Source organism: Rhodococcus sp. 05-2254-2 (assembly GCF_002259095.1).
Lineage (GTDB): Bacteria > Actinomycetota > Actinomycetes > Mycobacteriales > Mycobacteriaceae > Rhodococcoides.
Map to the genome: position 1 here is coordinate 227319 of NZ_NOZJ01000001.1, position 112376 is coordinate 339694.

The following is a 112376-nucleotide window of genomic DNA, read 5'->3' on the forward strand; positions in this document are numbered from 1 at the left end:
CGAGATCGAGCAGGTACGGCAGACCCTGTGTCGAGAGTCCCAGGTGATCGATGCTCACCGCCGGCAGTTTCGCGAGGACGGGTTCGAGCGAGAGCAGTAGGGACGCATCGACGTACAGCTCCGCGTGCCACCCCACCAGATCGTGGACACGACGCGCCTGAACGGTGAGCATCTGCAGATCCGTCTCGCCGCGTTTGAGATTGAACCGCATTCCCCGCACGCCCGCGTCGTTCAGTGCGACGATGTCCTCGTCGGAACATTCCGGATCGATCTGCGTGACGCCGACCCAGCCGCGTCCCAGAGTCTCCAACGCAGCGAGAAGGAAGCTCTGATCGGTGCCCTGGAACGACCCCGTGACCACTGCGCCGCCGGTGATACCGAGCCCGTCGACGTCGTAGAGGTAGTTCGAGACGGTGTACGGATCGGGCAGGAAACCGTGGTTCTCGATGAGCGGAAACTTCGGGTCGATGATGTGTAGGTGGGCGTCGAACACGGCCCCCAGCATGCCAGCTCACCCATTCGGCGTCGCGGCCACCGTTCGCGGTGTTTGAATTCGAAACATGAAACCGGAGACCACTGTCGTTCTCGACGGATACACCTATTTCGAATGTCCACGCTGGCACGAGGGGAGGATCTGGGTATCGGACTTCTACTCCTATCGCGTCGTGTCCGCCCTCGAGGACGGCTCCGACGTACGAGTCGAAGCCGAAGTACCCAATCAGCCGTCGGGCCTGGGATGGTTGCCCGACGGGCGGCTGCTCATCGTGTCGATGCGCGACTACAAGCTGCTGCTGCGTGAGCACGACGGCTCACTGACCGTGCACGCCGATCTGTCGACGTACGTGACGGCGAACCTCAACGACATGCTCGTCGACGCGCAGGGCCGTGCGTACATCGGTAACTTCGGGTTCGATCTGATGAACTTCGCGCCCGTAGAGACGGCCGATCTGATTCGCGTCGACCCGGACGGTTCCGCGCACGTGGTGGCGTCGGATCTGTACTTCCCCAACGGGATGGCGTTCACGGCGTCGGGCGAACTGCTCGTCGACGAGACGGTCGGCAACAGGGTCAGTGCCTTCGACATCGCCGAGGACGGGTCGCTGGGGGAGCGTCGCGATTGGGCGAAATTCGGTGAGCTGCCGTCGTCGACGGACATGGCCACCGCCATGGGCGAGGTGAAGGTGGCGGCCGACGGTTGCTGCATCGACACCGACGGCACCATGTGGATCGCCGACGCGCTGGGGCAGCGAGTGCTGCACGTGGCACCGGGCGGAGAGATTCTTCAGCAGCTCGATTTCGATCTCGGGGTCTTCGCCTGCGGACTCGGCGGATCCGACGGTCGCACGCTGTTCGTCTGCGCTGCACCGGATTTCAACGAGCATCAGCGCAAGATCGAGACCGAGGGAAAGCTGCTGGCAGTGCGGGTATAGAGCGCTCCGCGCATGTGAGTGGAACTTCGTAGCAGGGGTCGAAGTTCCGCTCACATGCGGCGCAGCCGCTCTAGGCCTTGTCGGGCTCGGATGCCTTCAGCATGTCCTCACGCTCGACGACCTTGACGCGCTCGCGGCCTTCTTCTTCGCCGAGTGAGCGTTCGTGGGCGTCGAGGCGGTACCAGCCGTCCCAGGTGGTGAAGGGGACCTGCTTGCCTTCGAGGAACGAGGTGACCGCGTCCAGATCGGGCTCGGTCGCACCGACGAAGTTCGGCGCATCCTCGAGCAGGTTCGCGACGGTTTCGTTGGCGTCGCCCTTGGTGTGACCGATGAGGCCGACGGGTCCGCGCTTGATCCAGCCGGTGACGTACGTGGCGGGAACCGGTGTGGTGGACGACGGGGACTCGACGACGCGTCCGGCCTCGTTGGGGATGGTGCCTGCCTGCTCGTCGAAGGGGAGCTGGCTGATGTTCTGGCTGAGGTAGCCGACGGCGCGGTAGACGGCCTGAACGTCCCAGTCGTTGTACTTGCCGGTGCCCTTGACGTTGCCGGTGCCGTCGAGTTCGGTGCGCTCGGTGCGTAGGCCGACGACCTTGCCGTTGTCTCCGAGAACCTCGTGGGGGGACTCGAAGAAGTGCAGGAACAGCTTGTGCGGGCGCTTGCCGACGTCGCGGATCGCCCAGTCCTGCAGGGTGTTGGCGACCATGTCGATCTGCTTGGAGCTGCGGCGGGCCTGCTCGGAGCCCTCGTCGTAGTCGATGTCCTCGGGGGAGACGATGACCTCGATGTTGGGGGAGTGGTCGAGCTCGCGGAGTTCGAGCGGGGTGAACTTGGCCTGAGCCGGTCCACGACGGCCGAAGACGTGTACTTCGATGGCCTTGTTGGCCTTGAGGCCCTCGTAGACGTTGGCGGGGATCTCGGTGGGGAGCAGTTCGTCACCGGTCTTGGCGAGGACGCGTGCGACGTCGAGAGCGACGTTTCCGACGCCCAGGACGGCGACCTTCTCGGCGTCGAGGGGCCAGGTGCGCGGCACGTCCGGGTGGCCGTCGTACCAGGAGACGAAGTCGGCGGCGCCGTAGCTGCCGTCGAGGTCGATGCCGGGGATGTTGAGTGCGCGGTCGGCGTTGGCTCCGGTGGAGAAGATGACGGCGTCGTAGAAGCGACGCAGGTCGTCCAACGTGATGTCGGTGCCGTAGTCGATGTTGCCGAGCAGGCGTACCTGAGGCTTGTCGAGCACCTTGTGCAGGGCGGTGATGATGCCCTTGATGCGTGGGTGGTCGGGGGCGACGCCGTAGCGGATGAGCCCGAACGGCGCGGGCATGCGCTCGAAGAGGTCGATGCTGACGCCCGGTCCGCTGACATTGTGGTCGGACTTCATGAGCGCGTCGGCGGCGTAGATGCCTGCCGGTCCGGCACCGACGATGGCGACGCGGAGTGGACGAGTCTGATCAGTCATGTGCAGCGAGCTACCTTCTTCGAGGGAAGTGCGGACACCCCAGCATAAATTAAGGACAACCTGAGCTGGGGCAGTGGGCAACTTGCCGGATTTCCCGGTTTCCGGTAGGAATTGCTCTGTGGAGACGACATACCTGGTCCGACGGTTCACCGTCGACTTCTGTCGTACCTGCACCAACATGTGTTGTCGGTGACAAGACCCGACGCCCTTCCCCCTCCCTGAACAGGACGGGACCCCTCTCTCGACGGCAGCGCTGCCTGAATCAGCCCATCTGCCGTGCACAGATTCGAGGACACATGACCACTCTGGAACAGCCCGTCACGCTCACTTTCGACAAGCTCGGCCCGTCGTTCGGTGCCGAGGTCATCGGCCTCGACGTCGCCGCGGCGTCCGATGCGCAGATTCACGCCGTGCGCCGAGCCCTCGTCGAGCACAAGGTTCTGGTGCTGCGCGGGCAGACGCTCGACGACGCGGCACACGTCGAATTCGGTCGCAGGCTCGGCGACCTGACGGCAGGCCACCCGGTGCACGACAGCGGCCACGTCGCCCCCGAGGTCTACGCGCTCGACAGTCAGGACAACGGATTCGCCGACGTCTGGCACACCGACGTCACGTTCATGGAACGTCCGCCGTTGGGTTCGATCCTGCGGCCCGTCGTCCTGCCACCGCACGGCGGCGACACCAACTGGGCCGACAGCCAGCTCGCGTACGAATCGCTGTCCGCGCCCGTGCGTCGAATGATCGACGGGCTCACGGCAATTCACGACGGCAACCGTGAATTCGGCTACTACCTCGCGCAGAAGCGCGGCGGAAAAGGCAACGTGTGGGACGGCAAGGAAGTCACCGCGCTGGTCCCCGTCGAACATCCCGTCGTGCGGGTCCATCCGGAAACCGGCCGCAAGGGGTTGTTCGTCAATCCGGGTTTCACCTCTCACATCGTGGGTGTGTCGGAGGCCGAGAGTCGCGGGATCCTGGATCTGCTCTACGCGCACCTGACCAAACCCGAGCACATCGTGCGGCACCGCTGGCGGTTGGGCGACCTGGTGCTGTGGGACAACCGCAGCACCTCGCACTACGCCAACCGCGACTACGGCACCGAGCACCGCAAGATGCACCGCATCACGTTGCGTGGAGACATCCCCGTCGGCCCCTCTCGCTGAGAGGCCCCAGCTGAACGCGGACCCGTCGGATCGAGGAAGATTGGCTTCATGGCGTCGTGGAGTGAACGTAGGCAGCAGTGGGTCGACAGTCGTGAGGAAGCGCGCAACAACGCATCCAAGGCGGCTGCCGAGTCCGGTGAGCAGCGTCCGCCCAACGCGTGGCCGTTCATCATCGCCGTGGGCATCGTCGTCGTCTTGCTCGTCGGCATCTTCGCGGCCTCGAAGTTCGCTCCCGCGGAGGACAACGTGACGCAGGCCCAGTTGCTCACCGACAGCCTCGACGGGTTCCTCGAAGCGCAGAACACCGGTAACGCGGAGCTGCTGCGTCAGAACACCTGCTTCGATCAGGTCGAGCGCCTGATTCCGGGTGACGACGCGCAGTACCGAACCGATCGGGCCGGCGAGGTCGAGCGCAACGGCGAGACGTCCATCGACGGTGTGCCGACCGAGTACCAGGTCAACGGCGACCGCGGAATGGTCACGGTCCCGCTGAAGGAAGAGAAATCCGGAGTGCAGACCGACGACGTGTGGAATTTCGTTCGTGTGGACGACAAGTGGCTGGTGTGCAATGTCTGACCGGTACGTGTGTGATGTCGAAAAAGCGAGTGACGGAAGGCTGATCAAGTGACCTACGCAGGTGACATAACCCCGGAAGCTGCCTGGGAGTTGTTGCAGAGCAACCCCGAGGCCGTGCTCGTGGATGTTCGGACGCGCGCCGAGTGGCAGTACGTCGGTGTCCCGGACACCTCCGGCATCGACCGCCCGACGCACCTGATCGAGTGGGTCAGCTTTCCCGACGGCGCCCGCAACGCCAACTTCGTCGACGACCTGAAAGCCGCAGGCGTGGACGGCGATCGGCCGGTGGTGTTCCTGTGCCGCTCCGGTCAGCGATCCATCGGTGCCGCCGAAGCCGCGACCGCTGCGGGAATCGGCCCGTCCTACAACGTGCTCGACGGTTTCGAAGGTGCCACCGACGCCGACGGCCACCGCGGAGCCACGGGGTGGCGTGCGGTCGGGTTGCCTTGGAGGCAGTCGTGAGCGGGAATCCGAAAGGCGGGGGTTTCGACAAGCCGTTACCCGAGGGTGTGGGTCTGGGAACGCTGGGCGTTCGCGGTGGTCTGATGCGATCGGGCTTCGACGAGAACGCCGAGGCTCTCTATCTCTCTTCGGGTTTCGTGTACGAGAGTGCCGGAGCCGCCGAACAGGCGTTCACCGGAGACATCGATCATTTCGTGTACTCGCGCTACGGCAACCCGACGGTCAAGATGTTCGAGGAGCGACTGCGCCTGATCGAGGGTGCCGAGGCGTGCTTCGGTACCTCGAGTGGAATGTCGGCGGTGTTCACCGCGCTGGGTGCGCTGTTGAAGGCCGGTGACCGATTGGTTGCTGCGCGTAGCCTTTTCGGCTCGTGCTTCGTGGTCTGCAACGAAATCCTGCCGCGCTGGGGCGTCGAGACCGTCTTCGTCGACGGCGAGGACCTCGAGCAGTGGGAGCAGGCCCTGTCGGTGCCGACGACGGCGGTGTTCTTCGAGACCCCGTCCAACCCGATGCAGTCGTTGGTCGATGTTCGACGCGTCTCCGAGATGGCTCATGCCGCCGGTGCAACTGTGGTGCTGGACAACGTGTTCGCGACGCCGCTGTTGCAGCGCAGCCTCGAACTCGGTGCCGACGTGGTGGTGTATTCCGGCACCAAGCACATCGACGGTCAGGGTCGGGTGCTCGGCGGTGCGATCCTCGGATCGAAGGAGTACATCGACGGTCCGGTGCAGACCCTGATGCGGCACACCGGTCCGGCGCTGAGCCCGTTCAACGCGTGGACGCTGCTCAAGGGACTGGAGACGATGCCGGTAAGAGTGCGGCATTCGGTGAACTCCGCGCTGCAGATCGCCGAGTTCCTCGAATCTCACCCTGCGGTGCGTTGGGTGAAATATCCGTTCCTGCAGTCACATCCGCAATACGAGCTGGCGAAGTCGCAGATGTCGGGCGGCGGTACCGTCGTCACGTTCGAGCTCGATGCTCCCGAGGGCGAGGCCAAGAAGCGTGCCTTCGAGGTGCTCGACGCGTTGCGCATCGTCGACATCTCGAACAACCTGGGTGACTCGAAGTCGCTCATCACCCACCCGGCCACCACCACGCACCGCGCGATGGGTCCGGAAGGTCGTGCGGCAGTGGGGATCACCGACGGTGTCGTACGCATTTCCATCGGCCTCGAGGACACCGAGGATCTGATCGGAGATCTGGACCAGGCCCTGAAGTAGTCGGCGCAGCGGACGAATCTACGCCCCGCGTGCAGATCCACACCCCGTTCGGCGGGCGTGGATTTCTGCGCGAGGCGTAGATGTTGTGCGGACCGGATCGAATCAGCGGTCGAAGACGCTCAGCACGGTTCTGAATTTCGCTGTGGTTTCGTCGAGTTCGGCGTCGGGATCCGAATCCGCGACGATGCCGCCACCGGCGGTGGCCGTTCCGGTCAGCCCGTCGGCCGAAAGTTCGATGCAGCGAATGGTGACCATCCATTCGCCGTCGCCGCTGCCATCGGTCCATCCGACGGCCCCGGCGTAGAAGCCGCGGGATCCCTCGACGCTCTCGATGGTGTCCATCGCCGCAGTTCGGGGCACCCCGGCGACGGCGGCGGTGGGGTGCAGCGCAAGCGCCAGGTCGAGTGCCGAGGTCGCGGGATCGGCCAGCGTTCCGACGATGGGCGTCGACAGGTGCCACAGCTGCGGAGTGCTGCTGAGCTGCGGCGACTCGGGCACATCGAGCGTCTCGCAGAACGGCGTCAACGCAGCCCTGATCTCGTCGACGACGAAGCGATGTTCTGCCTGATCCTTCGCACTCGCCGCCAACGCCGTGGAGATGCGCGCTTCCTCGTCGGGGTCGGTCGACCGTGCTGCCGTTCCCGCGAACGGATGGCAGGTGACGATATTGCCGCGCTTGCGAACCAGCAACTCGGGACTCGAGCCGACGATGTGCCCACCCGAGTCGCCAGTGGGAGACAGGTCCGCCAGAAATCCGTTGCCCATCGGGTCCCGGGAGACCAACGCGCTCAGCACCGAGACAGGGTCGATCGGCGAATCCGCGGTCACCTCGATGGCCCGCGCCAGCACGATCTTCTCGGCCACACCGGCTTTCAATTGCTCGACGACATCCCGGACTCGCTGCACGTGAACGCTCGGATCGGGAATCTGCCGCGCAACGGTCACGGTCGGCAATGGCGGGAGAGCATCGACCGTTGCCCACGGCCCGTCGAGACGGTAGAACTCCTCTGGCTCGATCAGCGCGGTGGCGTCGGACATGTCGAAAGGGATTGCGCCGACGACGTTTCGGCCGTCTCGCACCGCGGCCACTGCGTCGGCGATATCGGGGAAGCTCTGCTGCACGCCGAGGCCGACCACGTGGTGATCCTGACGGGAGAGAACGAATTCGAGAGTCATCAGAAGGGGTTCTGCGTGCGGCCCACCAGGTCTGCGACGGAATCGAGGACTTTGGTCGGTCGGTACGGGTACTGCTCGACGGACTGGACCGTCGAGATGCCGGTGAGAACCAGGATGGTCTGCAGTCCGGCTTCGAGGCCCGAGAGCACGTCGGTGTCCATCCGGTCGCCGATCATCAGCGTGTTCTCGGAATGGCCACCGATCGCACGCAGCGCCGAACGCATCATCAACGCGTTGGGCTTGCCCACGTAGTACGGCTCTTTACCGGTGGCCTTGGTGATCAGCGCGGCAACCGAACCGGTCGCAGGCAGCGAGCCCTCACGGGACGGTCCGGTGGCGTCGGGGTTGGTGGCGATGAAGCGCGAACCCTTCTCGACGAGGCGGATGGCGGTGGTGATGGCCTCGAACGAGTAGGTCCGAGTCTCGCCGAGTACCACGTAGTCGGGGCTCGAATCGGTAAGGGTGTAGCCGATGTCGTGCAGGGCCGTCGTCAGACCCGACTCGCCGACGACGTATGCGCTGCCTCCGGGTCGCTGATTGCCAAGGAACGTCGCGGTGGCGAGAGCGGAGGTCCAGATCGACTTCTCCGGAATGTCCAGACCGGTGAATGCGAGACGTGCGCGCAGGTCACGAGGGGTGCGAATCGAATTGTTCGTCAACACGATGAACGGAATCTCGTTGGCCTGCAACTCGGCGAGGAACGTGTCGGCACCGGGAATCAGATGATCCTCGTGGACGAGCACGCCGTCCATGTCCATCAGATACGTCCACTGCTGAGGCTTCTCGATTTCACTCACCTCCGTATTTTACCTACTCGCCCATTCCGCAGGCTCCACTCGCGCGTTCGGCTCGGCGGTAGGTCGGGAAAATTGTGACGTTGTCGATTTCCGGTAACGCCGAGTCGCGCGTGCGCTGGTCACGGCGTTCAATAACGGGCAAGGCAGACGTAACGACCACAGCAGCGTTGCTTGTTCGGCGACAGACGCCACTGCATTGCAGCACCTCCCGAGCTCGATTCCGAGCCGGTGTCCGTTGGCTGAGTGTTGACCCAGTGGGGATGATCGACATGAACGACGCTTTTCGCTTCGCCGCTTCGTGCAGTTCACCGAGGGAACTGATCGCCCGACTTCAGTTCGGGATGACGGAATTGTGGCCCCAAGGCGCGGCAATTCCCGTCCGCTGGCACTACATGGCAGACATGATCGATTCGGAGCGAGGCTTGCTCGTCGAATTGGACGGTGCGGTGTCGAGTCCGGTTGCGGATGTGCTCGCTGCGACGGCAGAATTGTGTAGGCAGTCGGCGACCGAGGCTGTGCCCCAGTTGGATTGGGCACTTCTTCGTCGTGCTGCGGCATGGCTCGATCGGAGTTGTTTCGAGACCGATCGTGCGCTGCTCTCGGTGGCAGAAGAAGTGGCACTGACAGGGCTCGACGGAGTGGAGCCGGACTTCTCGGTCGTGTCATGGCTGTGTCTGGAGATGCTCGCGCAGTTCGAGGCAGGCCGGGAAACAATCGACTATTGGGTCGAGCGCGCGAACCTGACGGAGCCGAGTGCCGTTCTTCACCGCGCAGGTTCGGTCCTGGAGCGGGACGAACGAAACCAGCTGTCCGTGGCCGTCTGAGTCGTCGGACAATGAGGGTCTGACCGGAACATTCTCGACCGTGTCGGTCGTTGTGCTTTGCATGACAAAAGCAGCAGTTGCAGCGTCCTACGGTGGTCCGGAAGTCGTCGAGATCGTCGAACGAGAATTACCCGAACCCTCCGAGGGCGAGGTTCTGGTCGAGCTGAAGGCGATCGGAGTCAATCCCTTCGACTTCAAGAGCTACAGCGGTGCGTTCGGCACCGACGAATCGAAGCTCCCGATCGCCCTGGGCAGTGAGGCGTCCGGAATCGTGGTGGCAGTCGGCGGCACTGTCGAGGGCCCGGGCGGTTCGATAGCCGTCGGCGACGAGGTGATCGTCTCCGGCGTGAACGGCACGTACACCGAGAAGATTCTCGCGCCCGCGCGCTTCGTGTTCCCGAAGCCGGCGAATCTGGATTGGGAGGTCGCCGCCGGGGTGCTGGCCGTTGCCGGAACAGCCTACGACGCACTGGAATCCGTCGGCGTGAAGAGCGGCGACACGGTGCTCGTGCACGGGGCTGCGGGCGGTGTCGGATCTGTGGTGGCTCAGCTCGCGACGGCGCGTGGTGCCACCGTCATCGGGACTGCTCGCGCTCGGAATCACGAAGCGCTGCGTGCCTTCGAGGTCGAGCCGATCGAGTACGGCGACGGATTGCTGGACCGCGTGCGGGCGGCCGCACCGAACGGCATCGACGCAGCCATCGACACGGTGGGCACCGACGAGGCCATCGACGTGTCTCTCGAATTGCTTACGGATCGAGCAAGATTGGTGACGACGGCAGCCTTCGGGCGGGCCTCGGCAGACGGGTTTTCGACCGTCGGTGGGCCGGCGAGCATGGAGCGTCGACGCCTCGCCTCCCCGGTGCTGCTGGAGCAGGCGGGTGCGGGGGTGTTCGAGGTGACGGTTGCCAAGACCTTCCCACTCGATGACGTCGCCAGGGCGCACGCCGAACTACAGACGGCACACCCTCGCGGAAAGTTCGTCCTGATTCCCTAGCTGTTCGGGTAACTTCACACCCTTTTTCCCGACCGATCACTCGAACTCGGGTCAGATCAAGGGTGATCGGTCGGCATAAGGGGTGTGAGGTCTCGGCCGCTCGAGTCGTCAGGCATCGCGGGGTTGTCGGCCCGGCCGGTATCGACGGCGCTCAGGCGGTCCTGCGGCAGTTCGCTCGGAAGTCTCGTCCGTCTTCGAGGTCGAGGATTCTCGTTCGGCGGCCGATGCGCTCAACACGGTGCAGCTCGATTGGGATCGGCTCCGTGCTCACGCTTGTCGGTGCAGCACTTGCGTTCCTACAACGCGATCTGGCATGGATGTGGATCGGACTGTCGGTCGGTTCTACTGGCACGAGCGCTGTGGCCGTATCGCAGTGCTTCCGAGGGACGCGAATCCGGCCAGAGCCCGCTGGTCGAAATCTCGGCCCGCCGGACCTAGTTTTCGTCTTCGCGGACCTTTTCAGTTAACGATCGGGTCTCGACACGACTGGGGCACTGCTGTGCAGGCTCTACGATTGTCGGCATGACTGCCGATCCGACCACGCCCGCACCGTCGACCAGCTCGGCGAACTGGAAGAGGCGGGGCATTCTCGTCGGAGCCGGCATCGTCCTGCTGTTGATCGCCTACTTCATCCTGGCAGCGTTCCTTCCGCGCTGGTGGAGTCTGCGGGTGGAGACCCTGGCCGACCGCACGTTCACCAAGGGCATTCTGTGGGGCCTGCTGTTCGGCATCGTCTGCACGTTCGCGCCGCTGGTGTTCTTCTGGAGCGCCTGGTCGGTTCGGAAGGGCAGGGCGGGCAAGCAATTGGCGATCGGCTCGGTCATCCTGGCCGTCGTCACGGCCATCCCGAACCTGTTGACGCTCACGATCGTTCTCGGAACCAGCAACGCCGCTCATGCCGGCGAACGCACCCTCGACACCAGCGCGCCTGGCTTCCGCGGCGCTACGGCCCTCGGGGCCCTCATTGCCGTGGTTCTGTTTGCCTTGCTGGTGTTCGTGGTGGTCCGGCGGAAGCGTCGCCGCAGAGCTGCTGCTCTGTCGCAATAACTCTCAGGCGCTGCGCAATACCGTCGGTTGCGTGATGACGCGGATTCCCGGTTCCGGGTCGAAGCGATAGCCGGTTCCCCGGACCGTGGTGATCAGTCGACCGAACTGACCGAGTTTGGTGCGCACTCGGGAGAGGTGGACGTCGACACTGCGTCCGCCGTCGGAGGTGCCGAGTTCGGATCGTCCGACCACGACCCGAGGGTGCCGCGCCAGGTAGGCGAATATCTCGAACTCGGTGTGGGAGAGACGAACGCTCCTGCCGCCGAGGATCACATCGCGGGCAGGCAGATCGATCACCAGTGGAGCGTTGAGCTCGCTGACGCGTACATCGAAGCGCGTCAGGATCTTCGCGTGCGGGGCGTAGCTCTTGGCGGCACTGCGTAGGGCATCGGCGAGTGCATGCAGCTGTGGTCGAGTCAGTCCCTGCAGGGACGCCGTGCCGGAATCGGAGATACGGACGACGACGGTCGCTTCGGTGCTCATGATGGATGGCTCCTGTGACAAGGGTGCTGCGGATGCTGGACGGATGGTCAGCGGGAGCAGCGACAGTTCTCGCTCACAGACACAGGCTCGTCGGCTATCGGCAGTTCCGCCAGGGATCCACTCACCGTGATCGCAACGGTTGACCCCGTGGCCGTCGACTCAGGATTTCGGCAACGTCATGATCTCTGCACCGTCGTCGGTGATGATCACGGTGTGCTCGCTGTGCGCGGTGAGGCACCCCGTCGTGCTCCGCAGGGTCCAGCCGTCGGGGTCGGTGACGAGTTCGGCGGTGTCCTCCATGACCCACGGCTCGAGAGCCAACATCAAGCCCGGGCGGAGGCGGTAGCCGCGGCCGGGCCGTCCGGAGTTGGAGACGTGGGGATCCTGGTGCATCGTCGAGCCGATGCCGTGGCCGCCGAACTGCATGTTGATCGGGTAACCGGCAGCGCTCAGCACCGTGCCGATGGCGTGCGAGATATCGCCGATCTTGTTGCCCGGTCCAGCTGCTTCGATTCCCGCAGCCAACGCACGTTCGGTGGCGTCGATCATCGAGAGAGCCCTGGCGGGCTTGTTCTCACCCACGACGAAACTGATGGCCGAATCCGCCGCGACGCCGCCGAGGATCACGGCCAGGTCCAGCGTCAGCAGATCGCCGTCGGCCAGCGCGTAGTCGTGTGGAAGGCCGTGCAGCACAGCATCGTTGACGGAAGTGCAGATGTAGTGGCCGAACGGGCCGCGGCCGAAGGACGGCGCGTAGTCGACGTAGCAGGACGTCGCCCCGGCTCCTTCGATGATGTCCTTGGTCCACTGATCGATCTCGAGCAGGTTGGTGCCGACTGTGGCGCGTTCGCGGACGGTCCGGAGAATGCCGGCCACCAGAGCGCCGGATTCGCGCGCGAGGGGGATCTTGGTGGGAGGAAGAATTTCGATCATGTGGAGCCTTTCGCCGTGTGCCGAACAACGATACCGGTATAAGTATTGGTGACGAGCCCGACGGCACGCATAGCCGTGAGCCGGATCGTGCGACGCTGTCTGTCGTGTCTGCTCATCCTCTCGACGACCCCGTTCGTAATTCCCTCGAGGGCTCACTGTCGCGGTTCGCGGTCCGGCGCGGACGGATCATGCGCGCCGATCCTGCGGTGTCTCCGTTTCTGGTGCACCCCGACGTCCTCGAGGCCAAGGACTGGGACGACATCGCTGCGCTGTTCGGCCCACGAACCGTCGTCGGGCTGAACGGCCCGGAACGCGCACTGCCCGAGGGGTGGTCGCACCTGGAGACCTTCGGTCTGGTGCAGCTCGTCGGCACGCACCTCGAAACGCGGCCCTTCGCCGAGGCGGTGGAGCTGACAGCAGCGGACGTCCCGGAGATGCTCGATCTGGTGGGCCGCACCGAGCCCGGGCCGTTCCTGCCCCGCACCATCGAACTCGGCACGTACCTCGGTGTTCGACGCGATGGCGCGCTGATCGCGATGGCAGGCGAGCGCATGCATCCACCGGGGTGGACGGAGATCAGTGCCGTCTGCACCGACCCGGCGTTCCGCGGGCAGGGGCTGGCCACCGACCTGGTTCGCGCGGTCGGTCGCGGTATTCGCGCCCGCGGTGAGGAGCCGTTCCTGCATGCGTCGGACGCGAACGTGCGCGCCATCGAGCTCTATCTCTCCATCGGATTCGAGTTGCGCCGCACCTCGCACCTGACGTTGGTGAGAACTCCGGAACGTGCGCTCGACGCCTGACGTCGGAACAGCGGTATCTCTTCGTCGCCTTGCCGTCATTGTGTGTCCACGAACAAGGTGAGGCCGGGGTTCGGTCGCGCGGGTGTTCGGGGGCGGCAGACCGGTCGACCGCAAGAGCCCGCTCAGGGAGCGGGGGCGAGCAGGCGCTGCTCGGTGCGGTCGATGATCCGCAGGAAGGTCGCGTGGTCGCCGTAGGCACGGGCCAGGATCAGTCCGCCCTGAATCGTCGCGACCGCGTCCAAGGCACGGGCCGCCGCCTCCTGGGTCGAGAGCCCGCCGCGTTGCAGTGCCTCGGCGAGAGCGTCGACCCAGTCCGTGAAGTAGTTCCGGACCGCTTCGGCGAATGTTGCCTTCTCCTGACCCAGCGTGATCGCCGCGAACAGGCACACGCTTTCGCGGGTCATGAAGTAGTCGGTGACCTCCCGTGACATCGCCTCGATCGCGCTCGTGGTGTTCTCGGTGGTGCGCAAGGGAACGAAGATCTGTTCCTCGAACCACTTGCCTACCTGCTCGAGGACCGCACGGGCCATGTCCGTCTTTCCTGCGGGAAAGAAGTGGTAGAGGCTGCCCCTGCCGAGCCCGGTCTCCTGCTGGATGACGGAAAGAGAGCCGCTCTCGAAACCGCGCTTGCGGAACACGTCGGCGAGGGCTCGGACCGCATCCGAGCGTTCGAGGACAGTTCGGGCCATTACAGTCCGAGGTCACTCAGGCCGGCGTGGTCGGCGGGACGGGGGCCGGATGCATCCCAGAAGAACTTACGGTCGGACTCCGTGATCGCGACGTCGTTGATGCTCGCGTGGCGGTGCGTCATCAGTCCGTCCTTATCGAAGTGCCAGTTCTCGTTGCCGTAGGCGCGGAACCATTGTCCGGTGACGTCACGATACTCGTAGGCGAAGCGAACGGCGATCACGTCGCCCGTGTACGCCCACAACTCTTTGATGAGCCGGTAATCGAGCTCGCGGTCCCATTTGTCGGTGAGGAACTCCACGATCTCGGTGCGGCCTCGAACGAAGGTCGTGCGGTTACGCCACCAGCTGTCCTCGCTGTACGCGAGAGAGATGCGCTCGGGGTCGCAGGTGTTCCACGCGTCTTCTGCGGCGCGGACTTTCTGGATGGCCGTGGCCTCGGTGAACGGCGGAAGCGGAGGACGAGACATGTGGGCTCCTATCGAAGCAGTCGGGTGCCAGGCGGTACAGTGTGTACTGATCGATACACACTGTACCAAAAGGTACAGGCGAAGCCAATGGCTTCTCCTGACTGCTCATGCCCTCGCGCAGCGTGCAATCCGACCGACAGGGTCTGCTCGAACTCGAGTTCCGGGAGCGGACGTGGTGACTGTGGGGTGCGTCGACAATCGATCAGTGGCTCCCGCTGGACGTGATGCGTCCCAAGAAGGACACTGCAGTGGTGCTCACTCTCCGCCGCATCTCGCCGGTCTTCACCCCCGACGACCCGGACCAGGTTGCCCATCTGACTCGCGAGCGCATGACCCCACGGGCGTGACGCGCCCCGACGAGCGGTTCACACTCGCCAGCGAACGCACCTTTCTCGCCTGGCTGCGAACCTCTCTCGGCCTGCTCGCCGGCGGAATCGCGATCGTCCACCTGGTTCCCGATTTCAGCACCGGGTGGGTTCGGACGGCGCTGGGCCTGATTCTGATCGGTCTTGCTGCGGCGGCACCGATCATCGGTCTGCGACGGTGGATGCGCGTTCGCGATGCCCTCGAAAGTGGTGCACCGATGCCCGAGTCACGAGATCTGTGGATCTTCGCGGTAGGTATCGGCTTCGTAGCGGTACTGGCGGCAGTGGTCACGGTTCTGGGGATCCAGTAGAGCGTGGTGAACCACCACAGGTGCACAATCGAAGAACTAGGACGACCAACGACAGGAGTTCGGCGTGGCGCAGGGTCTCAAGCTGGGGTACAAGGCATCGGCGGAGCAGTTCGGACCGCGTGAGTTGGTCGAGCTCGGTGTGCTCGCCGAGCAGCACGGTATGGATTCGGCGACGGTCAGCGATCACTTCCAGCCGTGGCGGCACGAAGGCGGTCACGCACCGTTCTCGCTTGCCTGGATGACGGCCGTCGGGGAGCGGACGAACACGATTCAGCTCGGCACCTCGGTACTGACGCCGACGTTCCGTTACAACCCGTCGGTCATCGCGCAGGCGTTCGCGACGATGGGTTGCCTGTACCCCGGACGCATCATGCTGGGTGTGGGCACCGGAGAGGCGCTCAACGAGATCGCGACCGGATTCACCGGCGAATGGCCGGAGTTCAAGGAACGATTCGCGCGCCTGCGTGAGTCGGTGCGGTTGATGCGTGAGCTGTGGCTCGGCGACCGCGTCGACTTCGAGGGCGAGTACTACACCACCAAGGGCGCGTCGATCTACGACGTCCCCGAGGGCGGTATTCCGGTCTACATCGCGGCCGGCGGACCCGTGGTGGCGCGGTACGCAGGACGTGCGGGCGACGGATTCATCTGCACGTCGGGCAAGGGCATGGAGCTCTACACCGACAAGCTGCTTCCGGCCGTCGAAGAGGGCGCGGGCAAGGCCGAGCGCGACGCCGGCGAGATCGACAAGATGATCGAGATCAAGATCAGTTACGACACCGATCCCGAACTGGCGCTGGAGAACTGCCGTTTCTGGGCCCCGCTGTCACTGACGCCCGAGCAGAAGCACTCGATCGACGATCCGATCGAGATGGAGAAGGCCGCCGACGAGTTGCCCATCGAGCAGGTGGCCAAGCGCTGGATCGTCGCATCGGACCCGGACGAGGCAGTGGAGAAGGTCAAGCAGTACACCGATGCCGGCCTGAATCACTTGGTGTTCCACGCGCCCGGACACGATCAGAAGCGGTTCCTGGAGCTGTTCGAGAAGGACCTGGCCCCGCGCCTGCGCAAGCTCGGCTGAATCCCGAAGAGACTAGAGATCGGCCGCGAGTGCGAACAATCGCATGTCGCGGTCGGTCCGGGTCTCGTATTCGCCGTAGACCTCGACCATCGCGTCGAACTGCCGGTAGATACGAGCCTTCTCGTCGCCGGTGATCCGGGTGGCCGTCACCGGAATCTTCTTGCCGCCGATGGCCACCACGGCCTTCGGGTCTGCGAGGAGGTTCGACGTCCACGCCGGGTGGTGCTGCTGACCGAAATTGGATCCGACGACGTAGATCTTGTCGCCCTCCCGGTAGTACAGCAGCGGACTCGTCCTGGGCTTGCCGGATTTTCGGCCGGTGGTGGTCAGCAACACCACCGGAGCCGCGATCGGCCCGAGGACGGTGAAGCGGCCGTCGGATTTGGTCAAGAGCCACCGGTCGACGCCTGCGAGGTTCCGGATTACCCACGAACCGGGCTTCGTCGACGCGAACTTCACGGCGGGCTTGCGGATGAACGATGTCTCGCTGCCCCAGCGCACATCCGGGAACGGTGATTCGGCCATGGTTCATGGGACAACCCGACCGCGCCCGGTGTCAACACCCCACCTGCTGGGCAGGAGTGGAGCCTGCGGAACGAGCCCTACCAGCCAGGAGTGGAGCCCGCGGAACGACCCCTACTAGGCTGGCGGTCATGGCTGAGCCCAGCGGCACCGACGCGTCGGACATGTATCCCTCGAGCATCTACATCGCGTCACCGGAAGGGGACACCGGGAAGTCGACCATCGCGCTCGGTGTGCTGCAGATGCTCGCCGCTTCCGCGGCCCGGGTGGGGGTGTTCCGTCCCATTGCTCGATCGACCGACGAACCCGATTACATCCTCGAGTTGCTCGTCGAGCACACCACCGCAGATCTGACGTACGAGCAGTCGCTCGGTGTCACGTACGAGCAGGTGCACGCCGATCAGGATGCAGCGCTCAGTGAGATCGTCAATCGCTATCACGAGGTGGCGTCCCAGTGCGACGCCGTGGTGATCGTGGGCAGTGATTACACCGACGTCGGCAGCCCCAGTGAACTCGGCTTCAATGCGCGCATCGCGGTCAATCTCGGTGCCCCCGTGTTGCTTGCGCTGCGCGGGTCCGGTCGCATGCCCGACGAAATCGCGCAGTTGGCCACTCTGTGCCAGGGCGAACTGCGTCAGCATCATGCCCACCTGGCTGCGATCGTGGCGAACCGTTGCGCCCCCGAGGATCTCGATGCGGTCACCGACGCGTTGGCGTCGGTCGGCGTGCCCGCGTGGTCTCTGCCGGAGATTCCGCTCCTCGTCGCGCCGACGATGGCGGAACTGCTCGAGGCGGTGGACGGCAAACTGTACTCCGGTGATTCGTCGTTGCTGCAGCGAGAAGCGTTGCGGGTCATGGTCGGTGGCATGACGGCCGAGCACATCCTCGAACGCCTCACCGAGGGCGTCGTCGTCATCGCGCCTGCAGATCGATCCGACGTATTGCTCGCCCTCGTCAATGCCCATGAGGCGGAGGGCTTTCCGTCTCTCGCCGGAATCATCATGAACGGCGGCATCGAGCCCCATCCGGCGATCGCTCGTCTGGTGGCAGGGCTCGGCCCCCGGTTGCCGATCCTGACCACCGAGCTCGGCACCTTCGACACCGCTTCTGCTGCAGCGCAGACGCGCGGCCGCGTGGCGGTGGGTTCGCAGCGCAAGGTGGACACCGCGCTCGGTCTGATGGAACAGCGGGTCGACGCGAAAACTCTTCTGGAGCGGCTCGACATCGCCATTCCCACCATCACGACCCCGCAGATGTTCGAGTACCAGCTGATCCACCGGGCGCGCGCCGATCGCAAGCACATCGTGCTCCCCGAGGGCGGCGACGATCGCATCCTCCGGGCTGCCGGACGTCTGCTGCAGCGTCAGGTTGCGGACCTGACGATCCTCGGCGAGGAAGGCCCCATTCGACGACGCGCATCGGAACTGGGCGTGGATCTCGACAGTGCGACGGTTCTCGACCCCAAGAACTGCGACTACGCCGAGGACTTCGCGGCCGAGTACACCGAGCTGCGCAAGCACAAGGGTATGACGATCGACCGTGCCCGCGAGATCATGGCCGACATCTCGTACTTCGGAACGATGATGGTGCACAAGGGAATTGCCGATGGCATGGTTTCCGGTGCGGCGCACACCACCGCACATACCATCAAGCCGTCGTTCGAGATCATCAAGACGACCGAGGGCGTGTCGACGGTGTCGTCGATCTTCCTGATGTGCCTGTCCGATCGTGTTCTCGCCTACGGTGACTGCGCAGTCGTACCCGATCCGACGGCTGAGCAGCTCGCCGACATCGCCGTGTCCTCGGCGCAGACCTCGGCCCAGTTCGGGATCGAACCACGGGTGGCCATGCTGTCGTACTCCACCGGCGAATCCGGTTCCGGAGCGGACGTCGACAAGGTGCGGCAGGCCACAGCGCTTGTGCGCGAACGCAATCCGGAATTGCTCGTGGAGGGTCCGATCCAGTACGACGCGGCGATCGAACCGTCCGTCGCCGCGTCGAAGTTGCCCGATTCCGACGTGGCAGGCCGAGCGACGGTGTTCATCTTCCCGGACCTCAACACCGGCAACAACACCTACAAGGCCGTCCAGCGCAGCGCCGGTGCGGTTGCCGTCGGCCCCGTTCTGCAGGGTCTGCGCAAGCCGGTCAACGACCTCTCGCGCGGTGCGCTGGTCGAGGACATCGTCAACACCGTCGCCATCACTGCGATTCAGGCGCAGGGGATTGCCGCCGCAGCCGATCAGGAGGGCAAGTGAGCATCCTCGTCGTCAACTCCGGTTCGTCCTCGGTCAAGTTCCAACTCGTCGACCCTGGCTCCGGAGAGTCCGTGGCCACTGGGCTCGTCGAGCGCATCGGTGAATCCGACGGCCGAGTCGAACTCGACTATCGGGGTGAGAGTGTCGAGCGAATCCAGCACATCGACGACCACGGTGCCGGTCTGGCGCTGGCGTTCGAGATGCTCGCCGACGCAGGCGTCGAACTGGAGGCGGTCACTGCGGTCGGGCATCGTGTCGTCCACGGCGGGACCGTGTTCTACCGGCCGACGATCATCGACGACGCCGTCGTGCAGCAGATCTCGGACCTCAGTAGTCTTGCACCACTCCACAACCCGCCGAACGTGCTGGGTATCGAGGTCGCCAGGAAGCAGCTGCCGAACGTGCCGCACGTGGCAGTGTTCGACACCGCCTTCTTTCATTCCCTGCCCGACGCGGCCGCGACCTACGCCATCGACGCGAACGTCGCCGCCGAGCACGACATCAGGCGCTACGGCTTCCACGGCACCTCGCACCACTACGTCTCGGACCAGGTGGCGCAGTTCCTGGAACGCGATCTCGCGGAGCTGAATCAGATCGTGCTGCACCTGGGCAACGGGGCCTCGGCCTCGGCCGTCGCCGGCGGCAAGGCGGTCGACACCTCGATGGGACTGACTCCCCTCGAAGGTCTGGTGATGGGTACCCGCAGTGGGGATATCGACCCCGGGGTGATTCTGCATCTGCGTCGCAGTGCAGGCATGAGCGTCGACGACATCGATACCCTGCTCAACCGTCGCTCCGGGTTGATCGGACTGTCCGGGGTCAACGACTTCCGGCAATTGCAGCAACGGATCGACGACGGCGACGCCTCCGCACGCTTGGCATACGACGTCTACATCCACCGTCTGCGCAAGTACATCGGTGCGTACATGATCGGGCTGGGCCGGCTCGACGCCATCACGTTCACCGCCGGTGTCGGCGAGAACGCCGCAGCAGTGCGCGCCGATGCCCTCGCGAATCTCCAGGGCTTCGGCATCGAGATCGACCCAGAGCGTAATGCGCTGCGCAGCAAGCAGGCTCGGGTGATCTCCACCGACTCGTCGACCGTCACTGTGCTGGTGGTGCCCACCAACGAGGAGCTGGCGATCGCTCGGGCAGCGGACAGCCTGGTACGCAGCTAGAACAGCGAACGCGGCCGAATGGCGTTCGCCAGGTCCACCAAAGAGAAACGGTGGGCGCGATCGGTGGCGTTGCGGGCCAGTGCCCTCAGACCTTTCTCGGTGCCGCGCCGCAAGCCGTCCTCGGTGAACGGGACACTGAGAATGGGTTCTCGCTCGGCGGTGGCGGCGTGGCCGGAGACGATCCAGTCCAATGCCATCGCCAGTACGAGTGTCCGCATCTGCAGCGCCCGGCTCTCGGCTTTGGGCAGCAACGCCACTCGCCGTGCAGCAGAACGGAAATCGGCTTCGGACAGCTCCGCTCGCGAGCGGTCCATCAGCAGTGTCAGCACGCTGGTCATGCGCGCCATCGAGTAGTGCCGTGAGCTGATCGGCACCTGATCGAGGGCAGCGATTGCCCCGGTCTGATCTCCGCGCCGCTGCAACTGCCGGGCCAAGCCGAACGCCGAGCTCACGATGCCGCGATTGGTCCGCCACACCGCTCGATACAGTCCTTCGGCGCGGGCCCGCCACTTCTCGGCTTCCTCGCCGTTGCCCGCAGCCGCATGGCCGAGCAATTCCGAGGTGGCTCCGAGAGCGAGCTTGGGTGCGAGTTCGCCGGGCATCGCGCCGAGTACGTTGTCGAAACTCGTGAACGCAGAATCGTATTCGTGATGCAATAGCGCGATCAGGCCTGCGTACCACTGCACTCGCCATGGATCCGCGGTGTGGTCGGTCGACTGCACCTTGGCCAGAATGTCGGTTGCTTCGACGACGTTCCCCAGATCCAGATGGGCCTTGACCTCGGCGAGGGTGATCTCGAGGCTCAGTTCCACGGGACTGGAGGACCCTGCGGAACGGCTCGATTCGGCTCCGGGGCTGACGCGTTCGATACCGTTGCGTTTGGCGTGCTGCAGCGAGTCCAGGGTCTGTCGAGGTTCGACGTGTACAGCCGCCGCCAGTAGCGGCGCGCTCGGGTCGTTGGGGTCCACCAGCGGAACCGGAAGCGCAGCAACCACTTCCGCGGCCGTCATTCGTTCGTGCCGTACCGTGCCGTCGACGTAGGTGTCTGTTCGTCCCACCGACTGCTCGGTGCCGAAGGTCGTACGCGGCGGGCTGAACACCGTCGACAGCCCCGGCCGCTCGACACCCGTCCTGATGGCCAGAATCTCACGCAGCACACCGGTGGCCTGCCCGGCGAACTCGTCCGCGGATCGGAACCGTCGAGTGGGATCCTCGTGTGTCGCGCGCAGCAACAGTCGATGCAGGGACGGAAATTGCTGTAGCACTTCGGATTCCTCGACCGAGGGGAGGCCGTCGAGGTACTTGCCGTTCTTCGACGGCATGTCCAGGGTCAACACCGCCAGCGTGCGGCCGACCGTGAAGATGTCCGACGCCACCGTCGGTCCCGTCTTGACGATCTCCGGTGCCTGGTAGCCCACTGTGCCGTACAGGTAGCCGTAGTCCTCGATACCCGCGACCGCACCGAGGTCGATGAGTTTGATCTGGTCGTCGGAGACCATGATGTTCTCGGGCTTGAGGTCGTTGTAGACCAGTCCGATCGAATGCAGATAGCCCAGTGCCGGAAGCACTTCGAGAACATAGGCCAGTGCCTGCTCGACGGGTAGGCGTGCTCCGTCGCCGCACGAGGTGAGGATGTCGCGCAGTGACCGGCCGCCGACGTACTCCATGACGATGAAGCCGACGGTCGACCCGTCGCTGCGGGGTTGCTCGACGAAGTTGTAGATCTTCACCACGCCGGGATGGGCGACCTCGGCGAGGAATTGCCGCTCTGCAACCGCGACGGCATGGGCCTCTTCGTCACCGAAATGCAGCAGTCCCTTGAGCACCACCCAGCGGTCGCTGACGTTGCGGTCGATGGCGAGGTAGATCCAGCCGAGTCCGCCGTGCGCGATGCAGCCCTGTACGTCGTACTGGCCGACCACGCGGTCGCCCGGTTCCAACAAGGGAGTGAAGTCGAACGTTGCGCCGCAGTGCGGACAGATGCCCATCGCCACGTCGGGCTCGTTCGGTTCACTGCGGCCCACCTTGGCGTTGCACTTCCAACAGAACCGCTTGTGCTGCGGCACCGTCGGATCCGACATCACGGCCGTGGCAGGATCGATCGGTTCGACGCGAGGCACTTCCACCAGACCGCCGCCGAGTCGCCGCCGAATCCCGGTGCTGCGCGATCGACCGGACCTCGACCGACCCGTCTTGGAACGGGTGGAAGCGGAGTACGACGCATTCGATGGCGGGGTTCGATCGTCGACCGGTGACCGCGAGACGGCCTGAGTGCGCTCGACGCCGTCCGTTCCCGAGACTGCTTGCGTTCTCGACACTGCCCGGGTGCGCTCGCTGTCGTCGGTGCGCGAGACCGCCTGTGTTCGCTCCGCCGGGGCCGTTGCCTGCTGTTCGTCGTCGTCCATGTTCCTACGCCCCTAATCGCTGTACGACGCGCTGGGCGGACCGGGGGAGGGGCCGAGCACGGTCAGCCACCGGTTGTAGATGCGATTCCACGTGCCGTCGGAGCGGATGCGTGCCAACGTGCCGTTGACGAACCGCACCAGATCCTCGCTGTTCTTGTTGATTCCCACCCCGTACGGCTCCGGGCTCAGGCTGTCGCCGACGATCTCGAGGTACGGATCCTGTGCTGCCAGACCAGCGAGGATCGCGTCGTCGGTGCTGACGGCGTCGACCTGCCGTTGCTGCAGCACCACAAGGCAATCCGACCACATCGGTACCGTCACCACGGTCGCGGCGGGCTGGACGCGCTGGAGGCGTCGCAGCGAGGTGGTGCCCTCCACGGCGCACACCCGCTTGTTCGCCAGGTCCTCGACTCCGCGGATGCCCGACCCCTGCACCACCAGAACACGGTGCTGCGCTTGGAAGTACACGGTGGAGAACTGGACGTCCTTGCGGCGAGCGCACGTGATGGTCATGGTCTTGACCACCATGTCCACCGAAGAATTCTGCAGAGCTTCGAGCCGCTCCGCGGAGGTGAGGATACGGAAGTCCAACCGGTTGGGATCGCCGAACAGGTCTCGTGAGACTTCCCGTGCGATGTCGACATCGAAGCCGACCAGTTGCCCGGTCATCGGGTCGCGGAAGCTGAAAAGGTTGCTGCCCGTGTCCAGTCCGACGACCAAGCGGCCCTTGGCGCGCAGTGCGTCGACGGTCGGTTGCGGCGGCGGCGGAACATCGGTGCCGGTAGCCAGTGGTCGCAGGCTGGCGGTGGGGCGGGCGCACTCGTCGTCGGCTGGGCTCTCGGTGGGCCGCGCGGCGACGGACGCGCCTTCCGGCAGCGGCGGTTCGGTGAACGTCGTCTCGACCTGCGGCGCAGAGTTCTCGGGCGGTGCACAGCCGACCAACAGGGCGGTGACCAGGATGCCGACGGCGAGTAGACGTTTCACAGGTACTCCCGCAGTCTCGGGAACAGGCCGACGCCGAAGGCAACCGACGCGACGACGGTGAGCACGTACGCGCCGTTCGACAGCCCGGACAGCACCCATACCGATCGGTCGATGTTGGACCGCAGTTCGCTTCGCGCATTCTCGATTCCGTCGACCAGAACGCTGTCCAGTGCGGTGAACGCGGCCGCGGAATCGGACTCGCCGGTGCCGGTGGCAATGGAGACCGCACCGTTGAAATCGCCGACCTCCAGGGCGGAATCGATTCTGGAATGCGAGACCGACCACGTGTTCAGTGCATCGATCACCGCGGTGTCGCCCTGGAACATCTCCGTGAGCCGAGAGACGTTCGCGTCGAACGACTGTCCGTAATCCTGACCGCCGCCGCGACGGGCGAGATCGAGAGTTTCGTCCGCTCTGGCCTGTTGCGCCAGAATGAAACCCGTCGTATACGACTTCAGCGGAGACACGCCGCGGTCGATCGCGCGATCGGTGGCGATCGAGGAAATCAGTCCCACCACCAGCATCCAGCCGAGCAGGCCGGCGACAGCGACTGTGGCAGCGAGGAATCCGACGTTCAACGTGCGGCGAGTGGTCCGCGACAGGTACCACTGGGCCACGCCGGTCATCAGCAACAGGAACACCAGCGAGCCGATCGCGAACAGCGGCGGACTGGTGAATCGTTCCTGATCGGCCGACACCCGCGACGCCTGCTCGGTGTACAACTTCTCGGCCAGCGGCAGCAAAGTCGTCTGCATCATCGTCGACGCCTCGCCGAGATAGGCCGCGCCCACCGGATTTCCGCTGCGGTTGTTGGCTCGCGCCGTCTCGACCAGACCGCTGTACACCGGTAACCCGGCGGCGATCTGCGTCAGCACCGCGCTGGTGGCCGCGTCGTTCTCGGCGACCCCGGCCGAGGCCGCGATCAGCTCGGACGACGCCTCGCCGAGTGCCTGCGAGTAGCGCTCGCGCACCTCGGGCGGCTCGAGACCGCCGGCGATGAAGGCGGTGGCCGCAGCTGCATCCGCCACCGACAGTGCCCCGTACAGATTCTGTGCCGAGTTCGCGAAGGGCTCGGTCCGCACCAACAGGGTGCCCAGGGTGTCGACCCGATCGGTCACGGCCGTGGACGCGAGATTTCCGACCGTCAACGCCAAGAACACCAGCGCGGTTCCCATCGCGACCAACCGCGCAGGCGTCGAACGCATCGTGTATCGAACCGGCGGCTTGCCTGCAGCGGCACCGACGTGTGTAGCCGTTGTCGGTGGGACGGCAGCGGAGGGGGTAATGCCGGCCGCGATCACGCACCCGAGCATATAAGCAGGCGGACCGTACTGCAGCCACTACAGCGCAGTCACTACAGAAGGATGATTCCCCTACGCTGGAGAGCATGCGTGGTGACGGGGACGGTTGGGTGATCGGTACGGACGGTTCTCGGCACTGGGGAAAGCACGGTGCCGCCGGACTGTTGCTGCGTGCACCGTCGAACGAGCCGTCGAACACCGGTGAGCCGATGGTGCTGCTGCAGCACCGAGCGTTGTGGAGCCACCAGGGCGGAACTTGGGCACTACCCGGCGGAGCTCGCGATTCCCACGAGAGCACCGCGCACGCGGCGGTGCGCGAAGCCCACGAAGAAGCCGGTATCTCCGACGAACAGGTCAGGGTGCGCAGTGAGCGCGTCACCGCCAGTGTCGAGAGCGGCTGGTCGTACACCACCGTCGTCGCCGATACCGACCACCCTCTGACCACCGTGCCCAACGGCGAGAGCACCGAACTGCGCTGGGTGCCGGAGTCGATCGTCGACGAACTCCCGTTGCACCCGGGTTTCGCGTCCAGTTGGCCGTCGCTGCGCACCGTGCCGCTGCGGGTGCTGCTCGACACCGCCAACGTGCTCGGCTCGCGACCGAACGGGTGGTGGAAGGACCGCGCCGGATCGACCGGTGCACTGCTGACTTCGCTCGCCGAGACGCTGCCGCGCACCGTCGAACTACCCAGCGGTCAGTACGGCTGGCTCACCCGCATCGAAGCCGTGCTCGAGGGCCAGGCCAGGGACGCGGTCGTCGACGACCCCCGAACCCGGACGATTCTCGCCGACGGCAGCGGCGACGACACCCTCGCTGATCAAGCACACCGGGGCGGAGACCTGACGGCGATGGTCACCGCCGACCGTGGACTACGCGACCGGCTGCCGGAGTCGGTCCAGGTCCTGACGCCGTCGTCGGTTCTTGCGTGGCTGTAGCGCTCTAAGCCTGCAGCGCCTGAACCAACGAACGAGCGGCCGCCTGCGGGTCCCTGGCCTCGGTGATGGCGCGAACCACCACGATGCGGTCGGCACCGGCTGCCTTGACCTGATCCACGTTGGTCGCGTCGACGCCGCCGATGGCGAACCACGGCCGCTCCGGTAGCGCGTCCGCAGTCGCCCGCAGAGCCTCGAGCCCGGCGGCCGAGCGGTTGGGCTTGGTGGGCGTCGGCCACACCGGACCGACGGCGAAGTAGTCGACGCCGTCCTCGATCGCGGCGAGCGAGGACTGGGCGCGGTTCTGCGTCGAGCGCCCGATCACCACGTCCGGGCCGAGGATCTGCCGTGCGTAGTGCACCGGTAGATCGCCCTGGCCCAGATGCAGCACGTCTGCACCCGAGGCCAACGCCAGATCCGCGCGATCGTTGACCGCCAACAGTGCCCCGTGCCGTTTGGTCGCGGCGAGCAGAATCGCCAGCGCAGCGAGCTCGTCCTTGGCCTCGAGGGGGCCGAACTCGCGCTCGCCCGCAGAGTTCTTGTCGCGCAGCTGGATGATGTCGACGCCACCGGACAGCGCGGCCTCGGCGAACTGCGCGAGATCGCCCTTGTCGCGCCTGGCATCGGTACACAGGTACAGGCGAGCGGACGCAAGACGCTCACGGGGAGTCTGATTGCGGGCGGTCTGAGATGGATGCACAAAGCGAACTGTATTCTCATGGTGGCCGCCACCGACGACGGAGTGGCCGAGAAATCGCGGGAGTCCCGGGGATCGTGGGGCTGAGAGTGGGTTCGCCGCCCTTACCGTCAATACCTGAACCCGATCATGCGGGCGCAGGGAGTGAGGACGTGAGTCGCGTGTATATCGTCGTTATCGGCGGAGGCGTCATCGGGTTGTCGACGGCGCTGCGCCTGGCCGAGGACGGTCATCGGGTCGTCGTGCACGATCCCGCGCTGGGAAAAGGCGCGTCGTGGGTCGCGGGCGGAATGCTGGCACCGTTGTCCGAGGGTTGGCCCGGCGAACACGAACTGCTGCATCTCGGTGCCGCGTCGTTGGCGCGCTGGCCGGAATTCGCCCGACGCCTTCCCGGCCCCTCGGTGTTCTCCGCAGCAGGATCGGTGACGGTTGCCCTCGACTCCGCCGATGCGGCCGATCTGCGCACCATCGCCGAATGGGTGGGCGAGCAGGGACACGAACTCGCGATTCTGGGACGGGCGCAGCTGCGTGAGCTCGAACCTGCTCTGGCGCAGAACATTCGACTGGGCCTGCTGGCTCCGACCGAACTGTCGGTGGACAACCGGGCGCTGATCGCCGCGCTCGAGCAGGGATGTCTGGACGCGGGCGTCGAGTTCGTGGCTAGCTCGGTCGACGCACTTCCCGACGCCGATCAGGTGGTCCTGGCCGCCGGTTCTCGCTGTTCCGCACTGTGGCCGACACTGCCGGTGAGGCCGGTGAAAGGCGAGATCCTGCGGCTGCGTCGTAGGCCCAGCTCCGCACCGCCGCCGCACCGCATCGTCCGCGGAACCGTGCACGGACGCCCGATCTACCTGGTGCCACGCGGTGACGGATTGGTCGTCGGCGCAACACAATACGAATCCGGTGAGGACACCCAGGTCACCGTCGCCGGGGTACGAGACCTCATCGCCGACGCCGAACGACTCATGCCGAGCATCGGCGAATACGAACTGTACGAAACCGCTGCCGGCCTACGGCCGATGAGCCCCGACGGACTGCCGATCATCGGCAGGCTCGACGAGAACGTCGTCGTTGCCACCGGACACGGCCGCAACGGCATCCTGCTCGCGCCCATCACCGCCGACGCTGTCGCCGCGCTGATCTCCGGTGACGCCCTGCCCGAGGCGAAAGCAGCCACACCCGAACGCTTTGCACACATCGAGAGGACACCATGACACAGGTCGCGATCGGCATCACCGTCAACGGCGAGGATCACCTGCTCACCGAGGACATGACCATGCGTCGGCTGCTCGAATTCCTGGGCCTGCCCGAGAAGGGCATCGCCGTCGCCGTCGACGGAGCGGTGCTGCCCAAGAGCCGCTGGGACACCACCAGCGTCGAAAAGGGTTGGACCGTCGACGTTCTCACCGCAGTGCAGGGTGGTTGAGGGCATGGCGGGTTTGACGATCGCGGGCCGTACCTTCACCTCCAGGCTCATCACCGGCACCGGGGGAGCAGCGAATCTCGCAGTGCTCGAGGAAGCCCTCGTCGCGTCGGGAACCGAACTGACCACCGTCGCGATGCGCCGCGTCGACGCTGCGGGTGGGACGGGTGTGCTGGATCTGCTGCGCCGGTTGAACATCGCGCCGCTGCCGAACACCGCTGGCTGCCGCGGCGCGGCCGAAGCGGTGCTCACCGCGCAACTCGGCCGTGAGGCGCTCGAAACCGACTGGGTGAAACTCGAAGTGATCGCCGACGAGCGAACCCTGCTGCCCGACGCCATCGAATTGGTGAAGGCCGCAGAACAACTCGTGGACGACGGCTTCCAGGTGCTGCCGTACACCACCGACGACCCGGTCCTGGCGAAGCGACTGGAGGACATCGGCTGCGTCGCCGTCATGCCGCTCGGCTCACCCATCGGCACCGGCCTCGGTATCGCCAACCCGCACAACATCGAGATGATCGTCGACGCTGCAACTGTGCCCGTGATCCTCGACGCGGGCATCGGCACCGCCAGCGACGCCACCCTCGCAATGGAACTCGGCTGCGATGCGGTGCTGCTCGCGACCGCGGTGACCAGGGCGAAGGACCCGGCACTGATGGCGTCGGCGATGCGGAACGCGGTGGCCGCGGGCTACCAGGCCAGGCATGCGGGCCGAATTCCGAAACGATTCTGGGCTCAGGCCAGCTCGCCCATGTGATCACCTGCGTTGCCTGGGGTGCTGCGTTGCTTGGGGCCCTGCGTTGCCTGGGGTGCTGCGAATCCGGCAAACGCGCGCGCGTTCGTGAAACGCGTGCGGAATAGCGGCGGGTACGGGGGCGATTCCGCGCGCATCTGGCAAACGCGCGCGCTTTTGCGGCCTGGCCCAGGTGGCCGCGTGCCGCGATGCCGCCGACGCTCATATGGCTGCGTGCCGCCGACGCCGCCGACGCTCATATGACCGCGTGCCGCCGAAGTGACCGCGTGCCGCCGAAGTGACCGACTGTCTCAGGGTTGGGTCATCCGAAAGGATGATGCAACTGACGACTGTGGGTCGATGTGCGGACGCTGTCGATGGGGGAAGGTTGACCCATGATCGAAGTGACAGGACTGACCAAGCAGTACGGCGCGGTGACGGCGGTCGACAACCTCACCTTCACCATCAAGCCCGGCATCGTGACCGGATTCCTCGGCCCCAACGGCGCAGGCAAATCGACCACGATGCGGATGATTCTCGGTCTCGACCGCCCCACCTCGGGAACGGCGACCATCGAGGGCAAGAGCTACAGCCACCTGAAGCAGCCACTGCGTACCGTCGGCGCTCTGCTCGACGCCAAGTGGGTGCACCCCAATCGCTCGGCGCGTGCGCATCTCGAGTGGATGGCGGCCTCCAACGGCATTCCGAAGTCCCGCGTCGACGAGGTACTGCGCCTGGTGGGCCTGTCCGAGGTCGCGAAGAAGAATGCGGGCGGCTTCTCGCTCGGTATGTCGCAGCGGCTCGGACTCGCGGGCGCATTGCTCGGTGACCCCAAGGTGCTGCTGTTCGACGAGCCGGTCAACGGACTCGATCCCGAGGGCATCGTCTGGATCCGAAAGTTCATGCAGCGCTTGGCAGCCGAGGGCCGCACCGTTCTGGTCTCGAGCCACCTGCTCTCGGAGATGGCGCAGACCGCAGAGCACCTCATCGTCATCGGACGCGGCAAGTTGATCTCCGATTCCACGGTGCAGGAATTCATCGACCATGCTTCCGAAGCATCGGTACGCGTGCGCAGCCCGCAGCTCGACGGACTCCGCCAGGCCCTGACCACCGCCGGTCTCACCGTGCGTGAGCCGGACAAGACAGACGAACTTCAGCCCTCGTTGGTGGTGCTGAACTCCACGACAGACGCGATCGGCGACATCGCCGGTCGAGCTGGAATCACATTGCACGAGTTGGCCTCTCAGCGCGGCTCGCTCGAGGAAGCATTCATGAAACTCACCGGAGACACAGTGCAATATCACGGCGCGGGAGCCGAAAACCCCAACAATCAGCAAGCAATGGGCGGTGCACTCTGATGGGCGTCTTGGCAGCAGAAAGAATCAAGTTCACCTCGACCAAGTCGCCGTGGTGGTGCAGCGCGATCATCGTGGTGCTCGGTCTCGGGTTCGCGGCAATACTGGGGTGGGCTGCACAGTTGGCCACCGACACCGATGCGCCCGACGGCATTCCGCCCACGACGGCAGCCGACGTCGTAGGACTCGGCGTCGGAACGTTCGGTTCGATGGTGCTGATGATCCTGGCCGCGTTGACCGTGACCAGCGAGTACCGTTTCGGACTCATCCGCACCACGTTCCAGGCCGTGACCAACCGAGGATCGGTGCTGGCGGCCAAGGCCCTGCTGGTCGGTGTCTACGGTGCGATCCTGTCGTTCGTGCTCGCCGTCATCGGGCTCTACCTCGCCAAGGCGCTCGCCGGTGAGCAGGCAGGTGCGCTGCTGGGCTTCGACATCGATGGAACCTGGCGCATCCTGTACGGCACCGCCATCCTGGCGTTCGTCCAGGTGGTTCTGGCCATCGGCGTCGGCGCTCTCATGCGGCAGTCCGCCGGAGCAATTGCCATCCTGCTGCTGTGGCCACTGCTCATCGAGAACCTCGTCGGGGTGATTCCGACGGTCGGCGAGAAGATCCAGCCGTTCCTGCCCTTCCTCAACGCCAATCACTTCCTCGGATCCGGCGGCGGCGTCGACTTCCACTGGGGTCCGATCGGCGGCCTGATCTACTTCGTCGCCTTCACCGCGGTGATCTTCGGAGCTGCGGTGTTCGTCGTCAATCGTCGGGACGCCTGACGCCGCTCGCCGGTAGGGTGTCCGCTATGCGGATTTCCTTGCTTGCAAGTAGCGCTGCCACTGTCTTGATTCTGGCCGGTTGCTCGTCCACCTCGGACGAGGAACCGGCCAGAGTTTTCGCTACACCCGACGGGCCTGGCCTGGCGGAAGCGGTCACCGAGGAGGCGTTGGTGGGGCACCTCGAACAACTGGAAGCCATCGCCGCCGAGAACGACGGAAACCGCGCGGCCGGCACCGCCGGGTACGACGCGAGTGTCGATTATGTTGTCTCGCAACTCGAATCGGCCGGGTTCGAGGTCACCACCCCGGAATTCGACTTCGACACCTTCGAGGCGCAGACCCAGACCCTGTCGGTGGCGGGTACCGAGATCCCGGTGTTCGCGCTCAGTTACTCGCCGACCACCACCGCCGAGGGGATCACCGCACGCGTCGTCGGCGCTCCCGCCGGTGCAGACGGCTGCGAGGCGACCGACTACACCGGCCTCGACCTGGCCGGAGCCGTTGCGGTCGTGCCGCGCGGAGTGTGCCCGTTCGGTGTGAAGCAAACTGTTGCAGCGGAACTGGGAGCGGCCGCCGCGATCATCGTCAACAACGAACCGGGACCGCTCGATTCGGGCACACTCGGCGACACCGACACCGCTCGGATTCCGACCGGCGGCGTCAGCCAGGAGGACGGGGCGGCCGTTCTGGCCGCACCCGAGGTGACGCTGACCCTCGTCACCGAGACCGAAACGACCACCAGCCGCAACATCATTGCGCAGACCACCACCGGTTCGACCGAGAACGTGGTGGTCACCGGTGCACATCTGGACAGCGTCCCCGAGGGTCCAGGCATCAACGACAACGGAACCGGTACCGCGGCAGTACTCGAGACCGCACTGCAGATGGGTAGCGCCCCCGAGGTGACCAACGCGGTGCGCTTCGCGTTCTGGGGTGCCGAGGAGAACGGACTCGTCGGTTCCACCGAGTACGTCGAGGGCCTGTCCGACGAGGACAAGCGAAACATCGCGCTGTACTTGAACTTCGACATGATCGGCTCGAACAATGCCGGTTACCTCGCCTACGACGGAGACGACTCCGACCAGGTGGGTGAGCCCGCCGGACCGGCCGGATCCGACGCCATCGAGCGCACCTTCGTCGAGCGACTGGCGACCGAGGGCGTAGCCGTCGACGGCACCGATTTCGACGGTCGCTCGGACTACGGCCCGTTCATCGAGGTCGGCATCCCGGCCGGTGGTGTGTTCAGCGGAGCGGACGAGAACAAGACCGCCGAGCAGGCCGAGAAGTGGGGCGGCACCGCGGATCAGACCTTCGACGAGAACTACCACACCGATCAGGACACCCTGGCGAACGTCGACCGAGCAGCATTGGCGAAGAACGGCGCGGCGGTGGCCTATGGAATCGGCGTCTACGCGCAGTCGGTGGAGGGGCCCAACGGGGTTCCGGTGGGTGCCGCGCGCGAGGCCGCTCGCGCCGAAGGATGAGGGTAAGTATGTGTAACCGTGGGTTACGCTCGATGCTGTGAACGCAGTCGTCTCCTCGGTCGTGGAGTGGGTCCGCACCACCAATCGAGCGCCCGCGGTGGTCGGGGCGGTTCGGCGTGTGCGCCGCGCACTACCCGGTGACCCCACGTTCGGCGATCCACTGTCGATCGACGGTCCGGGCAGAGCCATGGCCGTCGCTCGCGTCGCCGACAGGTTTCTGGCTGCGAACGGCCTCGACGACGAACCCGGTGCGTCCCGCGAAGTGGGCCTCGGAGCATTGCAGGTGTGGCAGGCGGTCCTCGAACGAGCCGGCCGAGGCCGCGGCGAGCACGACGTCACCATCGTGTTCACCGACCTCGTCGGGTTCTCGTCGTGGTCGCTGCGGGCCGGCGACACCGCCACCCTGACACTGCTGCGCAAGGTCTCCAAAGCCGTCGAACCCGAGGTCGCATTCCGCGGTGGCCACGTCGTCAAGAGACTGGGCGACGGCATCATGGCGGTGTTCGCAGATGCGGGCAAAGCAGTCGACGCGGTCTTCGCGGCCCGCGAGGCCCTGAAGGGCGTCGACGTCGACGGCTACACCCCGACGATGCGCGTCGGCATCCACACCGGCAGCCCGCGGCAGGTGGGATCGGACTGGCTGGGCGTCGACGTCACCGTCGCCGCCCGGGTCATGCAGACCGGCGGCAACGGCAACATCATGATCTCCGCGGCGGCCCTGGAGGGGGTACCGCCGGAGGTGCTCGACGCCTTGCGCGTGGTCTCCAAGCCCTATCGACGCAGCTTCTTCGCTCCGAAGATCAAGGGCGCACCCGACGACCTACGCATCCTCCGACTTGTGCAGTCGCCACAGCGGTGACACCGGTCCGTGGCCCGCGCCCAGATCGTAGGACGCGGCCAAACAGCGGGTGACCCACTCCTTGCCGAACGCCACCGCGTCGGGCATGGAGTATCCGTGCGCCAGCGCCGATGCGATCGATGCGGCGAGGGTGTCGCCGCCGCCGTGATCGTTGCCGGTGTCGATGCGTTCGCTGGTGAATTCGAGGAAGGTGTCGCCGTCGAACAGCAGGTCGGTGCTGTGGGTCGACGTCCGCAGGTGACCGCCCTTGACCAGGGCCCACTGCGCGCCCAACCCGTGCAGGGCCTCGGCGGCGCGGTGCGCGCTGGAGTCGTCGACCACGTCGATGCCGGTGATGAGCCGCACCTCGTCGAGGTTGGGGGTCACCAGCGAGGCGATGGGAAACAGGGTGTGGCGGATGGCGTCGAGGGCCTCGGCGTGCAGCAGAGGATCGCCGTGCATCGACGCGCACACCGGATCGACGACCAACGGAACCGGCTGATCGCGGCCGATACCGACTTCGGTGCAGACTGCCGTGACCGCGTCGATGATCGCGGTGGAGGCCAGCATTCCGGTCTTCGCTGCGCCGACGCCGATGTCGGAGACGACGGAGCGAACCTGCGCGGCGACGACGTCCGGCGGAATCTCGTGGAAGCCCGTCACGCCGACGGTGTTCTGGACCGTGACCGCAGCGACCGCGACACAGGCGTGCACGCCGAGCAGTGCCATCGTTCGGCTGTCCGCCTGGATTCCGGCACCGCCACCGGAGTCGGTTCCGGCGATGGTCAGCGCGCGGACTGGAGTCTCGCCGTTGGGCGTGAGCGGTAGGAACTTCACGAGAGAAGACAGTACCGGCGCGAGGGGAGACGGGGGTCGCGCCCGCGTAATCGGATTGCCGAGTCCGTGGCGAAAACTTGGGCAGGTCTTGAATGTTGTTGTATCACAACGTCGAACAGGGCCACTTATGATCCGTACCAGCATTCGTGTCGGGTTCGACGGACAAACCTACGCATCCGAAGGTTTGTTGGTAGAAAAGGTGACAGAGCCACCGTGCGCATGTTTAATAGTGGTGCACGTCACATCGGTTTCACTCGTTCATCACTCCACACACAGCGAAGGAGGCGTCCCATGCTGGCAAGTTCTCCTAGCGCTGATGTCTCGATCAACAAAGACCAGAACCGATTCGAGCTTCGATTGAACGGTGATCTGGTCGGGATCGTCGGCTTCTACGAGGTCGAGGGAAACGGCACGCGTGCGACGCGTACTCACGTCGTGTCCTTCATGCACACCGTCGTCACCGAGGATTTCGGTCACCAGGGTCTGGCCGGCATTCTGGTGCGCCGCGCACTCGACAGTGCGCGGTCCTACGGCTGGAAGGTCAAGCCGGTCTGCACCTACGTTCAGCGCTTCGCTGCGGCCAATCCTGAATACAACGACATGCTCGTCGCTCTCTGACCTCGGGTTCCTGCACGCATCGCCCGGTCACATCAAGGCTGGTCACAGTAAGGGCACGACTCGGCGACGATCGGTGCACTCGCCTCGCGTCACATGGACAACACTGGTCTCATAAGTGACATGAGTCACATACTTCCACGGCGGGTCACCGGGCCTGCTCCGGTCGACCGGCCCGTCGTTCGCATCGAGGACGACGTCGATCACAATAGGTTCGACCTCTTCGTCGACGACGAACTCGTCGGCATTCTCGGTTATCGCTTCGGTGAGGGCGACGATGGCGGCGTCGGCCCGGTCGTCGCGCTCATGCACACCGTCGTCAAGGAAGAGTACGGCGACCGCGGATGGGCGGGCGTGCTGGTACGAGCGTCCCTGAACACCGCGCGTGATCGGCAGTGGCGCATCGTTCCGATCTGCACCTACGTGCGGCGATATCTGGCGCAGCACGAAGAATTTCTGGATCTGATCGCCGAATAGAGAGCACTGCTCTTGCCTGGCGTGCCCCTTGGGTGAATACTGCTTCCTATAGGGAGCGCCGCTCTCGAAAGGTTGGCATTCCCCGATGCGTGTATCCCTGTATCTGTTCGTCGGCATCATGTTCGCCGCGTATCCCACACTGCGTCCCTACTCGGACGAGGTGGGCACGGCGGGAGCCGACGCCTTCGCATCCTCGAGCTGGGTGCTCTCGCACACCTTCGCCATGCTCGGCTTCATCGCGCTCGGGCTGACCGTGCTCTACACCGGTGGGCGGTCGGAGCTCGCGGTCGTGACCACGTGGATCGGTGTCGGGTTGGTGCTGCCGTACTACGGCGCGGAAACCTTCGCGCTGCATGTGCTGGGTGTCGATGCCGTACAGAACGCGAACCCCGGCCTGATCGATCTGGCCGACCCGATCAGGTACTCGCTCGTACAGTCCGTCATGTTCGGGCTCGGACTGGTGCTGATCGCCGTCGGGCTGGTGGCATTCGCTCTACGCAACCGCTACGCCGCAGTGCTCGCTGCCGGGTTCGTGCTCTTCCTTCCGCAGTTCTACACCCCGCCTGCCGTGCGAATTGCGCACGGAGTGCTGATCGCCGTCGGGGCGATTCTCGCCGCCAGGGCCGTGGCGGACAGGTCGGCGGACTCTGCTCAGCCGATCTCCACGATCACCGGAGCGTGATCGCTGGCTCCCTTGCCCTTGCGTTCCTCGCGGTCGATAGACGCGCCGGTTACTCGTGCCGCCAGGGCAGGGGAGGTCAACGCCATGTCGATGCGTAGGCCCTGCTTCTTGGGGAACCGCAACTGCGTGTAGTCCCAGTAGGTGTACGTCCTGGGCTCGGGGGTGAACTGCCGCGTCACCTCGGTGAAGCCGGCGTCGCCGAACGCGCTGAAGGCATCACGCTCGGCTCGGGAGGTGTGGGTCTTGCCCTCGAAGAGCGCGGGATCCCAGACGTCGTCGTCGGTGGGCGCGATGTTCCAGTCGCCTACGAGCGCGATCTGCGCCTGCGGATCCGCCGCCACCCAGGCCTGCGCGTCGGCCTTCAGTGCAGCAAGCCACTCGAGCTTGTAGGTGTAGTGCGGATCGGCGAGTTCCCGGCCGTTGGGCACATACAGGCTCCAGACGCGCACCCCGGCGCACGTGGCACCGATAGCACGGGCCTCCTGAGCGGGATCGATCTCGGGATCCTTGCTGAAGCCGGGCTGATCCTCGAACCCGACCTGCACATCGTCCAGGCCGATGCGCGATGCGATCGCGACGCCGTTCCACTGGCTCAGCCCGACGTGGGCGACCTCGTACCCGATGTCGGTGAAGCGCTGATACGGAAACTGTGCGTCCTTGCACTTGGTTTCCTGCATCGCCAGCACATCGACATCGGATCGCTGCAGCCAATCGACGATTCGATCCTGACGAGAGCGGACGGAGTTCACATTCCAAGTAGCCAAGCGCACGGGAACGAACCTTATCGAACGCCTCCGACAGGCCGGGCATAGCGATACCGATGGTGGTCCTCGAAGCCGAGGTCTCGGTACAGGGCAACGGCTTCGGTGTTGTCGACGGCCACCTGCAGGTACGCGTGTGTCGCTCCGTGGCTGCGTCCCCAGCGCACCAGTTCTCCGCACATCAGTGTGCCGAGGCCGTTGCGGCGATGCTCGGGGGAGACCCAGAGAGAGGTGAGTCCCACCCAGCATCGACCGTCCGGGGCGGTGGTGACGGCCGCGCGACCGACGGCGGCCGCCGACGACGAGTGGGCGCCGATCATGCCGAAACCGAGGGTGCCGCCCCGGACTGCGGTGACCACCTCCGCTGCGCCCGCGGGAGCCTCGCTGCCCTGGTAGCGCAGAGAATTCAGCCACTCGGCTGTCGGCTGCGCGGTGACGCCGATGGCCAAATCGCCTTCGCGCAGAACGAGTTTCGAGATCTCCGCAGCCATGACGGCGCTCTCGTTGTAGGTCCGCCACCCGGCCGGCGCGCTGCCGAGACGGTCGGGGAGCGAGAGCGTCGGCTGCAGTCCGCGAGCGGCGTATCGATCGACGATCTGCGCGAGAGTCTCGGCCGTCGTCGAGGCTCCGGGCTCGAGCGGTGCCGCCGAGTTGGCGCGGCCGGTGAACCCGTGACCGAACCGCAGTTGCCAACCGTCGATCCATTCCCGCTCGACGCCCGGCCAACCGTCGGCGGCAGCGGCCTCGAGCGAGCGGATCTCCGACGTTCGAATCGGCTTGGGCCCCAGAGGTTTCAACGCTACGACTCGTTCGGCGGCGACCTGCACCAGCGCGCCGTCCCGGCCGCGCACCGAGACCGAGCCTGCGTCCATGGCCACCAGTTCGCCGATCACGTCCGTCATCGGGTGGGTGTGGCCGGGTGGCAACCGATAGCGAAGCATCACCCGGGTACCCACCGGGACGGTCAGTCGTCGTCCTCGTCGTCGTGCCCGAACGGGTCGTCCACCGTGCCGGGCGTCCAGCTCAGACCGGGCACGCCCCACCCGGCGCGTTTGATCGCCTTCTTCGCGGCCCGCGCATGTCGACCGATGAGCACGTCCGTGTACAGAAAGCCGTCGAGATGACCCACCTCGTGCTGGAGCATCCGAGCGAAGAAGCCGTGACCCTCGATGTCGACGGGATCACCCTTGGCATCGGTACCGGTCACCCGGGCCCATTCGGCGCGCCCGGTGGGGTGCTGCTCGCCGGGGACGGACAGGCAGCCCTCGTCGTCGTCGTCCGGATCGGGCATCGTCTCCGGAATCTCGGAGGTCTCGAGTACCGGATTGACGACCTCGCCGCGGCGGCGGAAGACCTTGCCGTCCTCGCCTTGATCGGGGCAGTCGTAGATGAACAGACGCTTGCCGACGCCGACCTGATTCGCGGCGAGTCCGACGCCGTTCGCGGCGGCCAACGTCTCGTACATGTCGGCGATCAGCTCGGCGAGCTCGGCGGGTGACTCGGTGACGGGAGCGGTTGCGGTGTGCAGCACCGGATCGCCGACGATCCGGATGGGAAGAATTGCCATGGTCGACAAGGATACCGGGAGTGGAGCCTGCGGAATGACCCAGTGGTGAGGAGTGGAGCCTGCGGAATGACCCAGTGGTGAGGAGTGGAGCCTGCGGAATGACCCAGTGGTGTGCGTCGCGCATGTGGTCGAGTAGGTGGAACACGCCACGCGCGGGCAGCCCGCAGGAGCCGTGTCCCCGGCGTCGGACATGGTTGAATGATCCCCGAAGTACAACTGTGTAATTCGGTCGGCGCTCCTACGGGTGTCGGCAGTACTGGGGGAAGCAGATTTCTCCGGGTGGGTGATCCTGCCGACCCTGGGAAGTCGAGAAGTCGAGGAGTGGGATGGACGGCGCAGCAGCGCGTGACTCGAACCAGTCTCAGCAACCGGGAAGTTCGGACGGCTCTCAGGATCCGAACGAGGTCGGTGCGGACGGACTGAGTCGACGAGAGCACGACATCCTGTCCTTCGAGCGGCAGTGGTGGAAGTACGCCGGGGCCAAGGAAGAGGCCATCAAGGAACTCTTCTCCATGTCGGCGACCCGCTACTACCAGATCCTGAATGCGTTGGTCGATCGTCCCGAGGCGCTCGCCGCGGATCCGATGTTGGTCAAGCGCCTGCGCCGATTGCGTGCGAGCAGGCAGAAGGCTCGTGCGGCACGTCGGCTGGGTTTCGACGTCTGAGCAGGTCTTGCGTTCCGTGTGCCGAGTCGCCGTCGACGGTCGGCTAGGGTCGATCAGGTGAGCAGCCCGAACCCGGAACAGACCGGGCCACCACTCCGCGCCCTGGCCATGGTGTTGATTTCGCTCGCGATCCTGTTCGCAGCGATCGGGGCGTTGTCTCTGACGGGTTCCGATTCCGACGATGCGGCCGCCGAACCCGCCGCCGAGACGACGAGCGCACCGGCCGCGGTCGCACCGACCGCCCAGGCTCCTGCAGCACAGGCCCCGGCCGCCGACGCGTCGACGGGCACCGCAGCTCCCACCACGACGGGGACCGCAGCCGACGTCGAAGTGCGGGTACTCAACAACTCCAATGTCTCCGGCCTGGCCGCCGGTACCGCCAGCACGTTGACCGCCGAGGGTTGGAACGTCGCCGAGACGGGCAACTTCAGTGAAGACCAGTTCGCGCAGACCGCGGTGTACTACGGCACGACGGCAGGTGAGGAACAGGCCGCGCAGACCATCGCCACGCAGCTCGGCGTCCCGGCCGAACCCAAGCCGACCTCGCTCGAATCCACTGCAGGCGTCGTCGTCATCGTGACCCAGTAGTCCTGCAGCGGCCAGTTCCACAGCGTCGACTTCCGTGCCCGATTCGGCCGAATCGGTCGGCACGTTATCATTTCCGAGCCCGGCGAAACTGCCTGAAAGAGGAGCGATTTCCGATGGACATGTTCAAGCGACGCACTGCCGCGACCCGATCGTTGCGTTACGTGGCCCCGGTCCTCGCGATCGCAGCTCTCGGGCTCTCCGCCTGTAGCAACGGCGAGGTCCCGTCCGACGTCCCCGGCACCGTCCCGCCGGTGTGGACCGGAGAGGCCGATCCGTCGGCAGAAGCCGTCGCCGGCGACAGCCCGGCCGAGTCGAGCTCCGGCGACATCATCGAGGCCGCACTGCGCGACGCCTCCGGTGCCGAGGTCGGCACGGTGTCGTTCATGTCCGAGGGCGACAAGCTCACCGTCACCGCCGAGGTCGAGGGCATGACCCCGGGCTTCCACGGCTTCCACGTTCACACCGTCGCCGCTTGCGAGCCGAACTCCGTGGCACCGACAGGCGGGGAGCCCGGCGCATTCCTGTCCGCGGGCGGTCACCTGCAGGTCGACGGCCGCACCGAGCACCCGGCCAGCGGTGACCTGACGTCCATCCAGGTCGGCGAGGACGGCACCGGAATGCTCGTCACCACCACCGACGCGATCACACTCGACGATCTGCGTGCCGACGGTGCCGGAACCTCGGTGATCGTGCACGACGGTGCCGACAACTTCGCCAACATCCCGCCGCGGTACACCCTGCCCGACGGTGCCGCCGTGCCGGACATGACGACTCTGATGACCGGCGATGCCGGCTCGCGGGCGGCGTGCGCGGTACTGCAGTAGTTTGAGCGCTCCCCGGATCGACTTCGCGAGTTCACCGCGCCCGACGCTCGGCGTCGAGTGGGAGATCGCGCTGGTCGACAAGAACACGCGAGACCTGGTCAACTCCGCCGAGGCGGTCATGGACGGTGTCCGCGACCTGGCCGGGGACACCCCGCGGGTGACGAAGGAACTGCTCCGCAACACCGTCGAACTCGTCACCGGAGTGTGCGAGAACGTCGGGGAGGCGATGGCAGACCTCGGTGAGTCTCTATCGCTCGTCGAGCGCGCGGCGGATCCGCTGGGGATCGATCTGTTCTCGGCGGGGACCCATCCGTTCGCGGAGTGGTCCACCCAGCAGCTCACCAGTTCCCCGAGTTACGACGAGTTGATCGCTCGGACGCAGTGGTGGGGTCGGCAGATGCTGATCTGGGGTGTGCACGTGCACGTGGGAGTGTCGTCTCCCGACAAGGTCTTTCCCATTCTCAACTCACTGCTGCTGCAGTACCCGCACCTGCTGGCACTGTCGGCGTCCTCACCGATCTGGGCGGGCAACGACACCGGCTACGCCAGCAATCGTGCGTTGATGTTCCAGCAGCTGCCGACGGCCGGGCTGCCGTTCCAGTTCGAGAACTGGCCGCAGTTCGAGGGATTCGTTCGTGATCAGCTCAAGACCGGCGTCATCGAGCAACTCGGCGGCATGCACTGGGACATCCGGCCCGCCCCCAAGTGGGGAACCATCGAGGTTCGGGTGTGCGACGGGGCGTCGACCAAGCGGGAGCTCGCGGCTCTCGTCGCGTTGACGCACTGCCTCATCGTCCATCTCGACGAACGTCTCGAAGCGGGGGAGACCCTGCCGTCGATACCGCCGTGGCACGTGCAGGAGAACAAGTGGCGGGCTGCCCGGTACGGCCTCGATGCCGAGATCATCCTCGACTCCGACAGCAACGAACGTCTGGTCACCGACGACCTGAACGACCTGCTCGAGAAGCTGACGCCGACGGCCGTCCGGTTGAACTGCGTCGACGAGTTGGCCGCGGTGGCCGACATTCCGCGGCTCGGGGCGTCCTACCAGCGTCAGCGGGCGGTGGCCGCGAAATCCAACGGTGACCTGCGAGCCGTCGTGGAATCGTTGGTCACCGACCTCCGCGCCTGATCCGGCGCGGCTCGCGCTACTCGTCGGGGTCGTTCGGTTCCATCTCGTTGACGATCAGCAGTCCGTCGCGGCCCCGCTGTTCTCGATAGGCGACGCGGCCCACGGTATGCGCGATCACCGGAGCGGTGACCAGCGTGAAGATGCCCACCAGCACGAGCATCCAGATGTCGACGTTGCCGCGAAGGCTGATGATGGCCCCGATCAGCACCATGATCAGACCGACCACCTGCGGCTTGGTGGCCGCGTGCATCCGCGAGAGGGTATCGGGGAAGCGCACGATGCCGACGGCCGCGGTGAAGGCGAGCAGTGCTCCGAACAGGATGAAGGCGGAGGCAATGACCTGGGCTACGGTGCTCATTCGTCCCTCACTGTGTCACTCATTCGTCCCTCACTCTGAATCGCGCGATGCTGACCGACCCGACGAAGCTGACCAAGGACAGCGCGACGATGGCCGGTACGAGGGTGGTGTCGCGGCTGTAGACGGCCCACACACCGAGACCGCACATCGAGACGGCCAGGATCGTGTCCATCGCGACGAGACGGTCGAGCGTGCTCGGTCCGTCGAGCAGTCGGTAGGCGGTGAGAATCGCGGCACCGATCAGAAGGGCTCCGGCTATCGCCAGGACGACGGTCACGACCAGTCCCCCTTCCTCTTGTCGTCGGTCTTCTTGTCGTCCCTCGGGGCGTCGCGGTCCGTCGATGCCGGATCGTCGCCGAGCACTCCGTGGTACTGCTCGTACTCCTGGAAATGCAGCGGGCTCGGCTTCCAGTCGGAGTCTCGCTCGAACGCCGCGATGAAGAGTTTCTCCAGGTTTCGTACGTAGGCGTAGAAGCCGTCGACGGCCTTCTGCGTGCCCATGTCCAGCACGTGCACGTAGAGCAGGCGTCGGGTTCGGTCGATCTCGAGCACCATGGTGCCGGGCACGAGGTTCATCGCGTCGACGAACAGGGTGAGCACCAGATCGGATTTGATCGCGATGCGGCAGCGCAGCACTCCGGTGACCGGCGGTGCTTTCGGGCGGATCGCCAACCAGGCCACATTGACGCTGGATTCCCCTGCGTAGTAGAGAAATACGACGGCCAGCTTGACGAGTGAGAACACGTGGATGCGGCCCTCGACCGGAACGCGAGGCAACGGCAGCAGCACCATGATGAGCAGTCCCACCGCGATGCCGCCCAGGACGTTCGCCGCAGAGACGTTGCCCCACAACAGAACCCAGATTGCCGTCAGCCACGCGAGCGTCCACAGGCGCAGCAGAACGGAGCGGTTCATCTTCATCGGGTGCCCTCCTCGTTCGTGCGCGACTGCTCGTAGGCCTGATCGCCGACCCATTCCGCACCGCGCACCGCATCGATGTACACCGACCGATCGCGAAGATCTGCCGCGGCGCGATCGCTGATGTCGATGATGGGGCCGGCGAACACCGTCATGGCCAGGCCGACGGCGACGAGCCCGATGGTCGGAAGCAACATGAAGGCGGGCATCCGGCCCACGTCCTCGCGGTCACCGAACTGGATGTCGGACGAGTCGTCGAGAAGAGCGGACGGGCTGTTGTCCGCCAGGTCGCCCTCGGGAGCGTCGGCGCGAGCTCGCCAGAACGCCTTGGTCCAGACTCGGGCGACGACGTACAGCGTCAACAGGCTGGTGACGGTTCCACCCGCGACGAGCAACCAGGCCAACACGCTGCCCTGCTCGCTACCGGCCTGCAGCAGTGCGACCTTTCCGATGAAACCCGAGAACGGCGGAATGCCACCGAGATTGAGGGCCGGCACCAGGAACACGATCGCCAGCACCGGGCTGGCCGCAGCCAGACCGCCGAGGCGTCGAAGCGACGACGAACCGGCCTGACGCTCGATGAGACCAACGACGAGGAACAGCGTCGTCTGCACCAGAATGTGGTGGGCGACGTAATAGATCGAGCCGGACAATCCCGATTGTGTCGACAGAGCGACGCCGAAGATCATGTAGCCGATATGGCTGACGAGGGTGAACGACAACAGTCGCTTGATGTCGCTCTGTGCGATGGAGCCGAGGATGCCGACGAGCATCGTCAGCAGGCCGCAGACCATCAGTACGTTGTCGAGTGAGCCGTCGGGGAACAGCAGGGTGTGCGCGCGGATGATCGCGTACACACCGACTTTCGTCAGCAGGCCGGCGAACACGGCGGTGACCGGTGCCGGGGCGGTGGGATACGAGTCGGGCAGCCACGTCGAGAGCGGGAACACCGCGGCCTTGATGCCGAACGCGACCAGTAGAACCGCGAAGATCGCGGTTCTGGTTCCTGGGGTGATGTCGTCCATGCGTACCGCGATGTGGGCCAGGTTCAGCGTCCCGGTGGCTGCGTAGACCAGCGCGATGCCGATCAGGAAGATCAGCGAGGACACCATCGACACCATCACGTAAGACACGCCCGCACGCACGCGGTCGGCACTCGCGCCGAGTGTCAGCAACACGAACGAGGCCGCGAGCAGCACCTCGAAGCCGACGAACAGGTTGAACAGGTCGCCTGCAAGGAACGCGTTGCAGACACCTGCGGTCAACGCGAGGTAGGTCGGCAGGAAGATCGAGACGGGCTGATTCTCGCTACCGTCGCGGATGCCCTGGCCGATCGAGTAGACCATGACGGCCAGCAGCACGATGGACGAGACGACGAGCATCATCGCCGACAGACGGTCCACCACGAGGGAGATGCCGAGCGGGGAATCCCAACCGCCGACCTGCAGTGCGCTGGTGCCGTCGCGATCGGCGAGATAGAGCATCACCGACGAGATCGCGACCACCGCGGTGAGCGCGACGATGGTGATGAATCGCTGAGCGCGAGGCCGTCGCCCCAGCACCAGGGTCGACGCGGCGGCGAGCATCGGAATCAGTACCGGCAGCGGAGTCAGAACGTCGATCACTGCGGGGGAGATCGTCATGCGTGGTCTCCCTTCTCATCTGGGCGGCTGTTGTCCTTCTCGGCGGTGTCGAGTCCGTCCAGCCCGCGCAGCTGCGGATTGTCGTCGTCGTTGTCGAAATCACCGTCGTGCAGATCCTCGTAGCACTCGAGATCCTCGAGGTTTCTGATCTCCTCGAGCGGAATGGGGTTGCCCTTCGAGTCGAATGCGTCGCCGCCGAAGCTCGGCTCGCCCGTCACCGGGTCGTCCGAGCGGTCGCGGTCGGGGGCCTCGGCCATCGAGCGGCGCCGGGACACCTTGGTGTCCTCGGGGTCGTTCTCGACGTCGTCCTTGGTATTGAGGGTGAACGACCGGTAGGCCAGAGCCAGCACGAACGCCGCGATTCCCATCGTGATGACGATTGCCGTCAGGATCACCGCCTGGGCCAGCGGGTCCGCCATCTCCTGGTTCACCGCGTTGTCCCGACCCACGATTGGCGGGGCTCCCGCAGGGCCGGCGATCGTGAGCATGAGCAGGTTGACGCCGTTGCCGACGAGTAGCAGGCCCAGCAGCATCTTGGTGATACTGCGCTCGAGCAGCAGATACACACCCGCCGCGATGAGGACACCGACAATGACGAGCATTCCGAGATCAGCGGTCATGGGGCGCTCACTCGGCCTTGGCTCTGCATTTCCACCTGTGCGTCGAGACGCGCGCCGAGACTACGGAGCACGTCGAGTACCAACCCGACCACGATGAGATACACACCGAGGTCGAAGAACAATGCGGTGACCAACTTGATGTCGCCGAGGATCGGCAACGTCACCTCCAACGTCGCCGAGGACAACGCCGGGGCTCCGAGGAACATCGACGCCACCGCGGTTCCGGCCGCGAAGATCAAGCCGAGTCCGAGGATCTTTCCGGCGTCGATCGGAACTGTCTCACCGAGCTCGTAGCGGCCACCGGCCAAGTACCTCAGCACCAGCGCCAGGCCGGCGGTGAGGCCACCGGCGAAACCGCCTCCGGGAGCGTTGTGACCGGAGAAGAAGAAGTAGATAGAGAGCACCATGATCGTCGGGAAGATCAATCGCGTCGTGACCTCGAGAATCAACGAGCGATGTCGCGGATCGATCAGATCGCCGCCGAGCAGCCACGTCGTCTCCGCCGCGTAGTTCGCATCGGAGGACGACGAGGGGGCGTCGGACACCCGCGGAGCGCTACCGAACCGGCGGTTGCGGAAGACCAGGCTCGCCACGCCAGTAGCCGCGACGAGCAGGACGCAGATCTCGCCGAGAGTGTCCCAGGCGCGGATGTCCACGAGGATCACGTTGATGACGTTCTGGCCGTCGCCCAGGTTGTATGCGGCGTCCGGCAGGAGCAGCGACACCGGGTCTGTGTTTCGGGCGTTCATCGCGAACGCACCCAGGATGCTCACGGTCGCCCCGACGGCGACGGCGAGCACCGCGCGAGGCCCGCGCGATCCGGCCGAACCCCGGTCGTCGACCTCGGCCGGGAGCTTGCGCAGGACGAGCACGAACATCACGAGGGTCAAGGTCTCGACGAGGAATTGGGTCAGCGCCAGGTCCGGGGCACCGTGGATGGCGAAGATGACTCCGCAGCCGTAGCCGGTGAGACCGACGAGAATGACGCTGGCCAAGCGGTTGCGCATCACCGTGGCTCCGAGGCCACCCGCGATCATGATGGCCCCGATGATCAGCTGCAACGGGTTGTTCCACAGGGTGTAGTCCAAGTCCGGTTCTGCGCCGAGGATCAGCACGATCATCGGCAGCAGCACCAGCGTCAGCAGGATCGTGCCCTGAGTGAGAGGGAGCGAACCGCGCTGCGTGGTGCCGGTGAGGCGGATCGACAGGGTGTCCATGGACTTGAGCACGTTGTCGTAGATGCGGTCTGCGTTGCCGAGCGGAGGATGCTCGAACTTGAGCCGGTTGACCACCCGATGCGCGATGAACAACCCGACACCACCGGTGACGACGACGACGGTCAGCGCGAGCGGAAGATTGAAACCGTGCCAGAGGGCCAGGTGGTAGGGCTCCTGGCCGTACGACGGGAGGGTGCGAGCGTAGGGACTGACGATGTGGTCGACGACCGAGGATGCGAACCCGGCGACCAGACCGAGCACCGCAAGGAAGGCGGGTGCGGCGAGGAACAGTGCGGCCGGCGCGTGCATCGCCTTGACCGACGGACTCGCTCGCTTGAGCTGCTTGCGCGCGAACGCGCCCCAGACGAACCGAATGCTGTAGGTGACCGTGAGTATCGAGCCGATCACCAAGCCTGCGACGACGACGGCCGCGACCGTGGGATCGAGCGTCGGCGTGCTGATCACGGCCGATAACGCCGTCTCCTTGCCGACGAACCCGAGCATCGGCGGAAGTCCGGCCATGCTGGCCGCGGCCAGCGCGGCTATCGCGGCGAGCCAGGGAGCCTTCTTGCCCAGGTGAGCAAGTTTGCGGATGTCGCGGGTGCCGGTGGTGTGATCGATGATGCCGACGACCATGAACAGCGCCGCTTTGAACATCGCGTGGGCGATCACCATCGTCAGGCCGGCGAGCATCGCCTTCTCCGAGCCGATGCCGACCAACACCATGAGGAAGCCGAGCTGGCTGACGGTGCCGAACGCGAGGATCAGCTTGAGGTCGAATGCGCGCAGAGCGCGCCACCCGGCCAGGATCATCGACAGCAGTCCGAGGCTGATCACCGTGGCGCGCCACGGGCCGGAATCGGCGAACCCCGGGGCCAGGCGCGCCACCAGGTAGATGCCCGCTTTGACCATGGCAGCGGCGTGAAGGTAGCCGCTGACCGGTGTCGGGGCGGCCATGGCTCCGGGGAGCCAGAAGTGCAGTGGCACGATGGCCGACTTGCTCAGTGCGCCGATGAGGACCAGCACGATCGCGACACCGGGCAACCAGCCGCCCGGCGCGTTCGCGACCAGCTCGGAGAGGTTGTAGGTGCCGGACACCTGGCCGAGGATGATGATGCCGACCAGCATCGCCAGGCCACCCGCGGTGGTGACGAGCAGTGCCTGGGTGGCCGCTCGTCTGCTCGACGCACGCTCGGCGTAGTGGCCGACGAGCAGGAACGACAGGACCGTCGTGATTTCCCAGAAGATGTAGAGCACCAGCATGTTGTCGCTGGTGATGAGGCCGAACATCGCACCGGAGAACGCGACCATTTCGGCGGCGAACAGCCCGAGCCGAGGCTCGTCGTCCTCGAAGTAACGCGCGCAGTAGAGCAGAATCAGTGCGCCGATGCCGAGAACCAGCAGCGACATGATGGCCGCGAGAGAGTCGAACCGCATGTCGATGTTCATCGACAGGCCAGGGACCCATTCGATGTTCAGTTTCTGTTCGGTTCCCCAGTTGCCGAACACCCAGATCAGGCTGAGCAGGGGTACGAGCGCGAGTGGGAAAAAGGCATTGCGACCCCACCAGCGGACGAACAGTGGCGCGAGCAGCGCGGCGGCGGCATGCGCAAGAAGAATGGCGAGCAAAAATCACTCCGTCGTCTCGGTCGCATCGGCGGTGAAACCGAGCGGTGGTCGTAGGGCGGCGATGAGTAGGGTGTGCGAAGTCCGTGTGAAGTTCGATGTGAAGCTTTGAGAAATAATGAACCGGTTGCCGAGCGGCAGCCGCGAGTTGTCGTTGTCCACTTTACTTTGCGAGGTAGGCGGCGTGCCAGGCGGTACAGAACGCTGCGGGTCCGGGAGTGAGGAGAGCGCGTCGGTGACCGATTCGAGGCTCATTCGGACCGCCGGGCTGGCGTACGTCCGCGATCGTCGAATGATTCAGACACGATCGGCCGGAAAGTCCGCGTTCTACATGGCGGGCGGAAAGATCGACCCGGGCGAGACACCCGAGCAAGCACTGCATCGCGAGATCAGGGAAGAGCTCGATGCAGCGGTGACGGACGCCCGGCTCCTCGGGGTGTTCGAGTGTGAGGCCTGGGGGCACCCGGCAGGAACCCCGCTCGAGATCACGTGTTTCCTCGCCGATCTGGCGTCCGAGCCGACGCCGACCAGCGAGATCGCAGAGATCAGGTACTTCACTCGCGACGAGTACGCCGCCATGCCGGACGTTGCTCCGGGGTCGCTGATGGTGTTCGACCGGATGAAAGCGCTCGATTTGATCGACTGAAGCGCGTATGTTGGTCGTAGAGAGAACGTACGTTCTCTCTCGGTCACCGCGAAGGAGTCTCATGACGAACCTGTCCCAGAAAGCCACCACCCTGCTCGAGCTGCACAAGCCGGGCAACCCGGTCGTATTGCCGACGGTGTGGGACGCCTGGTCTGCCAACCTCGCCGTCTCCGCCGGGTTCACCGCGCTGACCGTCGGAAGCCACCCCGTCTCGGACTCCATCGGCAAGCCCGACAACGAGGGCATCACCTTCGACGAACTGCTCACCCGCATCTCGCAGATCTCCGCAGCCGTCGACGTTCCGCTGTCGGTCGACATCGAATCCGGCTACGGCGAGGACCCCAAGCGACTCATCGACGGACTGATCTCTGCCGGAGCCGTCGGCCTCAACATCGAGGACACCGTGCACAGCGAAGGCGGACGCCTCCGCGAAGCGCAGGAACACGCAGACTTCGTCGGAGCACTGCGCGCAGCATCCGACGCCACCGACGTCCACGTGGTCATCAACGCCCGCACCGACCTGTTCGTCAAGGCAATCGGCGACGAGAGTGACCGCGTCGACCGAGCCATCGCCCGGTTGAAGCTGTGCGCCGCAGCCGGTGCCGACTCGCTCTACCCCGTCGGCTTCCACAACGACGCGGACTACAAGCGTCTCGCCGAGGAACTCCCGCTGCCGATCAACGCCATCGCCAACCCGGCCGAAGGCGACCTGTCGCACTTCGCCTCCCTGGGCGTGGGTCGCATCAGCTTCGGCCCGATCTTCCAGATGGAGCTGGCCAAGCGGGCAGAGGAAATCCTCGGCCGCTGGAAGTGAGAGCGGCTTCGCCGCAGGTGAGCGGAAACTCGTAGCCTGCTACGAGTTTCCGCTCACGACCCGTAGGCCCGCAGATGCGCCACCTGCTCGGGATCGAGTGACGGTCTGACCGTCGCCCGAGCGGCGGCGACATCGGCGGCGGTGACGTCGGCCGCATCCATCGACCGACGCATCGCCGTCAGCGCGGCCTCACGCAGCAACGCCGCGCAGTCGGCCGCGGAGTAGCCGTCGAGGTCGCGCGCCAACGACTCGAGATCGACGTCCTCGGCGAGCGGGATGGATTTGCCCGACGCCCTCAGGATGTCAACGCGGGCATCGGAATCCGGCGGCGGCACGAACACGAGCCGCTCGAGCCGGCCGGGCCGGAGCAGTGCGGGATCGATCAGGTCGGGTCGGTTGGTTGCCCCGAGTACGACGACGTCGCGCAACGGTTCGACGCCGTCGAGTTCGGTCAGCAGCGCCGCGACGACTCGATCGCCGACGCCGGAATCCGAGCTCTGGCCGCGTCGGGGCACGAGAGCATCCACTTCGTCCAGGAAGATCAGCGAGGGAGCGGAATCTCGGGCGCGTTGAAAGAGTTCTCGGACAGCCTTTTCCGAGGAGCCGACCCATTTGTCCATCAGCTCTGCGCCCTTGACCGAGTGCACGCTGAGTTGCCCGGAGCTCGCCAGCGCACGCACTAGGAACGTCTTGCCGCAGCCGGGTGGACCGTACAGAAGAACTCCCCGCGGCGGCTCGATTCCCAATCGCGCGAACGAATCCGGGTGACGCAGCGGCCACAGTACCGCCTCGGTGAGTGCCTGCTTGGTCTCCACCATGTCGCCGACGTCGTCGAGCGTGAGACTACCGATCGCCAGTTCTTCGCTTCCCGAACGCGACAGCGGGCGAATGACCTGAAGAGCGCCCACCAGATCGTCCTGCGTCAACGAGGCCGCGGCCGAATCGTTCGATGCGCGCGCCGCTGCCCGCAGCGCCGCCTCCCGCGTCAGGGCGGCCAGATCGGCGACCACGAAACCCGGTGTCCGTGAGGCGATCTCGCCCAGGTCGACGTCGCCCTGCGGAACCTTTCGGAGGAGATGCTCCAGCAATCCCTTGCGGCCTGCCGCGTCGGGCAGGGTCAGGGTGAGTTCACGATCGCACAGGTCCTGACCGCGCAGTCTGGGATCGGTCGCCTCCGGATGGGCCGTCGTCGCGATCAGGGCGAGACCCGGAGTGTCGACGGCCCGGCGCAGTACATCGAGGACGAACGTGGACGCCGGTTCGGGCTCGGAGGGCAACAACGCGTCGACGTCGGTGATGAGCAGAACCCCGGAACCGGCGAGTTCGTCCACTGCCGCGGTGACGCGATCGACCCGGGCCGACGCCTCGAGCGCGCCGATCGACGGTCCGTCCAGCACGACGCATGCGCGTTCACCGACGACCGCGCGCGCCAACGTCGCCTTGCCGACCCCACCCGGTCCGGTGATCAACACCCCCAGATGCGGCGATGCGCCGAGCGTTGCCAGCAACTCCGACTCGTCCAACGCCAGCCGCAGCCACTCGGTCAGCTTGGCCGCCTGCGCGCTCACTCCCACCAGATCGGCTGCGCTCACTCTGGCCGCCGTGGCTTTCTGTGGCGCTGACACAGGTGCGGATGCCGAGGCAGCGACGGTGCCGGAGCCCCACCCGACCGCCGAATTGGGTTGCACACTGACCGGCTCATTCGACGGGTCGACGGCCGAGACCGTCAACAGTTCGGTGGTCCACGCGACCCCGAATGTCCTCGACAGCGCCTGCGTCGCAGATGTCGTCGAGGTTCCGGGGCCGAGATCACGGGGGAGGAGTGAGACCGTGTCGCCCACCGTCAGTACCTTGCCGAGCAACGCTTGTCGCAGGGTGGCGTCGGAGATGGAACCGGTGGCGAGCGCGGAGCCGGTCACAGTGACGGCCTTGGCCCCGTAGACGGTGACGGGTCCGACTGCGACAGAAGCATTTTCGCGAAGGCCGGTGTTGGAGAGCGTCACGTCGTCCAGCAACGCGGTGCCCTGAGGTGATCCCTCGGGAGCCGAGGCGACGACGGCGGCTGTGCGACGAGAACCGATGAGCGACACCGCATCCCATTCCCGCAGGCCCAGCGCCGCAAGGACTTCCGGATGCAGGCGCACGACGCCGCGTCGGGCATCGGCCGCCGAGGTGTTGAGGCGGGCAGTGAGAACGAGCTCAGGCGTCGTCGAGCGAGATTCGGTCACCACAGCCACACTAACGGGTCGGCTGCGCGCGGATCAGCTGCGAGGCCGACGCAGTCCCAGACGAGCCTGCGACCGGCGATTGTTACCCGGCGCTCGTCGGATGGCGCGACGCTCGGCGCGGCGCTCGGCCGGCTTGGCGTCCCAGGTGTACGGGCGCGCGGCGGTCCACCGCTGCGAGCGCACCGCGAACGGGATGTGCACCAGGTAGGCCAGCACCAGGCCCATCAGCAGGATCAGCGGGAAGGTGATGAGCGCGGCTGCGAGCAGTGCGACGAGCACCAGCAGGATCGCGGCCAGTCGCGGCGGCACCGAGACCGTCTTGAGCGCGAGCGTGGGGATGCGGCTGACGATGAGACCGGCGGTGAGGATCGCCCATCCGGCGACGACGTAGAACGAGGCCCACCAGCCGTCGCCGAACTGCTCGAAACCCGCGATCGGTGCCATGGCGATGAGCGCTCCGGCCGGTGCGGGAACACCGGTGAAGTACTCGCGCGCGTAAGCGGGAGTGTCGTCCTCGTCGAGCAGAGTGTTGAAGCGCGCGAGGCGGAGCACGATGCTCACCGCGTAGACCAGCGCCACGATCCAGCCGCCGCTGCTGCCCTCGAGCAGTGTCACGTACAGCACCAGCGCCGGGGCGACACCGAACGAGATGGCGTCGGACAGCGAATCCAGTTCGGCACCGATCTTGCTGGTGGCGTCGAGCAATCGGGCGATGCGACCGTCCAACGCATCGAGGATCGCAGCGGCACCGATCATGGCGAGCGCGGTACCGAGCTGGCCGTCGAGGGCGAACTTGACCGCGGACAGGCCGGAGCACAGCGCGAGAATCGTGACGACGGACGGCAGCAGACGAATGGCAGCAGGTGGCTTGGCGCGTCTGGTGATCATGTCGGTTTCTACTGCGAGAGCTCGGCGAGCACTGTTTCGGCACCGACGGCCCGCTGGCCGCGTTCGACCAGCAGGGTGGTGCCCGCCGGGAAGTAGGTGTCCACGCGGGATCCGAATCGGATCAGTCCGTAGGTGTCGCCGATCGACAAGGTGTCGCCGACCTTGGCGTTGTTGATGATGCGTCGCGCAATCAGGCCGGCGATCTGCACGACGGCGACATCCTGACCGGAAGCGGTTCTGATGTGCATGCTGTTGCGCTCGTTGACCTCGCTGGCCTCGGCGAGGTCGGCGGATTTGAACTGACCGCGACGGTGCACCACTTCCACGACTTTTCCGGCGACGGGAACACGCTGTACGTGGACGTCGAGGACGGAGAGGAAGATGCTGACGCGCGGGACCGGCTCGGAGCCGAGAGCGAGCTCGGCCGGAGGAACGGCAGTGTCGACGAGTGTGACCAGGCCGTCGGCGGGAGCGACGACGACGCCGGGGCGATTCGGCGGCACTCGCGACGGGTGGCGGAAGAAGGTGGCGCAGGCTCCGGCGGCAACGAGGCCGGCGTTGCGGACCCACTTGGAGCGTCGACCGAGAACGGCGACGGCCAGCGGACCGCCGACGAACGGCAGCCCTGCGGGGTGTAGCGGTGGAATCGTTTCACGGACCAAGTCGACGATGTGAGCCGCTCCGGTGCGGGGCGGTTGACCAATCGGGGCGGGACGGCGTGCCACGGTCTCCTCTAACTTTTGTCGGACAGGTGTCGGTAGGTCGTGGTGCTGCGAGCGAATCGTGCGTCAACACGCGACTGCCGGAGCCATCACAGCGTACGTGAGGGCCCCGGCAGTCGAGAGGTGCGAGTGAGATCAGACGCGGCTGCGGCCCGTCACGAGCTTGACCAGGAACAGCAGGATGCACGCGCCGAGCAGGCAGGTGATGAAGCTGAAGATGATTCCGCCGCCCTCGACGTCGAGGAACGTGCTGAGCAGGAAGCCGCCCAGGAGGCCGCCGACGATGCCGACGACGATGTTCAGGATGATGCCCATCTGAGCATCCGTCTTCATGATCTTGCTACCGATCCAGCCGGCGAGTCCGCCGATGATGATCCAGCCTACAAATCCGAGTCCCAACATAGGGTGCCCCCACTTTCCGTTCGTGTTTGTTGCTTGTCGAAACGACGGATGCCCGCGGGAAACAAACCTGAAACATTCCTGAGAAAAGTTATTTCTGGCTGGACTTCTCGCTCTCGGCCTTGATTCGACGCAGGGTCTTGTTCATGCCCTCGACGAGTTCGACGTCGAACTCGTCGATGCCCCCGAGGATGCGCTTGACCAGCAGTGACGACACTGCCGTGGTGCCCGTCGGTGCCTCCCGCTTCTCGACGACGGTTGTTCCGGTCGCGGTGGGAGTGAGCGTGTAGGACCAGATCGTCTTGTTCTCCACGACGCGGAACGCGAGTTCGCGGTTGGGTTCGAAGGTGACGACCTTGGCGGTGGTCGGCCAGACGAGCATCCCCTTGCGGTTGACGTTGAGCGTCTTGGTGCCCTTGCCGACCGGTCCGCCGAAGACCTTCATCTTCTTGCACTGCGGGCTCCACTCGCCCATGCGCTGCAGATCGGACACGATCGACCAGACGGTCTCGGGGCTCGCGGCGATGTCGATCGTGGCTTCGAGAGTCTTGCTCAACGTGGGCCTCCAGGTATGTGTGACTGAACGTTACGACAAATCGGTCACAGCATATGTGTGTCCGAGCTCATAGCGAAACGGGGCGACGGGGAATGTAAGAGAAGTTTGACATCGGAATCGAATGGGGGTGAGATATGTCAAAGAACTCGTACACGCACGGGAGGTTGTCATGAGGGTCGGACTGTCACGAGTGTCCGCAACAGTTCTCGGAACTGCCCTCGCCGCCGGTGTCGGGATCGTCGCCGCATCGGTGCGAGAAGAAGGCGGGTGGCAGGTAGGTCTGGTGTTCGCCGCGGCGGTGGCCCCTGCCCTCGTCGGCGCGATGTGGACATTGGTTCCGCAACGATCACCGAAGATGCCGGAGAATCCGGAGGATTCCGTCGAGTTCCAGTGGTTGCAGCACGCGTCGTCCGGTGCCTTCTTCGACCTGATGATCGCACTCGGCCTCGCGTCGGCTGCCTCGGCGATACTCGACACGGAGTTGGTTCCGGTAGTCGCGTTTCTGGTGTTGGCCATGGCCGACGTGGCCGTGCGGTACCTGGTCGTCTCGCGTACGCAGCGGTGACTTCGAATCACGTGCACCGGCTGCGCACTGCTGCCGGTTTGTCACAACAGCAGTGCGCCGACGCGGTCGGCGTCAGCAGGCAGACGATCATCTCGATCGAGAAGGGCCACTTCGACCCGCGGCTCTCTCTCGCGTTCCGCCTGGCCCGGCTGTTCGAGGTCAGCGTCGACGAGTTGTTCGATCCACGGTGATCGAGCAACCTTCCACAGGTGAACGGAAACTCGTAGCAGGCTACGAAGTTTCGCTCACATGCGAGCGAAGCGAGCCAATACGAAGGCGTAGAGCCCGTAGAGCGCGATGCCCACGCCGGCGAGGATCAACAGGACCTGACCGTACGGCTGCGAGCCGAGAGTCTTGAGAGCACCGTCGATGCCGGTGGCCTTGGACGGATCGGACTGCAGAACTGCCACCACGACGAGGAGTCCGGCTCCGACGAGGGCAGCGCCCTTGGCTGCGTATCCGGCGATGCCGAGTTTGACGACGGCCCCGCTCTGGTGTCCTTCGAGATCGTCGAGGAAGTTCTTCGAGACGCCCTTGTAGACGTGGTATCCGCCCACTCCGATGACGACCAGCGCGACGGCGATGAGCACGAGCTTGCCGCCGCCGGATTCCATCAGTCGGGCCGACCAGCCCGCGTTCTGTTGTCCGCTGGACTTGCCCGAGCCGGTGGCGAAGCCGTAGGTCGAGAAGGCGAACGCGATGTAGACGACGGCCAGCGCGCCTGCTTTGAGACGATCCATGGCACTACCGGCGTCGGCGTCGGATTTCTTGCCGACGATCGCTTCGGCGATGCGCCACAGCGCCAGCGCCACGAACGCCACCACCGCCACCCAGAGCGCGATCTTTCCGCCGGGCTTCTCGGCCAGCTCGGCGAGTGCACCGGACTGGTCTGCGTTGCCGGCCTGGCCGAACGCCAACCGAACGGCGATGTATCCGATCAGAATGTGCAGCACTCCGCTGACGAAGTGACCGGCGCGCGCCGCTTTTTCGAATGCTCCGTTGTTCTGCACGGAACTGGCCACAGAATTTCCCGACGTGTTCACGAACGTTCCCCGATCAGTTGATTTGGGCAGCCGTTTACCCCGACCGTAGGCGCAGGAAACTGTCTCGACCTGCGAAACGCCGAACAAGATCCCACCGAGGCGTTAACACCGGGCGGACACTGATCGATGTAGCAAGCGGAGTGTCGGGACCAACGAAGAAATTGTTCGGAGTGATCCACCGTGAAATTACAGTCGATAATGCGTCGTACCAGCAGTGATCTCCCCCTGTTGAAAACCGCCAGGATGAGCGGCAGCCCGCGTACGTGGCCCGCCGAGAAGCTCGAACGGCTCCTCACCCCACAGGAACTCGACCTGATTCGACGCGGCCGAATCTGACCCCGCTGTTTCCAGGCCCGCTTGCCTCCCATTCGGGGTGACGCGGTGGCATGCTCATGTCGTTGATGAGCACCAGTTCTGGAGGGTCATGAAACCGGTCATTCTCAGCGTCGACGACGACCCAGGAGTGTCGAGGTCGGTCGCCCGCGACCTACGTCGGCGCTACGGGGAGCAGTACCGCATCGTGCGGGCGGAGTCCGGTGCAGGCGCTCTCGACGCGTTGAAAGAACTCGCGTTGCGCGGTACCCCCGTCGCCATTCTGTTGGCCGACTACCGCATGCCGCAGATGAGCGGCATGGAATTTCTCGAGCAGGCCATGGACATCTTTCCGACGGCCCGTCGCATTCTTCTCACCGCATACGCGGACACCGACGCCGCGATCGACGCGATCAACGTCGTCGATCTCGACTACTACCTGCTCAAGCCGTGGGATCCGCCCGAGGAAAAGCTCTACCCCGTGCTCGACGCCCAGCTCGAGGCCTGGTGTGCGTACGACCACCGAGCCGTCGAGGACACCAAGATCGTCGGCCACCGCTGGTCGGCGCGCTCGTCGGAGATCCGCGAGTTCCTCGCTCGCAATCAGCTGCCGTATCGCTGGTACATGTCCGACGAGTCCGAGGGGGCGCGGCTGTTGGCCGCGGCGGGCGTGGACGACGGACGGCTGCCGGTGGTCATCACCACCGAGGGTGCCGCGTTGATCGAGCCGTCCGATGCCGAACTCGGTGATCGGCTCGGTCTGACCGTTGCGCCGTCGGAGGAGTTCTACGATCTGGTCGTCATCGGTGGCGGTCCGGCCGGACTCGGAGCCGCGCTGTACGGCGCGTCCGAAGGCCTGCGGACCACCCTGATCGAGCGGACCGCGACGGGCGGTCAGGCCGGACAGAGTTCACGGATCGAGAACTACCTGGGTTTTCCCGACGGGGTCTCGGGAGCCCAGCTCGCCGAGCGGGCTCGTCGTCAGGCACTGAAGTTCGGTGCCGAGGTGGTCACCACCCAGGACGTCGTCGGCCTCGAAGCAAACGGTGCTGCGCGAACAGTGCGATTCGCGGACGGCCGCAGCATCAGCGCGCAGACGATCATCCTGTCCACCGGTGTCGCCTACAGGCGGTTGGACGCACCCGGAATCGACGACTTCACCGGACGCGGCGTGTTCTACGGATCGGCGATGACGGAGGCCGCGCGCTGCGCCGAGCAGGACGTCTACATCGTGGGAGGGGCGAACTCGGCCGGTCAGGCGGCGGTGTATCTCTCGCGCGGGGCCAAGTCGGTCACCATTCTGATCCGGGCCACCTCGCTCGAAGCGTCGATGTCGTACTACCTGATCAAGCAGATCGAGGAGAACCCGAAGATCAGCGTGCGGCCGTGCACCGAGGTCGTCGGCGTATCGGGAGACGGACACCTCGAGTCGATCACGCTGCACAACCGAGCGACCGAGGAGACGACGACGGTCGACGCGCAGTACCTGTTCCTGTTCATCGGCGCGGCACCGCGCACCGAGTGGCTCGACGGGGTCCTCGTGCGGGACGAGCATGGATTCGTGGTCACCGGGCCGGATCTCGTCGTCGACGGGCGCGGGCCTGCCGGGTGGACGCCCGCCCGTCTCCCACACCACCTCGAAACGAGTGTGCCCGGTGTGTTCGCTGCCGGTGACGTGCGATCCGACTCGGCCAAACGCGTCGCGTCGGCGGTGGGAGAGGGAGCGATGGCCGTGATGTTGGTGCACAGATATCTGGCGAACCCATGACCGAACAGACGCAGAACACGCCCGCATGTGACCCGGAGGAGTTACGGACGCTGTTCCTGTTCGAGCAGCTCACCGACGCGCAGCTGGTGGAGCTGTGCCGAGACGGGCGCATCGAAACGATCGAGCCGGGGCCGGTGTATGCGGAAGGTGATCCCGCGACGTGCTTCTACGTTCTGATGGAGGGGGCCGTCGTCCTCTCGAAGCTTTCCGGTGGCGAGGACCTGGTGGTCAATCGCACCTCGCAACGCGGGGTGTACGCGGGTGCGTGGCAGGCGTACCTGGGCGATCGGGTGCCGCAGACGTACCAGGGTTCGATGCGGGTGACCGAGCGCTCCCGGTTCTTCGTGCTCGACGCCGAGTGCTTCGCGTCCATCGTGCGGGAGTGGTTCCCGATGGCGTTACATCTGCTCGAGGGATTGTTCTTCGGCAATCAGAACACCAAGCAGATAGTGGAACAGCGAGAACGCTTGTTGGCGTTGGGTTCTCTGTCGGCCGGGTTGACGCACGAGCTGAACAATCCCGCGGCGGCTGCGGTGCGGGCGACGTCGGCGTTGCGAAATCGGGTGGCGCACATGCGGCAGAAGTTGGCGATGATCGCCGGTGGCACTCTCGATCGCGGCAGCTTGGCGCATCTGGTCGGACTGCAGAACGAGGCCGTGGAGCTGGTCGCCAAGGCCCCGAAGCTGACCGCGATGGAGGCGTCGGACCGTGAGGACGAACTGGGAGAGTGGTTCGAGGACAAGGGTATCGGTGACGGTTGGGATCTGGCTCCGACATTCGTCTCGGCCGGTCTCGACGTGCCGTGGCTCGATCGGGTTTCCGCGACGGTCGACGATCCAGCGTTGCTCGAGGGCGCAATTCGGTGGCTCAACTACACCGTCGAAACCGAGTTGTTGATGAACGAGATCTCGGATTCGACCACCCGCATCTCCACGCTCGTCGGTGCCGCGAAGCAGTATTCGCAGATGGATCGTGCGCCGTATCGAACGGTGGATGTGCGCGAACTACTGGACAGCACCCTGATCATGTTGGGCCGCAAGATCGGTGACGACATCACGGTGGTCAAGGACTACGACCCCGCGGTGCCGCCGATCCCGGCCTACGCCGCCGAACTCAACCAGGTGTGGACCAATCTGATCGACAATGCCGTGCAGGCGATGGCGGCTACCCCCGAGGAGAAGGGGGTGCTGACGGTGCGGACGTCGTTGGACGAGGATCAGGTCCAGATCGAGATCTGCGACACCGGACCCGGTGTGCCGCAGGAGATTCGGTCGCGCATTTTCGAGCCTTTCTTCACCACCAAGCCGGTCGGCGAGGGCACGGGGCTCGGCCTGGACATCTCGTGGCGCATCGTGGTGAACAAGCATCAGGGTGAGCTGCGGTTGGTGTCCGAACCCGGTGACACACGATTCGTCGTGCGGTTGCCCGTCGACCCTGCAATCGAGGAGGAACCATGACCATCGAAGGCATCGACCCGAAGATTCCGCCGTCGGGACCGGGTTGTGTGGAGTGCACGCAGACGCAGGGGTGGTGGGTACATCTGCGGCGGTGCGCGCAGTGCGGGCACATCGGATGTTGCGATTCCTCGCCGTCGCAGCATGCCAGCAAACATGCAGAGTCCACCCGGCACCAGTTCGTGCGCAGCTACGAGCCCGGCGAGGAATGGTTCTACAACTACGAGGACGAGCAGATGTACGACGGGCCGGAACTGGCTCCGCCGCAGCATCGTCCACTCGATCAGACGGTTCCCGGTCCGCGCGAGCGGGTGCCGTCGAACTGGCAGGCCCTGATCAATTGAACGAGAACCTGACGCGACCCACCGACGTATCGGCCGAGGATTTCCTGGCGGCTGTGGAGCACCCGGTTCGCCGTGCGGACGGGTTCGCGCTCGCCGAGATCATGGGCCGCGTCACCGGGCAACCGGCGGTGATGTGGGGTCCGACGATGGTGGGTTTCGGAAGCTATCGATACACGACGGGCAGTGGCCGCCGGGGAGAGTACTTCGTCGTCGGGTTCTCACCGCGCAAGGCGAATCTGTCGGTGTACGGCGCCACGTACGCCCCGGAGTCGGAGAGCTTGCTCGAACGGCTGGGAAAGCACAAGCGAGGAGCGGGTTGCCTGTACGTGAACAAGCTCGTCGATGTGGACATAGCGATTCTCGAACAACTGCTGGCATACAACTACCCGTACATTCTGAGTAGCCTCGCGTCATGACCTTGATCGCGGAGGACCTGCTGTTGCTGTTGCTCGACGACGACTCGGGCAAGCCGCTGGCCGACAGCACGAAGTTGCCACGGGTACTGGCAGGTGCGCTGGTCGTCGAGCTCGCCATGACCGGGTCGCTGCGCATCACCGGCCTGGACGAGCAGATCAAGAAGGATCACGTGGTCGTCGCAGGCTCGAGGCCGGAAGATGAGTTTTTGCGTCGAGTGTTCGATCTGGTCGCGTCGGCGTCGCGGCCGATGAAGCCGCAGAAGGTGATCGAGAAGTCGCAGAAGAATCTGGCGAAGGAACTGGCTGCGCGACTCGTCGCACAGGGTTTCGTCACGGAGAAGAAGGACAAGGTGTTGGGGCTGTTCCCGACGACGACGTGGCCTGCCCAGGACACCTCGCGTGAGAAGGTGCTGCGAGACGCGCTACGCAGCGCACTGGTGGACGGGACGACGCCGTCGCCGCACACGGCTGCGTTGATCTCGTTGATCTCGGCGGTGGATCTGACACACAAGGTGATCGAGGATGCGGACAAGAAGCTGCTGAAGCGGCGCGCGAAGGAGATCGCCGAGGGGGAGTGGGCCGGCGCGGCTGTGCGCAAGGCCGTCTCGGACGTCAATGCCGCAGTGATGGCCGCGGTCATGGTGCCCGTCATCGTCTCCACCACGAGCAGTTGAGGAAGAAAATGACCAGAAGCATTGCCATTCTGTTGTTCGACGATGTCGAGGTACTCGACGCGTGCGGACCGTTCGAGGTGTTCTCGGTGGCCAACCGGGTGGCCGAACGTGCAGGCAGCGCAGCGCCGTTCGAGGTGACGCTCGTCGGGATCGACGACAGGGCAGCTGTTGCTCGGGGCGGAATGAGGATCGGCGTCGACACCACGATCGACGACCCACGGCCCTACGACCTCGTCCTGGTTCCCGGTGGCGTCGTGGACGCAGTCGAGGCGAACGGCAGCGTTCTGCAGTGGCTGCAGGGTCTTCGGCCCACCGCCGAGTTGGTCGCGTCGGTGTGCACCGGTGCGTTCGTGCTCGCGGCTGCGGGACTGCTCGACGGTCGTCCGGTCACCACGCACTGGGAGGACTTGGAACTTCTGCGCGAACGGTGGCCCGCGCTCGTCGTTCACGAGGGTGTTCGGTACATCGATCACGGCGACCTGGCGACGTCGGCTGGTATCAGTGCCGGTCTGGATCTGGCGCTGCATCTGGTCGCGCGGTGGTCGGGAGCCGATCATGCTCTCGCCACCGCGGGCCAGATGGATTACGACTGGTCAGGCGCTGAGCACCCGTAGAACCAGCGCGACGACGGAGAACACGGCCAGTCCGGCGGCGGGTGCGAAGTCTTTGTCCCCGGCGCGCAGGTGCGCGACGACGGCTCCGACGAAGTAGAGGATGACGCCGACGGCGGCAGCGACGCCGATCGGCCAGACGACCAAGCCGACCAGGAGGCCGACGGCACCAAGGATCTCGAGGTAGGCGAGCCACGGGATCTTGTCGGCGGGAACCCCGACCTGCTCGAGCATCGGGACGACGGAGGGATTCTTCGTCAGTTTTCCGATCGCGGAGAACGTGAGTGCGACAGCGAGCAGAACCGAGACGACGAGGGTGGCGATGAACATGTGCCCTGCTTTCATTTCTGAGGTCACTAGTAATTGCGAAGTAGCAAGGCGGACTCTAGCACCTCGGTAGGGTGGAGGCATGGTCTCGAACGAGCAGCCTCACGACCCTCGTGCCTGTGATGGAGCGCTGACCAAAGCATTCGGCTTTCTCGGCAAGAGATGGAACGGCCTGCTGCTGGCGACTCTGATGAACGGGCCGATGGGATTCTCGGACCTGCGCCGCGCCGTCGGCGGGATCAGTGACTCGGTGCTGTCCGAGCGCCTCGGTGAGCTCGGCAGAGCAGGGCTGGTGGCACGGGCCGTCACGGAGGGTCCGCCCATCTCGGTGGAATACAGCCTGACGCCGTCGGGAGAGGCACTGCTGCCGTCGCTGGAGGCTCTCACCGACTGGGCTTCGAAAAACCTCTGACCCCCGCGAAAGTTCGCGAGGGTCAGAGAGTGGTGAAAACGGCTCAGCTGGGGTTGTTCTGGTTCTGCCCCTCGGCCGATTCGGCGAACTCCTGAGTGTCGAAGACCTCTCCACCCAGGGGGTCGACCGGAGCGTTGTCGCTCGAGTACTCGACGGCTCCCGTCTCGGGATGGACTTCGAGCTGCTCGGTGGAGACCTCGTGCACTGCGAGTACGACGGTTCCGCCGGAAGCAGCCGAGGTCAGCCCCTCCTGCGACGGCGTCAGGCCGGAGAACGTGCTCGAGATACCCGACGTCGCCTTCTTGCGTGGCGTCGGCCGGGCGGGGGTGTCCGCGTCGTCCCCGGTGACCTCCGAGGTGGTGGTCACCCGCACGTATCGCGGGGTGGTGGCGACGTCGTAGCGGAACGCCTTGAGCATCGACACACACGCCAGCGCCAACACCACGGAGAACGGCACGGCCGTCGCAATCGACATCGTCTGCAACGCTGTCAGAGAGCTGGTCCCGCCGACGAGCAGCAGTACCGCTGCGGCGATGCCCTGCAGCACGGCCCAGTAGACGCGGGTGATCTTCGGGGTTTCCAGTTGGCCACCCGTCGAGAGGATGTCGATCACCAGCGAGCCCGAGTCCGAGGACGTCACGAAGAAGAACACGATGACCGCGATGGCGATGACACTGGTGATCGCGGCGATCGGGAGGCCGTCGAGCACCTGGAACAGGCTCGTGTTGGTGTTCACTGCCCCTTCGGCGTCGAGCAGGTCTCCCTCGTTGCGCTGCCGCAGGATGCCGGTGTCACCGAAGATGGTGAACCACAGCGATCCGACGATGGTCGGTGCCAGCAGCACGCCGAACACGAATTCACGGATGGTGCGGCCACGGGAGATACGCGCGATGAACATGCCGACGAACGGTGCCCAGCTCATCCACCAGCCCCAGTAGAAGATGGTCCAGCCGCCGGCCCAGCCGTCGTCGGAGAACGGCGAGGTACGCAGGGCGAGCTCGGGCAGAGCCTGGACGTAGCCGCCGAGGTTCTGCACCCAGGACTGCATTAGGAACAGTGTCGGTCCCAGGAGCAGCACGAACAGGGCGAGCGCAGCCGCCAGCCCCATGTTGATGTTCGAGAGCCACTTGAGTCCCTTGGAAACTCCACTGACCACCGAGAAGGTGGCGATGCCGGTGATCACGGCGATGAGCACGATCACGAACAGGTTGGTGGTCTCGACCCAACCGAGGTAGTCGAGGCCGGCCGAGATCTGCTGAACGCCGAAGCCGAGCGACGTTGCGACACCGAACAGGGTGCCCACGATCGCGACGGTGTCGATGGCGTGGCCGATCGGACCTTCGATGCGCTTGCGACCGAGCAGCGGCTCGAGCAGCCAGCGGACGGTCAGCGGGCGACCCTTGCGGTAGGTCATGTACGCCATGCCGAGTCCGACGACGACGTAGATGGCCCAGGCGTGCAGGCCCCAGTGGAAGAGGGTGAGCTCCATCGCCTGGCGAGCAGCGGGGTCGGTGCTACCGGGAACGCCGCCCGCCTCGGGTGGCGTCACGTAGTGCGAGAGCGGCTCGGCGACGCCGTAGAACACCAGGCCGATGCCCATGCCGGCGCTGAACAGCATGGCGAACCAGGACAGGACGCCGAACTCGGGCTTCTCGTCGTCGCGGCCGAGGCGGATGTTGCCCACTCGGCTCAGGCCGCAGTACAGGGCGAACAGCACGAAGCCGGTCGCGGCCAGGATGTACCACCAGCCGACGCCTGCGGTGATGGCTTCGTTGAGCGTCTCGAACGAATCCGCCGCCGTGCTCGCATAGACCACGGAGAAGGCGATCATCACGAAGATGATGATCGATGCGGGGATGAAAACCGGCTTGAGCAGGCCACCCCAGGCTTCTTTTATTGCTTTCACTTAACTTGACTTCCTTACAACTCGAGTCACCGTAATCGGCTGACCACTATCGGCTTGCCGTTCTTTTTCTCTTGTTTCGGTCAAGTACCGGTAATCACCATAAACGACATCGGCCCAGGTGGCGAAACGTGCGAGGGCGGCCGAACTGGGAAACGGGCGTGGGTGCGCACTCTGTCGAGTCGCCTCGAACAGTCGAACGGACTACAGTTCTGCCGATGCTGCGGACGTGTCCGATTGTGTCACCCCTCGTATTTCGCGGCGTGAAAAATGTTGTGCAGCAGGTGATTCGGTGACCAGTCGATTGCAGCCGGGTTCGGAGTTCGCCGGATTCCGGGTCCAGCGCCGCCTCGGGGTCGGCGGTATGAGCGAGGTGTATCTGGTTCTCGGCCGGGGCCACGATCGGTACGAGGCCCTCAAGATTCTGGACCGGGATGCGTCGCGATCTCCGAGGTTGCGCAACAAGTTTCGGATGGAAGCGGCCGTCGCGGCACAGTTGGTGCACCCGAACATCGTGTCGGTGCACGAGCACGGTGAGTTCGAGCACCAGCTGTGGATGTCCATGCACTACGTGGACGGCTACAGTGCTGCGCGGCTAGTCGCCCGCGGACAGATCGCCCTCGACGTCTCTCGGGTGGCGCGCATCGTCGCCGAGGTGGCCAAGGGACTCGACTACGCCCACTCGCAGGGCGTCGTGCATCGGGACGTCAAGCCCGCCAACATTCTCATCTCCACCGTGCGATTCGACGGATACGAGCAGGTGTTGTTGTCGGACTGGGGAATTGCGCGCCTGCTCGATGATTCCACGCCGCTGGTGGCAGGCGGGACGGTGATGGCATCCATCCCGTACGCGGCACCGGAACTGCTGCGCGGGGGAGTGCTGAGCGCGCAGACCGACGTCTACGGCCTGGGGGCGACGCTCGTCGAACTGGCGACCGGCCGCACTCCGTATCCACTGGCCACGCCGTTGGCCATCACCGCCGCGCATCTCACGGCCGAGCCGCCGTCGGTGACCCGTCGTCGACGGTCGTTGCCGCGGGGGCTCGACGCGGTGGTCGCGAGGGCGTTGGCGAAGGATCCATCGGACCGTTTCCGAACCTGCGTAGAGCTCAGCGACGCCGTCGCGGCTGCAGTGGAAGCTGGAGTTCCGGAACCGCCGCCGCGACGCTCGCCGTTCACGAGGTCGCGGTGGCTCAAGTTTTCTTGACCGATCGTTCTTGACCGATCGGTCATCAATCTGTCATGCTCGATGAATGGGACGTACCAGAAGCTTCGACGAGGCGACCGTCGTCGCGTCGGCCGCCGAGCAGTTTCGATCCAACGGCTACGAAGGAACGTCCCTGGACGATCTGCTGCGCGTCACGGGACTGCATCGCGGCAGCCTCTACCAGGCGTTCGGCAGCAAGCGAGGATTGTTTCTCGCTGCGTTGACCAGTACCCGATGGGACGTGGATCTGCTACTGGTGGCGTTGTTGGAACTTGCGCCGTTCGACGACCATGTTCGCGAAATCTGCGCGAGCAGCCTTGCTTCCGGTGCCACCGAGGACGTCGCGCGCGCCCTCGGCGAACGGTTACTGGTGCGCGCCGGTATCGACTCGACCATTGCAATCGAAGGAGAACTCAGATGAATTCCGTGACCGTCGTCGACGGCACCCTGGTGGTGGAGCCGCAGGGGCTGGACAAGGTGTGGTCGTTCACTCGGAAGCTCGAGATCCCGCTGAGCAGCGTACGCGGAGCTACCCACGATCCGGGAGCAAGCAAGGAGCCCAAAGGAATTCGAGCACCGGGGCTCGGTCTGCCGGGAAAGACCGCGGGCACGTTTCACCGCGACGGCGTCAAGACGTTCTACAACGTCACCGGCAGTGCCGACACGATCGTCATAGAGCTCGAGCAGCAGGAGTATCAGCGGCTGATTCTGACGGTGGAGGATCCGCGTGCGGTGGTGCAGCTGATCAACAACGCCGCCGCGGCCGCGTGACGGGGCACCGGTCCTCGGGCCCCGTCACGCGAATCGGCTACTCCTCCGGTTCGGTCGGGCGGTTGGCCACCACCGGGTACTGGCCGGTGTAGCCGAGGCGTTCCTCTGCCACCGCGAGCACCTTGGTGCGCACCAGGAACCAACCACCGATCAGTGCGGGGACGATGACCACAAGAGTGGCGATGGTCCAGCTGCCGATCGGGGCGTCGAAGGCCATCAGCACCAGCACTCCGAAGAGGAACACCAGGGTCGCATAGCTGGTGTACGGCGCTCCGAACAGCCGAAACTTGGGCCGCTCCACGATGCCCTTCTGGGACCATCGGAACAGCTGGATCTGGCACAGCACGATGGTGGCCCAGCTGGCGATGATGCCCAGTGCCGACATGTTCAGCACGATCTCGAAGGCCTCGCCGGGGGCGATGGCGTTGAGCGCGACACCGAACAGCGTGATGAAGCAGGTGAGCAGAATGCCGCCGAACGGAACGCCGCCCTTGGTCATCTTCTTGGTGAACTCCGGCGCACTGCCGTTCATCGCCATCGACCGCAGGATGCGGCCCGTGGAGTACAGGCCGGCGTTGAGGCTCGACAGTGCCGCGGTGAGCACGACGATGTTCATGATGGTGCCCGCGCCGCCGAGGCCGATGCTCGAGAAGAACGTCACGAACGGCGACGTCCCGGACTGGTACGCGGTGTACGGCATCAGCAGGGCCAGCAGCACCAGCGAGCCGACATAGAACAGTGCGATACGGGCGATGACCGAGTTGATCGCCCGCGGCATGATCTTCTCCGGGTTCTCGGTCTCACCCGCTGCGGTACCCACCAATTCGACTGCTGCATAGGCGAACACGACACCCGAGATGACGATGACCAGCGGCCATGCGCCGGATGGGAACAAGCCGCCGTTGTCGGTGATGAGACTGATGCCCGGCATCTGGGTGCCGACGGGGATTCGGCCCGCGAGGAACACCACGCCCACGATCAGGAACGTCACCAACGCGATGACTTTGATGATGGCGGCCCAGAATTCCATCTCACCGAACCACTTGACCGACACGAGATTCAGGCTCATGACGATGACCAGCGCGATCAACGCGATGACCCACTGCGGAATCACCTCGAAACTGCCCCAGTAGTGCATGTACGTCGCAATGGCGGTGACGTCCACGATGGCCGTCATCGCCCAGTTCAGGAAGTACATCCAGCCCGCGACGAAAGCTGCCTTCTCGCCGAAGAACTCGCGCGCGTACGAGACGAAGCTGCCCGACGACGGACGGTGCAGCACCAGTTCGCCGAGGGCCCGCAGGATGAAGAATACGAAAATTCCGCAGAGCGCGTAGGCAAGGAACAGGCCGGGTCCGGCGCTGGCGAGGCGTCCACCCGCGCCGAGGAACAGGCCGGTGCCGATTGCCCCGCCGATGGCGATCATCTGCAACTGCCGAGGTTTCAGGCCCTTGTGGTAGCCCTCCTCCTCGTGGTCCATCGCCGAGTTGTCGTACGAGGTGTCGACCGTATCGGACATGTTTCGATCCTTCTTGTCGTTTTTGTAGGGTTTTGTCCGAATTTTTTGGCGTCGAAGCTGTTGTCGCTCAACGGTATTAGCGCCGATGGTTCGAAGCACAGTATTCGGATGTTAACAACGCGTACGGATGTGAACAGTGCGTGAAGGACCCTCGCGAAGGTGAGCATCCGCTCGCGGCTGTCGCCGCGCGGTGGCGTCGGGCATGGGGGTGGCGGTGGTTCGCCCCTCGGCTTGCATGAATGGTCGACCTTGCACTCGCCATGGTCGAGTGCTAGAAATGCAGTTGGCACTCTCGACACGTGAGTGCCAGGTCGGGACACGGTGAGGCCGGGGAATCAACGACACCCCTGGTCGTCCGTCGCGGGCACCGAGCTCGGCCAGCAATGTGTCACCCCCAATCCGGAGGATCACTTCGCAATGGCCAAGATCATCGCGTTCGACGAAGAGGCACGCCGTGGCCTCGAGCGAGGCCTCAATGCCCTCGCCGACGCAGTAAAGGTGACGTTGGGCCCCAAGGGTCGCAACGTCGTACTCGAGAAGAAGTGGGGAGCTCCCACGATCACCAACGATGGTGTTTCCATCGCCAAGGAGATCGAGCTCGAAGATCCCTACGAGAAGATCGGCGCCGAGCTCGTCAAGGAGGTCGCCAAGAAGACCGACGACGTCGCAGGCGACGGCACCACCACCGCTACCGTTCTCGCTCAGGCACTCGTCCGTGAAGGCCTGCGCAACGTCGCAGCCGGCGCGAACCCGCTCGGCCTCAAGCGCGGAATCGAGAAGGCTGTTGCAGCCGTCACCGAAGCCCTGCTCGCGTCCGCCAAGGAGATCGACACCAAGGAGCAGATCGCTGCTACCGCTGGCATCTCCGCAGGCGACCCGTCCATCGGCGAGCTCATCGCCGAGGCAATGGACAAGGTCGGCAAGGAAGGCGTCATCACGGTCGAGGAGTCCAACACCTTCGGCCTGCAGCTCGAGCTCACCGAGGGCATGCGCTTCGACAAGGGCTACATCTCGGCGTACTTCGCCACCGATGCAGAGCGCCAGGAAGCCGTCCTCGAAGACGCGTACATCCTGCTCGTCAGCTCCAAGATCAGCACCGTCAAGGACCTGCTGCCGCTGCTGGAGAAGGTCATCCAGTCCGGCAAGCCGCTCGTCATCATCGCCGAGGACGTCGAGGGCGAAGCTCTCTCCACCCTCGTGGTGAACAAGATCCGTGGCACCTTCAAGTCCGTTGCCGTCAAGGCACCCGGATTCGGTGACCGTCGCAAGGCGCAGCTCGCCGACATCGCCATCCTCACCGGTGGCGAGGTCATCAGCGAAGAGGTCGGCCTCTCCCTGGAGACCGCCGGACTCGAGCTGCTCGGTCAGGCACGCAAGGTCGTCATCACCAAGGACGAGACCACCATCGTCGAGGGCTCGGGAGATTCCGACGCCATCGCCGGTCGCGTCAACCAGATCCGCGCCGAGATCGAGAACTCCGATTCCGACTACGACCGCGAGAAGCTGCAGGAGCGCCTGGCCAAGCTGGCCGGTGGCGTTGCAGTCATCAAGGCCGGAGCGGCAACCGAGGTCGAGCTCAAGGAGCGCAAGCACCGCATCGAAGATGCCGTGCGCAACGCCAAGGCAGCCGTCGAAGAAGGCATCGTCGCCGGTGGCGGCGTGGCACTGCTCCAGGCAGCGCCCGCACTCGACAACCTCAAGCTCGACGGTGACGAGGCAACCGGCGTGAACATCGTTCGCGTCGCACTGTCCGCCCCGCTCAAGCAGATCGCATTCAACGCAGGCCTCGAGCCCGGCGTCGTTGCGGACAAGGTCTCCAACCTGCCCGCAGGCCACGGCCTCAACGCCGCGACCAACGAGTACGAGGACCTGCTCGCTGCAGGCATCAACGACCCGGTCAAGGTCACCCGCTCGGCACTGCAGAACGCAGCGTCCATCGCGGCTCTGTTCCTCACCACCGAGGCCGTCGTCGCCGACAAGCCCGAGAAGGCCGGAGCGCCCGCCGGCGATCCGACCGGTGGCATGGGCGGCATGGACTTCTGAGTCCCTTGTTGCACTGAAGAAGCCCGGCACCTTTCGAGGTGCCGGGCTTTTTCGTGCGGCGGAGCTTCGAATCGGGTGCAACCAGCCGCGCTCAGCGCGGTCGGCTGCACCCGATTCGATGCAGTCAGTCCCGGTGATACGCGATGTTTATGACGTTGCCGTCGGGAGCGCGAACGAAGAACCGGCGCACGCCCCACGGCTCGGTGGTCAACGGATACACGATCTCGAAACCCAACTTCTGGGCTTCGGCGTATGCGCCGTCGACATCGTCGGTGAGCACCGACATCACCGAGTCTTCCGGTGCGCTCTGGTCGCCCGTCACCAACTGAACGCTGACCGGGCGATCGGGCGACGTCAGCCGCGCAACCCAGCCCATGTCGAACTCCTCCGAACGCAGTCCGAGAAACTCGGTGTAGAACGACTTGGCCGCGTCCACGTTCGGTACCCGCAGATTGGTGATGATGTTCCTCGTTCTCATCGAACTCTCCTCCAATTCGTGGACGGCAGGAAACCTGGACGTTCGACGCTAGCAGCGGAGTCGCCGGATGTGCGGTGGTTGAGTGAGCGGCCGCGTTGTGTTTAGTGTGGGTAATGGCTTGTATTCGCTCGATGACCGTCGCGTTGGCCGTGACCGTGGTCCTCGCGGGTTGCTCCACCTCGGGAACTGCAACGCCGGAGCCCGCACCTCCCGCTACCGCGGCGACGACGGTGAGCGTCGAGCCGACCGCGACAGCAGCGCCCGAGCCCACCGAGGAGCCGGACGCCGCCGAGCCGTACGTTCTGGGCAGCACCCGCGTCGCCGGTTCCACGGGGAATGCGACGTACGACGTGGCCATTCCGCAGCTCAGTGGTGGGGACTCCGCCGTGACGGCGGAGTTCAACGAGTCGATGCGCGCGGCGCTCCAGGATCAGATCGATGGTGACTACGGGAACGACTTCGCTCTCAGCGACGGCTACTCGACGGGGACGACCCACGTGGGGAGCCGCGTGATCAGTGCCGAGCAGATCACCGGGTGGATCGCCGTCCCGCCCGGAGCGCATGGCAACTCTCTGATTGCGACCGTGACGATCGGCACCGACACCGCGCAACCGATCTCCCTCGACGATGCGTTCACCGATCTCGACGCAGGTCTGGCTCGGCTCTCCGATCAGGCAGCGAGGATTCTTCCGACCACCCGGGCCGGCGAGAGCTTCGAGCGCTCGGGGATCGAACCGACGGTGGCCAACTTCGGAAACTGGACGGCGTCACCGGAAGGTATGAACATTCACTTCGGTGACTACCAGGTCGGGGCCTACGGCATCGGCCTCATCACGATCACCGTTCCATGGACGGATCTGTCCGATGTCCTCGCTCCCGGCATGCAGGATGTGCTGAGCAGCTGACCCTCTGCCCGACAATGCGAACATGGACCCATGATGATTCGCGCAGGGGTGCTGGACGTCGCCTTCGACCGATTCGGTGATCCGTCCGGTCGTTCGGTGGTGCTGCTGCACGGGTTTCCGTACGACCCGCGCGGTTACGATGACGTCGCGAGGCTGCTCGCCGATTCCGGTTACGACGTGGTGGTGCCGTACCTGCGCGGTTTCGGTCCGACCCGGTTCGTCGACGCGGCCACGATGCGCTCCGGTGAACAGGCTGCGATCGGCCACGATCTTCGCGAGCTGATCCTTGCGCTCGAACTCGACAAGCCCATCGTTGCCGGTTACGACTGGGGTGGGCGAGCGGCCTGCGTCGTTGCCGCGATGTGGCCGGAGCTGGTGTCGGGCTTGGTGAGCGTCTCCGGCTATCTGATCCAGGACATCGCCGCGGCGGTGTCGACGCCGGTGGCCCCCCACCTGGAGAAGCGGTTCTGGTACCAGTACTACCTGCACTCCGAGCGGGGTCGGGCCGGGCTCGCGGAGTACCGCGCAGAGATCGCACAGACACTGTGGACGGACTGGTCGCCCACCTGGCGGTTCGGGGACTCAGAATTCGCGGCCACCGCACCGTCGTTCGACAACCCCGACTTCGTGAACGTCTCCGTGCATTCCTACCGGCACCGCTACGGCATCGAGGTGGGGGACGCGGCCTACGCAGCGACCCAGGAGTTGCTGACCGAGCAACCGAGGATCACGGTGCCCACGGTCGTGATCGATCCGACCGAGGACACCGTCGCCTCGCTGTACGGCCGCCCGGACCACGCGGCACACTTCGACGATCTGATCGACGTTCGTCAGGTCGATTGTGGCCACAACCCGCCTCAGGAACTACCTGGGCAGTTCGCCGACGCCATCGTGACGCTGGGCCAGGTGGTCCGGGATCGCGGCTCGAACTAGTCGACCGCGAGCTCGCCCAGTTCGTTCCAGTCGGTGCCGTCCACTTCCTGGCTGATGATCTTCGGCGTCTCCTGCAGGTACGGCGGGAGATCCTTCTGTGCCTGCTTGAAGTGATCCGAATTCACGTGCGTCGCACCGGCATCGGGGTCCTTGAAGGCCTCCACCAGGACGTACTCGGTGGGGTCGTCGAGAGTGCGCGACCAGAAGTACCAGAGGCACCCTTCCTCGGCCTGGCACGCTTCGGTGAAGTCGCGTGAGATCTCGGGCCAGTTGTCGGCGTGCTCGGGCTTGATCTTGAACTTGGCGGTGATGAAGATCAACGGTGCTCCTCGTGGTCGAAGTGATGGTTCTTGCTACTACCCGTTTTCACGGTACGAGAATCGCGCGTCCGCGAACACGTCCGTTGTCGAGGTCGTCGATGGCGCTCTGGAAGTCGTCCAACGCATAGGTCTGCGTATGCAGGTTCACCGCGCCTCGCGCGGCGAGCGACATCAGATCGCACAGGTCGTTGTACGACCCGACGAGGTTGCCGACGATGTTCTTCTCCTCGGAGATCAGGTCGATCGTCGGGACGTCGATGTTCTCGCCGTATCCGACGACGTGGTAGTCGCCGGCCCGTCTGGTCATCGCCAATCCTTCTGCGGTGGAACCACCTTCGCCGACGAAGTCGAGCACCACCTCGGCACCGAACCCGCCGGTGAGCTCCATGATCTGGTCCACCTGACTGCCGTCGGCGACCACCGCGTGATCGGCACCGAGGGTCAGCGCAAGCTTGACCGCGTCGGCGTTGCGGTCGATGACGATGAGTTCGGCGGGGGAGAGTGCCTCGAGAACCTGAATGCCGATGTGGCCCAGACCGCCCGCGCCGATGACGACACACTTGTCGCGGGGTGTGAGCCGTCGGGCCGCTTTCGCCGCCGCGTGATAGGCGGTCAGGCCGGCGTCGGCGAGTGCGGCCACCGCGGACGGCTCGAGCGAGTCGTCGATCTTCACCACTGTCCTGGCATTGGTCCGCAGGTAATCCGCGTACCCACCGTTGGTGTCGATTCCCGGGAAATCGCTTGTCTCGCAGTGAACGTCGTCGCCGGATCGGCAGGCGCGGCACAGTCCACACGTGACCAGCGGATGCAGAATCACCTTGTCGCCCTCGGTGACGTTGGTGACGGCCGATCCCACCGCATGCACCCAGCCAGCGTTCTCGTGGCCGATCGTGTACGGCAATGTGACACCGGACTTTTCGGCCCACTGGCCTTCGAGAATGTGCAGATCGGTGCGGCACACGCCTGCTCCGCCGATCTTCACGATCACGTCGAGGGGGCCTTGCACTTCGGGAATCGGGACCTCGGTCATCTCCAGCTTCCGGTGGTAGCCGACAACCTGGACGGCGCGCATCGTGCTCATCGTGAATGCTCCTGTGTAGTGCGTTGTGGGACAGCGACAGTGGTCAGGGGAATGAATGCGCCCTCTGCGCGTGGGACTTGCTGTTCCTCGGCGCCGGGGTATCGGGTCTGCAGCAGTCCGCGGCAGAAGTGCGCGTTGCCGTCGATCGACACGCGGGTGGCGCGGGCTCGCCGCATCACCATCGTCAGGTCCCCGGTGTGCGGGCGACCGGCGTGATCGACCAGAGCCGAGGCGGCCGGATCCGTGCGAAGTCCGAGTGCCTCACGGCGGCGGAGCAATGCGTTCGACGTTCGGTCGTCCGCAAGATCCCCGAGCACGACCGTCGACAGATCGTTCTCGGTCGCATGGGGATTCGCCCGCAACCATGCTTTGAGCGAGCGTTCCATCGCAGCTACGTACGCTTTGCGGCGGAACGTCGCTCGTAGCTCGTCGAGGTTCTCCTCGGCTTCGTGTCCGAAAGTGCCGCGGTAGCCGGCGTCGGCGGCAAGGCCGGCGTTGATCTTGTCCGAGTCGTGGTGATCGTCGAGTTCGACCAGCACTCGCTCGGTCCACGGCAATGCCGTCAGCACGTCCTTGGAGTCTCCCGCCATCAGATACGCGAAGTTCGGCGAACAGAACGACGTCGGCAGCCGGAGATGAACATGCACGACGCCGTCGTCGACCTCGAGGGATCGGACGAATCCGAGATCGGTGATGGGCTCGTCCAATTCGGGATCGAGGACGAGTCCGAGTGCGGCGAACGCCTCGTCGTGCCTCGACAGGGTTGCAACTACCGACACGTCACACCCCCGCGAGGTCGGCGCGTTCGGGTTGACGCGGTCCGGTCTCGGTCTCGTCGGCGTCGGGCAACTGCAGTTCGGCCGGGACCGGGATGTCGTAGAGCTTGGCGGCGTTGAGCCCGAGCACCTTTTTCTTCTGCTCGATGGTGATGGGCGCGTATTCGTCGAGGGACTCGTGGATCTGGAAGTCGACGAATCCTTCGACCAACCACTTGGGCGTCCACAGCGCGTAGTCGGAGGAGAAGAAGATGCGGTCCTCGCCCAGCCAGTACAGCAGCTCGCCCATGATCTGCCCGAAGTACTTCGGACGCGTGTGCATGAACGGAATGGCCACGGCAAGTCCGGCATACACGTTCGGTTCCTGGGTGGCGATCCAGCAGAAGTCTTCGAGGCGCGGCAGTCCGCAGTGCTCGACGACGAAGTTCAGGTCCGTGAAATCAGTGGCCACGTGGTCGACGTCCGCGACGTCGAACGCGTCGCGGTCGAGCGGACGAATGGTCGGCCCCTTGTGCACGTGAATGTTCTTGATGCCGACCTCGCGGCACACCTCGAGGTAACGCCGCGTCCAGTCGTCGTCGAGCTTGTAGCCGCGGGAGTCGCCGTGCCATTCGGCGGTGTAGAGCTTGACGCCTTTCAGCCCGAAGCGTTCTGCGTCGGCCCGCAGTTGGTCGAGACCACGCTCGCCGTTACGCGGGTCGAAGTGGTGGTTGTAGGTCAGCTTGTCCGGGTGAGCTGCCGCGAGTGCAGAGGCCTCCTCGGTCTGGCCGAAGCCGGTCTTGTAGAACTCCCCGAGGTGAGCGGGCTGGAAGATGGCGTGATCGACGTATCCGATCTCGAACAGGTCGTGCATCAGCCGCTCGCCGCCCTGGTAGAGGTACTCGTCGTACGTCCACAGCTCGCTCTCGGGCGAAAGATTGCGGTGGTAGTCGTAGAAGCAGTCGATGAACTGCTTGCCGTGGATGTTGCGCTGGTTCTGCTCCCGCGCATCCCACAGGGCGATGTGGGCGTCGACGATGAAGTAGTTCTCGCCGTTTTTCGTGTACATGCGGTGGGCCTCCCGAATTGCAGTGCGTGACGTGGGTCACGTTGATCTGTGCACGACGGTAGGGCTGTGGGGCCGCCTCGAGGGCCCCGCGACGTCTCAATTCGAGACGATCGGCGGGGTGAGATTGCGACATGCGAATGTAACGTGGGTCACATGGCTGAACCGGAGGGTCTCGTGCGAGCCCGACTCCACTCCGAGCCCCTCGCTGCCGTCTCCCACCGCCTTCTGGCGTCGTGGCATCGCAGCCAGCGGTACGGGGTCTCGCTCGACGAGGTTGCTCCCGTCTTCTCCGGAACGTACGACGGCGAATCCCTGTTCTATCGCTGCGGCCGGGAGGTGCTCGACGGTCTGCGCGACACGCTGGCGAACGAGCCGGTATCGATGATGCTGACCGACGCCGACGGTCTCGTACTGGATCGCGTCAGCGCGGACCGCGAGTTGCTGGCCGCGCTCGATCGCGTGCACCTGGCACCCGGGTTCTCCTACGCCGAGGATCAGACCGGCACCAACGGACTCGCACTCGCGCTGGCGGATCGGGTACCTGCGGTGGTGAAGGCGGACGAACACTACTCGCTCTCGTTGGCCGGGTACACGTGTGCGGCCGCTCCCGTTCTCGATCCACTGACCGGCCGGGTGGAGGGGTGTGTGAATCTCACGACGTGGTCGCAGTCGTCGTCGGATCTGCTTCTGGCCCTTGCTCAATCGGCGGCCGGAAACACCTCGGCGATGATGCTCGCACGGTCGCAGGGTCAGCAGCCCAGGCCCGCACCGCGCGGTGAGGTCTTCCGAGTCGAGACCGCGCACAGCGGAGCAGGATCCGGCGTCGTCGACGACCTCTCGCCGGCCTGGCGCAGTGCACTGGGCTCGGCGACATCGGCGCTGGCCGATCACGGTTCGGTGCTGATGGTCGGCGAGGCGGGATCAGGACGAGCTACCGTCCTGGCCCGAGCGCTGCGGACATCTCGGCCCCGCGGCCGCATCCTCAGCGCCGGTGCGCCCGCTGCCCGTGACGTCGAGGCCTGGCTCGACCTGTGGACCCCCGAATTGCCGAAACCCGATACCGCCGTGGTCATCCGCGACGTCGACAGGCTGCCCGCCCGTGCGGCGGACACGTTGGCGGAACTGCTGCGTCGTGCAGGGGCAGGCGTGCCGGTGACCGTCACGGCATCGAACTACGACGACGTACCGCACGCACTCGCCGGATTGCTGCGCACAGTCGTCGAATTGCCTTCCCTGCGACATCGGCCCGACGACATCGCGCCGCTCGCCCTGCACCTCGCGGGCCGGGTACGCGGCCGGGTCGTCACGCTGACCACCGCCGCCGAGCGGGCGCTGCGGGAGTACGCCTGGCCGGGAAACGTCGCGGAACTGGCGACGGTCATGCATCGGGCCGCGATCCGCGCAGACGTCATCGGCATCGAACACCTGCCGCCGGAGGTGCTGTCGCACACCACCCATCGACTCACCCGCATCGAGACATTCGAGCGGGACGAGATGATTCGCGTGCTGTCGCAACCCGGCATCACGATGAACGACGCGGCCGAGGAACTCGGCATGAGCCGCGCGACCATCTACCGCAAGCGAGACCGATACGGCATCACGCTGCGTTCGTGATCGCCTACGCTCGATCTCATGGCCAGTAGCTCACCGTCGATCGAGTTGCCGGTCGGCGACCGCATCGTACGAATCTCCAACCCCGATCGGGTGTACTTCCCCGAGAGCGGTGCCACCAAGCTGGATCTGGTGAACTACTACCTGAGCGTCGGCGACGGCATCGTGCGGGCACTGAGGGAGCGGCCCTGCATGATGCACCGCTTCCCCAAGGGTCTCGCCGGAGACAAGGTGCACCAGAAGCGTGTGCCCAACGGAGCGCCGCCGTGGCTGGAGACGGTGCAGGTGACGTTTCCCCGCTACAACCGCACTGCCGACGAGCTGTGCGTGACCGAACTGGCTCACGTGGCCTGGGCAGTGCAGATGTCCACCGTCGAATTTCATCCGTGGAACAGCCGCCGCGCCGATGTCGAGATGCCCGACGAGTGGCGCATCGACCTCGACCCGATGCCCGACTGCCCCTTCGACCGAGTGCGACGCGTCGCCGGGGTCGTTCAGGAGGTGTTGGAAGACCTCGGTGCCGTCGGCTGGCCCAAGACCTCCGGCGGGCACGGGCTGCACATCTACGTGCGCATCGACCCGGCCTACGGATTCAAGGATCTACGAAGGGCAGCACTGGCTTTCGCGCGTGAGGTCGAGCGTCGCGCCCCCGAGGACGTGACGACGACGTGGTGGCGCAAGGACCGCGACCCGTCGAAACTGTTCGTGGACTACAACCAGAATGCCCGCGATCACACGATCGCCAGCGCGTATTCGGTGCGGGGGAATCAACAGGCGACGGTCTCGACGCCGATCTCCTGGGACGAGGTCGCGAGCGTGGATCCGCGCGAGTTCACGATGTTCACGGTGCCTGCCAGATTCGCCGAGCTGGGTGACCTGCACGCGGGCATCGACGACGCGGTGTTCGCGATCGACGAGTTACTCGAGTGGGCTGAGCGGGACGAGCATCAGGGCTTGGTCGAGCCTGCAGAAGACTGACTGCGCCGAACTCGCAGTTATGTACGGAAATCGGCGGAAATCCGTGCATAACTGCGAGTTCGGCAAGCAGTTCTAGTCGGTGCCGGACTCGATGGCGGCGTGGTCGAGTGCCGAGGAGTCGACGGAGCTGTCGGGGCCGCTTGCTGCGATGGCGTCGGCTCCGCCTGCGGGCAGTTCGCCGATCAGGTCGCCCCAGGCGGTGAGTTGATTCTGCGCGGCGTATTGCTCGAGTTTGCTGCGTGAATCGGCGATGTCGAGGTTGCGCATGGTGAGCTGACCGATGCGGTCGCCGGGGAAGAACGCCTGGCCCTGGCTGCGCTCCATCGACAGCTTCTCGGGGTGGTAGCTGAAGTTGCTGCCCTGGGTGTCGACGATGGTGAAGTCCTGGCCGCGGCGCAGTCGCAGTGTCACGCTGCCGCTGACGACGTTGCCGACCCACCGCTGCAGGCCCTCACGGAGCATCAGCGCCTGCGGATCGAACCAGCGTCCCTCGTACAGCAGGCGTCCGAGTCGACGGCCCTCGTTGTGGTAAGAGGCGACGGTGTCCTCGTTGTGGACGGCGTTGACGAGGCGTTCGTAGGTGATGTGCAGCAGCGCCATGCCGGGGGCCTCGTAGATGCCGCGACTCTTGGCTTCGATGATGCGGTTCTCGATCTGGTCGCTCATGCCGAGACCATGGCGACCGCCGATGGAGTTGGCCTCCATGACGAGGTCGACAGCGCTGTCGAAGGTCTTGCCGTTGATGCGGACCGGGCGGCCGCGCTCGAACTCGACGGTGACCTCTTCGGCGGCGATCTCCACCTCGGGGTCCCAGAACTTAACGCCCATGATGGGGTTGACGATCTCGAGCGAGGTGTCGAGGTATTCGAGACTCTTGGCCTCGTGGGTGGCACCCCAGATGTTGGCGTCGGTGGAGTACGCCTTCTCGGCGGAGTCGCGGTAGGGGAGCGTGCGCTGGCTGAGCCACTGCGACATCTCGTGCCGGCCGCCGAGCTCGGCGACGAATGCCTCGTCGAGCCAGGGCTTGTAGATACGCAGCTGCGGATTGGCGAGCAGGCCGTAGCGGTAGAACCGCTCGATGTCGTTGCCCTTGTACGTCGATCCGTCGCCCCAGATCGAGACGCCGTCTTCCTGCATGGCGCGGACCAGCATCGTGCCGGTGACCGCGCGGCCGAGCGGGGTGGTGTTGAAGTACGTCTGCAGCGACGAGCGGATATGGAATGCCCCGCAGGTCAGTGCAGCCAGGCCCTCCTCGACGAGAGGCTCGCGGCAGTCGATGAGCCGCGCTTGCTCGGCCCCGTAGGCCAGGCCGCGCTCGGGCACATCGGACAGATCCGGTTCGTCGTACTGACCGATGTCGGCGGTGTAGGCGTACGGCACTGCGCCGTGCTCGCGCATCCATGCCACGGCCACCGAGGTGTCGAGACCGCCGGAGAATGCAATGCCGATTCGTTCACCGACCGGGAGAGAGTTCAATACCTTCGTCACGGCAGCAGCCTAGTAGGGGTCGTTCCGCAGGCTCCACTCCCGGCCTAGTAGGGGTCGTTCCGCAGGCTCCACTCCCGGCCTAGTAGGGGTAGTTCCGCAGGCTCCACTCCCGGCCTAGTCGTACTACTGATCCGGCCGATCGGCGAGCGACTCCACTGCACCCCGGACCGCATCGAGATGCACGGTCATGGCGCGGGCTGCCGCGTCGTATTCGCCGGATCTGATGCCGTCGACGATCGCGTCGTGTTCGACGTTGGATTGCTGCTGCCGATGTGCGACGAGGTTGAGGGTCTCGGACTGCCGGGTCAACGCATCCCGAATATCGACGATGATCGCCTCGAATACGCGGTTCTTGCTCGCTCGCGCGATCGCCGTGTGGAACTGCGCGTCCAGCAGTACCCAGGCCTCGTGGTCGTCCTCGGAGCGCATCTCGTCGGCCAGACCGGCGAGCACCGTCAACTCCTCGTCGGTACGACGCTCCGCGGCCCAGCCTGCAGCGGGAATCTCCACGTGAGGGCGGGCCTCCATGAGCTCGCGGGCCGCGTAGTTGCCGATGTCGAGGTCGTTTCCGACGCGGTCGCGAACGACGAAAGTGCCCAGGCCCGTTTTGGTTTCGGTCAGGCCGAGGGCATGGCAGGAACGCAGCGCCTCACGGATGACCGAGCGGCTGACGCTGTGCCGGGTGGCGAGCGCGGCCTCGGAAGGCAACTTCTGCCCTACGGGTAGATCACCCGACGCGATCGCCGAGCGGAGGTCGGCGAACACCGCCTCGGCTGCGCTCATTCGGGCATTCGTGGGCGCACTGACTGCCCAGCTGTCCGACAGGTTCATGACGCAATCCTAGCCTGGGGTTGACCGATGAGGTGTTCTGCGCCACACTCTACCTGTCAGACAGCCGGACAGCTGGACACCCCATCAAGGAGCGCAACCGTGGCCGATACCCGCATCGAGAAGGATCTTCTCGGCGAACGCGACATCCCGAAGACTGCGTACTGGGGGATCCACACCCTGCGCGCTCTCGAGAACTTCCCCATCACCGGGCGTCCGATCTCCACCAACGCGCACCTCGTTCGCGGACTCGCAGCGGTGAAGTGGGCGGCTGCGTCGGCCAATCAGGATCTCGGAATTCTCGACGCCACCCGCGGGGAAGCAATCCGCACGGCGTGCCAGGAAATTCTCGACGGCCAGTGGCACGAGGAGTTCGTCGTCGACGTCATCCAGGGTGGTGCGGGCACCTCGACCAACATGAACGCCAACGAGGTCATCGCCAACCGTGCGCTGGAGATCCTCGGGCACGCCCACGGCGACTACAGCATGTTGCACCCCAACGAGCACGTGAACGCGTCGCAGTCCACCAACGACGTGTATCCGACGTCGGTGAACATCGCGACCATCTTCGCGGTGCACGAGCTCATCGCCTCGATGAAGGTGTTGCGGGACTCGTTCGGCCGCAAAGCAAGCGAGTTCGCCACCGTCGTCAAGATGGGCCGCACGCAGCTGCAGGACGCGGTGCCGATGACTCTCGGTCAGGAGTTCGGCACCTACGCGATCATGATCGACGAGGACTGCTCGCGGCTCGAGGAAGCTGCACTGCTGGTGCACGAGATCAACCTCGGAGCCACCGCCATCGGCACCGGACTCAACGCCCCCGCCGGATACACCGAATCGGCTGTCGCACATCTGCGGACCATCACCGGTCTGCCGCTGGTGACGGCAACGGACCTGATCGAGGCAACGCAGGACGTCGGTCAGTTCGTCCACCTGTCCGGTGTGCTCAAGCGGGTTGCGGTGAAACTGTCGAAGATCTGCAACGATCTGCGGTTGCTGTCCTCCGGTCCGCGGGCGGGCTTCAACGAGATCAATCTGCCTCCGATGCAGGCGGGTTCGTCGATCATGCCCGGCAAGGTCAACCCCGTCATCCCCGAGGTGCTCAATCAGGTCGCCTACGAGGTGATCGGCCACGACGTCACGATCACGATGGCGGCCGAGGCAGGACAGTTGCAGCTCAACGCATTCGAGCCGATCATCGTCAAGTCCCTGTCCGACGGTATGGCGCATCTGAGTGCCGCGTGCCGCACCGTCGCGCATCGCTGTGTGGACGGCATCACCGCCAACGTCGATCTGCTGCGTGAGCGCGTCGAGAACTCCATCGGCCTGATCACCGCGCTGAGCCCGTATCTCGGATACGTGGAATCGACTGCGATTGCCCAGGAAGCGTTGGTCAGCGGGCGCAATGTGGTCGACCTCGTACTCGAGAAGGGGCTGCTGGCCCGGGACGAGCTCGATCGGCTCCTGAGTCCCGAGCACCTCGCCAACCTTCGAGTGGCGCCGGTCGAGCATGCAGATGCTCCCGAGACGTCGACGAGGTGACGCGATGAGCACCGAGAACAGGAGTGTCGATACCCGCAAGGCCTTCACCGAGGAAGACCCCGGTTATCGAAAAGAGCTGGCCCCACGTCAGATTCAGATGATCGCCATCGGCGGTGCCATCGGAACCGGGCTGTTCATGGGAGCCGGTGGCCGCCTCCGCGACGCAGGTCCGGCGCTGGTACTGGTGTATGCGCTGTGCGGATTCTTCGCCTTCCTGATCCTGCGCGCACTGGGCGAACTGGTGATGCACCGGCCGACCTCGGGCTCGTTCGTCTCGTACTCCCGCGAATTCTTCGGGGAGAAGGTCGCTTTCGCGGCCGGCTGGCTGTACTGGATGAACTGGGCGATGACGGCGGTCGTCGACGTGACGGCCGTGGCGTTGTACATGAACTTCTTCAAGAAGTACTGGGCACCGCTCGGCGACATCGACCAGTGGGTGTTCGCACTCGGGGGCCTGCTGCTCGTTCTCGGGCTGAACCTGGTGTCGGTGAAGGTGTTCGGTGAGCTCGAGTTCTGGTTCGCGCTCATCAAAGTCGTTGCACTGGTGACGTTCCTGTTGATCGGTACCTACTTCGTCATCTTCGGAACGCCCATCGACGGGCAGGAGCCGGGGTTGAGTGTGCTGACCGACAACGGCGGACTGATCCCCAACGGGCTGCTGCCTGCGATCGTGGTGATCCAGGGCGTGGTGTTCGCGTACGCCTCGATCGAGCTGGTCGGTACCGCTGCCGGCGAGACGCAGAACCCCGAGAAGGTCATTCCCAAGGCGATCAACACCGTCATCATCCGTATCGTCGTGTTCTACGTCGGCTCGGTGCTGCTGCTCTCGTTGTTGTTGCCGTACACCAGTTATCAGGCCGGTGAGAGTCCGTTCGTGACGTTCTTCGGAGCCATCGACGTCGAGGGTGCCGACGCGATCATGAACCTCGTGGTCCTCACTGCGGCACTGTCCTCGCTCAACGCCGGCCTCTACTCCACCGGACGCATCCTGCATTCGATGGCGATCGCCGGTTCGGCTCCCGCATTCGCTGCGCGGATGAACAAATCGGGTGTGCCGTACGGCGGAATCGCACTGACGTCGGTGGTGACGCTGCTCGGCGTCGTGCTCAACGCAGTGGTCCCGGCGCAGGCATTCGAGATCGTGCTCAACCTCGCCGCTCTCGGCATCATCAGCGCCTGGGCCGTCATCGTGGCGTGTCAGCTGAAGTTCTGGTCGCTGTCCAAGACCGGCGCGGTCACTCGACCTGCGTTCCGATTGTTCGGTGCCCCGTACACCGGATACGCAACGCTAGGCTTCTTGGCGTGTGTACTCATGCTGATGGCCTTCGACAAACCGGTCGGTACCTGGACGGTGGCGTCGATCCTGCTCATCGCGCCGATGCTCGTCGGTGGTTGGTTCCTGTGCCGCAAACGAATTCGAGAGGTGGCGGCGCGCAGTGAATAAGTTTGTCGCCCTGTTGACCACCGGCGGCACCATTGCCAGTAGTCGCGACGAGCACGGGGTTTCTCGTCCGGTCGCCGGTGTCGGGGTGGATGTCGACGGCGTCGCGGTGCGCGAGGTGATGTCGAAGGACAGCTCGGCCTTGGACTTCGCGGATCTCGACACCATTCGTACGGCGGTGGCGGACGCGCTCGCCGAGGACGGATGCGTCGGAGTGGTGGTGCTGCACGGGACGGACACCATGGAGGAGTCGGCGTTGTACGTCGATCTGTTCCACGACGACGAGCGTCCGGTGGTGTTCACCGGCGCGCAGCGCACTGCCGATCATGCCGATCCGGACGGCCCCGGCAACATTGCCGCGGCAGTGGCAGCAGCGCAGTCCGAGCGCGGTGTGCTGATCGCCTTCGGTGGGCGCTTGCTGCCCGCACGGGGTGCGATCAAGAAACACACCACCGAGCTCGACGCGTTCCGCTCAGCCGCATTGTCGCGACCGAAACCGTTGCCGTGGAAGCCCATTGCCGGGGTCCGCGTGGACATCGTTGCGTTGTATCCCGGTGCCGACGGCCTGCAGATCGATGCGTGCCGCCAGGCGGGGGCGTCGGGCATCGTGCTTCAGGCTCTCGGCTCGGGCAACACCAACGCCGCCGTGGTGCATGCGGTGAAAGAAGCAGTGGCGGCTGGGGTGCACGTGGTCGTCACGACGCGGGTGCCGTTCGGTGAGACCTCGCCGACGTACGGCGGCGGCGGGGGTGGACACGATCTGGTCGATGCGGGTGCGGTGTTCTCCCGGGAACTGCGGGCGGGGCAGGCACGGATTCAGTTGGCGGCGCTCGTTGCCACCGGAGCGAGTGACGTGGCTGTCCACAATTCCTTCTCGTAGGCGGGAAACCGTGCGCGGAGGCGAACAGTGGACAACGGCGGCAGTGCCGTTCGAGCTACAGCTCCGACTCGCCCCAACTCTCGACGTGTAGTTCGTCGCCGACGGTCACCGTGCCGTTCTGCAGCACGGAGAATTTCGACCCGAAAGCGACACCCTTCTGTCGGCTGCGGCGGTAGTCACCCAGGGTGCGCAGCGGCTCGGGCCCGCTGCGCTCACCGGTTGTCTGCTCGACAGTGGTGACGGCGCACCGGATCGCCAGCTTGGTGTACGCGAGACGCGTGGATCCGATGGTCACTTCCCGCACCTCGTCTTCCCGATGCGGTTCGTCCCAGCCGTCGACGACGATATTGGGACGAAATCGATTCATCGGCAATGCGGCGTCGAGTCGGGAATTGAGCCCGGCGAGCGTGGCGGTCGAGAGAATGTGGACTGCCGCGCTGTCGGCGAATTGTGCTGAGCCGGGCGATATTCCGTCGGTGATCCGGCCGAGGTCGCGCGGCGCGGCGACGAGCCTCGACGGTTCTCCGATCACTTCGGTCAGCCAGCCCGCGACCTCGTCGCCCTGATCGACGCCCCGCATCGGCGTGCGGAACATGGTGATGTCACGCGACTCGGAATCGCGGTCGATGGCCACGGTCACCGAACCCATCGCTGCGTGGTCGAGCGTCAGCGACCCGTCCGTCACCGAGCATCGAACGACCGCGAGGCCGGGGTCGCTCCGTTGGCTGCGAAATGCGCCGTCGGCGTCGACGATCATGAATGCGCGATCGTGCTCGAGGCCGGTAGCGCTCACGTGGGCAGAATCCAACAATGCACCTGCGCATCCCTTGACTGGGTAGGTCAGCAGAGACGACACGCGCACTCGTCGAGGATACTGGGATCCATGACTCGTGCGCTGTTGGTTGTGGATGTGCAGAACGATTTCACCGAGGGTGGCGCGCTGGCGGTGGCCGGCGGGGCGGAGGTCGCGCGCAGGATCAGCGCGTACCTGGCGCGCCAGGGCGACGACTACGACCTCGTGGTGTCCTCGCGGGATTGGCACGACGCAGAGGGCGACAACGGCGGGCATTTCGCCACCGATGCCGCACCGGATTTCGTCACCACGTGGCCGGTGCATTGCGTGGCAGGCACGGTCGGTGCCGAGTACCACCCCGATTACGCGACCGGTTCGGTGGACGAGCACGTCTACAAGGGGCAGGGCAAGCCGTCGTACTCGGCGTTCGAGGGCGTCACCGAGGACGGGACACCCCTGGCCGAGATACTCGCTGCCAACGAGGTCACCGACATCGACGTCGTCGGGCTTGCGACCGACTACTGTGTGCTGGCCTCGGCCAAGGATGCCGTCGCCGAGAAATTCGACGTCCGCGTCCTCACCGACCTCGTCGCCGGGGTTGCTCCCGAGACCTCCGCGGCGGCCCTCGACGAGCTGAGAGCATCCGGCGCTTCGGTGGTCTAGGCCGACGCGACCACCGTCGTCAGCAGCACGGCCGCGTCTGTCATGGCTCGCAAGGAGTGCGGTGCTTCGGGGACGATCAAGAAATCTCCGGACATTCCGCACCACACATTGCTGCCGCTGACCAATTCGACCCGACCGGACAGGACATGCACGGTGGCCTCTCCTGGGTTGCTGTGCTCGGACAGTTCGGCACCGGCAGCGAGCGCGATCAGTGTTTGTCGGAGAGCGTGGTCGTGGCCCCCGTACACCGCCACCGCCGCCCGACGCGACGAGGCGGCGGTGGCCGTCGCGATCTGCGTGCCGACGAGTGCGTCGAGCGAAACCTTCTTCATTCGGTCACGGTGACGGGAGACCACAGGTCCGGCCCGAACACCTCGTAGGAGATGCGGTCCGGCGGTACGCCGCGCTGAAGGGCCGCGAGCCGGACGGCGCGCAGGAACGGCAACGGTCCGCAGCTGAGCACGTGGGTGTCCGCGGTGAAGGCGATCCGGTCGAAATCCATCAATCCGGTGAACGACGTCGAATCGTCCGCGTCGACGGTCTCGTACCAGGCTTGATCGACGACGTCGTCGAGTGCTTCGGCCGCGGTGGCGATCGCCTGTCGCAATGCATGGTCGGCGCGGCTGCGGTCGGCGTGGGCCAGTATCAGTGGTCGGCCGGGCTGAGTTCGAGCGAGATGCTCGACGAGCGGCAGCACCGTGGTGATTCCGGCACCGGCCGTGGCGATCAGCAGCGGTCCTTCGCCGGTAGGTACTCCGAAATCGCCTGCAGGACTGCTCACTTCGAGAATGTCGCCGACGTCGACGGCCTCTTGGAGGTGGGTCGAGACCTGCCCGGGCGGACCGTTCCGTACCTGTGCCACCGTGATCTGCAGGCGGGTGTCGGAGGCGATGGACGAGACGCTGTACTGACGCGGCTGCCGGGTGCCGTCGGCGAGGTCGACGAACACCGTGACGTACTGGCCGGCCGCGAGTGCGGGAAGGGGAGCGCCGTCCGCGGGTTCGAGGACGAGCGAGACCGTGCCGGGGCTTTCCTGCGTGCGCCGCATCACGCGATACGGGCGCAGCGGATTGTGGGGGTCGATGTCTGCCGCTGCGTAGAGGCGCGCTTCGGTGGCGACGAGCTGAGTGGCGAACAACCAGTAGACCTCGTCCCACGCGGCAGCGACGGCGGGAGTGACGGCGGCGCCGAGGATGTCGGCTACGGCACCGAGCAGGTGACGGCCGACGAGGGTGTACTGCTCCGGGGTGATGCCGAGGGTGATGTGCTTGCCGGCGATGCGGCGCAACACCGGCTCGAACGACGGTGCGTCCGGGTCGATCAGTTGCACGGCGTAGCCGACCACCGACGCGGCCAGTGCCCGACTCTGCTCTCCGGTTTCCTGATTCGCGCGGTTGAACAGCCGCCACAGCTCGGGGCGTTCGCCGAGCATCGACTCGTAGAAGCGGGCGCTGATCGTTTCGGAGTGTTCCGCGACCACACCGGCAGTGACTCGGACGACGGCCTCGGCAGCGGGAGACAGAGCGGGGTGGGTGTCGGACGAGGGGCGGGGTGGTGCAGTGAGGGTCACGTCACCACCCTGGCCGCTGCGCTGCTGTCGCAGCAGCCCTTTACGTCCCGACGTCGAGGGACCTTCGTCCCTCGGGTGGCTTTCTAACTGTCGATCGTCGTGGTGATGGAGGTGACCGACGGTGCCGCCGGGGTGCTGCCGAATCCGAATGTCACCGGGGGTGTGACGGGGGTGAGCGATCCGAGGTCCTCGCCCTGCCACGATGCAGAGACGTCGGTGACGCGATGTTGGTGCTTGGCACCGTAGTACTCGCGTCGGCCCCCGCCTGCGCTGCCGCGGGTGCGCACTCCGCGCAGTACGACTCGGGCGATGGGGTCGCTGATCGCGCAGAACCACGGTGCCGTCGAGACCGCGTCGGGCACGATGCTCAATGCGCGACCGAGCACGGTCGGCCCGGCGACGCGGATCCTGATCGACAGGTCACCGGCCTGCACCGATCGCCATCCATTCGGCTCCGCTGCGAAGGTCACCGGGACCAGCTCGGTGGAGTCGAATGTGTATGTGGCGGTGACGAATTCGCGTACGTCCTCGTTGGGGGCGATCAGCAGACGCTGTCCGTCCGCGAACTGGACCATGACGTCGGTGAATTCCCCGAGCGGCGACCGCGTCCAATGCCCGACGACGATCCGCACGCCGGACGTCGTACCTACCCCGTAGATCTCACCGTGAAACCGTGATCTGGTCATCACACCGACTGTAGCCATGCTCGGCCCGGGTCGGTGCATAGTGGAGGTCATGGCGTCCTCGCAACCCACTGTATTCGTCCTGTTCGGCGCGACCGGAGACCTCGCGAAGCGAATGGTCCTGCCGTCGTTCTACCAGCTCCATATCGAGGGCCTGCTGCCCGAGAAATGGGTCCTGATCGGCAACGGCCGCAGGGACACCTCCGACGACGAGTTCCGCGATCACGTCCGCAGCGTCCTCGACGAGTTCGCCGAGAACGTGGACGACGGCGATTGGTCCGAATTCTCCGAGCGAATCCGCTTCGCGGGCAACGGCTTCACCGTCGACGATCCCGGTACGTTGCCCGAGGTCGTCGCCGAGGTGAAGAAGGACATCGGCGACGACGCCCAGCTGGTGCACTACATCGCTCTGCCTCCGAGCACCTTCGTCGATTACACGAAGGCCCTGGGTGCACACGATCTCGCCGAGGGTTCCAGGGTGGTCTACGAGAAGCCCTTCGGCACTTCTCAGAGCAATTTCGAGGAACTCGACAAAGCCGTCCACGAGGTCGTCGAGGAAGAGCAGGTCTACCGAATCGACCACTTCCTGGGCAAGGAAGCGACCCAGAATCTGCACGTGCTGCGGTTCGCGAACGGCATGATCAGCGGCATCTGGAACTCCGAGCACATTGCGCAGGTGCAGATCGACGTCCCCGAGACCCTCGACATCGACGACCGCGCCGAGTTCTACGACGAGACCGGTGCCGTGCTGGACATGCTCGTCACGCACCTGTTCCAGGTCGCGGCCGAGGTGGCGATGGAACCGCCGGCGTCACTGAAGGCCGAGGATCTGCAATCGGCTCGGGAGACGGTGATCGGGAAGTTCCGGGCGTTGGACACCGACGAGGTGGTACTCGGTCAGTACGACGGTTACCGCGACGTCGAGGGAGTCGACGACAACTCCGAGGTCGACACGTTCGTGGCGGCCAAGCTGTGGGTCGACACCGACCGCTGGCGTGGAGTGCCGTTCCTGCTGCGCACCGGAAAGATGCTGGGTGTCGGAGCGCAGCGGGTGTCGTTGGTGTTCCGCAAGCCCGCCGACAGTCCGCTCACCGAGCTGCCCGAGGACGGGGCGGTGCTGTCCTTCGATCTGTCCGGAGACGGCAGCATCGACATCGCCATGACGGTCAAGGAACCGGGCCCGGATTTCGATCTGTCGGTGGGACATCTGGCGTTACCGCTGAAGTCGATGCCCGACGCGGAGCCGCTCAGCCCATACGCGCGCCTGATCCTCGATGTGCTCAGCGGAGACAGATCGTTGTTCACCAGGCCGGACGGTCTGGCGCACGTGTGGGATGTCGCGGCTCCCTTGCTGAGCAACCCGCCCGAGGTGAAGAGTTACGAGCCCGGTTCGATGGGACCCGCCGAGGCGGACGCGCTCGCCGCACCCTGTGGCTGGTTGATCACCGGGAATACCGAGGGCTGAGTCTGCGTCGCGTTTCGGGGTCCGAAACAGTCGGTGGGTCCTTTTTGTCCGAAACGATGGACTGTACCGAGTTGCCGACGATATGTTTCTGACGCTCTTACATCACCCGTCAGACCCCCCTCGACGTTTCTCGAAAGGCCTTCACCCATGTTCTTGGACCTCATCACCGATCTCCTGCCCATCCTCGGTGGCGGCGAGGAAGGCGGCCTCGGCGACCTCATCACCGGCGGACTGCTCGACGGCTTGCTCGAGGGACTCCTCGGAGACAGCACCGGTAGCTTCGGCTCCAGCTAGTCCCACATCGCAGAAGGCCCTGCTCCTCGTCCGTCGAGGAGCGGGGCCTTCTGTCGTGCAGGTGGGCCGTCACGGCCGGAGTGGCATCAACATCAACCCCGCGAGGTAGATCAGCACGACGGTGCCGCCGGTCAGGACCGTGCCGGCAACGGTGGCGAGGCGGACGATGTTGACGTCCCAGCCGAAATATTCGGCAACGCCGCCGCAGACGCCTCCGATCATCTTCTGCGAACTGGACCGGGTGAATTCTCTGGGGGAACCGCTCTCGAATGTCATGGTGAAAAGTCTGCGTCATCAACGGCTTTCGGCACATCGGGGGTTTCACCCATATCGACCCCGATAAACGGACGGTCCGGCAAACGGTGCTCGAACAGGATCTCCGACTTTTACGCGCCGAGACCTGGACCGGACGCTTCGGTGAGGGTTACGGTCGCACCCGATCGGTCGTAAGGCGTATCGCGCGTACCCGGCTCGTCCCCCTTGCGGGCCGGGTACGCGCAACGCTGCCGCAGGCGTGTGGTGTTCACCGAACCGCCATGGAATGGTCACCGATGAGCATTAACTTTCGGCACATGACCGACAATGATCTGCGCAACGGTGAGGCTCCACGCACGAACCTGAGCGACTTGCTCGACATCACCAAGGCGGTAGATCTTGCCGACACCTCGGGCTTCGCCGTCGACGACTCCGATGACGACGATCCGATACTGCTGACCGTCCCCGACGGCCACGTCGTCGACACCTGGCGCGAGAACTACCCGTACGACGAGCGCATGACGCGCGCCGAGTACGAGCTCGAGAAGCGTCTGCTGCAGATCGAACTCCTGAAGCTGCAGATGTGGACCAAGGAGACCGGTCGACGGCACGTCATCGTCTTCGAGGGCCGAGACGCCGCCGGCAAGGGCGGCACGATCAAGCGATTCATGGAACACCTCAACCCGCGCGGTGCGCGTGTGGTTGCGCTGGAGAAGCCGTCGGCGCGCGAGTCGACCGAGTGGTACTTCCAGCGTTACATCGCACACCTGCCCGCGGCCGGGGAGATCGTCCTGTTCGACAGGTCCTGGTACAACCGTGCGGGCGTCGAGCGGGTCATGGGTTTCTGCACCGACGAGCAGCACGCCCACTTCGTTCGCCAGGCACCGCTGTTCGAGCAGATGCTCGTGGACGACGGCATCAGTCTGACCAAGTTCTGGTTCTCGGTGTCGCAGCACGAGCAGCGCACCCGCTTCGCCATTCGGCAGGTCGACCCGGTGCGGCAGTGGAAGCTCTCGCCCATGGACCTCGCCTCGCTGGACAAGTGGGATGCGTACACCGCGGCGAAGGAAGAGAATTTTCGCGCCACCGACACCGATGTCGCACCGTGGACGGTCGTCAAGAGCAACGACAAGAAGCGGGCTCGCATCAACGCGATGCGTTTTGTGCTCAACAAGTTCGACTATGCCAACAAGGATCCCGAGATAGTCGGGGAAACAGACCCGTTGCTTGTGGGCCGCGCGAAAGAAGTGATCGGCGAATAGTTTTCACTGCATAACCGGTGAGATTTCCGGTGAACCGTTGCGGCACCATCTTTCCGGGGTCTCGAGTTGATACCGGGTGCTGCGCCAAACCTTAGCGTGCGGTAAGAACGAGGGAGGTCGTATCACCTACGGCTGTACGTACACGCGAGCATCAGGAGTTCTCATGGGTTCAGCAGCACAGTTCATTTCCGACATCGCTTCGGGCGTCTACGACGGCATCGTCGACGCGATCGTCGATCAGATCGTCGGCGTGCTGACGTCGGGTAGCGCCGCTTAATCGTCCGTAGCGCGTCGCGGTCGCAGTCGGGGGCGGCCGCGACGTCTCGGCACCGTCACCGTTTTGTGATATCGCACCAAGATTTTCGACTTTTACTGTCATTTCCGTGTACAGAGCGTGACCTTCTGAGGTAGAAATCTTCTTGCAGAGTTCATCGCGTGACACAAGTCACTGCAAATCTGCATACCCCCCTCGATGAAGGAGTAGTTCCATGTCCGCTGAGCTCGGTGACCTTTTCGCGATCCTCCTCCAGCTGTTCTCCGGTATCAGTTCCTCTTCGGACTGACGTACCTCGGTTCCGTACCGTCGGCCTCGGATTCGTGAGCACCCGGTCGGAGCCTCCAGCAAGGTCCACCCGCGACATCGGCGCGGTGTTCGTGATGCCGGTTCGGCATCGAATCCCACTCTCTTCAAGGAGAATTCATGGAATTGCTCGCGATCTTGCTTCAGCTGCTCGCGCTGGGTAGCTCGGAAGGTAGCGGCTCGGGCACCATCGAGATCCCCGGTCCGTCCATCTGACCCACGACCATGAGCCGGGCTCGACGCGACGTCGAGCCCGGCTTTCGTGGTTCGAAGTCACTCGATCGGTCGAGAAGTCCTGCGAGCCTCGATGATTCGGTAGCGGTTCGGTCCTCAGGGGCGTCGGGGCTGGCCGGTGAGTGCTCGGCATAGGGTTGCCCGATGCAGACGGTTCCGATTCAGATGCCCGACGGTTCGACGGTGCCGGTCTCACTGTTCCCCGGTGAAGGCCGCGACGACGCACCCGTCATCGTCGTTCTTCCCGGCCTCGGCATTCCCGGTGGTTACTACCGACTGTTCGCCGAGGCGCTCGTCGCGCGCGGTTTCCACGCCGCGATCGGTGACCTGCGCGGCCAGGGAGACAGTGTGCCCAAGCCGAGTTCGGCGAGTCGGTACGGGTATCAGGAGCTGGTGTCGGTCGACTTACCGGCGATCTTCGAGGTGGTTCGCGAGCAGTTCCCGGCGGCGACGCCGTACTTGCTCGGGCACAGCATGGGTGGGCAGCTCGGCTCGATGTACGCCGCGCGCATCAGGGGCAGGCTCGGCGGATTGATCCTGGTGGCGTCGGGCTCGCCGTACCACCGCGGTTTCGGTACGACCCGCGGTGTACCGCTGTACGTGGGCGCGGCGGCGATGGCGATCACCAGCAACATCGCCGGGTTCTGGCCGGGGGATCGCATCGGCATCGGCGGATTCGGTCGGCAGTCGCGGGTTCTGATCGACGATTGGTCCCGGTTCGCGCGCAGTGGCTCGATCGAGCCTGCTGGGGCCGACATGGACTACGAGGAACGGATGGGCCGTCTGACGCTGCCGGTGCTGGCGGTGACCATCGAGGGCGACGACCTCGCGCCTCGCGGCTCGATGGACAACCTCGTACGCAAGCTCGCCCGTGCCGATGTCACCTCGGTACACGTCGACGAGCCGCTCGGGCACAACGGTTGGATCCGTAACCCCACGGCGGTCGCCGACCTCGTTGCGGAGTGGATGCACAGGTAATTCGCACGAACTAACTTTTGGTCGTTTCACACGCTATTCGTCATTTCTACCTACTTTCGGTTCGTTTTGGTGTAAGAAGTTTTTGAACCAGCAATTGTTCGACGACGATAGTGAGCACGACTATGAACGGCCAGGGGGATTCGGTAGGTCGAATCGGTGGTGGGGAGCGGTGTCGCCGATCGCGTGCGCTGTGCAGAGTCGTCGTCCTGTGTGTGGTGGCATGCGTCGCAGCAGTAGCGCACCCACTCGCCTCCGCGGCCCCGGCCGACTCGGTGGCCGGTCCGACGGAGTCGTACGTGGTGCGCACCGAGGTGGCCGACGACACCGCGATGACCGCGTTCGTCCACTCCGCCGCGATGAACCGAACGATCCCACTCAAGATCCTGCGATCTCCCGATCGGACGACTCCGAGCCCCACTCTGTACCTGCTCAACGGCGCGGGCGGCGGACTCGACGGAATGGACTGGTACACCCAGACCGACGTCGTGGCGTTCTTCGCCGACAAGAACGTCAACGTGGTGACTCCCGTCGGCGGGGCCTACTCCTACTACACGGACTGGCAGCAGGACGATCCGAGGCTCGGACGCAACCAGTGGGAAACGTTCCTCACGGCCGAACTGCCGCCGCTCGTCGACGATCTGTTGGATACCAACGGCCGCAACGCGATTGCAGGTATCTCGATGGCTGCGACCTCGGTCCTGAACCTCGCCGCGCACCACCAGGGGCTGTATCGAGCCGTCGGTTCCTACAGTGGATGCGCGTCGACCACCGACCCGTTGGGGCGGGCATACGTCAAGACCGTCGTGTCCATGGCGCTCGGCGCGAACGTGACGAACATGTGGGGGCTGGACGACCACCAGGACTGGGTACGCAACGATGCGGTGGTCAACGCCGAAAAGCTGCGTGGCACAGCGCTGTACATCTCCAACGGTAGCGGACTGGCCGGGGCATCGGACACCCTCGACGGCACCAATCCCAATGGGCCCGGCTTCGTGTTGCTCAACCAGATGGTCGTGGGCGGTGCCATCGAGGTGGCGACCGGAGACTGCACACGGAGGCTGAAGACGGCCCTCGAACAGCTCGACATCCCGGCCCACTTCGAGTTGCGTGAGCGCGGCACCCACTCGTGGGGCTACTGGCAGGACGACCTGCACGATTCCTGGCCGATGTTCGAGGACGCGCTCGCCGGCTGAGAATCAGCTGCGAGCGAGGTGCCGCCACAGAAATTCGTAGGTCAACGCCGTCTTGAACGCCAACTGCGCATTGTCCGACGCCCCGCCGTGCCCACCTTCGATGTTCTCGTAGTAGCTCACGTCCTGACCGAGTTCGGCCAACCGAGCCGCCATCTTGCGTGCGTGTCCCGGATGGACGCGATCGTCGCGGGTGGACGTAGCGATCAGAATCGGCGGATACCGACGCTCGGATGCGGCGACGACGTTCTGGTACGGGGAGTACTGCGAGATGAACTCCCACTCGTCCGGGTCGTCGGGGTTGCCGTACTCGGCCACCCAGGACGCGCCCGCGAGCAGGAGGTGGTACCGCTTCATGTCCAGCAGTGGGACCTGACATACCAACGCGCCGCACAGTTCCGGGTACTTCGTCACCATGATGCCCATCAGCAGGCCGCCGTTGCTGCCGCCCTGAGCGGCCAACTGTTCGGTGGTGGTGATGCCTCGGGTGACGAGGTCGCGTGCGACAGCGGCGAAGTCCTCGTGCACCAGATGGCGTCCGGCACGCAGTACCTGGGTGTGCCACGACGGCCCGTACTCGCCGCCGCCGCGGATGTTGGCGACGACGTAGGTGCCACCACGTTCGAGCCACGCGCGTCCGGTTGCACCGCTGTAGCCGGGTGTCATCGAGATCTCGAAGCCGCCGTAACCGTAGAGCAACGTCGGTCCGGGTCCGGAATCCGCGCGTCGGACGACGAAGTACGGGATGTCGGTACCGTCGTCGGACCGGGCGAAGAACTGCTCCACCGTCAGGCCGTCGGCGTCGAAGAACGCCGGAGCCTGTTTGAGGACTTCGAGCTCGCCGCCCACCGTGCCCACCAGCAGTGTCGCCGGTGTCAGGTAGCCGGATGAGGAGAGGAAGTACTCGTCACCGTTCTCCTCGGCGTCGGTGCCGACGATCTCGGTGGACGTCAGGTCCGACAGCCCGTCGATCGTGCTGACGTCCCACTCGTTCGCGCCGGGGGTCAACACGTGCAATTTCGTCCGTACGTCCTGCAGCGTCACCAGCAGCAGGTGATTCTCGGTCCACGCGTACTGGTGCAGTGACGTGTGCGCGTCCGGGGCGAAGAGGACCGTGAGAGCGATTGTGCCGGAGACGAACTCGTCGAAATCCGCAGCGAGCAACGCGCCGGCCGGATAGGTTCGGTCGCCGACCGTCCACGGCGTCATCGTGCGGATCAGCAACCAGTTCTCGTGTACCGAGGTCGACGCGTCGGTCGGCGTCGCGATCCGGGTCAGGGCAGAACCGTCCAACACGTAGGTCTCGGAGTTGTAGAAGTCGGTGGCACGCTGGACGAAGTCGCGCTCGAAGCCGGGGGTCCGGTCGTGCCAGGCGGAGATCGAGATGTCCTGTGCTGCACCCTCGTACACGGTCTCGGCGTCGGCGAGCGGGGTGCCGCGATGCCACCGCTTGGTGATACGCGGATAGCCCGATTCGGTCAGCGAACCGGGCCCGAAATCCGTTCCTACGAAGACGGTGTCGGCGTCGATCCAACCGATGTCGGTCTTGGCCTCCGGTAGGGCGAATCCGCCGTCCTCCGGGGCGCGAAAGGTGCGGGAGTCGAGATCGAACTCACGGACCACCGTCGCGTCGGCCCCGCCGCGGGAGAGCGTCACCAGTGCCAGTCGTTGATCGGGACGCAGCACCTGCGCGCCACCCCACACCCAGTTCTCGTCCTCGCTGCCGGCCAGCGCATCGAGATCGAGCAGCACGTCCCACACCGGATTCTCGGTTCGGTACTCGTCCATCGTCGTTCGACGCCACAGGCCGCGGACGTGTTCGGCGTCGCGCCAGAAGTTGTACAGGTACTGCCCACGACGACGGGCGTACGGAATGCGGGCGTCGGTGTCGAGTACCTCGCGGATGCGGGACTCGGTGGCATCGAACTCGTCTCCGGCCAGTTCCTCGACGGTCACCCCGTTGCGGGTGCGAACCCAATCGAGGGCCTCCTCGCCGGTGACGTCTTCGAGCCAGAGGTACGGGTCGTCCGAGATTGCCATTCCACAGTTCTAGCAGCAGATGCGCCGTCGGGTCGGTCGGCGCTCGCGTGGCTACCGGCTGGTAACGAAGACCAGGTCGAGACAGCGTCGGAGGTCACGACTACGCTGGGGACTCGTGACCTCACACTATGACGTCGTTGTCCTCGGAGCCGGTCCCGGTGGGTACGTCGCTGCTATCCGCGCGGCACAACTCGGACTCAGCACTGCCATCATCGAGAAGAAGTACTGGGGCGGTGTGTGCCTGAACGTGGGCTGCATCCCCTCGAAGGCACTTCTCCGTAACGCCGAGCTGGCGCACCTCTTCACCAAAGAGGCGAAGCTGTTCGGTATTTCGGGTGAAGCGTCCTTCGACTTCGGCGCAGCGTTCGATCGCAGCCGCAAGGTCGCCGACGGCCGCGTCAAGGGCATTCACTTCCTGATGAAGAAGAACAAGATCCCCGAGTACGACGGCAAGGGCACGTTCACCGATGCCAACACCATCGAGGTCGAGCTGACCAAGGGTGGCACCGAGACGATCACGTTCGACAACGCGATCATCGCGACCGGCAGCACCACCAAGCTGCTCCCGGGAACCGAGCTGAGCAAGAACGTCGTCACGTACGAAGAGCAGATCATGACCAAGGATCTGCCGGGTTCGATCCTCATCGTCGGTGCCGGTGCGATCGGCATGGAGTTCGGGTACGTGCTCAAGAACTACGGCGTCGACGTCACCATCGTCGAGTTCCTCGATCGTGCGCTGCCCAACGAGGACAAGGACGTCTCGAAGGAAATCGAGAAGCAGTACAAGAAGCTCGGCGTCAAGGTCATCACCGGCGCGGGCGTGCAGAGCATCGACGACGACGGCTCCAAGGTCACCGTCGCGATCAAGCACAACAAGTCCGGTGAGAGCGAGACCTTCACCGTCGACAAGGTGATGCAGTCCGTCGGATTCGCGCCCCGCGTCGAAGGATTCGGCCTCGAGAAGACCGGCGTGGAGCTCACCGATCGCGGTGCCATCGGCATCACGAACACCATGCAGACCAACGTGCCGCACATCTACGCCATCGGCGACGTCACGGCCAAGCTCCAGCTGGCCCACGTGGCCGAGGCGCAGGCTGTCGTCGCCGCCGAGACCATCGGCGGCGCAGAGACATTGCCGATCGACGACTACCGCATGATGCCGCGTGCGACGTTCTGTCAGCCGCAGGTCGCGAGCTTCGGCCTCACCGAGGACCAGGCCCGCGAAGAGGCGCAGGCCCGCGGTTCCGACATCAAGGTCGCGAACTTCCCGTTCGCCGCCAACGGCAAGGCACACGGACTGGGCGACGCCACCGGCTTCGTCAAGCTCATCGCCGACACCGAGCACGGCGAATTGCTCGGCGGACACCTCATCGGACCGGACGTCTCCGAGCTGCTACCCGAGCTGACCCTGGCCCAGAAGTGGGACCTCACGGTCAACGAGCTGGCCCGCAACGTCCACACGCACCCGACGCTGTCGGAAGCACTGCAGGAAGCGATCCACGGCCTCGCGGGGCACATGATCAACTTCTGATCTCCACCTCGAGAACCAACGGCGGCGACCACTTCGGTGGTCGCCGCCGTTGTCGTCGGTGCCCCTCGGCCCGGTCGCTTTTCGGAACCTTCACGCGGCCCGGCGAAGTCTGTGATTTGTCATAGCTCGGTAAGTGAAGAAAACGTCACTTGGTCGACGGTCGGCTGGTAATTTCCGTTCCTGCGCGGGGGAGTCGCACTGAACAGAAAGCCGGGGGGGGGGTGGGGAATTGTCGTCGCCGACATCGACGCTCGCACGCGTCAGCGACGGAGTTGCCAGTGGATTCCGGACGTTCGGGCGAACTCTGGAGCTGGGTGTACTGGCCTTCGTCCACCTCGTCCGCGACATACTCACACTGCGACATCCGTGGCGCGACACCATCGATCAGGCCTGGTTCGTCGTCACCGTCACGGTGGTGCCGGCAATACTGGTGTCCATTCCGTTCGGCGTCATCGTGTCCGTTCAGGTCGGCAGCCTCACCGATCAGATCGGTGCGACGTCCATCGCCGGAGCCGCGGGTGGCCTCGGGGTCATCCGCCAGGGCGCACCGATCGTCGCGGCACTGCTGTTGGGCGGTGCAGCAGGCGCGGCAGTGGCAGCCGATCTGGGTGCGCGCACCATCCGGGACGAGATCGACGCGATGTCGACCATGGGAATAGACCCGGTTCGCCGGCTGGTCACACCACGGCTGGCCGCCATCCTCCTGGTGGCACCGTTCCTGTGCATCCTCATCATCTTCATGGGACTGGCCGCGGGCTATGCGATCAACGTCGGTTTTCAGAGTGGGACGCCCGGTAGCTACATCAGCTCGTTCGCGTCCTTCGCCTCGGTGACAGATCTGGTCGTCGCGCTGGTGAAGACCGAGATATTCGGGGTCATCGTCATCATCGTGGCCTGCCAGCGAGGGTTGTCCGCCGCACACGGACCGCGCGGGGTAGCCAACGCGGTCAACGCGTCCGTCGTGCTCGGTGTGGTGTCCGCATTCACCGTCAACGTCGTGATCACGCAGTTGGTTGCGATGTTCATGCCGCAGAAGTTGGGCTGAGATGGCAACTCCTTCGCGGTACACCGTGCACGGCACCGCTCACCTCACCCGTGGTGCGAGATACCTCGGGCGCAGGCCGTTCGACGTACTCGAAATGCTGGGCCATCAACTGACGTTCTGCGTCAAGGTTCTCGCCGCGATACCCCATACCGTCCGCTCCTATCGGCGTCAGATGCTGCTCATCCTCAGCGACATCACCTGGGGCAGTGGCAAATTGATCGTCGGTGGCGGAACCGTGTCGGTCCTGGTCGTGCTGGGTGTCGCGGTGGGGGCATCCGTCGGAATCGAAGGGTTCAATTCCCTCGGCATGGTGGGGATGGAGCCGTTGACCGGTTTCATCTCGGCGTACGCCAGCACTCGGGAACTGGCCCCGATGATCGCGGCCATCGGATTCGCGACGCAGGCGGGATGCAGGATGACCGCCGAGATCGGGGCGATGCGTATCTCGGAAGAGATCGACGCCCTCGAAGCTCAGGGGATTCAGTCGATGCCCTTCGTCGTCACCACCAGGGTGATCGCGGGAATCGTCACGATCGTGCCGCTCTACCTGCTGACCCTCATTCTGAGCTACCTGTCGTGTGCGGTGGTGGTTCGCGTTGTCGGCGGACAGTCCTCGGGCACCTACGACCACTACTTCAGTGCCTTCCTGCAGCCGGTCGACGTGCTGTTCTCGCTCCTGAAGGCCGCGGTGTTCGTCGTGACGATCATCCTGATCCACGGCTATCAGGGGTACTACGCCTCGGGCGGCCCGGAGGGAGTCGGGCGCGCCTCGGGCCGCGCCATCAGGGCCAGCCTCGTTGCCGTCGTAGTACTGGACATGATCATGACGCTGGTCCTGTGGGGATTCGACTCGGGCATAAGGATTTCGGGGTAGAGATGGCAGTTTTCGACGATCTGACGGGGCGATCGGCCGGGCCGGCCACGCTACGCCTGCGAGGGCTGGCGGTGGCCGTTGCCTTGGCAGTGTTCGCAGGCGGCCTCACCGCCTACGCACGCGGGGCCTTCGATTCGCCCTTCGAGCTGACGCTCGATGCAGCATCGGTGGGGGACGGTCTGACGCCCGGGTCGGAGGTGAAGTTCCGTGGTCTGTCCATCGGCACGGTCGACAACATCGAGACCGTCGGCTTCGGACGGCAGCGGCTGCAACTGGAGATCGATCCGAGCCAGGCGGGCGAGCTCACCGACACCATGCAGGCTCAATTCTCGTCGTCGAACGTATTCGGTTCCACTGCAATCGAATTGGTCTCCGACGGCACGGGGGCACCCCTGGCCGACAACTCGACTCTCGAAGTGTCGAAAGACCTGCGAGGCGCAACGGTGACCGGAGTGTTCCGGCGAGTCGCCGACCTCACCGAGGTTCTCGACACCGAACAGGTGGACCACCTCCTGGACCTCATCGCGAACACCTCCGTCGAGGTGAGTCGAAACCTGAAGCCGTACTTCGACACTGCTCAGATGATGGCGAACAACCAGATCGACCCGCTGGCCTGGAAGCTGCATCGCGGTGCCGAACTGGGCGAAGGAATCGGCAACCTGGTTCCGCCCTTGCTCGATCTGGTGGTGGGAGTGGTGGACAAGAGCGTGTACGTCGAGGCACCCGCCGACCGAGCGCGAACCATCGCCGCCAACAACGGTCTGAGCGATCAGTTGATGATTCCGGTGGGCGACTTGCTGAAGGCGAACAATCCGAACCTGTCGAAGCTGCTGTCCACGGTGCTGGACCTGCTGGTGCCCATCACCGCGTCGATCGGCACATTGGCGCCCAGCTACGACCGAGTGCCGCAGGTGCTCGACGGTATCTCCGACGCATTTCCCGTCGTCGACGGGAAGCCTCAGCTGCAACTCGACCTGATAGTCGAAACCATGCCCAATCTGGCCGGAGCCGTTGCCGCACACGAGGAGGCGAACGGATGAAGAAGGTAGCTGGCCCCGCGGTCAAACTGCTCGTCTTCTTCACGGTGACCGCGGTGTGTGCGGTGATCATCGTCGCTGCTCTTCGCACCCCGGTCGGCGGACCGCTGTCGTCCTACGGCGCGGAGTTCGACGACGTGTCGGGCTTGTACGTGGGCGACGACGTGCGCATGTCCGGGGTGCAGATCGGCAAGGTGTCGTCGGTCGAACTCGACGGTGCCCTCGCGCGGGTCGAGTTCGAGATCGAGGACCGACGGCCGATTTTCGCCAACACCCAGGCTGCGGTTCGGTACCAGAATCTTCTGGGGCAGCGGTACGTCGAACTCGTGCAGAAGGATTCGGCGACCGGAGCCCCGTTGGCGGTCGGGGCGACCATCTCCAGGGATCGAACGATTCCGTCCTTCGACATCTCGAAGCTGTTCAACGGCTTCGAGCCGATCTTCGACACTCTCGACACCGCACAGCTCAATCAGTTCACCGAGAACATTCTCCGGATGGTGCAGGGTGACGGGTCCGGACTCGGTCCGGTCCTGCGCGACGTGGATCGCATCACCCAATTCGCAGTACAGCGTGAATCGATCATCGGGCTCTTGATCGAGAACCTCGGCCAGATCTCGGACTCGATCGGTGGCCAATCCGCCTCGGTCGCAGACCTTCTCGAACAACTGCACGGTCTGGTCTCCAAGCTCAGCACCCAGATGGACGGCGTGCTCGCGTCGCTGGATCAGGCCAATTACGGGCTGCGACCGTTCGTGGGCCTGATGGAGGGCCTCGAGCGGGCGTACGACAACAGCTACGCGCCGGTCGACGGGGCACTGCGTCGAATGCTTCCGCAGACCGAACAGGTGACCGAGATGTTGGCACTCGCGCCGGGATTGCTGACCGGACTCAATGCGAGCATTCCGGAGCCGGGCGCACAGACGTACTCCTGCAGTCGCGGACAGCAGGACATCCCTGGGATCGGGCAGATCGTGCTCGGCGGACAGAATTTGGTGGTGTGCCGATGAGCCGCGTACTACGCAAGGGCGTTCGTGACGAGCAATCGGAGAACAAAGCGCACTTCTTCTGGGGCGCGGTCGGTGTCGCGGCCTCTCTGGTCCTTCTCCTGATCGCGGCGGCGTTGTACACGATTCCGTTCGGCGAGCGGACCTACACCGCGGAGTTCGGCTCGGCAGCCGGGGTGAAGCCGGGCGACGAAGTGAGGATCGCCGGTATCGCGGTCGGGTCGGTGCGCTCGGTCGAGCTGGCGGGTGCGCATGTCGACGTCGAATTCAGCGTTCGCTCCGATGTTTTCGTCGGCGATGCGTCTACCGTCACGGTGAAGTTGTTGACACCGATCGGCGGTCACTACGTGATGCTCACCTCGCACGGTGACGACGAGCTCGGCTCGGCACCGATTCCGCCGGAGCGGGTCGAGCTGCCCTACGAACTGTCCGACGCGATCGAGTCGGCAACACCGCTGGTTCGCGACATCGACGGTTCGACGCTGCGGGAGACCGTGGCCGAGTTGGACAAGGCCGTCAGCGAACAGCCGCAGTCCACTCGCGCGATCGTGGACAACCTGTCTTCGCTCACCGACACGCTCGCGACGCGATCCGATCAACTCGAGCGCGGGCTCGTGGTATCCGACGAGTACGTCGGGGCATTGGCCGCCGATCGGGTCATGCTCACCGAACTCGTACGCGAGCTCGGCACCCTGACCAAAGGATTCGGCGACAAGCGCGTCGAGGTCGTCAGTGCTTTCGACCTGCTCGGGAGAATGTTCGAGCTCTTCCACCGTCCCGTGGTCGCATTCGAGAAGGGGCTCGAGCCGTCGATCGTCCAACTCGAGGAGATCACGCAGAAGCTCTTTGCACAGTTGGGTGACGTGGACGGGGCGATCACGACCATGAAGGAAAGCTCGGACGGTCTCGCCGCTCTGATCGGCGGCGGGCAGGGGCCCGTGATCGACCAGTCGCAGGACACGGTCGTCGGTGTCGGCGTGTGTATTCCGTTGCCGGGGAGGGTGTGCTGATGAGACGCAGATCGGTACGCATCGCCGTGGCGGCAGCAGTCGTCGTCACGCTCGTCGGTTCGGTTGCGTCCGCCACATCGGTCATCGACCCCGGTGCGGGCAACTCCTCGCTGTGTGCCGAGTTCACCGACACGGTCGGGTTGTACGAGGGTAATTCGGTCATGATGCTCGGTGTGGTCGTCGGAACGGTGACACGCATCGAGAACACCGACACCGCGGTGGTGGTCACCATGGATATCGACGACAGCCTCAGGCTGCCCGCCGAGGTGGGGGCCGTGACCCTGTCGAATTCGATCGTCACCGACCGGCACGTGGAATTCACGCAGCCCTACATCGACGGTCCCGAGTTCGACCGGTCGAGTTGTATTCCGTTGGATCGCACCAGAACTCCACTGGGAATCAGCGACACACTCGACGCCGTGTCGGGCCTGGCGTCCGATCTGCTCGGTCCGGCCGACGCCGAGGGCAACCACGACGAGATCCTCGGCGACACCTTGCGTTCGGCCGACGATTCGCTCCGCGGCTCCGGTACCCAGCTCAACGACAGCCTTCGGCAACTGGCGCAGCTGGTCGGCGATCCTGCCGACAAGGACACCACCGTGCGGCGTCTGATCGACAACCTCGACGGCCTGATCGACACGTTCGTGGTGAGCTGGCCCGAGGTGGCGAAGCTGCTCGACAATCTGAAGCGGGGGATGATCACGCTGTCGGAGTTCACCCAGTCCTTCGGCACCACGGTCGCTTTGACCACCGAGTTCATTCCGCCGCTGGCGCGCAACGTCGCGAAGTACGACGAGAAGGTCTACGCATTTCTCGACCAAGCGGTGCCGGTGGTCGACGTACTGCTCGGACGGGTGGGCGATATCAAGGACATCCTGGCGCAGGTGCCGACCGTAGGCGAGAACTTGATGACGATGTACGACAACGATTCCAGGAGCGGTCGGGTGATCTACCACCCGCCGCAGTTCGAGATCGACACCAATTCTCCCAACGAGGTCTGCGCTCTGCTCAACAAGTACAGACCGACGTGCTCGGCGGACCAGCAACGAGGCGATGTCATCGATGTCGGTCTGGTGCAGCTGATACTCGGTTCGGCGGGATGGCGATGAGGCGCGCGATCACCGGGTTGTGCTGTGTCGCCCTGCTGTCGGGGTGCAGCGTCGACCCGGCCGACCTGCCGATTCCCGGCAGCTACGTGGCAGGCGACAAGTACTCCCTGCGAATCGAATTCGCGAGCGTGCTCAATCTTCCGGAAAAAGCGAAGGTGATCGTCGAAGGCGTCGACGCTGGCGTCCTCGACACCGTCGAGTTGGTGGGGTCGACCGCCGTGGCAACGGTGGACCTGTCCACCGATGTGCAGCTGCCGTCCGACACCGTCGCCGAGCTTCGGCAGTCGTCGATTCTGGGCGAGATCTACATCTCGCTGCAGCCGCCGGAGGATTCGACTCGCGCCGGAGGGGGCGACGCCGGGCCGTACCTTCGAGACGGCGATGTCATTCCGGTCGAACGTACGGTTCCGGCCGACAACGTCGAGGACGTGCTGCGAGGAGTGTCGAATCTGGTGACCGGTGGTCACTACGTTCAGCTGCAGGAGGCGGTGAACAACGTCAACGCCGCGATTCCTCCCGATCCGGCGGAGATCGACAAGGTCAACAACGCGGCGCGGATCGCACTGACCGACATCGGCGACAACACCCCCGAGATCGATCGAATCCTCGGAGCGGCGGAGAAGGTGTCGAACACCGTCGTGACACAGCGAGACGGCGTCGAACGCGTCCTCGAACTCGGTCCGAGACGATCGGACGGACTGGCCGAGGTGCTGTTCAGCGTCGTCCACATGATCTTCACGCTGGGGTACATGTCGCAGAACATCGGTGACGTCCTCGCCGGTCCGTACCCGGAACTCGCGGGCGCGGTCGAGACGATCTCACCGGCACTGATCGCGATCGCCAATTCCGACTCCTCGGTACCGATGAACATGGAGAAGGCGAACACCCTGTTGCGCGAGCGGTTGATTCCCTACTTCGAGTCGACACCGAACATCGCAGTGCGCTCGGTCTCGACCGATGGCGGAGCCGGTGCACTGGCGGACGACATGATCGGGATCCTGCGCGGGATAGGAATCGTGCGATGAGGCCGGGCACAGTCGTTTCACTCCTCGCATTGATGGCCATGACGGTTGTCGGTGTCGTCTACCTGACGGTCGGCGTCCTGGACATGAACCCCACGCGGAGTGCCAACCGCGTTGTGGTGCACATGGATACGTCGGGCGGTTTGATGGACACCTCGCAGGTGACCTCGCGCGGAATCCACGTCGGTCGGGTCGAGCGCATCGCGGTGGTGCCGGGCGGGCTCGACGTCACTCTCGCCCTCGACGCCGATCATCGAATTCCCGCGGACTCGGAGGTGGTCGTCGCGAATCTGTCCGCTGCCGGGGAGCAGTACCTGGATCTGCGCCCGCGAGGAACCGGGGGCCCCGACCTGACGGACGGGGACGAGATCGGCAACGAGCAGGTCCGCGCGTCGATCACCGTCAGCGAGGCGCTGAGTCTCGGTGATTCCCTTGCCGCACAGCTCGATACGAATGCAGTGAAGGGGCTGACCGAGACCGCGTCGGCAGCGGTCGACGGTCGCGAAGGCGATGTCGATCGCCTGGTGGAGGCCTTCCGATATCTGTCGGCGACGCTGCGCGACAAGAGCGGAGAGATTCGAAGGCTCTACGACAACGCTCAACAGGGCGGACGCAACGCCTACGGTTACGGCCCGGTCATGACCGACGCCGCGCCGTGGGTCGGTGCGACGGGTTCGGGTGTGGCCAATCTGCTCGAGGGCTTCAACGACTACTCGTACGTCGGCGCGGACGTCTGGGACGATCCACTCGGCAAGATCGGCCCGAAGATAGATCAGTATCTGACGCCCCTCTCACCCGACCTTGCCCTCATCGCAACGCTTCTCAAGCCGTACACCGCGCCCATCAAGCCGATGCGGGTGGACGCCGGTTCCATCGTCGACATGTTGCAGGCCGTCTTCCCTCCGGGCGGACCGGCCAAGCTGTCCGTCCAGATTCCGAACTGATTGGAGTGACCCCCTCATGGTCGAAGTAGATGCATCCGAAAAGAAGGCAGCAGTGCCCGAGGACAAGACTGCGACTGCGCCCGAGAACCCCGAGCGGCGACGCCGTATCCGGTGGTCCGTCGTGGGTGCGGCGGTACCGGGGGTAGTGCTGGCAGTGGTGTTCGGCGTGCTGTGGCATTCTGCGGCAGGCGATCTGGCAGCCGAACGTGCACTTGAGCAGGACCGGCAGATGGCGCTGAACACGGCCACCGAGTACACCGCACGGTCGTTGACGTACGACTACCGCAACCTCGACGCCTTCTTCGAAGGAGTCGACCAGGGCGCGTCGCAGTCACTGCAGGACAGGTACGACGGTGTCCGGGAAGCACTCACCGCGATCATGAACGAGTCCCAGGTGGTGGCGACCGGTGAGGTTCTTTCGGCGGCAATCGATTCCGAATCCGGTGGAGAGTACAAGGTGGCGGTGTTCGCCCAGCAGACGACACAGAACGTACAGCAGCCCGACCCCGGCAACGTTCCCAATCTCCTGCTGGTGACGGTCACCGACCAGGACGGTCAGTGGATCGTCAGCGACTACGGTCCCAAGACCTAGATCCGCTCCGTTGCGCGGGCATTGGTAGCGCTGACGAACTGCGCGAGGCCGCGCACTTCCTGCTCGATCTCGGTCAGTCCCGATGCCTCGAACACGTCGACGAACAGGTTCTTCGGGAACATCCTCACACCCGCCAGGCCCGTTCCGAAGCCGACGACGGTACCCAGCGGTGCCGGATGAGGCTCGCAGCTGGTCATGATTGCGATGCGTCCACCCGGGCGCACGACGCGAATCAGCTCGTCCAGCACCGTCATCGGCTGCGGAACGAGATACAGAGCGGCGTAGCAGCACACGGCGTCGAACGCGCCGTCGGCATAGGGCAGTCGGGCGGCATCTCCCCGCACGTACGCCGCGCGGGGGCCGCGGTTGTCTCGCACCGCGCGGGCGATCATCGCCTCGGAGATGTCGAATCCGACGGCGAGCCCATCACCGGTGAGAGCCTCCGAGAGGAACCTGGTGAAGTTGCCCGGGCCGCACGCGACATCGAGTACCCGTTGCGGGCCGTTCAATCGAAGGTCGGCAACGGCTTTCGCACGTTCGGCCGACATGGACATGCCGGCGACGCCCATCATCGATACACCGAACGGGCGCCACACCTTCTCGTAGATCGCCGCCACCACGCGGTTGTTCATCGCGATGCTGGCCGGCGACGGATTCGGTGCGGGCACGTTCGGTAAGAGTTCGACGTACCCGCCGTCGGTGCGCGCCAGCCCCCGCAGCACCTCGGGCTCGATCATCTCGAGTGCGCGGTGCAATGCGGTCTCGGCAGAGTCGATCATGGTCGCGGAGGCCGGTCGCCGTAGTCCCGCTCCACTCGCAGAGCGCCGAGAGTGGTTGCCAGGCCATCGTATTGAGTGACCAGCAGGACGAATTCGATGAGTCGTCGCTCGTCGAACTGGGTGGCGAGTTGGTTCCAGGTCGCGTCGGAGAGGATTTTGGTGGCGATGAGTTCGTCGACCGCAGAGAGGATGGTCCGATACCGCGTCGACAGTCCCGGTGCGTCCGGTCCGGTCTTGATCAGCTCGAGCAGATCCCGGTCGATGCCCGCCCGCTTGCCCAGCCGGATGTGATGGTCCATCTCGTACGCGGAATCGCGCAGGTGCGCCACGCGCAGGATCACCATTTCGGTTTCCTTGCGTGAGATCTTCCCGCCGGGCATCAGGTGGCCGCTGTAGAACAGCCATGCCCGATACAGCCCACCGGTGCGCCCGAGGGTGGTGAACAAGTGCGGATTGGGCACCCCCGCACCCTTGGCGATCACCTTGCAGATGACCCAGTTGATGGGCCCGAGGGTTCTGGCGGTACCGGACGGAATGCGTGGTGTGGTCACAGCCACACCGTACCGACTGCCCGGCCGGACGTCACCGGGACGAAGAAGGCTAGGCTACCCTTCTTGTCATCCAGCACAAACTTTCCTCGGAGGACCCTTGACGAAGTCCCATGCCCGCATCACGGCCCTCGCGCTCACCATCGCCGCCCTCGGAGTGACTGCGACGGCGTGCTCGTCCACCGACGCCGCCCCCGACAGCGCAGGCAGCGCCACGAGATCGATCGAGACCGTCCGGGGAACGGTCGACGTGCCCGAGACCCCGCTGCGCATCGTCACCCTGGAGCCGGTCGAGCTCGACACCACCGTCGCCCTCGGCGTAATGCCCGTCGGCACCGCCGTGCTCAGCGAGACGAGCGGCGTGCCGTCGTACCTCGGTACCGAAGCGGCGAACATCGCGACCGTCGGTACGGTTGCCGAACCGACCATCGAGGACATCGCGGCCCTACAACCAGATCTGATCCTGGGCACGGAGACTCGACACGCCGAGTACTACGACCAACTCTCCGCCATTGCACCGACGGTGTTCATGGCATCCCAGTCCGATCCGTGGCGCGAGAACGTCAGGTTCGTCGGGCGCACTCTCGGCAAGGAGAACGACGCCGAGGAACTGCTCACCGACTACGACGACCGGTGTGCCGAGATCGCCGAGGAATTCGACACTGCCGGGCAGACGGCACAACTCATCAGGCCGCGCAACGGTGAGCTGACCCTGTACGGGCCGTCGTCGTTCGCCGGGAGCACCCTCGAATGTGCAGGCTTCACCACTCCGCCGCGGCCGGAATGGGCGGACGAGATCTCGGTCGACCTCTCGCCCGAGCTGGCGGCTCAGGCGGCAGCGGATCTGATCGTCGTCACCGCCGCCGACCCGTCGGACCCCGCGGCGATTCCGGCGTCGATCACCGCCAACGCAGCGATCCTGCCGAACCCGCACGCGGTGGACATGTCGTACTGGATCACCGGGGTCGGGCCCATGGGTGGGCAGACCGTGCTCGACGACATCGATCGGATTCTCTCGGACTAGTTGGGTCGTTCCGCAGGCTCCACTCCTGGCGGGTCGCGCCTGACGCATCAGATACGGACCGCGCCGGCCAGCGCCGCCGCCTGCTGCGCCCGCGCGACCACTCGATCGCGTGATGAATCGATATGGGCGAGTAGCAGTTCCAGTGCCGAGTCCAGGGTCCCGGCGAGCACGCGTTCGACGATGTCGATGTGTTGATCGATCGCCGAGACGACGGCTGCGGCGTCGAGTCCGCCGAGTATCCGAACCGGACGCACCTTGGCGTTCACGGTGCACAGCGCCTCGGTCAGAGCCGGATTACCCGACGCGGCCAGCAAGGTGACGTGAAAGTTCTCGTCCAGGGACACCAGATCGTCGGTGGTGCCGGGAGGGTCGTCCCGCAAACCGATCCAGGTGTCCAACAGGTTCGACAGCGACGCCCGGTCGACGGACTGGGATGTCGAGCGCGTGATGCCGCGAGCCTCGAGAGTGGCCCGTAGCTCGTACAGATCGGGCAGGTCGCTCAGTCGTGGACGATAGGCGTGCAGCCCGGCGTCATCGCGAGTGACGAGACCGTCGGCCTGCAATCTGGCCAAGGCTTCACGCACCGGAGTGCGCGAGACACCGTACAGCTCGGCGAGACGCTCCTCGCCGAGCCGTTCGGTGGAACTGATGGCACCGGAGATCAGATCCCGGCGCAGTGACGAATAGACCTTCTCGCGAAGGTCCCTGCGCGGCACGATGCGTCCGGTCAGATCGCCATGGCTGCGCGGACGTCTGCCTCGGACTCGGCTCCGCCCACGCCGGTGGACGTGATGCGGCCGGCCTCGAGGATGTAGTAGTTCTGCGCCGACTCCAGAGCGAAACCGATGTGCTGCTCCACCAACAACACTCCGAGACCGCCGCGTCGAGTGAGTTCGATGACGGTGCGTTCGATCTCGGCGACCACCGACGGTTGGATGCCCTCGGTGGGCTCGTCCAGGATCAACATTCGCGGTTCGGTGATCAGGGCCCTCGCGATCGCCAGCTGCTGGCGCTGTCCACCCGAGAGCAATCCCGCTCTGCGACCGAGCAATTCCTTCAATGCCGGAAACAGATCGAGTGCCTCGTCGATCAGCGCCTTGCCGCGCTTGCGGCCGTCGGCGACCACCTGCAGGTTCTCGGCCGTCGTCAGCTGGCCGAACGACTGCTGACCCTGCGGCACATAGGCGAGCCCGCGAGCGACGCGGGCGCTGGGGCGCAACGCGCTCACGTCCTCGCCGTCGAACAGAACTTTGCCGGAATTGACCTTCAGCAAGCCGACCGCTGCCCGCAGCAGGGTGGTCTTGCCGGCACCGTTGTGTCCCATCACTGCGGCGACACCGTCGGCCGGAACCGTCAGCGACGCACCGTGAATGACTTCGCTGCGGCCGTAACCGGTACGTACATCGACCAGTTCAAGCATGACCGGCTCCCTCTTCTGCGATGTGATCGAGTTCCTCGCCCGCAGCCGCGGTGCCGAGGTACACCTCTTGGACCTTCGGATCGGCCTGTACCTCGGCCACTGTGCCCTCGGCCAGGACCCGTCCGGCTGCCAACACCGTCACCGAAGTGGCGAACATGCGCATGAAGTCCATGTCGTGCTCGACCACCACGACCGTCCGCTCACCGCCGATGCGCTGCAGCAGCTGGCCCGTTTCCTCGCGTTCCTCGTGACTCATGCCGGCGACCGGCTCGTCGAGCAGCAGCACGTCGGCGTTCTGCACCAACAGCATTCCGATCTCGAGCCACTGCTTCTGACCGTGCGCGAGAATTCCTGCCGGCTTGTCGCGCTCGGCCGTCAGGCCGATGGTCTCGAGTGCCTCCTCGATCTGCGGCAGCACCGATCCTCGACGACGCAACATTGTCAGCACCGACCGACCGGACCCGGCGGCGATGTCCAGGTTCTGCAATACCGTCAGATTCTCGAAGATGCTGGCGGTCTGGAAGGTTCGGCCGATGCCCAGGCGGGCGATCTGATGCACCTTCTTGCCGAGCAGTTCCACGCCGGATTTGGTGACCGAGCCGGTCGCCGGGACGAGGCCGGTGATGGCGTCGATCAGCGTGGTCTTGCCTGCGCCGTTGGGCCCGATGAGGAAACGCAGATCGCCCTGCATCAGCGTCAGATCGACGTTGGTGTTGGCCTTGAAACCGTCGAAACTGACTGTCAGGTCTCGGACTTCGAGGTACTGACTCGACATGCCGGCGTTGCCGCCGAACGTGGGTTGTGGACCTTCGACGTGGATCATCGCGTCAGTTCCTTCTCTGGCTCTTCGCTCGGTTCGGGTACCGCTTCGGCTTCCTTCTTTCGTTTTCGCAGCGCGAACAGTCCTGCGATACCGGCGGGGAAGAACCCGACGACCACCACGAACAACAGTCCCTGCGCGTACGTCCAGCCCGACGGGAACTGCTCGGACAGCGTGGTCTGAGCCCACGCGACGCCGAGCGCGCCGAGGACCGGACCGAGCAGGGTGGTACGACCGCCGATCGCGACACCGATGAGGAACGCGATGGACGGGACGATGCCGACGTCGTTGGGGGAGATGATGCCGACGATCGGAACGAACAGTGCGCCTGCGAGACCCGCGAAGAACGCCGCCGCCACGTAGGCCACGATCTTGACGTTGGCGGGGTCGTACCCGAGGAACCGCACCCGCTCCTCCTGATCGCGTACCGCCACCAACAGTTCGCCGTAGCGCGAGTACATGAGCTGGCGGGTGATCGCGACGACGACGAGGAGTACGCCTGCAGCGATGAAGAACAGCATCTGCTTGTTGGCCGGGTCGTTGAGGTTGAACCCGAAAAAGGTGCGGAACCTGTTGAGGCCGTTGGATCCACCGGTGGTCTGCTGCCCGATGAGCAGAATCGCGAACGCGGCGGCCAGTGCCTGGCTGAGGATCGCGAAGTACGCGCCCTTGACCCGACGCTTGAACACGCCGAGACCGAGTACCAGCGCCACCAGGGCCGGCACGAACAGAATGCCCAGGATCGTGGTGATCGGCGAGGTGAACGGCACCCAGTACGAGGGCAGTTCACGAATTCCGGCGATCGACATGAAGTCCGGTACGTCGTCGCCGCGGAGATCGGCGTCGGAGATCTTCAGATGCATGGCCATGATGTAGGCACCGATACCGAAGAAGACACCCTGACCGAGGGTGAGCATTCCGCCTCGGCCCCAGGCCAATCCGATTCCGACGGCCACGATGGCGTAGCAGATGAACTTGCCCAGCAGGTTCAGCCGGAAGTCGCTGAGGACGGCCGGAGCGACTGCGAACAACAGAATCGCGGCGAGCGCGAATCCCAGTAGAGCGCCGCGCTTGGCGATGAACTCGCTCATACCAGGCTCCTTGTCTTGACGGCGAACAAGCCCTGCGGTCGGGCCTGCAGGAAGATCACGATGAGCACGAACACGATGACCTTGGCGATCGACGCCGTGGTGCTGTACTCGATGAACGAGTTGAGAATTCCCAGAGCGAAGGCCGCGATGACCGCGCCCTTGATCTGGCCGAGACCACCGACGACGACCACCAGGAAGGCGTCGATCAGATAGCTCTGTCCCACAGTGGAACTGGTGGAACCGATCAGGGTGAGTGCGACACCGGCGACGCCGGCGAGTCCGGAGCCGAGGAAGAACGTCGAGATGTCGGTCCTGCGGCTCGAGATGCCCGAGGTCTCTGCGAGATCGCGGTTCTGCACCACCGCGCGGATGCGTCGACCCATCGCGGTCTTCTTCAGCGCGATCGACAGCGCAACAACGGCGACGACCGCGAGGACGAGGATGAAGATTCTGGTCTTGGGCACCACGGCACCGAGGATGTCGACGCCGCCGGTCAGCCAACCCGGGGACACGACGTTGACCGCCGGTGCCCCGAAGATGTCGCGAGCGAGCTGCTGCAGGATGAGCCCGACGCCGAACGTGACGAGCAGGGTATCGAGTGGTCGGTGGTACATACGCTGAATCAGCGTGACCTCCAACAACACTCCCATGGCGCCGCCGACGAGGAAGCCGACGATCAGAGAGATGAACAGTGATGCGCCGCCGGTGGAGACGATCTGCTGCACCACGTAGGCCGTGTACGAACCGGCCATGATGAACTCGCCGTGCGCCATGTTGATGACGCCCATCTGACCGAACGTCAGTGAGAGCCCGAGGGCGGCGAGCAAGAGAATGGATCCGATCGACAGGCCGGTGAACAACTGTCCGATCACGACGTCCATAGGGGAGCTCCTTCGGAGCATGTGAG

Annotated in this window: 120 protein-coding genes (1 of these 120 only partly in view); 68 read left to right on the top strand and 52 right to left on the bottom strand. The window is 65.1% G+C overall.

Features of this window, described 5'->3' with window-relative positions:
* On the bottom strand, window positions 1-505 hold the 5' portion of the coding sequence (locus CH283_RS01140; protein ID WP_068053980.1) for an amidohydrolase family protein. Its footprint begins 242 nt before the window's first position; only the first 505 of its 747 coding nucleotides appear in the window; the start codon lies at window positions 503-505; its stop codon lies off the left edge, out of view.
* 55 nt (window positions 506-560) lie between these two features.
* On the opposite strand from CH283_RS01140, the gene CH283_RS01145 reads away from it, so the two are divergent.
* Complete coding sequence (locus tag CH283_RS01145) at window positions 561-1430, top strand: SMP-30/gluconolactonase/LRE family protein (protein WP_176460419.1); 870 nt, start codon at window positions 561-563, stop codon at window positions 1428-1430.
* Window positions 1431-1500: 70 nt separating this feature from the next.
* Here CH283_RS01145 and CH283_RS01150 read toward each other — a convergent pair whose 3' ends face one another.
* On the bottom strand, window positions 1501-2886 hold the full coding sequence (locus CH283_RS01150) for an FAD-dependent oxidoreductase (RefSeq protein ID WP_094640972.1): 1386 nt from the start codon (window positions 2884-2886) through the stop codon (window positions 1501-1503).
* A 296-nt stretch (window positions 2887-3182) separates the two neighbouring features.
* Here CH283_RS01150 and CH283_RS01155 point away from each other — a divergent pair, with 296 nt between their 5' ends.
* The 4 genes from CH283_RS01155 to CH283_RS01170 are packed head-to-tail and all read left to right on the top strand — an operon-like array spanning window position 3183 to window position 6304.
* The gene (locus tag CH283_RS01155; protein WP_068053988.1) at window positions 3183-4046 is read left to right on the top strand and encodes a TauD/TfdA dioxygenase family protein; all 864 of its coding nucleotides are present in this window, start codon (window positions 3183-3185) and stop codon (window positions 4044-4046) included.
* Between the two features lie 48 nt (window positions 4047-4094).
* The gene (locus CH283_RS01160) at window positions 4095-4622 is read left to right on the top strand and encodes an Rv0361 family membrane protein (protein ID WP_094640973.1); all 528 of its coding nucleotides are present in this window, start codon (window positions 4095-4097) and stop codon (window positions 4620-4622) included.
* Window positions 4623-4670: 48 nt separating this feature from the next.
* Window positions 4671-5084 carry a rhodanese-like domain-containing protein gene (locus tag CH283_RS01165; RefSeq protein ID WP_068053994.1) on the top strand — a complete coding sequence of 138 codons (414 nt, stop codon included), beginning with the start codon at window positions 4671-4673 and terminating at the stop codon, window positions 5082-5084.
* A complete protein-coding gene (locus CH283_RS01170; protein ID WP_068054011.1) occupies window positions 5081-6304 on the top strand; it encodes an O-succinylhomoserine sulfhydrylase in 1224 nt (407 codons plus the stop codon). The genes CH283_RS01165 and CH283_RS01170 overlap by 4 nt, the downstream gene beginning before the upstream one ends.
* A 102-nt stretch (window positions 6305-6406) precedes the next feature.
* Here the strand turns inward: CH283_RS01170 and CH283_RS01175 are convergent, their stop codons facing one another.
* On the bottom strand, window positions 6407-7480 hold the full coding sequence (locus tag CH283_RS01175; RefSeq protein ID WP_094640974.1) for an isochorismate synthase: 1074 nt from the start codon (window positions 7478-7480) through the stop codon (window positions 6407-6409).
* Window positions 7480-8238, bottom strand: a complete 759-nt coding sequence (locus CH283_RS01180; RefSeq protein ID WP_068053998.1) for an HAD-IIA family hydrolase — start codon at window positions 8236-8238, stop codon at window positions 7480-7482. The genes CH283_RS01175 and CH283_RS01180 overlap by 1 nt, the downstream gene beginning before the upstream one ends.
* A gap of 308 nt (window positions 8239-8546) precedes the next feature.
* Here CH283_RS01180 and CH283_RS01185 point away from each other — a divergent pair, with 308 nt between their 5' ends.
* The 3 genes from CH283_RS01185 to CH283_RS01195 all read left to right on the top strand — a co-directional run bounded on the left by CH283_RS01185 (window position 8547) and on the right by CH283_RS01195 (window position 11145).
* Complete coding sequence (locus tag CH283_RS01185) at window positions 8547-9101, top strand: hypothetical protein (protein WP_141215321.1); 555 nt, start codon at window positions 8547-8549, stop codon at window positions 9099-9101.
* A gap of 61 nt (window positions 9102-9162) precedes the next feature.
* Window positions 9163-10098: an NADP-dependent oxidoreductase gene (locus tag CH283_RS01190; protein WP_094640976.1), complete on the top strand. Its 936-nt coding sequence runs from the start codon at window positions 9163-9165 to the stop codon at window positions 10096-10098.
* Window positions 10099-10620: 522 nt separating this feature from the next.
* On the top strand, window positions 10621-11145 hold the full coding sequence (locus tag CH283_RS01195) for a permease (RefSeq protein WP_068054006.1): 525 nt from the start codon (window positions 10621-10623) through the stop codon (window positions 11143-11145).
* 3 nt (window positions 11146-11148) lie between these two features.
* Here CH283_RS01195 and CH283_RS01200 read toward each other — a convergent pair whose 3' ends face one another.
* Window positions 11149-11628, bottom strand: a complete 480-nt coding sequence (locus CH283_RS01200) for a winged helix-turn-helix domain-containing protein (protein WP_094640977.1) — start codon at window positions 11626-11628, stop codon at window positions 11149-11151.
* 159 nt (window positions 11629-11787) lie between these two features.
* On the bottom strand, window positions 11788-12561 hold the full coding sequence (map, locus tag CH283_RS01205; RefSeq protein WP_094640978.1) for a type I methionyl aminopeptidase: 774 nt from the start codon (window positions 12559-12561) through the stop codon (window positions 11788-11790).
* Between the two features lie 104 nt (window positions 12562-12665).
* Here map and CH283_RS01210 point away from each other — a divergent pair, with 104 nt between their 5' ends.
* The gene (locus tag CH283_RS01210; RefSeq protein ID WP_094641416.1) at window positions 12666-13361 is read left to right on the top strand and encodes a GNAT family N-acetyltransferase; all 696 of its coding nucleotides are present in this window, start codon (window positions 12666-12668) and stop codon (window positions 13359-13361) included.
* A gap of 122 nt (window positions 13362-13483) precedes the next feature.
* On the opposite strand, the gene CH283_RS01215 is transcribed toward CH283_RS01210, so the two are convergent.
* Window positions 13484-14050 carry a TetR/AcrR family transcriptional regulator gene (locus tag CH283_RS01215; protein WP_094640979.1) on the bottom strand — a complete coding sequence of 189 codons (567 nt, stop codon included), beginning with the start codon at window positions 14048-14050 and terminating at the stop codon, window positions 13484-13486.
* Window positions 14050-14517, bottom strand: a complete 468-nt coding sequence (locus CH283_RS01220) for a nuclear transport factor 2 family protein (RefSeq protein WP_094640980.1) — start codon at window positions 14515-14517, stop codon at window positions 14050-14052. The genes CH283_RS01215 and CH283_RS01220 overlap by 1 nt, the downstream gene beginning before the upstream one ends.
* Before the next feature lie 224 nt (window positions 14518-14741).
* Between CH283_RS01220 and CH283_RS28605 the strand changes: the two genes are divergently transcribed.
* The 3 genes from CH283_RS28605 (at window position 14742) to fgd (ending at window position 16271) form a co-directional block, all read left to right on the top strand.
* The gene (locus CH283_RS28605) at window positions 14742-14864 is read left to right on the top strand and encodes a hypothetical protein (RefSeq protein WP_255183036.1); all 123 of its coding nucleotides are present in this window, start codon (window positions 14742-14744) and stop codon (window positions 14862-14864) included.
* Entirely contained in the window at window positions 14861-15193 is a 333-nt protein-coding gene (locus tag CH283_RS01225; RefSeq protein ID WP_068048031.1) for a YidH family protein, read from the top strand. The genes CH283_RS28605 and CH283_RS01225 overlap by 4 nt, the downstream gene beginning before the upstream one ends.
* Before the next feature lie 64 nt (window positions 15194-15257).
* Entirely contained in the window at window positions 15258-16271 is a 1014-nt protein-coding gene (gene fgd / locus CH283_RS01230) for a glucose-6-phosphate dehydrogenase (coenzyme-F420) (RefSeq protein WP_032401751.1), read from the top strand.
* A 12-nt stretch (window positions 16272-16283) separates the two neighbouring features.
* On the opposite strand, the gene CH283_RS01235 is transcribed toward fgd, so the two are convergent.
* Window positions 16284-16796: a nitroreductase/quinone reductase family protein gene (locus CH283_RS01235; RefSeq protein ID WP_068048034.1), complete on the bottom strand. Its 513-nt coding sequence runs from the start codon at window positions 16794-16796 to the stop codon at window positions 16284-16286.
* 128 nt (window positions 16797-16924) lie between these two features.
* On the opposite strand from CH283_RS01235, the gene pta reads away from it, so the two are divergent.
* Window positions 16925-19048, top strand: a complete 2124-nt coding sequence (gene pta, locus CH283_RS01240) for a phosphate acetyltransferase (RefSeq protein WP_176460418.1) — start codon at window positions 16925-16927, stop codon at window positions 19046-19048.
* The gene (locus tag CH283_RS01245; protein ID WP_094640981.1) at window positions 19045-20226 is read left to right on the top strand and encodes an acetate kinase; all 1182 of its coding nucleotides are present in this window, start codon (window positions 19045-19047) and stop codon (window positions 20224-20226) included. The genes pta and CH283_RS01245 overlap by 4 nt, the downstream gene beginning before the upstream one ends.
* On the opposite strand, the gene CH283_RS01250 is transcribed toward CH283_RS01245, so the two are convergent.
* Genes CH283_RS01250 through CH283_RS01260 form a run of 3 tightly spaced genes read right to left on the bottom strand, consistent with a single transcriptional unit; the run spans window position 20223 to window position 24916 of the window.
* On the bottom strand, window positions 20223-22631 hold the full coding sequence (locus CH283_RS01250; RefSeq protein ID WP_094640982.1) for a serine/threonine-protein kinase: 2409 nt from the start codon (window positions 22629-22631) through the stop codon (window positions 20223-20225). The genes CH283_RS01245 and CH283_RS01250 overlap by 4 nt on opposite strands.
* Window positions 22632-22643: 12 nt before the next feature.
* Window positions 22644-23615 (bottom strand): glutamate ABC transporter substrate-binding protein, encoded by a 972-nt coding sequence (locus CH283_RS01255; protein ID WP_068048045.1) that lies wholly within the window; start codon window positions 23613-23615, stop codon window positions 22644-22646.
* The gene (locus tag CH283_RS01260; RefSeq protein ID WP_231893724.1) at window positions 23612-24916 is read right to left on the bottom strand and encodes a hypothetical protein; all 1305 of its coding nucleotides are present in this window, start codon (window positions 24914-24916) and stop codon (window positions 23612-23614) included. The genes CH283_RS01255 and CH283_RS01260 overlap by 4 nt, the downstream gene beginning before the upstream one ends.
* Window positions 24917-25002: 86 nt before the next feature.
* Here CH283_RS01260 and CH283_RS01265 point away from each other — a divergent pair, with 86 nt between their 5' ends.
* Window positions 25003-25851, top strand: a complete 849-nt coding sequence (locus tag CH283_RS01265) for an NUDIX hydrolase (protein WP_068048051.1) — start codon at window positions 25003-25005, stop codon at window positions 25849-25851.
* Window positions 25852-25855: 4 nt separating this feature from the next.
* Here CH283_RS01265 and thiE read toward each other — a convergent pair whose 3' ends face one another.
* Window positions 25856-26548, bottom strand: coding sequence for a thiamine phosphate synthase (gene thiE / locus CH283_RS01270; RefSeq protein ID WP_068048054.1), 693 nt, complete (start codon window positions 26546-26548; stop codon window positions 25856-25858).
* A 158-nt stretch (window positions 26549-26706) separates the two neighbouring features.
* On the opposite strand from thiE, the gene thiO reads away from it, so the two are divergent.
* From thiO to CH283_RS01305, 7 genes are all read left to right on the top strand, one after another.
* On the top strand, window positions 26707-27759 hold the full coding sequence (gene thiO / locus CH283_RS01275; protein ID WP_373557660.1) for a glycine oxidase ThiO: 1053 nt from the start codon (window positions 26707-26709) through the stop codon (window positions 27757-27759).
* Window positions 27756-27971: a sulfur carrier protein ThiS gene (gene thiS, locus CH283_RS01280; RefSeq protein ID WP_094640984.1), complete on the top strand. Its 216-nt coding sequence runs from the start codon at window positions 27756-27758 to the stop codon at window positions 27969-27971. Before thiO ends, thiS begins: the two co-directional genes overlap by 4 nt.
* A gap of 4 nt (window positions 27972-27975) precedes the next feature.
* A complete protein-coding gene (locus CH283_RS01285) occupies window positions 27976-28725 on the top strand; it encodes a thiazole synthase (protein WP_094640985.1) in 750 nt (249 codons plus the stop codon).
* 371 nt (window positions 28726-29096) lie between these two features.
* The gene (locus tag CH283_RS01290; RefSeq protein WP_094640986.1) at window positions 29097-30059 is read left to right on the top strand and encodes an ABC transporter ATP-binding protein; all 963 of its coding nucleotides are present in this window, start codon (window positions 29097-29099) and stop codon (window positions 30057-30059) included.
* On the top strand, window positions 30059-30829 hold the full coding sequence (locus tag CH283_RS01295; protein WP_094640987.1) for an ABC transporter permease: 771 nt from the start codon (window positions 30059-30061) through the stop codon (window positions 30827-30829). Before CH283_RS01290 ends, CH283_RS01295 begins: the two co-directional genes overlap by 1 nt.
* A gap of 26 nt (window positions 30830-30855) precedes the next feature.
* Window positions 30856-32313, top strand: coding sequence for a M28 family peptidase (locus CH283_RS01300; RefSeq protein WP_094640988.1), 1458 nt, complete (start codon window positions 30856-30858; stop codon window positions 32311-32313).
* Window positions 32314-32350: 37 nt separating this feature from the next.
* Window positions 32351-33172, top strand: coding sequence for an adenylate/guanylate cyclase domain-containing protein (locus tag CH283_RS01305; RefSeq protein ID WP_094640989.1), 822 nt, complete (start codon window positions 32351-32353; stop codon window positions 33170-33172).
* Here the strand turns inward: CH283_RS01305 and thiD are convergent.
* Window positions 33134-33988, bottom strand: a complete 855-nt coding sequence (thiD, locus tag CH283_RS01310; RefSeq protein WP_094640990.1) for a bifunctional hydroxymethylpyrimidine kinase/phosphomethylpyrimidine kinase — start codon at window positions 33986-33988, stop codon at window positions 33134-33136. The two genes, CH283_RS01305 and thiD, sit on opposite strands and share 39 nt — an antisense overlap.
* A gap of 291 nt (window positions 33989-34279) precedes the next feature.
* On the opposite strand from thiD, the gene CH283_RS01315 reads away from it, so the two are divergent.
* From CH283_RS01315 to CH283_RS01325, 3 genes are all read left to right on the top strand, one after another.
* Window positions 34280-34606, top strand: coding sequence for a GNAT family N-acetyltransferase (locus CH283_RS01315; protein ID WP_068048077.1), 327 nt, complete (start codon window positions 34280-34282; stop codon window positions 34604-34606).
* A gap of 120 nt (window positions 34607-34726) precedes the next feature.
* Entirely contained in the window at window positions 34727-35080 is a 354-nt protein-coding gene (locus CH283_RS01320; RefSeq protein ID WP_094641420.1) for a GNAT family N-acetyltransferase, read from the top strand.
* Between the two features lie 85 nt (window positions 35081-35165).
* Window positions 35166-35762 (top strand): hypothetical protein, encoded by a 597-nt coding sequence (locus tag CH283_RS01325; RefSeq protein ID WP_094640991.1) that lies wholly within the window; start codon window positions 35166-35168, stop codon window positions 35760-35762.
* Here CH283_RS01325 and CH283_RS01330 read toward each other — a convergent pair.
* From CH283_RS01330 to CH283_RS01340, 3 genes are read right to left on the bottom strand one after another with little or no spacing between them, the layout of a single operon-like run.
* On the bottom strand, window positions 35732-36532 hold the full coding sequence (locus CH283_RS01330) for an exodeoxyribonuclease III (RefSeq protein ID WP_094640992.1): 801 nt from the start codon (window positions 36530-36532) through the stop codon (window positions 35732-35734). The two genes, CH283_RS01325 and CH283_RS01330, sit on opposite strands and share 31 nt — an antisense overlap.
* Before the next feature lie 11 nt (window positions 36533-36543).
* Complete coding sequence (locus CH283_RS01335) at window positions 36544-37491, bottom strand: N-acetylglutamate synthase, CG3035 family (RefSeq protein ID WP_441344171.1); 948 nt, start codon at window positions 37489-37491, stop codon at window positions 36544-36546.
* Window positions 37488-38090 carry a peptide deformylase gene (locus CH283_RS01340; RefSeq protein ID WP_094640994.1) on the bottom strand — a complete coding sequence of 201 codons (603 nt, stop codon included), beginning with the start codon at window positions 38088-38090 and terminating at the stop codon, window positions 37488-37490. The genes CH283_RS01335 and CH283_RS01340 overlap by 4 nt, the downstream gene beginning before the upstream one ends.
* A 326-nt stretch (window positions 38091-38416) precedes the next feature.
* Here CH283_RS01340 and CH283_RS01345 point away from each other — a divergent pair, with 326 nt between their 5' ends.
* The 4 genes from CH283_RS01345 to CH283_RS01360 all read left to right on the top strand — a co-directional run bounded on the left by CH283_RS01345 (window position 38417) and on the right by CH283_RS01360 (window position 41299).
* A complete protein-coding gene (locus CH283_RS01345) occupies window positions 38417-38755 on the top strand; it encodes a DUF3263 domain-containing protein (protein WP_032393769.1) in 339 nt (112 codons plus the stop codon).
* Between the two features lie 57 nt (window positions 38756-38812).
* A complete protein-coding gene (locus CH283_RS01350; RefSeq protein WP_255183038.1) occupies window positions 38813-39343 on the top strand; it encodes a LytR C-terminal domain-containing protein in 531 nt (176 codons plus the stop codon).
* A 113-nt stretch (window positions 39344-39456) separates the two neighbouring features.
* A complete protein-coding gene (sodC, locus tag CH283_RS01355; protein WP_068048094.1) occupies window positions 39457-40167 on the top strand; it encodes a superoxide dismutase[Cu-Zn] in 711 nt (236 codons plus the stop codon).
* A complete protein-coding gene (locus tag CH283_RS01360) occupies window positions 40130-41299 on the top strand; it encodes a glutamate--cysteine ligase (protein WP_094640995.1) in 1170 nt (389 codons plus the stop codon). Before sodC ends, CH283_RS01360 begins: the two co-directional genes overlap by 38 nt.
* 16 nt (window positions 41300-41315) lie before the next feature.
* On the opposite strand, the gene mnhG is transcribed toward CH283_RS01360, so the two are convergent.
* The 6 genes from mnhG to CH283_RS01390 are packed head-to-tail and all read right to left on the bottom strand — an operon-like array spanning window position 41316 to window position 47684.
* Window positions 41316-41657 (bottom strand): monovalent cation/H(+) antiporter subunit G, encoded by a 342-nt coding sequence (gene mnhG / locus CH283_RS01365; protein WP_068048100.1) that lies wholly within the window; start codon window positions 41655-41657, stop codon window positions 41316-41318.
* Window positions 41658-41676: 19 nt separating this feature from the next.
* Window positions 41677-41934 (bottom strand): monovalent cation/H+ antiporter complex subunit F, encoded by a 258-nt coding sequence (locus CH283_RS01370; RefSeq protein ID WP_032393772.1) that lies wholly within the window; start codon window positions 41932-41934, stop codon window positions 41677-41679.
* The gene (locus CH283_RS01375; protein WP_373454856.1) at window positions 41931-42572 is read right to left on the bottom strand and encodes a Na+/H+ antiporter subunit E; all 642 of its coding nucleotides are present in this window, start codon (window positions 42570-42572) and stop codon (window positions 41931-41933) included. Before CH283_RS01375 ends, CH283_RS01370 begins: the two co-directional genes overlap by 4 nt.
* A 2-nt stretch (window positions 42573-42574) precedes the next feature.
* Window positions 42575-44218 (bottom strand): Na+/H+ antiporter subunit D, encoded by a 1644-nt coding sequence (locus tag CH283_RS01380; protein ID WP_094640997.1) that lies wholly within the window; start codon window positions 44216-44218, stop codon window positions 42575-42577.
* Window positions 44215-44838, bottom strand: a complete 624-nt coding sequence (locus CH283_RS01385) for a Na(+)/H(+) antiporter subunit C (protein ID WP_094640998.1) — start codon at window positions 44836-44838, stop codon at window positions 44215-44217. The genes CH283_RS01380 and CH283_RS01385 overlap by 4 nt, the downstream gene beginning before the upstream one ends.
* Complete coding sequence (locus CH283_RS01390; protein ID WP_094640999.1) at window positions 44835-47684, bottom strand: Na+/H+ antiporter subunit A; 2850 nt, start codon at window positions 47682-47684, stop codon at window positions 44835-44837. Before CH283_RS01390 ends, CH283_RS01385 begins: the two co-directional genes overlap by 4 nt.
* A gap of 232 nt (window positions 47685-47916) precedes the next feature.
* On the opposite strand from CH283_RS01390, the gene CH283_RS01395 reads away from it, so the two are divergent.
* Together CH283_RS01395 and CH283_RS01400 are read left to right on the top strand one after the other, a co-directional pair.
* A complete protein-coding gene (locus CH283_RS01395; RefSeq protein WP_369597663.1) occupies window positions 47917-48327 on the top strand; it encodes an NUDIX hydrolase in 411 nt (136 codons plus the stop codon).
* A 61-nt stretch (window positions 48328-48388) separates the two neighbouring features.
* Window positions 48389-49141 (top strand): isocitrate lyase/PEP mutase family protein, encoded by a 753-nt coding sequence (locus CH283_RS01400; protein ID WP_094641000.1) that lies wholly within the window; start codon window positions 48389-48391, stop codon window positions 49139-49141.
* Window positions 49142-49194: 53 nt separating this feature from the next.
* Here CH283_RS01400 and CH283_RS01405 read toward each other — a convergent pair whose 3' ends face one another.
* The 5 genes from CH283_RS01405 to CH283_RS01425 all read right to left on the bottom strand — a co-directional run bounded on the left by CH283_RS01405 (window position 49195) and on the right by CH283_RS01425 (window position 53934).
* Window positions 49195-51369, bottom strand: coding sequence for an AAA family ATPase (locus CH283_RS01405; protein WP_094641426.1), 2175 nt, complete (start codon window positions 51367-51369; stop codon window positions 49195-49197).
* 33 nt (window positions 51370-51402) lie between these two features.
* Window positions 51403-52257: a CDP-diacylglycerol--serine O-phosphatidyltransferase gene (gene pssA / locus CH283_RS01410; RefSeq protein ID WP_037186737.1), complete on the bottom strand. Its 855-nt coding sequence runs from the start codon at window positions 52255-52257 to the stop codon at window positions 51403-51405.
* 8 nt (window positions 52258-52265) lie between these two features.
* Window positions 52266-52982 carry a phosphatidylserine decarboxylase gene (locus CH283_RS01415; protein ID WP_068048123.1) on the bottom strand — a complete coding sequence of 239 codons (717 nt, stop codon included), beginning with the start codon at window positions 52980-52982 and terminating at the stop codon, window positions 52266-52268.
* Between the two features lie 132 nt (window positions 52983-53114).
* Entirely contained in the window at window positions 53115-53381 is a 267-nt protein-coding gene (locus CH283_RS01420; RefSeq protein WP_068048126.1) for a GlsB/YeaQ/YmgE family stress response membrane protein, read from the bottom strand.
* 88 nt (window positions 53382-53469) lie between these two features.
* Window positions 53470-53934, bottom strand: coding sequence for an SRPBCC family protein (locus CH283_RS01425; RefSeq protein WP_068048129.1), 465 nt, complete (start codon window positions 53932-53934; stop codon window positions 53470-53472).
* A gap of 169 nt (window positions 53935-54103) precedes the next feature.
* Here CH283_RS01425 and CH283_RS01430 point away from each other — a divergent pair, with 169 nt between their 5' ends.
* The gene (locus tag CH283_RS01430) at window positions 54104-54499 is read left to right on the top strand and encodes a hypothetical protein (protein ID WP_141215320.1); all 396 of its coding nucleotides are present in this window, start codon (window positions 54104-54106) and stop codon (window positions 54497-54499) included.
* Window positions 54496-54690, top strand: coding sequence for a helix-turn-helix transcriptional regulator (locus tag CH283_RS01435; protein ID WP_068048135.1), 195 nt, complete (start codon window positions 54496-54498; stop codon window positions 54688-54690). The genes CH283_RS01430 and CH283_RS01435 overlap by 4 nt, the downstream gene beginning before the upstream one ends.
* A gap of 54 nt (window positions 54691-54744) precedes the next feature.
* On the opposite strand, the gene CH283_RS01440 is transcribed toward CH283_RS01435, so the two are convergent.
* Window positions 54745-55542, bottom strand: a complete 798-nt coding sequence (locus CH283_RS01440; protein WP_094641002.1) for a DUF1206 domain-containing protein — start codon at window positions 55540-55542, stop codon at window positions 54745-54747.
* Window positions 55543-55966: 424 nt separating this feature from the next.
* Here CH283_RS01440 and CH283_RS01445 point away from each other — a divergent pair, with 424 nt between their 5' ends.
* From CH283_RS01445 to CH283_RS01470, 6 genes are read left to right on the top strand one after another with little or no spacing between them, the layout of a single operon-like run.
* Complete coding sequence (locus CH283_RS01445; RefSeq protein ID WP_094641003.1) at window positions 55967-57622, top strand: FAD-dependent oxidoreductase; 1656 nt, start codon at window positions 55967-55969, stop codon at window positions 57620-57622.
* Window positions 57619-59079 carry an ATP-binding protein gene (locus tag CH283_RS28975; RefSeq protein WP_094641004.1) on the top strand — a complete coding sequence of 487 codons (1461 nt, stop codon included), beginning with the start codon at window positions 57619-57621 and terminating at the stop codon, window positions 59077-59079. The genes CH283_RS01445 and CH283_RS28975 overlap by 4 nt, the downstream gene beginning before the upstream one ends.
* Window positions 59076-59420 carry a UBP-type zinc finger domain-containing protein gene (locus CH283_RS01455; RefSeq protein ID WP_094641005.1) on the top strand — a complete coding sequence of 115 codons (345 nt, stop codon included), beginning with the start codon at window positions 59076-59078 and terminating at the stop codon, window positions 59418-59420. Before CH283_RS28975 ends, CH283_RS01455 begins: the two co-directional genes overlap by 4 nt.
* Window positions 59417-59836, top strand: a complete 420-nt coding sequence (locus CH283_RS01460) for a DUF1801 domain-containing protein (RefSeq protein ID WP_094641006.1) — start codon at window positions 59417-59419, stop codon at window positions 59834-59836. The genes CH283_RS01455 and CH283_RS01460 overlap by 4 nt, the downstream gene beginning before the upstream one ends.
* Window positions 59833-60510 carry a GOLPH3/VPS74 family protein gene (locus CH283_RS01465; protein WP_094641007.1) on the top strand — a complete coding sequence of 226 codons (678 nt, stop codon included), beginning with the start codon at window positions 59833-59835 and terminating at the stop codon, window positions 60508-60510. The genes CH283_RS01460 and CH283_RS01465 overlap by 4 nt, the downstream gene beginning before the upstream one ends.
* 8 nt (window positions 60511-60518) lie before the next feature.
* Complete coding sequence (locus CH283_RS01470; RefSeq protein ID WP_068048154.1) at window positions 60519-61124, top strand: DJ-1/PfpI family protein; 606 nt, start codon at window positions 60519-60521, stop codon at window positions 61122-61124.
* On the opposite strand, the gene CH283_RS01475 is transcribed toward CH283_RS01470, so the two are convergent.
* On the bottom strand, window positions 61104-61451 hold the full coding sequence (locus CH283_RS01475; protein ID WP_094641008.1) for a DoxX family protein: 348 nt from the start codon (window positions 61449-61451) through the stop codon (window positions 61104-61106). The genes CH283_RS01470 and CH283_RS01475 overlap by 21 nt on opposite strands.
* 79 nt (window positions 61452-61530) lie before the next feature.
* Here CH283_RS01475 and CH283_RS01480 point away from each other — a divergent pair, with 79 nt between their 5' ends.
* A complete protein-coding gene (locus CH283_RS01480) occupies window positions 61531-61860 on the top strand; it encodes a winged helix-turn-helix transcriptional regulator (RefSeq protein WP_094641009.1) in 330 nt (109 codons plus the stop codon).
* A 43-nt stretch (window positions 61861-61903) separates the two neighbouring features.
* Here CH283_RS01480 and CH283_RS01485 read toward each other — a convergent pair whose 3' ends face one another.
* Window positions 61904-63766: a BCCT family transporter gene (locus CH283_RS01485; RefSeq protein WP_176460416.1), complete on the bottom strand. Its 1863-nt coding sequence runs from the start codon at window positions 63764-63766 to the stop codon at window positions 61904-61906.
* 289 nt (window positions 63767-64055) lie between these two features.
* Between CH283_RS01485 and CH283_RS01490 the strand changes: the two genes are divergently transcribed.
* Genes CH283_RS01490 through CH283_RS01500 form a run of 3 tightly spaced genes read left to right on the top strand, consistent with a single transcriptional unit; the run spans window position 64056 to window position 65741 of the window.
* A complete protein-coding gene (locus CH283_RS01490; RefSeq protein WP_094641010.1) occupies window positions 64056-64970 on the top strand; it encodes a serine/threonine-protein kinase in 915 nt (304 codons plus the stop codon).
* A 46-nt stretch (window positions 64971-65016) separates the two neighbouring features.
* On the top strand, window positions 65017-65391 hold the full coding sequence (locus CH283_RS01495; protein ID WP_094641011.1) for a TetR/AcrR family transcriptional regulator: 375 nt from the start codon (window positions 65017-65019) through the stop codon (window positions 65389-65391).
* Window positions 65388-65741 (top strand): PH domain-containing protein, encoded by a 354-nt coding sequence (locus CH283_RS01500; protein WP_068048169.1) that lies wholly within the window; start codon window positions 65388-65390, stop codon window positions 65739-65741. Before CH283_RS01495 ends, CH283_RS01500 begins: the two co-directional genes overlap by 4 nt.
* Before the next feature lie 37 nt (window positions 65742-65778).
* Here CH283_RS01500 and CH283_RS01505 read toward each other — a convergent pair whose 3' ends face one another.
* On the bottom strand, window positions 65779-67260 hold the full coding sequence (locus tag CH283_RS01505; RefSeq protein WP_068048170.1) for an amino acid permease: 1482 nt from the start codon (window positions 67258-67260) through the stop codon (window positions 65779-65781).
* A 417-nt stretch (window positions 67261-67677) separates the two neighbouring features.
* On the opposite strand from CH283_RS01505, the gene groL reads away from it, so the two are divergent.
* Window positions 67678-69303, top strand: a complete 1626-nt coding sequence (gene groL / locus CH283_RS01510) for a chaperonin GroEL (RefSeq protein ID WP_094641012.1) — start codon at window positions 67678-67680, stop codon at window positions 69301-69303.
* A gap of 124 nt (window positions 69304-69427) precedes the next feature.
* On the opposite strand, the gene CH283_RS01515 is transcribed toward groL, so the two are convergent.
* Complete coding sequence (locus CH283_RS01515; RefSeq protein ID WP_094641430.1) at window positions 69428-69781, bottom strand: VOC family protein; 354 nt, start codon at window positions 69779-69781, stop codon at window positions 69428-69430.
* Window positions 69782-69912: 131 nt separating this feature from the next.
* Here CH283_RS01515 and CH283_RS01520 point away from each other — a divergent pair, with 131 nt between their 5' ends.
* Both CH283_RS01520 and CH283_RS01525 read left to right on the top strand, forming a co-directional pair.
* On the top strand, window positions 69913-70686 hold the full coding sequence (locus CH283_RS01520) for an RsiV family protein (RefSeq protein ID WP_255183040.1): 774 nt from the start codon (window positions 69913-69915) through the stop codon (window positions 70684-70686).
* A gap of 30 nt (window positions 70687-70716) precedes the next feature.
* Window positions 70717-71619 (top strand): alpha/beta fold hydrolase, encoded by a 903-nt coding sequence (locus CH283_RS01525; RefSeq protein ID WP_068048175.1) that lies wholly within the window; start codon window positions 70717-70719, stop codon window positions 71617-71619.
* On the opposite strand, the gene CH283_RS01530 is transcribed toward CH283_RS01525, so the two are convergent.
* The 4 genes from CH283_RS01530 to CH283_RS01545 are packed head-to-tail and all read right to left on the bottom strand — an operon-like array spanning window position 71616 to window position 74844.
* Window positions 71616-71939, bottom strand: coding sequence for a putative quinol monooxygenase (locus tag CH283_RS01530; protein ID WP_068048178.1), 324 nt, complete (start codon window positions 71937-71939; stop codon window positions 71616-71618). The genes CH283_RS01525 and CH283_RS01530 overlap by 4 nt on opposite strands.
* A gap of 46 nt (window positions 71940-71985) precedes the next feature.
* Window positions 71986-73011 carry an NAD(P)-dependent alcohol dehydrogenase gene (locus tag CH283_RS01535; RefSeq protein ID WP_094641432.1) on the bottom strand — a complete coding sequence of 342 codons (1026 nt, stop codon included), beginning with the start codon at window positions 73009-73011 and terminating at the stop codon, window positions 71986-71988.
* A gap of 5 nt (window positions 73012-73016) precedes the next feature.
* The gene (locus CH283_RS01540) at window positions 73017-73799 is read right to left on the bottom strand and encodes an iron-sulfur cluster assembly protein (RefSeq protein WP_255183041.1); all 783 of its coding nucleotides are present in this window, start codon (window positions 73797-73799) and stop codon (window positions 73017-73019) included.
* A 1-nt stretch (window position 73800) separates the two neighbouring features.
* Window positions 73801-74844 (bottom strand): amidohydrolase family protein, encoded by a 1044-nt coding sequence (locus CH283_RS01545; protein WP_068048183.1) that lies wholly within the window; start codon window positions 74842-74844, stop codon window positions 73801-73803.
* A gap of 153 nt (window positions 74845-74997) precedes the next feature.
* On the opposite strand from CH283_RS01545, the gene CH283_RS01550 reads away from it, so the two are divergent.
* Together CH283_RS01550 and ligD are read left to right on the top strand one after the other, a co-directional pair.
* On the top strand, window positions 74998-76458 hold the full coding sequence (locus CH283_RS01550) for a helix-turn-helix domain-containing protein (protein ID WP_094641434.1): 1461 nt from the start codon (window positions 74998-75000) through the stop codon (window positions 76456-76458).
* An 18-nt stretch (window positions 76459-76476) separates the two neighbouring features.
* The gene (ligD, locus tag CH283_RS01555) at window positions 76477-77433 is read left to right on the top strand and encodes a non-homologous end-joining DNA ligase (protein WP_094641014.1); all 957 of its coding nucleotides are present in this window, start codon (window positions 76477-76479) and stop codon (window positions 77431-77433) included.
* A gap of 72 nt (window positions 77434-77505) precedes the next feature.
* Here the strand turns inward: ligD and argG are convergent, their stop codons facing one another.
* Together argG and CH283_RS01565 are read right to left on the bottom strand one after the other, a co-directional pair.
* Window positions 77506-78921 (bottom strand): argininosuccinate synthase, encoded by a 1416-nt coding sequence (gene argG, locus CH283_RS01560; protein WP_068048189.1) that lies wholly within the window; start codon window positions 78919-78921, stop codon window positions 77506-77508.
* Between the two features lie 123 nt (window positions 78922-79044).
* Complete coding sequence (locus CH283_RS01565; protein WP_068048192.1) at window positions 79045-79752, bottom strand: FadR/GntR family transcriptional regulator; 708 nt, start codon at window positions 79750-79752, stop codon at window positions 79045-79047.
* 99 nt (window positions 79753-79851) lie between these two features.
* Here CH283_RS01565 and aspA point away from each other — a divergent pair, with 99 nt between their 5' ends.
* Genes aspA through CH283_RS01580 form a run of 3 tightly spaced genes read left to right on the top strand, consistent with a single transcriptional unit; the run spans window position 79852 to window position 83612 of the window.
* On the top strand, window positions 79852-81291 hold the full coding sequence (gene aspA, locus CH283_RS01570) for an aspartate ammonia-lyase (protein ID WP_094641015.1): 1440 nt from the start codon (window positions 79852-79854) through the stop codon (window positions 81289-81291).
* 4 nt (window positions 81292-81295) lie between these two features.
* Window positions 81296-82735 (top strand): amino acid permease, encoded by a 1440-nt coding sequence (locus tag CH283_RS01575; protein WP_094641016.1) that lies wholly within the window; start codon window positions 81296-81298, stop codon window positions 82733-82735.
* Entirely contained in the window at window positions 82728-83612 is an 885-nt protein-coding gene (locus CH283_RS01580; RefSeq protein ID WP_094641017.1) for an asparaginase, read from the top strand. Before CH283_RS01575 ends, CH283_RS01580 begins: the two co-directional genes overlap by 8 nt.
* A 55-nt stretch (window positions 83613-83667) precedes the next feature.
* On the opposite strand, the gene CH283_RS01585 is transcribed toward CH283_RS01580, so the two are convergent.
* Window positions 83668-84474, bottom strand: a complete 807-nt coding sequence (locus tag CH283_RS01585) for an MOSC domain-containing protein (RefSeq protein ID WP_094641018.1) — start codon at window positions 84472-84474, stop codon at window positions 83668-83670.
* A 21-nt stretch (window positions 84475-84495) separates the two neighbouring features.
* Here CH283_RS01585 and CH283_RS01590 point away from each other — a divergent pair, with 21 nt between their 5' ends.
* Window positions 84496-85068, top strand: coding sequence for an isochorismatase family protein (locus tag CH283_RS01590; RefSeq protein ID WP_094641019.1), 573 nt, complete (start codon window positions 84496-84498; stop codon window positions 85066-85068).
* Here CH283_RS01590 and CH283_RS01595 read toward each other — a convergent pair.
* From CH283_RS01595 to CH283_RS01605, 3 genes are all read right to left on the bottom strand, one after another.
* Window positions 85065-85400 carry a cupin domain-containing protein gene (locus CH283_RS01595; protein ID WP_094641020.1) on the bottom strand — a complete coding sequence of 112 codons (336 nt, stop codon included), beginning with the start codon at window positions 85398-85400 and terminating at the stop codon, window positions 85065-85067. The two genes, CH283_RS01590 and CH283_RS01595, sit on opposite strands and share 4 nt — an antisense overlap.
* Window positions 85397-86638, bottom strand: coding sequence for a globin domain-containing protein (locus CH283_RS01600; RefSeq protein WP_176460415.1), 1242 nt, complete (start codon window positions 86636-86638; stop codon window positions 85397-85399). The genes CH283_RS01595 and CH283_RS01600 overlap by 4 nt, the downstream gene beginning before the upstream one ends.
* Before the next feature lie 83 nt (window positions 86639-86721).
* Window positions 86722-87324 carry a hypothetical protein gene (locus CH283_RS01605; protein ID WP_094641438.1) on the bottom strand — a complete coding sequence of 201 codons (603 nt, stop codon included), beginning with the start codon at window positions 87322-87324 and terminating at the stop codon, window positions 86722-86724.
* A gap of 49 nt (window positions 87325-87373) precedes the next feature.
* On the opposite strand from CH283_RS01605, the gene CH283_RS01610 reads away from it, so the two are divergent.
* Window positions 87374-88786 (top strand): glucose-6-phosphate dehydrogenase, encoded by a 1413-nt coding sequence (locus CH283_RS01610; RefSeq protein ID WP_094641440.1) that lies wholly within the window; start codon window positions 87374-87376, stop codon window positions 88784-88786.
* Window positions 88787-88933: 147 nt separating this feature from the next.
* Window positions 88934-89080: a hypothetical protein gene (locus tag CH283_RS28155; protein ID WP_156516122.1), complete on the top strand. Its 147-nt coding sequence runs from the start codon at window positions 88934-88936 to the stop codon at window positions 89078-89080.
* A gap of 69 nt (window positions 89081-89149) precedes the next feature.
* On the opposite strand, the gene CH283_RS01615 is transcribed toward CH283_RS28155, so the two are convergent.
* Window positions 89150-89356, bottom strand: a complete 207-nt coding sequence (locus CH283_RS01615; protein ID WP_068048215.1) for a PspC domain-containing protein — start codon at window positions 89354-89356, stop codon at window positions 89150-89152.
* 296 nt (window positions 89357-89652) lie between these two features.
* Here CH283_RS01615 and ppk2 point away from each other — a divergent pair, with 296 nt between their 5' ends.
* The 3 genes from ppk2 to CH283_RS01630 all read left to right on the top strand — a co-directional run bounded on the left by ppk2 (window position 89653) and on the right by CH283_RS01630 (window position 93582).
* Window positions 89653-90597, top strand: a complete 945-nt coding sequence (ppk2, locus tag CH283_RS01620) for a polyphosphate kinase 2 (protein ID WP_068048218.1) — start codon at window positions 89653-89655, stop codon at window positions 90595-90597.
* 958 nt (window positions 90598-91555) lie between these two features.
* A complete protein-coding gene (locus tag CH283_RS01625) occupies window positions 91556-92389 on the top strand; it encodes an alpha/beta hydrolase family protein (RefSeq protein ID WP_068048221.1) in 834 nt (277 codons plus the stop codon).
* A 122-nt stretch (window positions 92390-92511) separates the two neighbouring features.
* Window positions 92512-93582 (top strand): alpha/beta hydrolase, encoded by a 1071-nt coding sequence (locus tag CH283_RS01630; protein ID WP_094641021.1) that lies wholly within the window; start codon window positions 92512-92514, stop codon window positions 93580-93582.
* A gap of 3 nt (window positions 93583-93585) precedes the next feature.
* Here CH283_RS01630 and CH283_RS01635 read toward each other — a convergent pair whose 3' ends face one another.
* Entirely contained in the window at window positions 93586-95619 is a 2034-nt protein-coding gene (locus CH283_RS01635; RefSeq protein ID WP_094641022.1) for a prolyl oligopeptidase family serine peptidase, read from the bottom strand.
* Between the two features lie 115 nt (window positions 95620-95734).
* On the opposite strand from CH283_RS01635, the gene lpdA reads away from it, so the two are divergent.
* The 10 genes from lpdA to CH283_RS01685 all read left to right on the top strand — a co-directional run bounded on the left by lpdA (window position 95735) and on the right by CH283_RS01685 (window position 105787).
* Window positions 95735-97150 (top strand): dihydrolipoyl dehydrogenase, encoded by a 1416-nt coding sequence (gene lpdA / locus CH283_RS01640; RefSeq protein ID WP_037186801.1) that lies wholly within the window; start codon window positions 95735-95737, stop codon window positions 97148-97150.
* A gap of 229 nt (window positions 97151-97379) precedes the next feature.
* Window positions 97380-98195 (top strand): MlaE family ABC transporter permease, encoded by an 816-nt coding sequence (locus tag CH283_RS01645; protein WP_068048004.1) that lies wholly within the window; start codon window positions 97380-97382, stop codon window positions 98193-98195.
* Between the two features lie 94 nt (window positions 98196-98289).
* Window positions 98290-99069, top strand: coding sequence for an ABC transporter permease (locus tag CH283_RS01650; RefSeq protein ID WP_231893723.1), 780 nt, complete (start codon window positions 98290-98292; stop codon window positions 99067-99069).
* Window positions 99070-99071: 2 nt separating this feature from the next.
* Window positions 99072-100109: an MlaD family protein gene (locus CH283_RS01655; RefSeq protein ID WP_068048010.1), complete on the top strand. Its 1038-nt coding sequence runs from the start codon at window positions 99072-99074 to the stop codon at window positions 100107-100109.
* Entirely contained in the window at window positions 100106-101113 is a 1008-nt protein-coding gene (locus tag CH283_RS01660) for an MlaD family protein (protein ID WP_094641024.1), read from the top strand. The genes CH283_RS01655 and CH283_RS01660 overlap by 4 nt, the downstream gene beginning before the upstream one ends.
* Entirely contained in the window at window positions 101110-102120 is a 1011-nt protein-coding gene (locus tag CH283_RS01665) for an MlaD family protein (RefSeq protein ID WP_094641025.1), read from the top strand. Before CH283_RS01660 ends, CH283_RS01665 begins: the two co-directional genes overlap by 4 nt.
* On the top strand, window positions 102120-103229 hold the full coding sequence (locus tag CH283_RS01670) for an MCE family protein (protein ID WP_141215319.1): 1110 nt from the start codon (window positions 102120-102122) through the stop codon (window positions 103227-103229). Before CH283_RS01665 ends, CH283_RS01670 begins: the two co-directional genes overlap by 1 nt.
* Complete coding sequence (locus tag CH283_RS01675; RefSeq protein ID WP_176460414.1) at window positions 103226-104254, top strand: MlaD family protein; 1029 nt, start codon at window positions 103226-103228, stop codon at window positions 104252-104254. The genes CH283_RS01670 and CH283_RS01675 overlap by 4 nt, the downstream gene beginning before the upstream one ends.
* A complete protein-coding gene (locus CH283_RS01680) occupies window positions 104251-105195 on the top strand; it encodes an MlaD family protein (protein WP_094641028.1) in 945 nt (314 codons plus the stop codon). Before CH283_RS01675 ends, CH283_RS01680 begins: the two co-directional genes overlap by 4 nt.
* 16 nt (window positions 105196-105211) lie before the next feature.
* Window positions 105212-105787 carry a hypothetical protein gene (locus CH283_RS01685; protein ID WP_094641029.1) on the top strand — a complete coding sequence of 192 codons (576 nt, stop codon included), beginning with the start codon at window positions 105212-105214 and terminating at the stop codon, window positions 105785-105787.
* Here the strand turns inward: CH283_RS01685 and CH283_RS01690 are convergent.
* On the bottom strand, window positions 105784-106566 hold the full coding sequence (locus tag CH283_RS01690) for a class I SAM-dependent methyltransferase (protein WP_255183043.1): 783 nt from the start codon (window positions 106564-106566) through the stop codon (window positions 105784-105786). The genes CH283_RS01685 and CH283_RS01690 overlap by 4 nt on opposite strands.
* Window positions 106563-107123, bottom strand: coding sequence for a carboxymuconolactone decarboxylase family protein (locus CH283_RS01695; protein ID WP_094641030.1), 561 nt, complete (start codon window positions 107121-107123; stop codon window positions 106563-106565). Before CH283_RS01695 ends, CH283_RS01690 begins: the two co-directional genes overlap by 4 nt.
* Window positions 107124-107214: 91 nt before the next feature.
* Here CH283_RS01695 and CH283_RS01700 point away from each other — a divergent pair, with 91 nt between their 5' ends.
* Window positions 107215-108138, top strand: coding sequence for an ABC transporter substrate-binding protein (locus tag CH283_RS01700; RefSeq protein WP_094641031.1), 924 nt, complete (start codon window positions 107215-107217; stop codon window positions 108136-108138).
* A gap of 47 nt (window positions 108139-108185) precedes the next feature.
* Here the strand turns inward: CH283_RS01700 and CH283_RS01705 are convergent, their stop codons facing one another.
* From CH283_RS01705 to urtB, 5 genes are read right to left on the bottom strand one after another with little or no spacing between them, the layout of a single operon-like run.
* Window positions 108186-108854 carry a GntR family transcriptional regulator gene (locus tag CH283_RS01705; RefSeq protein ID WP_094641032.1) on the bottom strand — a complete coding sequence of 223 codons (669 nt, stop codon included), beginning with the start codon at window positions 108852-108854 and terminating at the stop codon, window positions 108186-108188.
* An 11-nt stretch (window positions 108855-108865) separates the two neighbouring features.
* On the bottom strand, window positions 108866-109558 hold the full coding sequence (gene urtE, locus CH283_RS01710; RefSeq protein WP_094641033.1) for an urea ABC transporter ATP-binding subunit UrtE: 693 nt from the start codon (window positions 109556-109558) through the stop codon (window positions 108866-108868).
* Window positions 109551-110381, bottom strand: coding sequence for an urea ABC transporter ATP-binding protein UrtD (urtD, locus tag CH283_RS01715; protein ID WP_068046248.1), 831 nt, complete (start codon window positions 110379-110381; stop codon window positions 109551-109553). The genes urtE and urtD overlap by 8 nt, the downstream gene beginning before the upstream one ends.
* On the bottom strand, window positions 110378-111469 hold the full coding sequence (gene urtC, locus CH283_RS01720; protein WP_068046246.1) for an urea ABC transporter permease subunit UrtC: 1092 nt from the start codon (window positions 111467-111469) through the stop codon (window positions 110378-110380). Before urtC ends, urtD begins: the two co-directional genes overlap by 4 nt.
* Window positions 111466-112350 (bottom strand): urea ABC transporter permease subunit UrtB, encoded by an 885-nt coding sequence (gene urtB / locus CH283_RS01725; protein WP_037186827.1) that lies wholly within the window; start codon window positions 112348-112350, stop codon window positions 111466-111468. Before urtB ends, urtC begins: the two co-directional genes overlap by 4 nt.
* Window positions 112351-112376 lie beyond the last annotated feature (26 nt).

Coding starts and splice junctions, on each gene's coding strand:
- CH283_RS01145 (WP_176460419.1), top strand. CDS start 561: ATGAAACCGGAGACCACTGTCGTTCTCGACGGATACACCTATTTCGAA.
- CH283_RS01150 (WP_094640972.1), bottom strand. CDS start 2,886: ATGACTGATCAGACTCGTCCACTCCGCGTCGCCATCGTCGGTGCCGGA.
- CH283_RS01155 (WP_068053988.1), top strand. CDS start 3,183: ATGACCACTCTGGAACAGCCCGTCACGCTCACTTTCGACAAGCTCGGC.
- CH283_RS01160 (WP_094640973.1), top strand. CDS start 4,095: ATGGCGTCGTGGAGTGAACGTAGGCAGCAGTGGGTCGACAGTCGTGAG.
- CH283_RS01175 (WP_094640974.1), bottom strand. CDS start 7,480: ATGACTCTCGAATTCGTTCTCTCCCGTCAGGATCACCACGTGGTCGGC.
- CH283_RS01180 (WP_068053998.1), bottom strand. CDS start 8,238: ATGGACATGGACGGCGTGCTCGTCCACGAGGATCATCTGATTCCCGGT.
- CH283_RS01185 (WP_141215321.1), top strand. CDS start 8,547: ATGAACGACGCTTTTCGCTTCGCCGCTTCGTGCAGTTCACCGAGGGAA.
- CH283_RS01190 (WP_094640976.1), top strand. CDS start 9,163: ATGACAAAAGCAGCAGTTGCAGCGTCCTACGGTGGTCCGGAAGTCGTC.
- CH283_RS01195 (WP_068054006.1), top strand. CDS start 10,621: ATGACTGCCGATCCGACCACGCCCGCACCGTCGACCAGCTCGGCGAAC.
- CH283_RS01200 (WP_094640977.1), bottom strand. CDS start 11,628: ATGAGCACCGAAGCGACCGTCGTCGTCCGTATCTCCGATTCCGGCACG.
- map (WP_094640978.1), bottom strand. CDS start 12,561: ATGATCGAAATTCTTCCTCCCACCAAGATCCCCCTCGCGCGCGAATCC.
- CH283_RS01215 (WP_094640979.1), bottom strand. CDS start 14,050: ATGGCCCGAACTGTCCTCGAACGCTCGGATGCGGTCCGAGCCCTCGCC.
- CH283_RS01220 (WP_094640980.1), bottom strand. CDS start 14,517: ATGTCTCGTCCTCCGCTTCCGCCGTTCACCGAGGCCACGGCCATCCAG.
- CH283_RS28605 (WP_255183036.1), top strand. CDS start 14,742: ATGCGTCCCAAGAAGGACACTGCAGTGGTGCTCACTCTCCGCCGCATC.
- CH283_RS01235 (WP_068048034.1), bottom strand. CDS start 16,796: ATGGCCGAATCACCGTTCCCGGATGTGCGCTGGGGCAGCGAGACATCG.
- pta (WP_176460418.1), top strand. CDS start 16,925: ATGGCTGAGCCCAGCGGCACCGACGCGTCGGACATGTATCCCTCGAGC.
- CH283_RS01250 (WP_094640982.1), bottom strand. CDS start 22,631: ATGGACGACGACGAACAGCAGGCAACGGCCCCGGCGGAGCGAACACAG.
- CH283_RS01265 (WP_068048051.1), top strand. CDS start 25,003: ATGCGTGGTGACGGGGACGGTTGGGTGATCGGTACGGACGGTTCTCGG.
- thiS (WP_094640984.1), top strand. CDS start 27,756: ATGACACAGGTCGCGATCGGCATCACCGTCAACGGCGAGGATCACCTG.
- CH283_RS01285 (WP_094640985.1), top strand. CDS start 27,976: ATGGCGGGTTTGACGATCGCGGGCCGTACCTTCACCTCCAGGCTCATC.
- CH283_RS01290 (WP_094640986.1), top strand. CDS start 29,097: ATGATCGAAGTGACAGGACTGACCAAGCAGTACGGCGCGGTGACGGCG.
- CH283_RS01295 (WP_094640987.1), top strand. CDS start 30,059: ATGGGCGTCTTGGCAGCAGAAAGAATCAAGTTCACCTCGACCAAGTCG.
- CH283_RS01300 (WP_094640988.1), top strand. CDS start 30,856: ATGCGGATTTCCTTGCTTGCAAGTAGCGCTGCCACTGTCTTGATTCTG.
- CH283_RS01315 (WP_068048077.1), top strand. CDS start 34,280: ATGCTGGCAAGTTCTCCTAGCGCTGATGTCTCGATCAACAAAGACCAG.
- CH283_RS01320 (WP_094641420.1), top strand. CDS start 34,727: ATGAGTCACATACTTCCACGGCGGGTCACCGGGCCTGCTCCGGTCGAC.
- CH283_RS01325 (WP_094640991.1), top strand. CDS start 35,166: ATGCGTGTATCCCTGTATCTGTTCGTCGGCATCATGTTCGCCGCGTAT.
- CH283_RS01340 (WP_094640994.1), bottom strand. CDS start 38,090: ATGGCAATTCTTCCCATCCGGATCGTCGGCGATCCGGTGCTGCACACC.
- CH283_RS01345 (WP_032393769.1), top strand. CDS start 38,417: ATGGACGGCGCAGCAGCGCGTGACTCGAACCAGTCTCAGCAACCGGGA.
- sodC (WP_068048094.1), top strand. CDS start 39,457: ATGGACATGTTCAAGCGACGCACTGCCGCGACCCGATCGTTGCGTTAC.
- CH283_RS01360 (WP_094640995.1), top strand. CDS start 40,130: ATGCCGGCTCGCGGGCGGCGTGCGCGGTACTGCAGTAGTTTGAGCGCT.
- mnhG (WP_068048100.1), bottom strand. CDS start 41,657: ATGAGCACCGTAGCCCAGGTCATTGCCTCCGCCTTCATCCTGTTCGGA.
- CH283_RS01375 (WP_373454856.1), bottom strand. CDS start 42,572: ATGAACCGCTCCGTTCTGCTGCGCCTGTGGACGCTCGCGTGGCTGACG.
- CH283_RS01380 (WP_094640997.1), bottom strand. CDS start 44,218: ATGACGATCTCCCCCGCAGTGATCGACGTTCTGACTCCGCTGCCGGTA.
- CH283_RS01385 (WP_094640998.1), bottom strand. CDS start 44,838: ATGACCGCTGATCTCGGAATGCTCGTCATTGTCGGTGTCCTCATCGCG.
- CH283_RS01400 (WP_094641000.1), top strand. CDS start 48,389: ATGACGAACCTGTCCCAGAAAGCCACCACCCTGCTCGAGCTGCACAAG.
- pssA (WP_037186737.1), bottom strand. CDS start 52,257: ATGATCACCAGACGCGCCAAGCCACCTGCTGCCATTCGTCTGCTGCCG.
- CH283_RS01420 (WP_068048126.1), bottom strand. CDS start 53,381: ATGTTGGGACTCGGATTTGTAGGCTGGATCATCATCGGCGGACTCGCC.
- CH283_RS01430 (WP_141215320.1), top strand. CDS start 54,104: ATGAGGGTCGGACTGTCACGAGTGTCCGCAACAGTTCTCGGAACTGCC.
- CH283_RS01445 (WP_094641003.1), top strand. CDS start 55,967: ATGAAACCGGTCATTCTCAGCGTCGACGACGACCCAGGAGTGTCGAGG.
- CH283_RS28975 (WP_094641004.1), top strand. CDS start 57,619: ATGACCGAACAGACGCAGAACACGCCCGCATGTGACCCGGAGGAGTTA.
- CH283_RS01455 (WP_094641005.1), top strand. CDS start 59,076: ATGACCATCGAAGGCATCGACCCGAAGATTCCGCCGTCGGGACCGGGT.
- CH283_RS01465 (WP_094641007.1), top strand. CDS start 59,833: ATGACCTTGATCGCGGAGGACCTGCTGTTGCTGTTGCTCGACGACGAC.
- CH283_RS01470 (WP_068048154.1), top strand. CDS start 60,519: ATGACCAGAAGCATTGCCATTCTGTTGTTCGACGATGTCGAGGTACTC.
- CH283_RS01475 (WP_094641008.1), bottom strand. CDS start 61,451: ATGTTCATCGCCACCCTCGTCGTCTCGGTTCTGCTCGCTGTCGCACTC.
- CH283_RS01480 (WP_094641009.1), top strand. CDS start 61,531: ATGGTCTCGAACGAGCAGCCTCACGACCCTCGTGCCTGTGATGGAGCG.
- CH283_RS01495 (WP_094641011.1), top strand. CDS start 65,017: ATGGGACGTACCAGAAGCTTCGACGAGGCGACCGTCGTCGCGTCGGCC.
- CH283_RS01500 (WP_068048169.1), top strand. CDS start 65,388: ATGAATTCCGTGACCGTCGTCGACGGCACCCTGGTGGTGGAGCCGCAG.
- CH283_RS01505 (WP_068048170.1), bottom strand. CDS start 67,260: ATGTCCGATACGGTCGACACCTCGTACGACAACTCGGCGATGGACCAC.
- groL (WP_094641012.1), top strand. CDS start 67,678: ATGGCCAAGATCATCGCGTTCGACGAAGAGGCACGCCGTGGCCTCGAG.
- CH283_RS01515 (WP_094641430.1), bottom strand. CDS start 69,781: ATGAGAACGAGGAACATCATCACCAATCTGCGGGTACCGAACGTGGAC.
- CH283_RS01520 (WP_255183040.1), top strand. CDS start 69,913: ATGACCGTCGCGTTGGCCGTGACCGTGGTCCTCGCGGGTTGCTCCACC.
- CH283_RS01525 (WP_068048175.1), top strand. CDS start 70,717: ATGATGATTCGCGCAGGGGTGCTGGACGTCGCCTTCGACCGATTCGGT.
- CH283_RS01535 (WP_094641432.1), bottom strand. CDS start 73,011: ATGCGCGCCGTCCAGGTTGTCGGCTACCACCGGAAGCTGGAGATGACC.
- CH283_RS01545 (WP_068048183.1), bottom strand. CDS start 74,844: ATGTACACGAAAAACGGCGAGAACTACTTCATCGTCGACGCCCACATC.
- CH283_RS01550 (WP_094641434.1), top strand. CDS start 74,998: ATGGCTGAACCGGAGGGTCTCGTGCGAGCCCGACTCCACTCCGAGCCC.
- ligD (WP_094641014.1), top strand. CDS start 76,477: ATGGCCAGTAGCTCACCGTCGATCGAGTTGCCGGTCGGCGACCGCATC.
- CH283_RS01565 (WP_068048192.1), bottom strand. CDS start 79,752: ATGAACCTGTCGGACAGCTGGGCAGTCAGTGCGCCCACGAATGCCCGA.
- CH283_RS01575 (WP_094641016.1), top strand. CDS start 81,296: ATGAGCACCGAGAACAGGAGTGTCGATACCCGCAAGGCCTTCACCGAG.
- CH283_RS01590 (WP_094641019.1), top strand. CDS start 84,496: ATGACTCGTGCGCTGTTGGTTGTGGATGTGCAGAACGATTTCACCGAG.
- CH283_RS01595 (WP_094641020.1), bottom strand. CDS start 85,400: ATGAAGAAGGTTTCGCTCGACGCACTCGTCGGCACGCAGATCGCGACG.
- CH283_RS01605 (WP_094641438.1), bottom strand. CDS start 87,324: ATGACCAGATCACGGTTTCACGGTGAGATCTACGGGGTAGGTACGACG.
- CH283_RS01610 (WP_094641440.1), top strand. CDS start 87,374: ATGGCGTCCTCGCAACCCACTGTATTCGTCCTGTTCGGCGCGACCGGA.
- CH283_RS28155 (WP_156516122.1), top strand. CDS start 88,934: ATGTTCTTGGACCTCATCACCGATCTCCTGCCCATCCTCGGTGGCGGC.
- CH283_RS01615 (WP_068048215.1), bottom strand. CDS start 89,356: ATGACATTCGAGAGCGGTTCCCCCAGAGAATTCACCCGGTCCAGTTCG.
- ppk2 (WP_068048218.1), top strand. CDS start 89,653: ATGACCGACAATGATCTGCGCAACGGTGAGGCTCCACGCACGAACCTG.
- CH283_RS01625 (WP_068048221.1), top strand. CDS start 91,556: ATGCAGACGGTTCCGATTCAGATGCCCGACGGTTCGACGGTGCCGGTC.
- CH283_RS01630 (WP_094641021.1), top strand. CDS start 92,512: ATGAACGGCCAGGGGGATTCGGTAGGTCGAATCGGTGGTGGGGAGCGG.
- CH283_RS01635 (WP_094641022.1), bottom strand. CDS start 95,619: ATGGCAATCTCGGACGACCCGTACCTCTGGCTCGAAGACGTCACCGGC.
- CH283_RS01650 (WP_231893723.1), top strand. CDS start 98,290: ATGCTGGGCCATCAACTGACGTTCTGCGTCAAGGTTCTCGCCGCGATA.
- CH283_RS01655 (WP_068048010.1), top strand. CDS start 99,072: ATGGCAGTTTTCGACGATCTGACGGGGCGATCGGCCGGGCCGGCCACG.
- CH283_RS01660 (WP_094641024.1), top strand. CDS start 100,106: ATGAAGAAGGTAGCTGGCCCCGCGGTCAAACTGCTCGTCTTCTTCACG.
- CH283_RS01665 (WP_094641025.1), top strand. CDS start 101,110: ATGAGCCGCGTACTACGCAAGGGCGTTCGTGACGAGCAATCGGAGAAC.
- CH283_RS01670 (WP_141215319.1), top strand. CDS start 102,120: ATGAGACGCAGATCGGTACGCATCGCCGTGGCGGCAGCAGTCGTCGTC.
- CH283_RS01675 (WP_176460414.1), top strand. CDS start 103,226: ATGAGGCGCGCGATCACCGGGTTGTGCTGTGTCGCCCTGCTGTCGGGG.
- CH283_RS01680 (WP_094641028.1), top strand. CDS start 104,251: ATGAGGCCGGGCACAGTCGTTTCACTCCTCGCATTGATGGCCATGACG.
- CH283_RS01685 (WP_094641029.1), top strand. CDS start 105,212: ATGGTCGAAGTAGATGCATCCGAAAAGAAGGCAGCAGTGCCCGAGGAC.
- CH283_RS01690 (WP_255183043.1), bottom strand. CDS start 106,566: ATGATCGACTCTGCCGAGACCGCATTGCACCGCGCACTCGAGATGATC.
- urtE (WP_094641033.1), bottom strand. CDS start 109,558: ATGCTTGAACTGGTCGATGTACGTACCGGTTACGGCCGCAGCGAAGTC.
- urtD (WP_068046248.1), bottom strand. CDS start 110,381: ATGATCCACGTCGAAGGTCCACAACCCACGTTCGGCGGCAACGCCGGC.
- urtC (WP_068046246.1), bottom strand. CDS start 111,469: ATGAGCGAGTTCATCGCCAAGCGCGGCGCTCTACTGGGATTCGCGCTC.
- urtB (WP_037186827.1), bottom strand. CDS start 112,350: ATGGACGTCGTGATCGGACAGTTGTTCACCGGCCTGTCGATCGGATCC.